Annotated in this window: 111 protein-coding genes, 1 tRNA gene and 1 riboswitch (2 of these 113 running past the window's edge); of the genes, 54 read left to right on the top strand and 58 right to left on the bottom strand. The window is 57.9% G+C overall.

Going from position 1 to position 111,936, the window contains the following annotated elements:
- A protein-coding gene (gene dxs / locus ACLB1Z_RS17215) for a 1-deoxy-D-xylulose-5-phosphate synthase (RefSeq protein WP_409560942.1) crosses the window boundary here: on the top strand, positions 1-669 show its end. The gene continues 1,278 nt to the left of window position 1, outside the view; the window shows 669 of its 1,947 coding nt (coding positions 1,279-1,947); its start codon lies beyond the left edge, outside the window; the stop codon is at positions 667-669.
- 58 nt (positions 670-727) lie between these two features.
- Here dxs and ACLB1Z_RS17210 read toward each other — a convergent pair whose 3' ends face one another.
- From ACLB1Z_RS17210 to ACLB1Z_RS17200, 3 genes are all read right to left on the bottom strand, one after another.
- The gene (locus ACLB1Z_RS17210; RefSeq protein ID WP_409560941.1) at positions 728-1,009 is read right to left on the bottom strand and encodes a hypothetical protein; all 282 of its coding nucleotides are present in this window, start codon (positions 1,007-1,009) and stop codon (positions 728-730) included.
- Between the two features lie 42 nt (positions 1,010-1,051).
- The gene (locus tag ACLB1Z_RS17205; protein WP_409560940.1) at positions 1,052-1,330 is read right to left on the bottom strand and encodes a hypothetical protein; all 279 of its coding nucleotides are present in this window, start codon (positions 1,328-1,330) and stop codon (positions 1,052-1,054) included.
- 211 nt (positions 1,331-1,541) lie between these two features.
- Positions 1,542-2,099: a carboxymuconolactone decarboxylase family protein gene (locus ACLB1Z_RS17200; protein ID WP_409560939.1), complete on the bottom strand. Its 558-nt coding sequence runs from the start codon at positions 2,097-2,099 to the stop codon at positions 1,542-1,544.
- 118 nt (positions 2,100-2,217) lie between these two features.
- Between ACLB1Z_RS17200 and ACLB1Z_RS17195 the strand changes: the two genes are divergently transcribed.
- Entirely contained in the window at positions 2,218-3,138 is a 921-nt protein-coding gene (locus tag ACLB1Z_RS17195) for a LysR family transcriptional regulator (protein WP_409560938.1), read from the top strand.
- Positions 3,139-3,141: 3 nt separating this feature from the next.
- Here ACLB1Z_RS17195 and ACLB1Z_RS17190 read toward each other — a convergent pair whose 3' ends face one another.
- From ACLB1Z_RS17190 to ACLB1Z_RS17175, 4 genes are all read right to left on the bottom strand, one after another.
- Positions 3,142-3,564, bottom strand: a complete 423-nt coding sequence (locus ACLB1Z_RS17190) for a hypothetical protein (RefSeq protein ID WP_409560937.1) — start codon at positions 3,562-3,564, stop codon at positions 3,142-3,144.
- Between the two features lie 148 nt (positions 3,565-3,712).
- A complete protein-coding gene (locus ACLB1Z_RS17185) occupies positions 3,713-4,582 on the bottom strand; it encodes a DUF1289 domain-containing protein (RefSeq protein ID WP_409560936.1) in 870 nt (289 codons plus the stop codon).
- A 97-nt stretch (positions 4,583-4,679) separates the two neighbouring features.
- Positions 4,680-5,396 carry a CbtA family protein gene (locus ACLB1Z_RS17180; RefSeq protein WP_409560935.1) on the bottom strand — a complete coding sequence of 239 codons (717 nt, stop codon included), beginning with the start codon at positions 5,394-5,396 and terminating at the stop codon, positions 4,680-4,682.
- Positions 5,397-5,417: 21 nt separating this feature from the next.
- Positions 5,418-5,645, bottom strand: coding sequence for a CbtB-domain containing protein (locus tag ACLB1Z_RS17175; RefSeq protein WP_409560934.1), 228 nt, complete (start codon positions 5,643-5,645; stop codon positions 5,418-5,420).
- Positions 5,646-5,706: 61 nt separating this feature from the next.
- A riboswitch (cobalamin riboswitch) is annotated at positions 5,707-5,781 on the bottom strand.
- Positions 5,782-5,961: 180 nt separating this feature from the next.
- Here ACLB1Z_RS17175 and ACLB1Z_RS17170 point away from each other — a divergent pair.
- The 3 genes from ACLB1Z_RS17170 (at position 5,962) to ACLB1Z_RS17160 (ending at position 9,066) form a co-directional block, all read left to right on the top strand.
- Positions 5,962-6,411 (top strand): histidine phosphatase family protein, encoded by a 450-nt coding sequence (locus tag ACLB1Z_RS17170; protein ID WP_409560933.1) that lies wholly within the window; start codon positions 5,962-5,964, stop codon positions 6,409-6,411.
- Positions 6,412-6,667: 256 nt separating this feature from the next.
- Entirely contained in the window at positions 6,668-8,386 is a 1,719-nt protein-coding gene (locus ACLB1Z_RS17165; RefSeq protein WP_409560932.1) for a pyrroloquinoline quinone-dependent dehydrogenase, read from the top strand.
- Positions 8,387-8,466: 80 nt separating this feature from the next.
- Positions 8,467-9,066: a c-type cytochrome gene (locus ACLB1Z_RS17160; protein WP_409560931.1), complete on the top strand. Its 600-nt coding sequence runs from the start codon at positions 8,467-8,469 to the stop codon at positions 9,064-9,066.
- Positions 9,067-9,081: 15 nt separating this feature from the next.
- On the opposite strand, the gene ACLB1Z_RS17155 is transcribed toward ACLB1Z_RS17160, so the two are convergent.
- Entirely contained in the window at positions 9,082-10,011 is a 930-nt protein-coding gene (locus ACLB1Z_RS17155) for an ankyrin repeat domain-containing protein (protein WP_409560930.1), read from the bottom strand.
- A 91-nt stretch (positions 10,012-10,102) separates the two neighbouring features.
- The gene (locus tag ACLB1Z_RS17150; protein WP_409560929.1) at positions 10,103-11,290 is read right to left on the bottom strand and encodes a nickel/cobalt transporter; all 1,188 of its coding nucleotides are present in this window, start codon (positions 11,288-11,290) and stop codon (positions 10,103-10,105) included.
- Between the two features lie 107 nt (positions 11,291-11,397).
- Between ACLB1Z_RS17150 and ACLB1Z_RS17145 the strand changes: the two genes are divergently transcribed.
- Entirely contained in the window at positions 11,398-11,961 is a 564-nt protein-coding gene (locus tag ACLB1Z_RS17145) for a hypothetical protein (RefSeq protein WP_409560928.1), read from the top strand.
- Positions 11,962-12,023: 62 nt separating this feature from the next.
- Here ACLB1Z_RS17145 and ACLB1Z_RS17140 read toward each other — a convergent pair whose 3' ends face one another.
- From ACLB1Z_RS17140 to ACLB1Z_RS17130, 3 genes are read right to left on the bottom strand one after another with little or no spacing between them, the layout of a single operon-like run.
- Positions 12,024-12,923 (bottom strand): metal ABC transporter solute-binding protein, Zn/Mn family, encoded by a 900-nt coding sequence (locus ACLB1Z_RS17140; protein WP_409560927.1) that lies wholly within the window; start codon positions 12,921-12,923, stop codon positions 12,024-12,026.
- A 14-nt stretch (positions 12,924-12,937) separates the two neighbouring features.
- Positions 12,938-13,810 carry a metal ABC transporter permease gene (locus tag ACLB1Z_RS17135; RefSeq protein ID WP_409560926.1) on the bottom strand — a complete coding sequence of 291 codons (873 nt, stop codon included), beginning with the start codon at positions 13,808-13,810 and terminating at the stop codon, positions 12,938-12,940.
- The gene (locus tag ACLB1Z_RS17130; protein ID WP_409560925.1) at positions 13,807-14,559 is read right to left on the bottom strand and encodes a metal ABC transporter ATP-binding protein; all 753 of its coding nucleotides are present in this window, start codon (positions 14,557-14,559) and stop codon (positions 13,807-13,809) included. The genes ACLB1Z_RS17135 and ACLB1Z_RS17130 overlap by 4 nt, the downstream gene beginning before the upstream one ends.
- Before the next feature lie 519 nt (positions 14,560-15,078).
- On the opposite strand from ACLB1Z_RS17130, the gene efeU reads away from it, so the two are divergent.
- The 6 genes from efeU (at position 15,079) to ACLB1Z_RS17100 (ending at position 23,126) form a co-directional block, all read left to right on the top strand.
- Positions 15,079-15,936 (top strand): iron uptake transporter permease EfeU, encoded by an 858-nt coding sequence (gene efeU / locus ACLB1Z_RS17125; RefSeq protein ID WP_409560924.1) that lies wholly within the window; start codon positions 15,079-15,081, stop codon positions 15,934-15,936.
- Complete coding sequence (gene efeO / locus ACLB1Z_RS17120) at positions 15,923-17,125, top strand: iron uptake system protein EfeO (protein ID WP_409560923.1); 1,203 nt, start codon at positions 15,923-15,925, stop codon at positions 17,123-17,125. The genes efeU and efeO (ACLB1Z_RS17120) overlap by 14 nt, the downstream gene beginning before the upstream one ends.
- Complete coding sequence (efeB, locus tag ACLB1Z_RS17115; RefSeq protein WP_409560922.1) at positions 17,115-18,446, top strand: iron uptake transporter deferrochelatase/peroxidase subunit; 1,332 nt, start codon at positions 17,115-17,117, stop codon at positions 18,444-18,446. Before efeO (ACLB1Z_RS17120) ends, efeB begins: the two co-directional genes overlap by 11 nt.
- Positions 18,447-18,485: 39 nt before the next feature.
- Positions 18,486-19,307, top strand: coding sequence for an iron uptake system protein EfeO (gene efeO / locus ACLB1Z_RS17110; protein WP_409560921.1), 822 nt, complete (start codon positions 18,486-18,488; stop codon positions 19,305-19,307).
- Positions 19,308-19,625: 318 nt separating this feature from the next.
- The gene (locus tag ACLB1Z_RS17105) at positions 19,626-21,929 is read left to right on the top strand and encodes a TonB-dependent receptor domain-containing protein (RefSeq protein ID WP_409560920.1); all 2,304 of its coding nucleotides are present in this window, start codon (positions 19,626-19,628) and stop codon (positions 21,927-21,929) included.
- A 105-nt stretch (positions 21,930-22,034) separates the two neighbouring features.
- A complete protein-coding gene (locus tag ACLB1Z_RS17100; RefSeq protein WP_409560919.1) occupies positions 22,035-23,126 on the top strand; it encodes an energy transducer TonB in 1,092 nt (363 codons plus the stop codon).
- Here the strand turns inward: ACLB1Z_RS17100 and cydX are convergent.
- The 5 genes from cydX to cydD form a co-directional block, all read right to left on the bottom strand.
- The gene (cydX, locus tag ACLB1Z_RS17095; protein WP_081741001.1) at positions 23,114-23,257 is read right to left on the bottom strand and encodes a cytochrome bd-I oxidase subunit CydX; all 144 of its coding nucleotides are present in this window, start codon (positions 23,255-23,257) and stop codon (positions 23,114-23,116) included. The two genes, ACLB1Z_RS17100 and cydX, sit on opposite strands and share 13 nt — an antisense overlap.
- Positions 23,258-23,281: 24 nt before the next feature.
- Complete coding sequence (gene cydB, locus ACLB1Z_RS17090; RefSeq protein ID WP_409560918.1) at positions 23,282-24,439, bottom strand: cytochrome d ubiquinol oxidase subunit II; 1,158 nt, start codon at positions 24,437-24,439, stop codon at positions 23,282-23,284.
- A 4-nt stretch (positions 24,440-24,443) separates the two neighbouring features.
- Positions 24,444-26,021 carry a cytochrome ubiquinol oxidase subunit I gene (locus ACLB1Z_RS17085; RefSeq protein WP_409560917.1) on the bottom strand — a complete coding sequence of 526 codons (1,578 nt, stop codon included), beginning with the start codon at positions 26,019-26,021 and terminating at the stop codon, positions 24,444-24,446.
- A 73-nt stretch (positions 26,022-26,094) separates the two neighbouring features.
- Positions 26,095-27,783, bottom strand: coding sequence for a thiol reductant ABC exporter subunit CydC (gene cydC, locus ACLB1Z_RS17080; RefSeq protein ID WP_409560916.1), 1,689 nt, complete (start codon positions 27,781-27,783; stop codon positions 26,095-26,097).
- Positions 27,780-29,489 carry a thiol reductant ABC exporter subunit CydD gene (cydD, locus tag ACLB1Z_RS17075; RefSeq protein ID WP_409560915.1) on the bottom strand — a complete coding sequence of 570 codons (1,710 nt, stop codon included), beginning with the start codon at positions 29,487-29,489 and terminating at the stop codon, positions 27,780-27,782. The genes cydC and cydD overlap by 4 nt, the downstream gene beginning before the upstream one ends.
- A gap of 281 nt (positions 29,490-29,770) precedes the next feature.
- On the opposite strand from cydD, the gene ACLB1Z_RS17070 reads away from it, so the two are divergent.
- Both ACLB1Z_RS17070 and ACLB1Z_RS17065 read left to right on the top strand, forming a co-directional pair.
- Entirely contained in the window at positions 29,771-30,805 is a 1,035-nt protein-coding gene (locus ACLB1Z_RS17070) for a hypothetical protein (RefSeq protein ID WP_409560914.1), read from the top strand.
- A gap of 14 nt (positions 30,806-30,819) precedes the next feature.
- Positions 30,820-31,329 (top strand): hypothetical protein, encoded by a 510-nt coding sequence (locus ACLB1Z_RS17065; RefSeq protein WP_409560913.1) that lies wholly within the window; start codon positions 30,820-30,822, stop codon positions 31,327-31,329.
- A gap of 12 nt (positions 31,330-31,341) precedes the next feature.
- On the opposite strand, the gene ACLB1Z_RS17060 is transcribed toward ACLB1Z_RS17065, so the two are convergent.
- From ACLB1Z_RS17060 to ACLB1Z_RS17045, 4 genes are all read right to left on the bottom strand, one after another.
- Complete coding sequence (locus tag ACLB1Z_RS17060) at positions 31,342-32,232, bottom strand: dienelactone hydrolase family protein (RefSeq protein WP_409560912.1); 891 nt, start codon at positions 32,230-32,232, stop codon at positions 31,342-31,344.
- Positions 32,233-32,335: 103 nt separating this feature from the next.
- Positions 32,336-33,238: an efflux RND transporter periplasmic adaptor subunit gene (locus tag ACLB1Z_RS17055; RefSeq protein ID WP_409560911.1), complete on the bottom strand. Its 903-nt coding sequence runs from the start codon at positions 33,236-33,238 to the stop codon at positions 32,336-32,338.
- Positions 33,235-33,444 carry a DUF1656 domain-containing protein gene (locus ACLB1Z_RS17050; protein ID WP_409560910.1) on the bottom strand — a complete coding sequence of 70 codons (210 nt, stop codon included), beginning with the start codon at positions 33,442-33,444 and terminating at the stop codon, positions 33,235-33,237. The genes ACLB1Z_RS17055 and ACLB1Z_RS17050 overlap by 4 nt, the downstream gene beginning before the upstream one ends.
- Entirely contained in the window at positions 33,441-35,468 is a 2,028-nt protein-coding gene (locus ACLB1Z_RS17045; protein WP_409560909.1) for an FUSC family protein, read from the bottom strand. The genes ACLB1Z_RS17050 and ACLB1Z_RS17045 overlap by 4 nt, the downstream gene beginning before the upstream one ends.
- 197 nt (positions 35,469-35,665) lie before the next feature.
- On the opposite strand from ACLB1Z_RS17045, the gene ACLB1Z_RS17040 reads away from it, so the two are divergent.
- Positions 35,666-36,337 carry a TetR/AcrR family transcriptional regulator gene (locus tag ACLB1Z_RS17040; RefSeq protein ID WP_409560908.1) on the top strand — a complete coding sequence of 224 codons (672 nt, stop codon included), beginning with the start codon at positions 35,666-35,668 and terminating at the stop codon, positions 36,335-36,337.
- A gap of 28 nt (positions 36,338-36,365) precedes the next feature.
- Here the strand turns inward: ACLB1Z_RS17040 and xrtE are convergent, their stop codons facing one another.
- Complete coding sequence (xrtE, locus tag ACLB1Z_RS17035; RefSeq protein ID WP_409560907.1) at positions 36,366-38,027, bottom strand: exosortase E/protease, VPEID-CTERM system; 1,662 nt, start codon at positions 38,025-38,027, stop codon at positions 36,366-36,368.
- A 45-nt stretch (positions 38,028-38,072) separates the two neighbouring features.
- Complete coding sequence (locus ACLB1Z_RS17030; protein WP_409560906.1) at positions 38,073-38,252, bottom strand: hypothetical protein; 180 nt, start codon at positions 38,250-38,252, stop codon at positions 38,073-38,075.
- A 182-nt stretch (positions 38,253-38,434) separates the two neighbouring features.
- Between ACLB1Z_RS17030 and ACLB1Z_RS17025 the strand changes: the two genes are divergently transcribed.
- Both ACLB1Z_RS17025 and ACLB1Z_RS17020 read left to right on the top strand, forming a co-directional pair.
- A complete protein-coding gene (locus tag ACLB1Z_RS17025; protein WP_409560905.1) occupies positions 38,435-39,478 on the top strand; it encodes an LLM class flavin-dependent oxidoreductase in 1,044 nt (347 codons plus the stop codon).
- 66 nt (positions 39,479-39,544) lie between these two features.
- Positions 39,545-39,859, top strand: coding sequence for an EthD family reductase (locus ACLB1Z_RS17020; protein ID WP_013949323.1), 315 nt, complete (start codon positions 39,545-39,547; stop codon positions 39,857-39,859).
- Between the two features lie 25 nt (positions 39,860-39,884).
- On the opposite strand, the gene ACLB1Z_RS17015 is transcribed toward ACLB1Z_RS17020, so the two are convergent.
- Positions 39,885-41,057 carry a hypothetical protein gene (locus ACLB1Z_RS17015; protein ID WP_409560904.1) on the bottom strand — a complete coding sequence of 391 codons (1,173 nt, stop codon included), beginning with the start codon at positions 41,055-41,057 and terminating at the stop codon, positions 39,885-39,887.
- 672 nt (positions 41,058-41,729) lie between these two features.
- On the opposite strand from ACLB1Z_RS17015, the gene ACLB1Z_RS17010 reads away from it, so the two are divergent.
- A complete protein-coding gene (locus ACLB1Z_RS17010) occupies positions 41,730-42,554 on the top strand; it encodes an ABC transporter permease (protein ID WP_409560903.1) in 825 nt (274 codons plus the stop codon).
- Between the two features lie 22 nt (positions 42,555-42,576).
- Complete coding sequence (locus tag ACLB1Z_RS17005) at positions 42,577-43,836, top strand: ABC transporter ATP-binding protein (RefSeq protein ID WP_409560902.1); 1,260 nt, start codon at positions 42,577-42,579, stop codon at positions 43,834-43,836.
- Between the two features lie 21 nt (positions 43,837-43,857).
- On the opposite strand, the gene ACLB1Z_RS17000 is transcribed toward ACLB1Z_RS17005, so the two are convergent.
- Positions 43,858-44,973, bottom strand: a complete 1,116-nt coding sequence (locus tag ACLB1Z_RS17000; protein WP_409560901.1) for a class I SAM-dependent RNA methyltransferase — start codon at positions 44,971-44,973, stop codon at positions 43,858-43,860.
- Positions 44,974-45,145: 172 nt separating this feature from the next.
- On the opposite strand from ACLB1Z_RS17000, the gene ACLB1Z_RS16995 reads away from it, so the two are divergent.
- Positions 45,146-45,598 carry a cupin domain-containing protein gene (locus tag ACLB1Z_RS16995; RefSeq protein ID WP_409560900.1) on the top strand — a complete coding sequence of 151 codons (453 nt, stop codon included), beginning with the start codon at positions 45,146-45,148 and terminating at the stop codon, positions 45,596-45,598.
- 20 nt (positions 45,599-45,618) lie between these two features.
- Here ACLB1Z_RS16995 and ACLB1Z_RS16990 read toward each other — a convergent pair whose 3' ends face one another.
- Together ACLB1Z_RS16990 and ACLB1Z_RS16985 are read right to left on the bottom strand one after the other, a co-directional pair.
- The gene (locus ACLB1Z_RS16990; protein ID WP_409560899.1) at positions 45,619-45,906 is read right to left on the bottom strand and encodes a hypothetical protein; all 288 of its coding nucleotides are present in this window, start codon (positions 45,904-45,906) and stop codon (positions 45,619-45,621) included.
- A 533-nt stretch (positions 45,907-46,439) separates the two neighbouring features.
- Positions 46,440-46,571, bottom strand: a complete 132-nt coding sequence (locus ACLB1Z_RS16985; RefSeq protein ID WP_409560898.1) for a hypothetical protein — start codon at positions 46,569-46,571, stop codon at positions 46,440-46,442.
- Between the two features lie 701 nt (positions 46,572-47,272).
- Between ACLB1Z_RS16985 and ACLB1Z_RS16980 the strand changes: the two genes are divergently transcribed.
- Both ACLB1Z_RS16980 and ACLB1Z_RS16975 read left to right on the top strand, forming a co-directional pair.
- Positions 47,273-47,860 (top strand): c-type cytochrome, encoded by a 588-nt coding sequence (locus ACLB1Z_RS16980; RefSeq protein ID WP_409560897.1) that lies wholly within the window; start codon positions 47,273-47,275, stop codon positions 47,858-47,860.
- A gap of 181 nt (positions 47,861-48,041) precedes the next feature.
- Positions 48,042-49,079, top strand: coding sequence for a zinc-dependent alcohol dehydrogenase family protein (locus ACLB1Z_RS16975; RefSeq protein WP_409560896.1), 1,038 nt, complete (start codon positions 48,042-48,044; stop codon positions 49,077-49,079).
- Between the two features lie 67 nt (positions 49,080-49,146).
- Here ACLB1Z_RS16975 and ACLB1Z_RS16970 read toward each other — a convergent pair whose 3' ends face one another.
- The 4 genes from ACLB1Z_RS16970 to ACLB1Z_RS16955 form a co-directional block, all read right to left on the bottom strand.
- Positions 49,147-49,446, bottom strand: a complete 300-nt coding sequence (locus ACLB1Z_RS16970) for a hypothetical protein (RefSeq protein WP_409560895.1) — start codon at positions 49,444-49,446, stop codon at positions 49,147-49,149.
- A 188-nt stretch (positions 49,447-49,634) separates the two neighbouring features.
- Positions 49,635-50,795, bottom strand: coding sequence for an HlyD family secretion protein (locus ACLB1Z_RS16965; RefSeq protein ID WP_409560894.1), 1,161 nt, complete (start codon positions 50,793-50,795; stop codon positions 49,635-49,637).
- Between the two features lie 8 nt (positions 50,796-50,803).
- Positions 50,804-51,007, bottom strand: a complete 204-nt coding sequence (locus ACLB1Z_RS16960) for a DUF1656 domain-containing protein (protein ID WP_409560893.1) — start codon at positions 51,005-51,007, stop codon at positions 50,804-50,806.
- The gene (locus ACLB1Z_RS16955; RefSeq protein WP_409560892.1) at positions 51,004-53,067 is read right to left on the bottom strand and encodes an FUSC family protein; all 2,064 of its coding nucleotides are present in this window, start codon (positions 53,065-53,067) and stop codon (positions 51,004-51,006) included. Before ACLB1Z_RS16955 ends, ACLB1Z_RS16960 begins: the two co-directional genes overlap by 4 nt.
- Before the next feature lie 537 nt (positions 53,068-53,604).
- Here ACLB1Z_RS16955 and ACLB1Z_RS16950 point away from each other — a divergent pair.
- Positions 53,605-54,705, top strand: a complete 1,101-nt coding sequence (locus tag ACLB1Z_RS16950; RefSeq protein WP_409560891.1) for a transglutaminase-like domain-containing protein — start codon at positions 53,605-53,607, stop codon at positions 54,703-54,705.
- Positions 54,706-55,035: 330 nt separating this feature from the next.
- Here the strand turns inward: ACLB1Z_RS16950 and ACLB1Z_RS16945 are convergent, their stop codons facing one another.
- Positions 55,036-55,530 carry a hypothetical protein gene (locus ACLB1Z_RS16945; protein WP_409560890.1) on the bottom strand — a complete coding sequence of 165 codons (495 nt, stop codon included), beginning with the start codon at positions 55,528-55,530 and terminating at the stop codon, positions 55,036-55,038.
- 190 nt (positions 55,531-55,720) lie between these two features.
- On the opposite strand from ACLB1Z_RS16945, the gene ACLB1Z_RS16940 reads away from it, so the two are divergent.
- The 9 genes from ACLB1Z_RS16940 to ACLB1Z_RS16900 all read left to right on the top strand — a co-directional run bounded on the left by ACLB1Z_RS16940 (position 55,721) and on the right by ACLB1Z_RS16900 (position 65,854).
- Complete coding sequence (locus ACLB1Z_RS16940; protein ID WP_409560889.1) at positions 55,721-57,940, top strand: TonB-dependent receptor; 2,220 nt, start codon at positions 55,721-55,723, stop codon at positions 57,938-57,940.
- Positions 57,941-58,973: 1,033 nt separating this feature from the next.
- The gene (locus ACLB1Z_RS16935; protein ID WP_409563297.1) at positions 58,974-59,900 is read left to right on the top strand and encodes a formylglycine-generating enzyme family protein; all 927 of its coding nucleotides are present in this window, start codon (positions 58,974-58,976) and stop codon (positions 59,898-59,900) included.
- 15 nt (positions 59,901-59,915) lie between these two features.
- Entirely contained in the window at positions 59,916-61,004 is a 1,089-nt protein-coding gene (locus ACLB1Z_RS16930; protein ID WP_409560888.1) for a DUF3300 domain-containing protein, read from the top strand.
- A gap of 80 nt (positions 61,005-61,084) precedes the next feature.
- Positions 61,085-62,098, top strand: coding sequence for an HAD family hydrolase (locus tag ACLB1Z_RS16925; protein WP_409563296.1), 1,014 nt, complete (start codon positions 61,085-61,087; stop codon positions 62,096-62,098).
- A gap of 401 nt (positions 62,099-62,499) precedes the next feature.
- Complete coding sequence (locus ACLB1Z_RS16920; RefSeq protein ID WP_409560887.1) at positions 62,500-63,000, top strand: hypothetical protein; 501 nt, start codon at positions 62,500-62,502, stop codon at positions 62,998-63,000.
- A gap of 6 nt (positions 63,001-63,006) precedes the next feature.
- Entirely contained in the window at positions 63,007-63,480 is a 474-nt protein-coding gene (locus ACLB1Z_RS16915; RefSeq protein WP_409560886.1) for a YidH family protein, read from the top strand.
- A gap of 110 nt (positions 63,481-63,590) precedes the next feature.
- Positions 63,591-65,168, top strand: coding sequence for an arylsulfatase (locus tag ACLB1Z_RS16910; protein WP_409560885.1), 1,578 nt, complete (start codon positions 63,591-63,593; stop codon positions 65,166-65,168).
- A gap of 76 nt (positions 65,169-65,244) precedes the next feature.
- Positions 65,245-65,616 carry a hypothetical protein gene (locus tag ACLB1Z_RS16905; protein WP_409560884.1) on the top strand — a complete coding sequence of 124 codons (372 nt, stop codon included), beginning with the start codon at positions 65,245-65,247 and terminating at the stop codon, positions 65,614-65,616.
- Positions 65,600-65,854, top strand: coding sequence for a hypothetical protein (locus ACLB1Z_RS16900; protein WP_409560883.1), 255 nt, complete (start codon positions 65,600-65,602; stop codon positions 65,852-65,854). Before ACLB1Z_RS16905 ends, ACLB1Z_RS16900 begins: the two co-directional genes overlap by 17 nt.
- 14 nt (positions 65,855-65,868) lie before the next feature.
- Here the strand turns inward: ACLB1Z_RS16900 and ACLB1Z_RS16895 are convergent, their stop codons facing one another.
- The 10 genes from ACLB1Z_RS16895 to ACLB1Z_RS16850 all read right to left on the bottom strand — a co-directional run bounded on the left by ACLB1Z_RS16895 (position 65,869) and on the right by ACLB1Z_RS16850 (position 75,524).
- Positions 65,869-67,128 (bottom strand): cytochrome c oxidase assembly protein, encoded by a 1,260-nt coding sequence (locus ACLB1Z_RS16895; protein WP_409560882.1) that lies wholly within the window; start codon positions 67,126-67,128, stop codon positions 65,869-65,871.
- On the bottom strand, positions 67,122-67,355 hold the full coding sequence (locus ACLB1Z_RS16890; RefSeq protein ID WP_409560881.1) for a hypothetical protein: 234 nt from the start codon (positions 67,353-67,355) through the stop codon (positions 67,122-67,124). Before ACLB1Z_RS16890 ends, ACLB1Z_RS16895 begins: the two co-directional genes overlap by 7 nt.
- A gap of 210 nt (positions 67,356-67,565) precedes the next feature.
- The gene (locus ACLB1Z_RS16885) at positions 67,566-68,165 is read right to left on the bottom strand and encodes a heme-copper oxidase subunit III (RefSeq protein WP_409560880.1); all 600 of its coding nucleotides are present in this window, start codon (positions 68,163-68,165) and stop codon (positions 67,566-67,568) included.
- A complete protein-coding gene (ctaD, locus tag ACLB1Z_RS16880) occupies positions 68,158-70,095 on the bottom strand; it encodes a cytochrome c oxidase subunit I (protein WP_409560879.1) in 1,938 nt (645 codons plus the stop codon). Before ctaD ends, ACLB1Z_RS16885 begins: the two co-directional genes overlap by 8 nt.
- A gap of 11 nt (positions 70,096-70,106) precedes the next feature.
- Positions 70,107-71,156, bottom strand: a complete 1,050-nt coding sequence (gene coxB / locus ACLB1Z_RS16875) for a cytochrome c oxidase subunit II (protein ID WP_409560878.1) — start codon at positions 71,154-71,156, stop codon at positions 70,107-70,109.
- Complete coding sequence (locus ACLB1Z_RS16870) at positions 71,153-71,647, bottom strand: c-type cytochrome (protein ID WP_409560877.1); 495 nt, start codon at positions 71,645-71,647, stop codon at positions 71,153-71,155. Before ACLB1Z_RS16870 ends, coxB begins: the two co-directional genes overlap by 4 nt.
- A gap of 5 nt (positions 71,648-71,652) precedes the next feature.
- Positions 71,653-72,462, bottom strand: a complete 810-nt coding sequence (locus ACLB1Z_RS16865) for a quinoprotein dehydrogenase-associated putative ABC transporter substrate-binding protein (protein ID WP_409560876.1) — start codon at positions 72,460-72,462, stop codon at positions 71,653-71,655.
- Positions 72,443-74,320: a methanol/ethanol family PQQ-dependent dehydrogenase gene (locus ACLB1Z_RS16860; protein ID WP_409560875.1), complete on the bottom strand. Its 1,878-nt coding sequence runs from the start codon at positions 74,318-74,320 to the stop codon at positions 72,443-72,445. Before ACLB1Z_RS16860 ends, ACLB1Z_RS16865 begins: the two co-directional genes overlap by 20 nt.
- Positions 74,321-74,562: 242 nt before the next feature.
- Entirely contained in the window at positions 74,563-74,817 is a 255-nt protein-coding gene (locus ACLB1Z_RS16855) for a hypothetical protein (RefSeq protein WP_409560874.1), read from the bottom strand.
- Positions 74,818-75,305: 488 nt separating this feature from the next.
- On the bottom strand, positions 75,306-75,524 hold the full coding sequence (locus ACLB1Z_RS16850; RefSeq protein WP_409560873.1) for a hypothetical protein: 219 nt from the start codon (positions 75,522-75,524) through the stop codon (positions 75,306-75,308).
- On the opposite strand from ACLB1Z_RS16850, the gene ACLB1Z_RS16845 reads away from it, so the two are divergent.
- The 3 genes from ACLB1Z_RS16845 to ACLB1Z_RS16835 all read left to right on the top strand — a co-directional run bounded on the left by ACLB1Z_RS16845 (position 75,523) and on the right by ACLB1Z_RS16835 (position 79,860).
- Entirely contained in the window at positions 75,523-77,643 is a 2,121-nt protein-coding gene (locus ACLB1Z_RS16845) for a TonB-dependent receptor (RefSeq protein ID WP_409560872.1), read from the top strand. The two genes, ACLB1Z_RS16850 and ACLB1Z_RS16845, sit on opposite strands and share 2 nt — an antisense overlap.
- A gap of 187 nt (positions 77,644-77,830) precedes the next feature.
- A complete protein-coding gene (locus ACLB1Z_RS16840; protein ID WP_409560871.1) occupies positions 77,831-78,304 on the top strand; it encodes a hypothetical protein in 474 nt (157 codons plus the stop codon).
- Positions 78,304-79,860, top strand: coding sequence for a PepSY-associated TM helix domain-containing protein (locus ACLB1Z_RS16835; RefSeq protein ID WP_409560870.1), 1,557 nt, complete (start codon positions 78,304-78,306; stop codon positions 79,858-79,860). The genes ACLB1Z_RS16840 and ACLB1Z_RS16835 overlap by 1 nt, the downstream gene beginning before the upstream one ends.
- Positions 79,861-79,881: 21 nt before the next feature.
- On the opposite strand, the gene ACLB1Z_RS16830 is transcribed toward ACLB1Z_RS16835, so the two are convergent.
- Together ACLB1Z_RS16830 and ACLB1Z_RS16825 are read right to left on the bottom strand one after the other, a co-directional pair.
- Positions 79,882-80,847 carry a sensor histidine kinase gene (locus ACLB1Z_RS16830; protein ID WP_409560869.1) on the bottom strand — a complete coding sequence of 322 codons (966 nt, stop codon included), beginning with the start codon at positions 80,845-80,847 and terminating at the stop codon, positions 79,882-79,884.
- 464 nt (positions 80,848-81,311) lie between these two features.
- Positions 81,312-82,043 carry a response regulator gene (locus ACLB1Z_RS16825; RefSeq protein ID WP_409560868.1) on the bottom strand — a complete coding sequence of 244 codons (732 nt, stop codon included), beginning with the start codon at positions 82,041-82,043 and terminating at the stop codon, positions 81,312-81,314.
- 204 nt (positions 82,044-82,247) lie between these two features.
- Between ACLB1Z_RS16825 and ACLB1Z_RS16820 the strand changes: the two genes are divergently transcribed.
- A complete protein-coding gene (locus tag ACLB1Z_RS16820) occupies positions 82,248-82,886 on the top strand; it encodes a Spy/CpxP family protein refolding chaperone (RefSeq protein WP_409560867.1) in 639 nt (212 codons plus the stop codon).
- Positions 82,887-84,025: 1,139 nt separating this feature from the next.
- On the opposite strand, the gene ACLB1Z_RS16815 is transcribed toward ACLB1Z_RS16820, so the two are convergent.
- From ACLB1Z_RS16815 to ACLB1Z_RS16800, 4 genes are all read right to left on the bottom strand, one after another.
- Positions 84,026-84,418, bottom strand: a complete 393-nt coding sequence (locus ACLB1Z_RS16815; RefSeq protein ID WP_409560866.1) for a DUF1622 domain-containing protein — start codon at positions 84,416-84,418, stop codon at positions 84,026-84,028.
- A 396-nt stretch (positions 84,419-84,814) separates the two neighbouring features.
- Positions 84,815-85,891 (bottom strand): DNA polymerase IV, encoded by a 1,077-nt coding sequence (gene dinB, locus ACLB1Z_RS16810; RefSeq protein WP_409560865.1) that lies wholly within the window; start codon positions 85,889-85,891, stop codon positions 84,815-84,817.
- 252 nt (positions 85,892-86,143) lie between these two features.
- On the bottom strand, positions 86,144-86,725 hold the full coding sequence (locus tag ACLB1Z_RS16805; RefSeq protein ID WP_409560864.1) for a ChrR family anti-sigma-E factor: 582 nt from the start codon (positions 86,723-86,725) through the stop codon (positions 86,144-86,146).
- Positions 86,726-86,778: 53 nt separating this feature from the next.
- Positions 86,779-87,375: a sigma-70 family RNA polymerase sigma factor gene (locus tag ACLB1Z_RS16800; protein WP_409560863.1), complete on the bottom strand. Its 597-nt coding sequence runs from the start codon at positions 87,373-87,375 to the stop codon at positions 86,779-86,781.
- Between the two features lie 383 nt (positions 87,376-87,758).
- Between ACLB1Z_RS16800 and ACLB1Z_RS16795 the strand changes: the two genes are divergently transcribed.
- Together ACLB1Z_RS16795 and ACLB1Z_RS16790 are read left to right on the top strand one after the other, a co-directional pair.
- Positions 87,759-87,959, top strand: a complete 201-nt coding sequence (locus tag ACLB1Z_RS16795) for a hypothetical protein (RefSeq protein ID WP_409560862.1) — start codon at positions 87,759-87,761, stop codon at positions 87,957-87,959.
- Between the two features lie 321 nt (positions 87,960-88,280).
- The gene (locus tag ACLB1Z_RS16790) at positions 88,281-88,679 is read left to right on the top strand and encodes a DUF2177 family protein (RefSeq protein ID WP_409560861.1); all 399 of its coding nucleotides are present in this window, start codon (positions 88,281-88,283) and stop codon (positions 88,677-88,679) included.
- Positions 88,680-88,728: 49 nt separating this feature from the next.
- Here ACLB1Z_RS16790 and ACLB1Z_RS16785 read toward each other — a convergent pair whose 3' ends face one another.
- Positions 88,729-89,535, bottom strand: coding sequence for a DUF1295 domain-containing protein (locus ACLB1Z_RS16785; protein ID WP_409560860.1), 807 nt, complete (start codon positions 89,533-89,535; stop codon positions 88,729-88,731).
- 212 nt (positions 89,536-89,747) lie between these two features.
- Here ACLB1Z_RS16785 and ACLB1Z_RS16780 point away from each other — a divergent pair, with 212 nt between their 5' ends.
- The 4 genes from ACLB1Z_RS16780 (at position 89,748) to ACLB1Z_RS16765 (ending at position 93,818) form a co-directional block, all read left to right on the top strand.
- Entirely contained in the window at positions 89,748-91,091 is a 1,344-nt protein-coding gene (locus tag ACLB1Z_RS16780) for an NAD(P)/FAD-dependent oxidoreductase (protein WP_409560859.1), read from the top strand.
- Positions 91,088-91,864, top strand: a complete 777-nt coding sequence (locus ACLB1Z_RS16775; protein ID WP_409560858.1) for a DUF1365 domain-containing protein — start codon at positions 91,088-91,090, stop codon at positions 91,862-91,864. Before ACLB1Z_RS16780 ends, ACLB1Z_RS16775 begins: the two co-directional genes overlap by 4 nt.
- Positions 91,861-93,069 carry a class I SAM-dependent methyltransferase gene (locus ACLB1Z_RS16770; RefSeq protein ID WP_409560857.1) on the top strand — a complete coding sequence of 403 codons (1,209 nt, stop codon included), beginning with the start codon at positions 91,861-91,863 and terminating at the stop codon, positions 93,067-93,069. Before ACLB1Z_RS16775 ends, ACLB1Z_RS16770 begins: the two co-directional genes overlap by 4 nt.
- Positions 93,070-93,134: 65 nt before the next feature.
- Entirely contained in the window at positions 93,135-93,818 is a 684-nt protein-coding gene (locus tag ACLB1Z_RS16765) for an alpha/beta fold hydrolase (RefSeq protein ID WP_409563295.1), read from the top strand.
- Between the two features lie 295 nt (positions 93,819-94,113).
- Here the strand turns inward: ACLB1Z_RS16765 and ACLB1Z_RS16760 are convergent, their stop codons facing one another.
- The 3 genes from ACLB1Z_RS16760 to ACLB1Z_RS16750 all read right to left on the bottom strand — a co-directional run bounded on the left by ACLB1Z_RS16760 (position 94,114) and on the right by ACLB1Z_RS16750 (position 95,580).
- Positions 94,114-94,428 (bottom strand): DUF6538 domain-containing protein, encoded by a 315-nt coding sequence (locus ACLB1Z_RS16760; protein ID WP_409560856.1) that lies wholly within the window; start codon positions 94,426-94,428, stop codon positions 94,114-94,116.
- Between the two features lie 86 nt (positions 94,429-94,514).
- A tRNA-Gln gene (locus tag ACLB1Z_RS16755) sits at positions 94,515-94,588 on the bottom strand.
- A 188-nt stretch (positions 94,589-94,776) separates the two neighbouring features.
- Entirely contained in the window at positions 94,777-95,580 is an 804-nt protein-coding gene (locus tag ACLB1Z_RS16750) for a M15 family metallopeptidase (RefSeq protein WP_409560855.1), read from the bottom strand.
- Positions 95,581-95,762: 182 nt separating this feature from the next.
- Here ACLB1Z_RS16750 and ACLB1Z_RS16745 point away from each other — a divergent pair, with 182 nt between their 5' ends.
- From ACLB1Z_RS16745 to ACLB1Z_RS16720, 6 genes are all read left to right on the top strand, one after another.
- Positions 95,763-97,082 carry a Ppx/GppA phosphatase family protein gene (locus ACLB1Z_RS16745; protein ID WP_409560854.1) on the top strand — a complete coding sequence of 440 codons (1,320 nt, stop codon included), beginning with the start codon at positions 95,763-95,765 and terminating at the stop codon, positions 97,080-97,082.
- 2 nt (positions 97,083-97,084) lie between these two features.
- Complete coding sequence (locus ACLB1Z_RS16740; RefSeq protein WP_409560853.1) at positions 97,085-97,843, top strand: RlmE family RNA methyltransferase; 759 nt, start codon at positions 97,085-97,087, stop codon at positions 97,841-97,843.
- 344 nt (positions 97,844-98,187) lie between these two features.
- On the top strand, positions 98,188-99,702 hold the full coding sequence (gene guaB, locus ACLB1Z_RS16735; protein ID WP_409560852.1) for an IMP dehydrogenase: 1,515 nt from the start codon (positions 98,188-98,190) through the stop codon (positions 99,700-99,702).
- A gap of 43 nt (positions 99,703-99,745) precedes the next feature.
- A complete protein-coding gene (locus tag ACLB1Z_RS16730) occupies positions 99,746-100,168 on the top strand; it encodes an MAPEG family protein (RefSeq protein WP_409560851.1) in 423 nt (140 codons plus the stop codon).
- Between the two features lie 13 nt (positions 100,169-100,181).
- Complete coding sequence (locus ACLB1Z_RS16725; RefSeq protein ID WP_409560850.1) at positions 100,182-101,474, top strand: RsmB/NOP family class I SAM-dependent RNA methyltransferase; 1,293 nt, start codon at positions 100,182-100,184, stop codon at positions 101,472-101,474.
- Positions 101,475-101,766: 292 nt separating this feature from the next.
- Positions 101,767-102,351 (top strand): SET domain-containing protein, encoded by a 585-nt coding sequence (locus ACLB1Z_RS16720; RefSeq protein WP_409560849.1) that lies wholly within the window; start codon positions 101,767-101,769, stop codon positions 102,349-102,351.
- A 16-nt stretch (positions 102,352-102,367) separates the two neighbouring features.
- Here ACLB1Z_RS16720 and ACLB1Z_RS16715 read toward each other — a convergent pair whose 3' ends face one another.
- Positions 102,368-102,766, bottom strand: coding sequence for an SET domain-containing protein (locus ACLB1Z_RS16715; protein WP_409560848.1), 399 nt, complete (start codon positions 102,764-102,766; stop codon positions 102,368-102,370).
- A gap of 111 nt (positions 102,767-102,877) precedes the next feature.
- On the opposite strand from ACLB1Z_RS16715, the gene ACLB1Z_RS16710 reads away from it, so the two are divergent.
- Together ACLB1Z_RS16710 and guaA are read left to right on the top strand one after the other, a co-directional pair.
- Positions 102,878-103,327, top strand: a complete 450-nt coding sequence (locus tag ACLB1Z_RS16710; protein WP_409560847.1) for a TspO/MBR family protein — start codon at positions 102,878-102,880, stop codon at positions 103,325-103,327.
- 128 nt (positions 103,328-103,455) lie between these two features.
- Positions 103,456-105,003, top strand: coding sequence for a glutamine-hydrolyzing GMP synthase (guaA, locus tag ACLB1Z_RS16705; RefSeq protein ID WP_409560846.1), 1,548 nt, complete (start codon positions 103,456-103,458; stop codon positions 105,001-105,003).
- A gap of 28 nt (positions 105,004-105,031) precedes the next feature.
- Here guaA and ACLB1Z_RS16700 read toward each other — a convergent pair whose 3' ends face one another.
- Entirely contained in the window at positions 105,032-105,877 is an 846-nt protein-coding gene (locus tag ACLB1Z_RS16700) for an oxidoreductase (protein WP_409560845.1), read from the bottom strand.
- A gap of 49 nt (positions 105,878-105,926) precedes the next feature.
- On the opposite strand from ACLB1Z_RS16700, the gene ACLB1Z_RS16695 reads away from it, so the two are divergent.
- From ACLB1Z_RS16695 to ACLB1Z_RS16685, 3 genes are all read left to right on the top strand, one after another.
- Positions 105,927-106,571 (top strand): TetR/AcrR family transcriptional regulator, encoded by a 645-nt coding sequence (locus tag ACLB1Z_RS16695; RefSeq protein ID WP_409560844.1) that lies wholly within the window; start codon positions 105,927-105,929, stop codon positions 106,569-106,571.
- Between the two features lie 40 nt (positions 106,572-106,611).
- The gene (locus ACLB1Z_RS16690; protein WP_409560843.1) at positions 106,612-107,196 is read left to right on the top strand and encodes a TetR/AcrR family transcriptional regulator; all 585 of its coding nucleotides are present in this window, start codon (positions 106,612-106,614) and stop codon (positions 107,194-107,196) included.
- 120 nt (positions 107,197-107,316) lie between these two features.
- Positions 107,317-107,892, top strand: coding sequence for a DUF308 domain-containing protein (locus tag ACLB1Z_RS16685; protein ID WP_409560842.1), 576 nt, complete (start codon positions 107,317-107,319; stop codon positions 107,890-107,892).
- A 3-nt stretch (positions 107,893-107,895) separates the two neighbouring features.
- On the opposite strand, the gene ACLB1Z_RS16680 is transcribed toward ACLB1Z_RS16685, so the two are convergent.
- Positions 107,896-108,447: an alpha/beta hydrolase gene (locus tag ACLB1Z_RS16680; protein WP_409560841.1), complete on the bottom strand. Its 552-nt coding sequence runs from the start codon at positions 108,445-108,447 to the stop codon at positions 107,896-107,898.
- Between the two features lie 393 nt (positions 108,448-108,840).
- Here ACLB1Z_RS16680 and ACLB1Z_RS16675 point away from each other — a divergent pair, with 393 nt between their 5' ends.
- On the top strand, positions 108,841-110,145 hold the full coding sequence (locus tag ACLB1Z_RS16675; RefSeq protein WP_409560840.1) for an MFS transporter: 1,305 nt from the start codon (positions 108,841-108,843) through the stop codon (positions 110,143-110,145).
- A gap of 170 nt (positions 110,146-110,315) precedes the next feature.
- Here ACLB1Z_RS16675 and ACLB1Z_RS16670 read toward each other — a convergent pair whose 3' ends face one another.
- The 3 genes from ACLB1Z_RS16670 to accC all read right to left on the bottom strand — a co-directional run.
- Positions 110,316-110,576 (bottom strand): hypothetical protein, encoded by a 261-nt coding sequence (locus ACLB1Z_RS16670; RefSeq protein WP_409560839.1) that lies wholly within the window; start codon positions 110,574-110,576, stop codon positions 110,316-110,318.
- Between the two features lie 273 nt (positions 110,577-110,849).
- Positions 110,850-111,521, bottom strand: coding sequence for a leucyl/phenylalanyl-tRNA--protein transferase (gene aat / locus ACLB1Z_RS16665; RefSeq protein WP_409560838.1), 672 nt, complete (start codon positions 111,519-111,521; stop codon positions 110,850-110,852).
- Positions 111,522-111,581: 60 nt separating this feature from the next.
- Positions 111,582-111,936, bottom strand: the 3' portion of a protein-coding gene (gene accC, locus ACLB1Z_RS16660; RefSeq protein WP_013948814.1) for an acetyl-CoA carboxylase biotin carboxylase subunit. Its footprint extends 986 nt past the window's final position; only the last 355 of its 1,341 coding nucleotides appear in the window; its start codon lies off the right edge, out of view; the stop codon is at positions 111,582-111,584.

Raw genomic sequence — 111,936 nt, 5'->3', positions numbered from 1 at the left:
GGTTTCGTCGGCGCTGATGGCGCGACGCATGCCGGATCGTTCGACCTCGCATATCTCGGCTGCCTGCCCAACATGGTCATCATGGCTCCGGCCGATGAATGCGAACTCAAGCACATGGTCGCCACTGCCGCAGCGATCGACGACCGTCCAAGCGCGTTCCGTTATCCGCGCGGCGAAGGTACAGGGGTGGCGCTTCCCGAGACGGGCATTCCTCTCGAAATCGGCAAGGGTCGCATTTTGCGCGAAGGCTCGACGATTGCGCTTCTCTCGCTCGGGACGCGCCTTCAGGAAACACTGAAGGCCGCCGATCAATTGGCTGCGCTGGGTCTGTCAGCCACGGTTGCTGACGCGCGCTTCATGAAGCCGCTCGACACCGATCTTATCCGCCGTCTCGCCGAAAACCATGACGTGCTGATCACCATCGAAGAAGGCTCGATTGGCGGCTTCGGTAGCCACGTGCTCCATTATCTGGCTGAAAACGGCTTGCTCGATCGCGGTCTCAGAGTCCGATCGAAAGTGATGCCGGATGAATTCGTCGATCAGGATAAGCCAGAAGTGATGAACCAGCGCGCCGGGCTGTGCGCTCAGGGCATCGTCGAGACGGTCTGCGACGCTATTCAGCTCGAAAGAGCGCCCTCGAAGACAGCCGCTCGCGGCCACGCCTGCTGATTTGGCAGCCCATCACGCCGCCATTTCCGTGATCTCGGTCACGCAATTGGCGGCGGTTTTATTTCTTTGAGCGCTTGCTGCTCTTTTTGTCGTCGTCGTCGCCCGCGATCACCTTACGGCACTCGGGGCTGAGCCGATTGATATTCTTATTGAGGCACGCGACGATCTTATCTTCGTTAGGGATCTGCCAAAAGCAGAGGCTCAGAACGTCGGGCGTGCAGGCAGATTGTTCTTCGGCAGTTCCGCTGTGAGCGGACGCGCCGTGCGTGCTCGCAATCACGAAGACAGGCGCCGCAAGCCCGGCCAGCAGCATCGCTCCAAGTCGAAATATTCGTTGCACGGTCTTGAACCTCACAAGAATTGGTTGGCGTCGCGATCGGGCTTAGTGCTTCTTGCGCGCATTCGCTTTGGGCTTGTCGCCTTTCATCACGTCGCGGCAAGCAGGGCTGAGCTTTGCCATGTTCTTGTTCAGACAGGCAACGATGCGCGTTTCGCTTGGGATCTGAGCCGAGCAAAGTCGAAACACGTCTGGCGTGCAGGCCTGCTGCTCATCGGCCGTGCCGCTGTGCGCGAAGCTCGCTTCGGCGCTGGCGCAAAGGAAGGCCGCGATAAGCGCGCCTACCGATGCCGTGCGCGTCCTAGAAAAGTTTCCGATGATCACGTTTGCTCGCTGACAGAAGAATTGATGTGTTACCGCCCGCCGATATGACGATGCGCAATGGTGAGACTAAGGCACGTCCGTAACAGTCCGCCAGCCTATCGTCTCTGATGCGCGTTCGCCGACGGATCATTTAAGTTAACAACGCCAAAAAGGAAGCGCCGCCGTCGCATAGGCGTCCGGCGGCGATAGATTTCAGGGTTTCGGAAACCGTTCAGGCAACGGAGATTTTGCTGGGCGTCACGACCGGAAAGTCGACATCGGTCTTGAACGTCTCGTTGAAGAAGTTCGTCCACACGTTGAGTGCGACGTGCTGAACAATCTCAATGACCTGACCGTCGTCGTAACCAGCAGCCTTGACAGCGGCCAGATCGGCGGCGCTCACATGTCCACGCGCCTCCACGACTTTCACCGCAAAGCGAACGGCGGCATCGGCTTTCGGATCGTTCGAGGCACCATTGCGATTGGCCGTGATTTCAGCGTCGTCGAGCTTGGCGAGGTTCCGCCCAAGGTAGGTATGCGCTGAAAGGCAATAGCTGCAACCGTTGAACTCTGCGACGGCCAGCGCAATGCGTTCGCGGGTCTGCGGCGGCAGCTTGCCCTTTGCCAGCGCGCCCGAAAGACTAAGGTACCCCTCCAGAGCGGCCGGGCTTGTTGCGATCAGCCGAAACATGTTTGGAACGGTACCGAGCTGTTTATTCACCGCCTCTAGGAGCGGCTGTGCAGCGGCGGGAGCATCAGCAATGGTGGCGGGGGTCGGGATGCGGGACATGGGCGTCTCCTACTCTCTTCGGGCCGGGATTGGCCGACGCCCCTGAATTAGGTCCTTTCATTTTCACGAAATAGTCGACAATATTGGCAGCCACCCTACCGGATTATGAGAGTCAAAAATGGACCGCTTCGACGCCATGTCGGTTCTTCTTGCCGTAACGGACGCTGGTAGCCTCTCGGCTGGAGCGCGCAGGCTCAGCATGCCGCTAGCAACGGTTAGCCGGAAGGTGTCCGAACTCGAAGCCCATCTCCACACCAAGCTCTTGAATCGCGGCAGCCGTCGATTGGAACTGACCGATGCCGGGCAATCGTACGTCGCCGCCTGCCGCAGAATTTTGGAAGACGTCGTCGAAGCCGAGCGCGCCGCCTCCGGCGAATATCGCGCGCCGCGCGGTGAGTTGGTCATTACGGCGCCGATCGTTTTCGGTCGCCTGCATGTGCTGCCGATCGTCGGCGCGTTTTTGAAGGCTTACCCCGATATCGACGTGCGCTTAACGTTGGCCGACCGTGTCGTGAACATCCTCGAAGAGCACGTCGATGTCGCGCTTCGTATCGGCGAACTCCCCGATAGCAGCCTGATTGCGAGCCGCGTTGGATTGATTCGCCGTGTTGTTTGCGCGAGCCCTGATTATCTCGAAGCACGCGGAACCCCTGCCGATCCGAACGATCTCGAATCGCACGATTGCGTCACCTTCGAAGGCCTGATGTCGTCGCGTTCGTGGACCTTCTGGAACAATGGCGTGCCCCAGGTTGCCGCCATTCACTCCCGCCTCGTCGTCAACACGGCGGAATCTGCCGTCGACATGGCGGTCGCCGGACTTGGGTTGACGCGCCTGCTTTCCTACCAGATCGAAGCACCGCTTGCAGAGGGAAAGCTCACGGTCGTGCTGGAGCGGTTCGAGCCACCCCAGGTCCCGGTCAGCCTCGTTTACGGCAGCAGCGGACTGCTGCCGCTGAAGCTTCGGGCATTTCTCGACTTTGCGATGCCTCGGCTGAAAGCGAAATTGGCCAAAGCCTCTTCGGCCGCCGAGAGCAGCTAGAAATTAAGGGTTTGTGCTCGGAGCGGCAGGCGTTGTCGCCTCGGCCGGAGGCGTCGTCGCTTCGGCAGGTGCCGCCGGCTCGCTCGGTGCGGCTGCCGGTGCGCTCTCTTCGGTCGGCGAAGAACGGACTTCGCACAGCGTCGCGGAATCGAGCGACGCCTTGTTCATGAATGCCCAATTCGCGAACGCGATGTAGCAGACGGCAACCGTTTCCTGCTTCTGTAACGTGACGACGACGTTATCGGTCTTGACCTTTTCCGTGACCCTCTTGGCGACCTCGAGAGGAATGAGCGTCACGGATTTGACTTCGTAACCTTTGCCGACGAGCGCAGTGAACGAAGATTGCAATCGCTCGTCTGCAGAGGCTGGAGCCGAAATCAAAGCTGCCGCTGTGGCGAAGGCGAGTCCAAGGCTGATGCTGCGCATCCCGTCCCCTCTCAAGTTATCGAAGCCCTCAGGCTAATCAACAAAACGTCACTACTACGGCGCGCCGAGGCTCTCAACCCAGCAACGGACGGCTGCGGTCATGAACTGGGGACAAGAGCGACTTTCCAAGCGCGATAGTGCGTTTTGCCTAGGTTTTATTAGGATAAAAGATCGCGACTGGGCCAACATAGTCGGGCGGCGCCAGACTTGGAGCGATCTCGTCGCCGGACTTCAGGAACTCGGCAAGGAAATGGGTATGCGCGCCATTGGGTGACGACTCGCCGGAGCCTGGAATTCTGGAAAAGATTTCGATGCGCGCTGCAGCGCTTTCAACGACGCGATGCGGACTCACGGCGACAAATTGATTGAGCATGACCGGCATGAAGTCCGACCAATGCCGCCGATCATGATCCGATAGCGCAGATGTCAGCGTCTCGTCCCGCGTGCGAACGCAGAAGCGGGTATATCGGCGCCCAATTCCGAGATCGAAAAGTTCGTCGCCGCGATACGTCTCGTCGATTGCGCCGGCATCCAGACCAACAGCTTGAAGTGCCGAACCAGATTGAATGGCGGCGCGTCCTCTCGGTAGTCCGAGCACAATCGGGCCGCCATCCGTGAACGCGAAAGCACGAACCTTGTCGTTGATCGCGATACGAAACGCGGCATCTGCACGCCGCGCAGTTATCACGCCGTCCTCGACGTGCAAATCAATCGGTGTGTTATCGGCGCTGGGAAACTCCGCGACAGCGCCCGGCACACCGACGACCCACGCGCCTTGCCGAGCAACGAGGGTGTCGCGGACCCAGTTAATCAACTCGTCGCGAACCCACGGCAACACGCGAACGCGCACCGAGAGCTGTGCGAGCCGTTCTGGCAGCTGGTCCCAGACGGAGTCGCGCTGAGCTTCGCTCATCGCCATCCAGTCGCCGATTTCAGCGGCCGTGCGCGCGCAGCCGAGGCAAAAGCCCGTCCCGTCGTCGAGTTTGCAGATACCTATGCAAGGCGAGTGGCGTGCCACTAGCAGACAGCCTTTTCAGGATGTTTGGCGATTGCAGGTCAGATCGCAGCAGCAAGCGCAATGCGATCTGGCGGTATTTGAGCGGCGCGTGCGCCGTTCAATGAGCGATTTTCTCGTTCGATCTGTCGACCAGCATTCCAAAGATAATGCCAATCGTCATCCACAGGATGCCCTGAATGCCGAACGACACCACACGGAACTTCCAAAGCAGATCGGCAGGAAAATCATTTGGAACTTCGTTGATCGGCGGTAGGAAATAGCCCGCAAGCGCCGTTAGGGCAATATAGACACCGCCTCCGATCAGGATAGCGTTCCAGCCGCCGACCTGAGCGAAGAACTGCCGTCCAGCGCTGATCGCGATCGCCAACGCGGCGAGAGAGAAGACGATCATTCCGAAGTAGAGCTGCGTTCTGTAGCCGATCGTTTCCGGTGCCCCGACCGCAGGTGGGTTGGCCGGATACTTGATGTTTGGAATGAAGTAGATCGCCAGAAAGCCAAGCGCCGCTATGATGATCGCCGTGGTCCGCGGTGACATGCCGACGAGAAGTCGGCCATTGAAGAACGCAAAGGCCAGCGCAAAAAGACCGCCCATCGCGGTCCCGACGACGGCGACGCCGGTGAACAGCCCGAAGCTCGCCTGCACTGCGCGGCTGACGATTTCCGGTTCTTCCGGTTCACCGCTCGCTTTTGCCATTTGCTCTTCGAAGCCGATCGCCCGATCGACCTGAGGTTCGCCGAAAACCTTCGCAAAGCCGAAAGCCAGAATACCAGCGAGAAGCCCGGCAATCATGCCGCGCACAAGAAGAGATCCCATATTTGAAATTCTCCGCCGCGGTTAGTGGCAGGGGAAGCCGAGAAGGTGACGGGCGTCATGCACATACTCGTGCACGTACATTCCGTTGAAGATCGCCATGGCGCCTTCTTCGACGCCGATGAAATACATGGCGAGGAGGAACAGCAACCCGGCGAAGATCGCCCAGGGGAGAATCTGGCGAACCGGAATAGGCGTAGCGAAGCCGCCTTGAGCGCCGAGAGATTGTGCGACGATAGTAGAATGAGCCATTCTAAAGAGCCTCCATGGGATTACGCGTCCCGTTTCAAGGTGTGCTCTGATCACGAGGAGGGTCTGACTTTCGGTGGACGCTTGAAGCGACCCACGATTACAGTGGCGCGACCGTTCCGGAATTTCACCGGCTTCCGACCCGTGAGGATGCACGTCTCACCATAGGGCGGGCCGGGCATTTGTCAACGCAAGCCATTGAGCCAAGATGCCGCCACGCCTGACCTTTGTTGCCAACGCCTCGACCACCGCGGCGAGGGCCGCGGCCTTTCCTCTTGACGAAGGAATCGACGATTTTGGCCAACAGGACGCGGCCGCAATGGCCGGCGAATTTCGCAATGCCTCCATCGTCTTCTCCAGTCCCGCTCGGCGGGCGCTGGAGACCGCCGCTGTCTTAGGACTTTCTCCCCGGATCGACCCGGCGCTCAGGGACATCGAACTTGGCGACTGGGCGGGCCGCACCGTGAGTAGCGTTGCTCTATCCGACGCCGACGCATTAGCAAGCTGGCTCTCCGACCCAGGCTCTGCGCCTCATGGCGGCGAAACAGTTGAAGCGCTCATCGCGCGGACGTCGGTCTGGATGCAGACGATTTCGGAGCGTGAGGGACCCATTTTGGCCGTGACGCATCCGGCGGTCATGCGCGCGGCGATTGTCGTCGCGATCGAGGCGCAAGCGATCTCATATGCGCATATTGATATTGCGCCGCTTTCCGTCGTCGAACTGACATCCAATGGACGGCGATGGGCGCTTAAATCCATACGAAGTTAGAACGCGCCGATATTGCAGCAGGGAAAGACAATTCGCATACATTTCATTTTGTATTTGCTGGTCCTCGTTTTGCCTTTGTAGTTCCGCGCCACGTTGTCTCGGAATGCGGAAAGCGGCAATGGATTTGATACTTTAGAAGTGTTCACCCTATTGCCGGGAAAAAATCGGGGGTGCACTATGCCAATGTCAGACAACGGATCTGACGCCCCCCTCCGGTGTTGGCGGCCGGTTTGAACTTCAAGTAAGCGAGGACAACATGGTCGGTATAAAAAGCCGCGCGACCGCGGCGGCGCTCGCAGCGTCGCTTGCGGTTTTCGCATTTGCTCCCGTCGGCGCTCAGGAAATCGAGCACAAATCTAAAGAGGCGATCAAAGGAGCTCCTGCGCGAGCGGTCACGCAGGAAGAATTGTCGAACGCTGCGAAAGATACCAAGCAGTTTCTCCACACCAACGGCAATTACGACCAGACACGGTATTACCTCGGCAAACAGATCAATACCGGCAACGTCGCAAAGCTTCGTCCGGCGTGGATCTTTCAGATGGACGTAAAAGAGTCGCTAGAGACGACGCCCATCATCGTCGGCGACGTGATGTACGTGACGACATCGTTCGATCATGTCTATGCGCTGAACGCCAAGACCGGCGAGCAATATTGGCACTACAAGCACAAGATGGGGCCGATCACGACGTATTGCTGCGGCCCGAACAATCGCGGTGTCGCGGTTTACGACGACAAGGTTTACCTCGCGACGCTTGACGCCAAGCTCGTCGCGCTCGACGCCAAGACCGGCAGCCTCGTTTGGGAAACGGAAATCGCCGATCCCGAAGACGGCTATAGCGAAACGATGGCGCCGACAGCCGTTAACGGCAAGATCATCATCGGCACCAACGGTGGCGAATACGGCATCCGCGGTTTCGTCCGCGCTTATGATGCCAAAAACGGCAAGCAGGTTTGGAATTTCGACACCGTGCCGGAAAACACGGTCGGCGTCTGGGCCACGAAGGATGCCACGGGCAAGGATCTGCACCGCGACATCGAAGCCGAGAAAGCTCAGTTCGCCAAGACTGGCGATCCCTACAAGACGTTGGGTGGCGGCGTTTGGCAAAATCCGGCGGTTGATCTCAAGCTCAATCGCTTGTTCTTCGTGGTCGGCAACCCGTCGCCGGACCTCGACGGTTCGCTGCGTCCGGGTGACAATCTCTACACGGACTCGCTCGTATCGATCGATCTCGATACCGGCAAATACGTCTGCCACCTTCAGTATATCCCGCACGACGTTTGGGACTTCGACGCTGTCAGTCCGCCGATCTTGGTCGACGTCAAGGACAAGGACGGCAAGGTCGTTCCGGGGGTCATCCATGGCGGCAAGACCGGTTTTGTCTATGTTCACAACCGCAAGGATTGCAGCCTGATCCGCTTCTCTGAGCCGATGGTCGCGCAGGAGAACATGTGGACCTTGCCGACACCGGAAGGCGCGCGCATGCTTCCTGGCGCAAACGGTGGCGTTGAGTGGTCGCCTATGGCGGTCAACCCGAAGCTCGCTCTGACCTATGCCGTCAACTTGCACCAGCCGATGACGTATCAGGTCCAGTCGAGCCCCTATCCCGATGGAAAGCTGTGGCTTGGCGGCGCCTTTAAGGTCATTCCGACCGAGGCTTCGTTCGGAAACGTCACTGCGGTCAACTACAACACCGGCAAAATCAAATGGCAGGTCAAAACACCTGAGCCGATGATGGGCGGGGCACTTGCAACCGCAGGCGATCTCGTTTTCACCGGCGAAGCCAACGGCTGGTTCCGCGCCTACAACGCCGAGAGCGGCAAGATCCTATGGTCGTTCCAGTGCGGCGCAGGCGTCAATGCTCCGCCATCGGCGTATTCGCTCGACGGCAAGGAATACATTGTCGTCGGCGCAGGCGGAAACACGCAGATTGACTTCAAGCGCGGCAATAACATCATTGCCTTCACGCTCAACTGATGATGTGGACGTCGGAAAGGAGCGCGCATGCTCCTTTCCGATTTTATTTTAATCGCTCGTCGAAGACCGGGAGTTTCGATATGCGGCAAGCAGTAATTGGATTGGGGTTGCTCGTTGCCGCAATCTTGACCGGCAGTCATTCGGCATTTGCCGACGAGATCGCTGACAAAATTCAGCTTTGTGCAGGATGTCACGGCGAAAACGGCATCCCGCAGCAAAAGACGACCCCCGTCATCTGGGGCCAGAACCAGGGCTACCTCTATATCCAGCTTCGCGACTTCAAGAGGGGTGCACGCAAGAACGATCAGATGTCGGCAGTCGCCGAGGGGCTCAGCAAGGACGACATGAAAGCGCTGGCCGCGCATTTCTCTGGCCTGAAGTGGCCGAACATTCAGCAGCCGTCGCCGTCGAAAGACGTCACCAAGCACGCGCTCACCGTGATTGGCTCCATTGGCTGTACGTCGTGCCATCTCGATCAGTATCAGGGTGACAGCACGACGCCACGGCTGGCCGGTCAGCAGGCCGCTTATCTCCTAAAAACGATGACGGATTTTCGCGATCACAGCCGGGCGAACAATCCCGGCATGTCAGATCTCATGAATGCAGCCCAGCCAGCCGATCTCGATCCGATCGCGCAATATCTCGCAAGTTTGACGGTGATTGGTGGCGACGGGCAGTAGCCGCTCCCGCCTGCACTAACTCGCCGCGAGCCTCTTCTTGAGTTCGTCGTTTGAGGCGAGGTCCGCCGCCGTTTTTCCCGACTTGTCACGCAATGTGCGGCTCGCACCGTGTGCGAGGAGCACGTCGACGGCGCGCTCGTGACCAAGCGAAGCTGCAATCATCAGCGCCGTCCGTCCACGATTGTCGCGATCGTCGAGATGCGCCCCGCGCGCGATAAGCAACTCCAGCACGTCCGCGACATCGCTCGTTCCTGCACCATCTTCGTGTCCAGCTGCCCACATCAATGCCGTCAGGTCATTGCCGTACCGGGCGTTCACGTCGACGGAGTGATCGAGCAGAATGCCCGCAACTTTAGCGAATCCGCGGGCGGCCGCATAGCAGATCGGTCCCTTTCCTGTCGCGTCCGTGCGCTTGGGATCGGCGCCCTTGGCCAGCAAGAGCATCGCGATATTTTCATTTCCCATGTAAGCGGCGGCTTCCAACGGCGTCAGTCCGCTGCGGCCTGCGAGATTGACGTCTGCGCCATGTGCAACAAGGGATTCGACGGCCGGTTGGTTGTCCTGTTCCGCCGCCAGGAACAACGCGGTCGATCCATCGAGATTGCGCGCATCGATAATGGCGCCGCGCGCAATGAACAGATTCAGTATCTCGGTTTGTCCCGCCTTCGCCGCGTGCGACAGGGGCATCGCGCCTTGTCGGTCGCGTGATCCCAGTGACGCACCATCGTCAAGAAGGCGCTGAGCGAGCTTCACGCACCCTTTATCGGCAGCAGTTGACAGCGCGGCGTTGATCTCCAGTGGCCCCGCCGATGGTTTGATCTCCTCGTAATGCTGGCTTTGTTCTTGGCAGATGCGCATCTTCGCGGCGGCAGCGTTCGTCGCCGCGATCGTGCAGAACGCTGAGCCGACAATGGCAACAGCCGAAATACGAGCAGGATTAATCAAGCATAGGCTCCTTCGTTATCGGTCATTCTAAGCCGATAATCGAGGATTTCCATAGGTACGGAAGTCCGACGCGGCGCGAAGTTCGTGCCTATCAGAACGGACGGACGTCGTGGAACGACGCGAAAAAGAAGACCGTCCCGAGCACGAAGACCGCCGCCGAACTGAGGACGCTGGCGCCCCGCGCGACGAAGTTGCCCCATCGGCTTTCGGCGCCCGCCAAGACAATCGCAAGATTACGCGAGCCGACCGATAGCGCAGCCAATGCCGATACGGTTAAGGCTGTTCCAAACGCCATCGCGAATGTCGCCAGAATGCCGGCCCAGATCATCCCCTGCGTCGCAGCGAAGATAATGACGAGCAAAGCCCCGGTACATGGCCGCATGCCGATGGAGAACGCAATGGCGAGCGCCCGGCTCCACGACAGCTTGCCTCTCAACTCGTCTGGACCCGGTAGATGGGCGTGACCGCAGTGCTCGTCATGAACGTGATCGTGTTCACAATCATGAGAGTGATCGTGTGAATGATCGTGTCCGCATGACGCAGGCGCGCCTTGGCCGTGGTGATCATGGCTGCATTCGTGATCGTGCCCATGATCGTGATCGTCGCCATGCAGTTGATTGGCGCGAACAGGCTGGCGCCGGGACGTAAACACCGGCCAAAGCTGTTTGAACATCAGCCAAGCCCCGAGCAACGCCACCGCGCCCCAGCTTAACGTTTCAAGCCAGGCCTCCGCCCACTTCGTCTGCAGTCCCGTGGCCAGGGCCGCCACGTACAGTCCGCCGATCAGCGTAATTGCGGACAGCGCTTGGATCAGGGACGATAGGAACGCGAGGAATATGCCGCGCCGTAGCGTCTCCTTGTCCGCCAGCATGTAGGATGAGATGACCGCCTTTCCGTGTCCCGGCCCGACAGCATGAAGGATGCCATAAATGAAGCTCGCCACGACAAGAGCGCCAGTTGCGGCCATGACGTTGGTCGTCGATTTCAGATTGCGCACCGCGCCGGTCATGTTTTGAGTAAAGCGATGCTGTTCGAAGAGAAGGATGGACCAGGCGGCGTCCATGGCCTCCGTAATCATCGAAGGTTCGCGAACAGGCTGCGCCTGCATCGCGCCGGCGAATCCGAATGCGGATTTCGGTCCTGTGGGCGCCTCGTTAGCGTGCGCAGCCAAACCGAGCGACATGACCATGGTGAAAATTCCTGCAGCCCAGGCCGCGGCCCATGCGGCTCGTTTGCCAAGCCGATGGCTGGCCGTACGGCTGCTTTTCCAATGTCCCATCGGACCCCCCGAAACTGCAATGCGTGAATGTAACTTTGGCCGCTTGATGCGTATGTTATATTATTGGATAGACACCGTATGATTATGACCGGACCGAGGCGGCCGCAGTGCGCGTCGGATTGGCCGCAATCAAATCCTTCGGAGAATGGACCATCGCCAACATGAATCGATTGAAACTTCTTGCGCGTCTTTGTGTTATCGCGCCGGCCCTGGCGTTGGCGGGCGTTTCCGACGGGGGCCCCACCGCTGAAGAATACATCGGCTATACAAACGGCTCGGCATATCTCGTCCCCGTCGGCCAACTCAGGCTCAAGGGATATCGCATCCAATGCGGCGACCGTCCGACCGTAATTGACGAGAAGCTTGACGATTATGGTGCGGCCTATCCAGGCTTCATCATTCTCAACACGCACTTGCTCGATAAGCTGCCGCGCCCAGTCGAACTCTGGATCTATTCGCACGAGTGCGGACATCAGTTCCGCGGACCCGATGAGCAAACCGCCGACTGCTTCGGCGTGCAGCGCGGACGCAGGGAAGGGTGGCTAACGGAAGACGGATTGAATCAGGTGTGCGACTTCATCAGCGCCGCTAAGGGCGACAATATGCACTTTGCCGGGCCGCATCGCTGCGAAGCCATGCGCGCCTGCTACACCGACTCCAACGTGCACTAAAAAAAAGCGGCGAGCTTTTGAGGCTCGCCGCAAGATCGTTGGAGGTTGGTTTTCGCTGCCGCTCAGGTTCCCGCGAAGGCCTTCGACAACTGATCGACGTTGTAGTGAAACATCTTTGCGTAGGTCGGGGCCGGGCCATCGGCCTTCGACAACGACTCGACATAAAGCTCGCCGCCGGGTTGCGCGCCCGTGGCCTTCGCGATCTGTTTGACGAGGCGAGAGTCGTTCGAGTTTTCGAAGAAGTACGTTTTGACCTTCTCGGCCTTGATCTGATCGATCAGCTTGGCAACGTCGGCGGCAGATGCTTCAGTTTCGGTCGAGAGGCCAATAGGCGAAAGAAACGTCACGCCGTATTCCCGTCCGAAGTAGCCGAATGCATCGTGGCTGGTCAGGATCTTGCGCCGATCCTTCGGCACCGTCTCAAGAACAGATTTAGCATACGTATTCAACGCATCGAGCTTCTTGGAATAGGCCTTAGCATTGGCCTTGAAGTCGGCAGCGTCGGCCGGGTCGGCCGAGGCAAGCGCCTTCTCAATATTGACGACCCAGATCTTGACGTTGACCGGGCTATTCCAGACGTGCGGATCGGTGACGGTCTTGCCATCCTCTTCCATGGTTCGTGTCTTGATGCCGTTCGATACAACGATTGGCTTGCCATTGTAGCCCGATGCCGTCACCAGCTTTTCGAACCAGCCTTCGAGGCCTTCGCCGCTGATAAAAGTGATGTCCGCTTCTTTCAGAGATTTCGCATCGTCAGGCGAAGGCTCGAATTCATGTGGATCGCCATTCGGCGGGACAAGGCTTTTCACGTTTACGTGGTCGCCGCCGACTTGCTTCACGACGTCGGCGAGCACCGTAAAACTGGCCACGGTATTCAGCGTCTTTGCCGACGCGGCCGCCGAGAAGCCGACGGCGACGCCGGAAGACACCAGTAGTCCGAGGACGAGGTTAGAAACCCTCATGATCAATCTCCTGTCTATGCTTTGAGGTGAGGACGCGAATAGAGACGCCGCGCCATGCCCGAAGGGCTGAGAATGAGCGAGACGCCATAGATGCAGCTTGCGGTAAGGATGATCGTGGGGCCGGAGGCCACGGCGAAATGGAACGACGCGACCAAACCGAGATAGCCTGAGACGACCGCCGTCCCCGCCGCGACTGCGAACATGGCCGGAAGTGATTGTGCCCAAAGACGCGCGACAGCCGCGGGGAGCATCATCAGGCCAACGGCCATAAGCGTTCCAAGCGCTTCGAAGCTCGCGACCAGATTGATCACGACGAGCAGCAAAAACAGAAAGTGAAAGAGCGAGCCGTGACCTCCCACAGCCCGCAGAAATCCGGGATCGAAGCATTCGGCGACGAGTGGCCGGTATACGACCGCGAGGATAATGATTGTCAGCGAGGCAATGCCGCCGACGAGATAAAGCGCATTCGAGTCGATCGCCAGGATCGTCCCGAACAAGACATGCAGCAGGTCGATGTTCGAGCCTCGCAGCGAAACGATCAAAACGCCGAGGGCGAGCGATGTCAGATAGAAACTAGCGAAACTCGCATCTTCACGAAGCGAGGTCGTCCTGCTGATAACGCCGGATAGAAGCGCAATGCTCAATCCTGCCACCAGGCCGCCGAAACCCATCGCCGGCAGAGAAAGACCGCCGGCAATCAAGAAGCCGACCGCCGCGCCGGGAAGGATCGCATGGCTCATGGCATCGCCGACAAGGCTCATGCGCCTGAGCATTAAAAGCACGCCGACAGGCCCCGAGCCGAGCGCCAGGGCGAAGCACGCAATGAGCGCGCGGCGCATGAAACCGTAATCGACGAACGGCGAGATGAAGATGGCGTGCAGGCTCATGCGGCGGCCGTATCCTTCTCGCAAACCTCAGCGCCTTCGTCCCAGCTTTCCGCCATCGCTCGGGCGCGCAGCAGGTTCCGCGACGACATCGCGACACTTGTTGGCCCCCACCCGATGGCCTCGCGGGCGAGAAGGAGAGTGTCGGGAAAGTGGGCGCGGACCTGATCGAAATCGTGCAAGACGGCGATGATCGTCCGTCCCTCCTTGTGCCAGCGGCAGACGATATCCAAGAGGTCGCGCGTGGTGCGTGCGTCGATCGCCGTAAACGGTTCATCGAGAACGATGATCTTCGCATCCTGAAGCAATAGCCGCGCGAATAGCACGCGCTGGAACTGCCCTGCCGAGAGCGAGCCTATGATGCGGCCGCCAAAGCCGTCCAAGCCAACAGCCGTCAACGCTTTTCGTGCTTTCTCCATCGCACCGGAATCAACGCGTCGGAATGAGCCGCTTCGGTGCCAGGCTCCGAGCATCACCGTATCGGCGACAGACATCGGAAACTGTCGGTCGATCTCGGCGGCTTGCGGCAGATACCCGAAATCGCATGCTGCAAGACCAGGCCGCTCGATGGCGCCTTCCGCTAAAGGCAGCTCACCCATGATCGCCTTTAACAGTGTCGACTTGCCCGCGCCGTTAGGGCCGGTTATCGCCGTCATACTGCCTTCGTCGAACGTCCCCGATACATGATGGAGCGCCGGGTGACGCGCATAGGCCACCGTCACGTCTCGAAGCTTGATCAATGGTTGCCTCATGGAAGAGCCACCGCCCAAAAAATTGCGATCCACAGCACAACCAGGATGCCGCCCGCGCCGATCAGCCGTCGGTAAGCGGGCTGCGCCATCAAGGAGCGCTCGAATGGATCTCTGTTCGACATGGTTGTGATTTATCCGCCTAGTAGAAAATGTATAATATAACATTTAATGTGGAATGACTACGGCGGAATTGTGGGTCGCGGATTTGGTTGGGTGGATATTAGGAGGCGAGGTTGCCGGCATGACGGAGAGGGCGCCGGTCAAGGCGCGTGCGGCCGTGCGAAACTGCCGTCGCCGCGCGATAAGGTCGTGGGGATTTGAGAGCGTGGTGCCGCTCACACGAAAAGGAAAGGCACTGGCTTAGCCAAGTGGCCTATGCCGCCCGTCACGCACGGCAAACATTGCGAAAAATTGATTTTGATCAAGGGCGATTGCGACATATGGAAACTTGATTTTAGAAGTCAAGTTTCCTATTTCAGGCGGCAATACCCTGAGACCAAAAGTGAAGGGAAAGAGAGCGTGCTCGCTCCGTTTCTGATCATGCTTCGCGAAGGCATCGAAGCAGCGCTCATCACCGGTATCGTTGCAACCTATCTCGCTCAGACGGGGCGATCCGAATGGATGCCTGCGGTGTGGATGGGTGTGCTGCTGGCTGTAGCCATCTCTCTTTTCGCCGGCGCCGCGCTTCTGTTCGTCAGCGCCGAGTTTCCCCAGAAGGCGCAAGAGCTGTTCGAGGCGATCGTTGGCTTCATTGCCGTCGCGGTGCTGATCTCGATGGTGTTCTGGATGCGCAAGGCCGCACGCTCTATCAAGAGCGAGCTGCAGCATTCCGTCGAAGCGGCCTTTCATTCGTCGCACGGCGGGACGTGGGGGCTCATCGGTCTTGTATTCTTCGCCGTCGCTCGCGAAGGGCTCGAGTCGATCTTTTTTCTGCTTGCGATCTTTCAGCAGAGCAACGGCCTGGAAGCTCCGCTTGGCGCTCTTGCGGGTATCGCGGCCGCTGTTGTCGTCGGCTTGATCATCTATGTCGGCGGCGTTCGGCTCGATCTCCGTCGCTTCTTCCAATGGACTGGCGTCTTCATCATTTTTGTCGCCGCCGGCATCCTCTCTTCATCGGTTGGCGCCTTGCATGAAGCCGGACTTTGGAACGGCCTGCAGCAGCCCGCCTACGATATGAGCGCGGTATTGCCGATCTCGAGTGTCCTTGGAACCATTCTTTCTGGCGTTTTCAGCTATCAGGAAAATCCGACAGTCGGCGAGGTCATCGTCTACCTCGGGTTCCTTGCCATCGTTCTCTATCTCTATTTGCGGCCTGTTCGTCCGGGCAGTGTCTCAGTCGAAGCATACCAGGGTAACAATAAAAATGTCCGCGCCTGAGACCCGCCAAGGAAAGCCGAAAGCCCCATCGTCCGGCATTATGTATCTTGGCGTTGCCGGGGCGACGGTTCTCGTACTCGTCGCGGGTGCTGCGTTTTACGCGGCGACCAAGCAAACCCGTCATGACAACGTCGCGGCCGTGCCCGTTGCCGTGACGTCGAAAGCATGTGAGCCCAATTCGCTTTCGGTCCCCGCCGGCGAGCGGACGTTCGAGATTTCGAACAAGTCGGAACGTCCCGTTGAATGGGAAGTCCTTGACGGCGTGATGGTCCTGGCAGAGCGGGAAAATATTGCGCCGGGTTTCAAGCAGACGCTGAAAGTGCGCCTTGCCCCGGGCACCTACGAAGTCACCTGCGGGTTACTGTCGAATCCGCGCGGGACTTTGCTTGTCACCCCATCGCAGGAAGCGAACGCCGAGCCTCCGAAGGCGACGATGCGCGCGCTCCTTGGGCCGATGGGCGAATATAAATTTTATCTCGGCCGTCAGAGTTCGGCGGCATTGCGCGATGCCCAGGAACTTGCCGACGGCATCAAGGCCGGTGATCTCGCCAAAGCCCAGGCTCTCTATATCATAGCGCGGCAGCCCTATAAGCGCATCGAACCGGTCGTGCATCGCTTTGCGGATTTGCAGAATGCGATCGACCCGGTCGCGGACTATTTCGAGAAGCGCGAGAACGATCCGGCATTCGTCGGATATCATCGCATCGAACGTGGGCTCTTCGTCACGAAAAGCCTGGATGGTCTTAGCCCCATTGCCGACCGTCTCGTCGCCGATCTGACGACGCTCAATGAGCGTCTGAAGGCGATGAAAATGACGCCGGGCATTCTCATCGATAGCGCCGGCAATTTCACCACGCAGCTATCGCGTGATCGCCTGCCCGCGAAAAACGACAGCATTGCCGAAACCGACATGACCGATCTCGAAGCCAACCTTGATGGCATCGACAAGATCGTCGGTTTGCTTCGGCCGGTTGTGAAGCCGGTCAATCCGGACCTCGCTCACAAGATCGACGCTACTTTGACCGCCACGAAAGACGAAGTCGCCAAACAGAAGAGCGACGCCGCGACGGCCTCTTCGACGTCTGCCAGCCCGAGTCAACGCAAGGAGCTGACGGCGGCTTTCACAAACCTCGCGGACGCACTCAACGAATTACCGTCCGCTATTGGGATGAATTCCAATGGTACATGATCAAAAAAAACCGGCTGATCGGCACGGATCCGTAAGCACCGACCGCCGGAAAATTCTGCTCGGTCTCGGCGTTGCAGCTGGCGGCGCGTTGACATCGGGCCTCGCCGTTCAGGAAGCACGCGCGAACGACAAGCAGGTGACGGACGCGCCCGAAAGCCATCGCACAGACGTCGAGCAGAGAGTTCCGTTCTACGGCCTCCACCAGGCTGGCGTGGTTACGCCGCGGCCGGCCAATGGCATGTTGGTTTCACTCGACGTCATCGCCGATACCCCGGCCGACTTCGAGAAAATGATGCGTAAGCTGACCGAACGCATCGTGTTCCTGACACAAGGCGGCACCCCACCGGAATTAGACCCCAAACTGCCGCCGGCCGATTCAGGCATTCTTGGTCCTGAAATTCAGCCCGACAATTTGACGATTACGGTCGGCCTAGGCAACTCAATGTTCGAGACGCGCCCCTGGCTCAGACGACTGAAGCCGCGTCATCTGCAGCAGATGACGCAATTCAAGAATGACGCTCTCGACGCTGAGCTGTGCCACGGCGATCTCTCGCTACAGTTCTGCTCGAACACGGCCGATACGAACATTCATGCGCTGCGCGACATTCTGAAAAACATGCCCGAATACCTCGTACCGCGCTGGAAGCAGGAAGGCAGCGTTCCAACCGTACTGCCCGAAGCTGACGGCTCAGTGCCGAGCGCGCGCAACTTCTTGGGTTTCCGGGACGGCTCGGCCAACCCGAATTCCAATGACAAGCCGATGATGGACGAGATCGTCTGGGTCGGCCAAGGTCACGACGAGCCTGAGTGGGCTGTTGGCGGCACGTATCAGGCCGTCCGCATCATCCGTAACTTCGTGGAACGCTGGGATCGCACGCCGCTTGGCGAACAGCAGCGCATCTTCGGTCGCAAGAAGATGTCCGGTGCGCCGATGGATGGTGTCAAGGAGACCGACGTCCCCAATTACACGAAAGATCCGGATGGAAAAATCACGCGCCTTGATGCGCACATCCGGCTTGCCAATCCACGAACTTCCGAAACGCGAAAGAACCTTATACTACGCCGGCCGTTCAACTATTCGAACGGCATCACCAAGAACGGCCAGCTCGATCAGGGGCTGCTGTTCATTGCCTACCAATCAGACCTCGAAAAGGGGTTCATTGCCGTGCAGTCGCGGCTCGATGGCGAGCCGTTAGAGGAATACATCAAGCCAATCGGTGGCGGTTATTTCTTCGTTCTTCCAGGGGCGCGGGAAGCTGGCGACTATCTGGGCCGAAAGTTGGCCGAGGCCGCGACGGCGGATCCGTCGACACGTTCCTAGAAAACCCCCTTACCCAACTAAGCACCGGAGGGACGACCGATGAAACGACACTTGTTGGCTGCGACCGCGCTCGCAGCGGCGTTTGGATATGCTGGCTTGGCATATGCCGAAGACGACGATTCAAAACTCGTTGAGCCGCTCGCCGCGTACAAGAGCTTTGTGGCCGATCATACAGAGAAACTTCTCGAAAACACGACGAAGTTCACCGAGGCCGTCAAGGCTGGCGACATAGCCAAAGCCAAGGCGCTCTACGCGCCGACGCGCATGGACTATGAAACGATCGAACCGATCGCCGAACTCTTCTCCGATCTCGATCACACGATCGACGCTCGCGCCGATGACTTCGAGGCCAAGGAAAAAGATCCGAAATTTTCGGGCTTCCACCGCATCGAATACGGCCTTTGGGAACAGAAAAGCACGAAGGACGTCGCCCCTTATGCCGATCAGCTTCTTGCTGACGTCAAAGATCTCAATCACCGCATCGAGAATCTGACGTTCCCGCCGGAGACCGTTGTCGGCGGTGCTGCAGCCCTGATGGAAGAGGTAGCCGCGACCAAGATTTCGGGCGAAGAAGATCGCTACAGCCATACCGACCTGTGGGACTTCAAAGCGAACTTCGACGGCTCGAAGAAGATCTACGATCTTGTCCGGCCGCTCATCGAGAAGGATCACTCTGACTTCGTGAAGAAGGTCGACGGTGACTTCAAGGTCGTCGACGACACGCTGGAGAAGTACAAGACGGCTGACGGCTACGAGCTCTACGACAAGCTGTCGGACGAAGACCGCAAGGTTCTGTCAGCCAAGGTCAACGCTCTGGCGACCGAACTTTCAACGCTTCGCGGCAAGCTCGGTTTGAACTGAGAAGCGCCGGTCGCTTTGATCTGACTACGGCCTCGGTTGACGTTCGCCTCGTGCGGATTTGCGACCGGGGCCGTAATTGCATTCATTTCTGCGAAACGCGGCATGTTTGTCGCTGAAAAGACACAACTAAACGGCGTCTTATTGTTGACTAATAATGTAGACTTTAATATTCTCATCGTATACCCGGCAAACGTCGGGATCTTCATTGCGATCACCTCCGGGGGAGGGTTTCGCAAAGAGGAGGCAAGCCCGCCATTGTGCGCTTAAGCGCCTAGCCAGCCAGCCCCGTATCAACACGGAATAACGGGGGTCGATAGGATGGCTGTGCGCGGCGCTGATGATTCGAGTAAAGCGCGTTTGATCGCGTTGGGATTGCATCAGGTTCCCGCTTGCAAAAGCTTTGGCAAGGCGGCCTTGGCGCTGACCGTGTCGGCCGCAGCGCTGACGTTGGCCGGAACGGCATTCGCACAAGAAACACCGCTGCCGGGCATCGACGTTCAATCCGCGCAAGCGAAGAAAAGCAGCGCTCCGAAAAAGAAGCCACAGGCAGCTCCAGTTCAGGAGACTTCTAATTCGGCAACGCCTCCGCCGGCGGCGAGCGAAGGCGGTAATCAAGCTGGATTGATTGACTCGCCCTATAGCACGCCAGCTGGTGTGAGCGTCGCGGGTCAAAGCGAAATTCAGACGTTCGGGCAGACCAATCTTCAAGATGTGTTTCGTTCGATGCCCGGGGTCTCGACCGGCGACGATCCGAACAATCCCGGCATCGCAGTCAACATCCGCGGCTTCGAAGGCGAAGGCCGCGTGAATATGACAATCGATGGTGTGCGCCAGAATTTCAGGTTCACCGGCCATACAGCGTCTGGCTTTGCATATGTCGATCCCCTGCTGCTTGCCAGCATCGAGGTGCAGCGTGGCTCGGTTTCGACAGCGGGCGGTGCAGGCGCTCTCGCTGGTACAGCGGACATGCGAACGCTTGATGTCGATGATGTGCTGAAGCCGGGGAGCAACTACGGCGCGACGGTACTTTCCTCGTGGGGAAGTAATGGCGTCGGCTTTTCGGAGATGGGTGCGGGAGCCATCCGCAGCGGGGCGATCAGCGTCATCGGCGCCATCAGCAAGCACGATCAGGACGATTACGATAATGGCTTGGGGCAACGCGTGCCCTACACAGATCAAGACTTGATCTCTGGTTTGGCAAAAGTCCACATCCAGATCGATCCGGAACAGCGGTTGTCGTTTGGTACAGTGCTCTACAACAACGACTTCACCGCAAATTCCTACAATCAGAATATCGATTCGAAGATCTACACTGCCCAGTATTCCTATGACCCCATCGGCAATGACTTCGTGCATTTTCGCGCCAATTTCTCTGGCAGCGACCTGACGATGAAGTACGGGAGCGGCATCGATGGCGCCTCTGCTGCCGAAGGCCGTAAGATCAATGATCTTGGCCTAGGTTTCACACTGCAGAATACATCGCTATTCGATCTTGGTGGTATCCACGTCAAATCGAACTACGGCTACGAATACTTTCATGACAAAGTTGACGCCTCAAACGCTCTAGATCCGAGCGCCGGTGGTGGTGTCAATCCGTCCGGTAATTCAACGATCCGTGGCGCGTTTTCTGAAACGACTTTCTCAAAAAGCATCTTCGATTTTATCGTTGGTCTGCGCTACGACGACTATAACTTGAACGGCCACGGCGACGTGACGGAGCCCCATATTCCGCCATACTTGCTTCCCTACCTGCCACCCGGATACACGCCCGCGCTGCCGAATGGTCTTTCGCTCGGACCGTATTCGGTCGACAAAAGCGACGGTGGTTTCAGTCCGAAGTTGACGCTTGCCGCAAAGCCGGTCGAATGGTTCCAGCCGTATGTGACCTGGTCGAATTCGTTCCGAGCTCCAACCATCTCGGAAACGCTTCTCGACGGCACGCATCCAGGCAGTGTCTTCGAGCCCAACTTTTTGCCAAATCCTCTTCTTCAGCCTGAATCACAGAAGGGCTGGGAGTTTGGCTTCAATTCAAAGATCAACAATATCTTCCAGTCCGGCGATCAGTTCCGCTTCAAAGGCGACTACTACACGATGGACGTGGACAACTACATTACGGCCGCGTGCGACGACTTCGGAATTATCTGCACGTTCATAAACAACCAAGGCACTTCGAAAGTCGAAGGTGTCGAACTGCAAGGCACGTACGATGCGGGTTATCTCTTCGCGGGCCTGAGCTATAGCCATAACCATACGACGCTTCCGTCGCAGATGGATGGCCTGGGACTGCATAGCTACCTGCCTGGCGATCTTGCGACCGTCACCGGTGGCCTTCGCTTCTTTGCTGAGCGTCTGACGGTCGGTGCAAGAGCGAATATCGTTTCCGACAGTCAGAAGGCCGATGTGAATGTTGGTTCCGACGGCGTGCTAACTTACGAGGGTTATACGACCTACGATCTCTTCTCGAGCTACAAGGTCACCGACGACATCGACGTCTCTCTCAACGTGACAAATCTCACGGACGTCGCCTACACGCCCGCGCTCAGTGCTCCTGCCACTGGCGATGCGCCGGTCGAAACAGGTCGCGGCCGCACGTTCCTGCTCACGACAAAGGCGAGGTTCTAGACCACGGGGCGTGATCGCACGGAGAAGAAGTTCGGGCGTCGGCGGAGGAATTCGCCGACGCCATCATGACAAAAGCCAGTTTGTTGTAACCGGAGGCGAGCGAACGTGACGCTCATCGAACGCAATGACCACCCGCGCCGCGATGAACGTTCGCGAACGGGCGGGGGCCGCGCGCTCGATGCATCGGCCGGATCCAATATCGTCGCGTTCAACTTTGCCAAGGCGCTCATTCGGGCGGAAAACGTCGCCAGACGAGCGGTTGTGCTTCCGCCGTTCAAGATAGAAAAGCCATTGGACACGGCAAAGAGTGCTTCCCAAAAGCTTCTCTTTGCAGCCATTGCAATTTCGGCTGCATTGCACGGTGGTGTCATTGCCTCGATGTTTATGGGAAACTCTGGCGAGCAATTCGGCACGCTTTCGGAAAACACCGACACCTTCAGCCTCTCAATGGAGCAGTCGGTCGTTCTCGAGTCGATCTCGACGGAAAGCGTGCAGATGGCATCAGCCTCTGCAGCGGCGTCTCAGGCCGGGAGCATCCAAGCTGCGGAATCGAAACCGCAAGAGCTTGCGGAGTTAGAGAAGGATCCGCTCTCAGATGAACCGCCGCCGAAGCCGATTGATGCTGCCGACGTCACTCCGGCCGCGCTGACGCCGACGGACGATCCGCTGCCGGTTATTCGCGGTGGGGGTATCGAGCAAGCGGTAAGCGAGATCAAGGCCCATCAGATCGCTGAAACCGAGGTCACGGAAATGCCGGAGGCGGTCGAAACGAAGGAAGACAGCCCCGCGAAGGCAGAAAAGAAAAAGGAAGTCGAAAAAGAAAAGAAGACCCCGCAGCAGGAGTCGCATGCTCAGGTGGCTGGCAGTTCCACGTCGCGTTCTAATGCATCTCAAGCTTCGGTAAGTGGCCGGGTTTCGGCGAGCCGGGGAAATGCTTTGAGCTATGGTGCGCGTGTCCGCGCACAACTTGCACGCAATAAGCCAACAAGCATTGGCGTCCGCGGCACGGTCCGCGTTTCATTCGGTATCGCCGCCGACGGCGGCATTCGATATCTCAAGATTTCGGAGTCTTCAGGCAGCGCGACGCTCGATGCCGCCGCGCTGACTGTTATTCGTAAATCGGCGCCGTTCGGCGAGCCGCCGGCGGATTTGACGCCAACGCAGCTCGCCTACGTCATTCCGTTTTATTTCCGCTGAGCCGATCCTTTGGCCGGCGCCGTCTGCGCACGAGCAGCGGCTGAATCTTCCATCAGCTCGTACCACATGGCGTTGAGGACGGCGAAAGCGGCTGCCAGCGGAAGGCCGAGAAGCCAAGCGAAATACCACATGATAGTTCTCTCCTTTCTAGTGGCTTAGTAAGCGTGGCCGTGGCCGTCACGGATCGCCTTCTCGTCAACTTTTCCCCACATCACGTGATAGACCCACGTCGTGTATGCGATGATAATCGGCACGAAGATCACCGCGCAGACGAGCATGATGAAGAGCGTCAGGTGGCTCGACGATGCATCCCAAACCGTCAAGCTCGACCGCGGGTCGATGGAAGACGGCAGAAGAAATGGGAATATCGAAACGCCAACCGTCGTAATGATTCCGGCGATGGAGAGTGACGACGCCAAAATCGTCGCGATTTCCCGTCGGGCGTTCATGAAGACGTAGGTAGCGCCGGCGCCGATTATTCCGAGTACGGGCGCTAGGATCGTCAGCGGATACGAGCCATAGTTAGTGAACCACGCACCCGACGCTTTGGCGACAGTCTTTGCCAGCGGGTTAGACGGTCCTACCGGGTTGACCGTGCTCGTGATCTGATAACCATCGATTCCGAGCCACAGCACGACACCGCCGATAACGAAGAGTGCGATGGTCGCAAGTGCGGCGACGCTTCCAAAGCTGCGGGCACGGTCAGCGACCGGACCCTCTGACTTTAATATGATCCACCCGGCCCCGTGCATTACGAGCATGGCGACGGAGACCAATCCGCAGAGCAGGGCGAACGGATTGAGAAGCTCGAACAGCGTCGTGCCGTCATAGAAGATCCGAAGATCGCTGTTGAAGTGGAACGGCACGCCGCGCAGGACATTGCCGACCGCGACGCCGAAGATCAACGCCGGAACGGCACCGCCGACAAACAGCGCCCAATCCCACGTTTCGCGCCATCTGGTACCTTCGAGTTTCGAGCGGTACTTGAACCCGACCGGCCGCAAGATCAACGCGAACAGAATGGCGAACATCGCAAGATAGAAGCCGGAGAACGAAACCGCGTAGAGCGGCGGCCAAGCGGCGAAGATTGCGCCGCCTCCGAGGATCAGCCAGACCTGATTACCTTCCCAAGTCGGTCCGATGCTGTTGATCACCACACGGCGTTCGACGTCTGTTTTGGCAACGAACGGCAACAGAGCCGCGGCACCGAGGTCGAAACCGTCCATGACGGCAAAACCGATCAGCAGAATGCCGAGCAGCAGCCACCAAATGATACGGAGCGTATCGTAATCTATGAACTGATGCAGGATCATTGATCTACTCCGCAGCGACGAGATTGGGAGAAACAAGAATGGCTTCGGGATTGTCGTCGGGTTGGGGACCGGCGCGAACCGCACGAACCATGAGGCTCATCTCGACGATGAAGAGAACCGAGTAGAGCGCAATAAAACCGAGAAGCGTTAGGAGTACGGTGAATGCACCGAGGCTCGAAACGGCGGCGGCGGTCGGGAGAATGCCCTCGATGATCCACGGTTGCCGCCCGAACTCGGCAACGACCCATCCGAGTTCCGCCGCGATCCACGGCAGCGGAATGGCGAAGGTCGCGATGCGAAGCAGCCAGGGATAATGGTCAAGCCGCCTGCGCGCCGACAGGTAGAAGAACGTCGCCATCAAAACGATGAAGAAGAAGCCCAAGCCGACCATAATGCGGAACGCCCAGAACAAGGTCGGCACGCTCGGTATCGTATCAATGGCGGCTTGTTCGATCTGCGCATCGGTCGCTTTGCGAGGATCATCGACATAACGCTTCAGCAGAAGCGCATAGCCCAGATCGTTGCCATTCTTCTCAAGTGCGTCGCGCGCCGCCGGAGGAATCGTGGACGGATCTCCAGCTGCACGTATTTGCTGAAGTGCATCGTATGCCAGGATGCCGTTGCGGATCCGCGTTTTGGCGCTGTTGACGAGTTCGTCGATGCCCGGAATTTGCGTCGTCAGTGAGCGGGTGCCGATCAGGCCCATGACCCACGGAACACGGACGGCGTAGTGCGTCTCACGGGTTTGCTGGTCGGGGAAGCCAAACAGTGTAAAGGCTGCGGGCGCAGGTTCCGTTTCCCACATCGCCTCGATGGCTGCGAGCTTCATTTTCTGATGTTCGCTCGACAGGTAGCCGCTTTCATCGCCAAGCACGACGACTGAAAGCGCCGCCGCTAGGCCGAACGAAGCAGCGACCGTCATGGATCGCTTGGCGAGCGCGACATGGTGACGATTGTATAGGTACCAAGCGGAGACACCGAGAACGAAGACGGAAGCCGTAACGTAGCCGGCCGAAACCGTGTGCACGAATTTCGCCTGCGCCACCGGATTGAACACGACATCGAAGAAGTTCGTGACTTCCATACGCATCGTCTGCGGATTGAACGATGCGCCGACGGGATTCTGCATCCAGCCGTTTGCGATCAAAATCCAAAGCGCCGAGAAATTCGATCCGGCCGCGACGCACCATGTCGCGACGAGATGGCCGACCTTCGACATGCGATCCCACCCGAAGAAGAAGAGACCGACGAATGTTGCTTCCAGGAAGAAAGCCATCAGCCCCTCGATCGCGAGAGGCGCGCCGAAGATATCGCCGACGTAATGGCTGTAATAGCTCCAGTTCATTCCGAACTGGAATTCCATGACAAGGCCAGTCGCAACGCCGACCACGAAGTTGATGCCGAACAGCGTGCCCCAGAATTTCGTCATCTGTCGCCAGATATGGCGACCGGTCATCACATAGACCGTCTCCATGATCGCGACGATGATCGAAAGTCCAAGCGTCAACGGGACGAACAAGAAGTGATAAAGCGCCGTCGTCGCAAATTGCAGGCGCGAGAGCGCCACTATGTCAAGTTCCATCTGCTTTCCCGACTCTCGGTCGGCCTCCTTCCGAAATGACGGCGCTGAAGAAACGCCGCAGGAACAATTGTCGTCAGTCCTGTCTCAGGGTTGAGAGTAGGGCTTCGAATTGCGAATCTCCGCGCGATGCCTGACCGATCACCCGTCCGTCCTTCATTGCAATAAGACGATCGGCGATTTCTGCTTCCCTGCGGATATGCGTCGCAATGAGCAGTGTGCATTGCGCCGCGTTTGCCGACAGCCGCCCAAGGACGTCACGTGCCGTCGCGTCATCGAGGCCTTCGGTCGGTTCGTCTAAAAGCCAAAGTGGCGTTTCCCGAAGAAAAAGCCGCGCCAACGCCAAGCGGCGTCCCTCGCCGCCCGAAAGCCCGAGACCGTCCTCGCCTAGGCGCGTGTCGAGACCGTTCGGAAGGGCGTCGAGATAAGGCTTTAGTCCGGCGGACATCATGGCGCGTCTCAGGCAATCATCATCGGCGGTGGCATTCGCAAGTCGAAGATTGTCGCGAAGGGTATCGGTGAAAAGTTCGGTGCGTTGTGTGAGAAGCGTCGAAGGGACACTTCGAACCGAACCATGATCGGGAGCAAGTTCGCCCGCTATGACGAATATCAAAGTCGATTTTCCAGATCCGCTGCTCCCGATCAGAGCAACGCGTTCGCCAACCCGGAGTGATAGGGTGATATTTTGGATCGCAGGCCGGTCCGCATGCCCGTAATGGACCGAGACCGCATCCAGCACGCATGCAATGCCTGACGGTGGCGATGCCACAGAAGCATAGGCAGGCGGTTCGAGGCGAACTGCAACACGGCGCGCGGCAACGCAGGTCCGTCCAAGCTCGATGGCACCCCGACGCAAGGCGGAGAAGGGCTCAAGCGCGGCGATCGTGACAAGGACAGCGAGCGCCATTATGGGCGCACCAATTTCGGCATGCCGGGCAAGCAAAAGCGTGACGAAAAGCGCCGAGGCGATGAGAGTGGCGCTGACGATGCCAAGCGCTGCACCGGACGCGACCTCAGCGAGATTAAGCTCGCTGTCGGCATCCGAGAGCTTCCGATCCGCCTCGGCGATGGCACGGCGCTGTGCTTCAATCCGCCCGGACATGACAAGGTCGGTTTGCCCCGAGACCAAATCGATAACGCGAGATCGTAGTGCTTCAAGCGCAAGAACGCGCCGTTGTGCGGGGCGTTCGGCAACCCGCGCAGCGATCAGCGGAATGCCGAGCCCGGCAATGACGAGAAACGCCCCAAAACCAATGCCGGCGGCAGGGAGTATCGCGCCGAAGCACAAGCCGATGGCCAATGCGGCTGCGATGGCAGCGGCGGCCGGAACGACCATGCGTAGATAAAGGGAGTCGAGCGCATCGATATCGTGCGTTAGACGAAACAAGAGCGCCGCGGGGCGCATACGCAACTTTTCCGCCTCCCGCATGGCCGCTGAGCCGCGAAAGAGCCGTTCGCGAAGTTCCGCCAAAATGCTGAGCGTCGCGTCGTGCGTAACGAGGCGTTCGCCATATCGGCTGACCGTCCGCGCCAATGCGAAGAACCGGATGCCGGCAGACGGCGAAAAGACGTCGAAGGCCAAAGCGGTCGCTGCACTCAGTCCAGCAATCGCCGTTGCCGTGATGAACCAGCCTGAAAGACCAAGCAGCGCCAGACCGCATAATGTGGTTGCAGCGCTGAGGCCCAAGCCGAACAGAAGCTTGCCACGCGGTCCACGCCAGAAAAGCGAAAGTATAGGCGCTAGGTCCCGCGAAACTCTGCTCATGCCGCTCTCTCCAGCGGCCGGTTACCCAAGCGCACGATGCGATCCATGCGCCGCGCCAATGTCAGATCATGTGTCGCGATGATCATTGTCTTGCCGCGACCAAGTGCGATCAGGCTGTCCACTATGTCGTTTGCTGTTTCGGCGTCGAGATGCGCCGTCGGCTCGTCGGCAAGGATAATCCCGGCATTAGGGCGAGCGGCGATCCTGGCAATGGCGAGCCGGAGAGCTTCGCCGCCGGAAAGGCCGACGCCGTTCTCGCCGATGGCATGTGCGCCCCGCGCGACGGCGAGCGCGCCGAGCTTTGCGAATTTCAATGCGTCGGCGATGCGCGCCCTATCGATATTCCGGCCAAGCGCGACGTTGCTTGCAAGCGTTCCGGCGAAGATGTGCGGCCGCTGACCGATCCAGGCCATACCGGAGCGCAGGGTTGCGACGGTATCGTCGGTAAGACTTTGGCCGTCGATCAATATTGTTCCTGCTGCGGGACGCGCGAGGCCGGCTATCAGCGCGAGGAGTGTCGACTTTCCGGTGCCGCTCGGACCGAGCAGCGCCACATGTTCCCCCGGTGCGATGGACAGGTCGAAGCGATCGAAGACCAATCCATCGCTGTCGCCGTACCGAAATGACAGTTTGTCGATCCTAATGGCGGGAGCGCTGGTCAGATCTGCCACCGCGGCTTTCGAATGGGTGATCGAACCAGGGATCGTACGCCCGGATGCCGACAGTCGGTTAAGTTCGTCCATTGCGGCGCGCCCTGCCGCGCGATCGTGCCAGACGGCGGACAGGTCGCGAAGTGGCTCGAAGAACGCCGGCGCCAGAAGCAGAATGAACAAGCCTCCGCTCAAGCCGAGATGCACACCCCACGTGCCGAAGCTCAGCTGCCCGAGAAGATAGAAGCCGATGTAAACGGCAACCATCGCTACGCCGAGCGCCGCAAACAGTTCAAGCACGGCTGAAGACAGAAAGGCGATGCGCAGCACGGCCATCGTCCGCGTGCGCAAGTCTTCGGCATTGGCGCGAAGCCGTTTCGCCGTCGCATCGACTGCTCCAAGCGAGCGGATCGTAGTGATGCCACGCAACCTGTCGAGAAGGAAGGCATTCATGTCGCCTGTCTTCGCGAGTTGCGCTTCGCTCGCTTCCTGCGCGCGCCAGCCGATCAATGCCATGAAAACCGGAATGAGTGGCGCCGCGAACAGCAGCACGATGGCAGCCGCCCACGACAGCCACAGGACGACAGCAAAAAGCACGATGGGCACGACTACGGCGCGCAGCTTGGCAACCTCGAAGCGCGCAACGTAAGGCACGATCATCTCGGCTTGCTCGGCAATAACGCTCGCAGCTTTGCCAGCTTCAGGACGTTCGATATTGAGTGGTGAACGTTCGGCGAGCGCAGTGACGGCCTGTTGCCTCAGTCGGCTCGCTACGCTGCGCCCCGCGCGAAAGGCCATACGGCTTCCAAAGCTATCGAGTATGGCTCTTAGAATTCCTATCGCGAGCACCCCGAAAGCTGCCCACGCACTGCTGGTTGATGCGTCTCCGTTCGCCACGTCGCCAATGGTCATGGCAATAAGGGCGGCCTGAGGTACCCACAGCAGCGAGGCCGCAATCTGCAGCGCCGCGCTTTTTCCATGGACGGTCGTCTTTAAGCGTGCCGGCTGCGCCGATTGACGCGCGTTTTCTCCAGCGACGGCGGCTTCTGACGCCATTCCTTTGGTCTTTCCCCGGAAAAGTATCCCGATCAATAGAGTGCAATCAGGCGACGATAATTGACTAATATCAAAACTTGGCTACCAGATTTTACATTCAAAAAAACCTTTATCGACGAGAATATCTCTTCTGGAGCCGCCAATGAAAGCGATCCTCGCCGCACGATCGCAATTGAGCTAAAATTTACATCGCTGATTGACGCGCCAGTTCAAACAGTCTGCTAGCGTCATAAGAGATCGGTCGGAAAAGAAGAACGATTTAGAAAATGCGTCTAACGAGCGTGCGCACCTTTGCAATTGCACCCGTGATACTCTCGATGATATCGGCGGCATCAGCCCAGGAACCGAATTTTAGCGCTTATGCGCAAGCCGCATTTCTCCCGTTTTTGAACGCAAACGATGGAGAACTCCGCCGTTCGCCGTCACTGGGTATTTCATTTGGAGAGCGCTTCCATAGAGCCACGTTGGATACCGGATCTACAGGTGTGGTCGTTGGCGCGACTTCGATACCAAACATTGATCAGCTACCGAGAATTTCAGATGGCCAATTGACCTACACCAGCTCGGGCCGCCTCATGCGAGGCCATTGGATTCGCACCGCATTTACGATCGTGGGAGGCCGCGATAGCGCCGTTCAAGTGGAAGCGATGCCGGTGCTTGCCGTTGAGCGCGTTGATTGCTTGCCGCGGGCAAGAGATTGCGATCCAAACGAAGATGTCAGCCGAATTGCAATGATCGGTATTGGCTTTGCGCGCGAGGGAGACAGGCTAAGTCAAAGTACGCCAGACAAGAACCCGTTTCTGCATGTCGTCTCGAACAATTCCAGGCAACGGCATGGGTATGTTTTGACGGCCAGTGGCGTCTACGTTGGTTTGTCGGCCGTCAATACAAGCGGCCATTTCGAGTATGTAAAGCTCGACCGCAACAAAGAAGATACCGATTGGTCGCCGATACCGGCTTGCATCTCGATTAATGGGAAGACGCCGCCGGCTTGCGGAACCCTTTTAGTGGATAGCGGGGTTGGTTCGGCATTTATGACGTTGCCACCGTGGCAGTCGTCCCAAGCAAAGCTTCAGCCCGGCGATCAGGTTGCCGTCGCGGTTCCGCGCGGACAATCCTCTTTACCGCTTTACAGTTTCAAGATTGATGATGGTCATCCGCTTACTCCCGAAAAAGTTCACCTGAGATTATCGCCGGATCGCACGTTTCTGAACACGAGTTTCCATTTCTTAAACGGCTTCGATTTTCTCTACGACGCTGACGGCGGCTATGTTGGATTTCGCCGACGTAGCACCGGAACTCAGGCAATTCGGTAGGCGAGGAACCATAAATGGGTGTGATGCATCGTTTCAGCTACGCTTTGATTTGTTCCGCTTGGACGATTATTCCGCAGATCGCTCTAGCGGACACCAGTCAAGTGATCAAATCCTGGCGCACAGATGCAGGATGGTTGACAGAGCTGCGGCAACACACCGATGGGGCTCGCGTGTGCGCGACCGGAAAAGCCTTCAAGGAGGGCCGACCCTTTGGTTTGTCGATTGTCAAAAGCGGTCCCGTGACGCTCATCACGTTGGTAGATGAAAAGCAGCCGCCGAGCCGGGCGGGCAAGATGACGTTCTCCGATCAGGGTACGACATTTGGAGATTTATTCGTTATGCCTGCGGGGCCCGCTTTCGCAACGACGGAAGGCGAGAGCGAGCAGACGTGGAATACCATTAACAGGCTTCCAGCACAGCCGCTGTCGATCGGCATAGACGGTAGCGAGTACTCAGCAGATCTTACCGGCATCGACCAAGCGCGCGAGCAGCTCAAAGTATGCGAGACGGAAGCATCGCGTTGAACTGCGATGGCGTCAGTCCAGAACAGCCCAACGCTTGAACCAGGACGTCATCTGCTTCCATGCATCCTTGGCGGCATCTGGCGTATAGCTCGGGCGGTAATCGGCATGAAACCCATGTGGCGCGCCGGGATAGATCTTGAACTCAGCTGTTTTTCCGGCGGCAGAAAGTGCGGCCTTCATGGTTTTAACCTGCTCAGGCGGAATACCCTGGTCGGCGCCGCCGTAAAGCCCGAGGACAGGGGCTTTCATTTCCGACGCAAGCTCGATTGGACTTTTCGGCCAGATCGCTTTTTGCGCGGCAGGATCGACAAGTGAGCCATAGAAAGCAACCCCGGCTTTGACGTTCGGGTTCGTCGCGCAATAGACCCAGACCGTTCGTCCGCCGCGGCAGAATCCGACAATGCCGAGGCGCGAAGTATCGCCGCCTTGGCTCTTCGCCCAGCGGACCGTTGCGTCGAGATCGGAAATGAGCTGCGCGTCGGGCTTTGAATTGACGAGCGGGATCAGAGCCTGGATGTCGCTGATTTTCGCGAGATCCCCCAACCTGAAATAATAGTCGGGTGCGACCGCGAATGCGCCGAGCTTCGCCAACCGACGGACGACATCCTTGATGTATTCGTGCAGACCGAAGACTTCCATCGCGACCAGAATGACAGGCGGATTGGCAACGTCAGCTGGCTTGGCGAAATATGCCGGCATCGCACCGTCCGCTGTTTCGATCGTTGCGGCTCCGGCGTCGAGCCCTTCGGTGTCAGTGACAATCGCGGCAGCGCTGACCGGGCCGGCTGCGAGCGTGTAACCGGCGGCAGCGGCGGCCGACGTTGTCATGAAGCGGCGGCGGGAGAGCTTCGCGCGCCGGATGAGCCCGATTAGGTCGGATGCAAGATGATCGCTGGCGCGCATAATGGCCTCCCTTTCGAGATGCGACGGCCCGATGGTTCGGTGTCGCGATGATATATCCGATCTCGATGAAGAGGAAACGACGTTCGCCGCCACGGCTATCGGCTTATTTCTGTGCCGTGTCGCGGGGATGCTTGCCGTCTTCCGGCGTGATCACAACCGTCGACGTCCGTCCGGCGACCAGACGGACGCCCTCTGGCACGTGGTCAAGTGCAATGCGCACGGGAATACGCTGCGCCAAACGAACCCAGCTGAATGTCGGGTTGACGTCGGCCAGCAAGTTCGAGCCGGCACTACGGTCGCGATCCTCGATGCCTCCGGCAATGCTCTGAACATGGCCCAGGATCGGTCTGTCCTCACCCATCAGGTGTACGACGGCTTTGTCGCCGACTTGGATGAGCGGCAACTTAGTTTCTTCGAAGTAGCCTTCGACGCGCAGGGAATCATTGTCGATCAGGGCCGCCACGCCCTTGCCCGCGGTGACATAGTTGCCGGGCTGCAGGTCGAAGTTCGTGATCGGGCCGTTGACCGACGCGCGGACTTCCGAACGCTCCAGGTTGAGCTTCGCGAGGTCGCGATCCGCTTCGGCTTTATGTAAATCCGCTTCAGCCTGCGCCTGCGTAGCGATCACCTGTTCGACCTTCTGATCCGAGACAGAAAGATTCGTCAGATTTTTATAGCGCACCAGATCCTTTTGCGCGGCTTCGAGTGCCGCCTTGCGGCCCTCGACATCGGCTTCAGCCTGCCTCAGCGCAAGAATATAACGGTCGCGGTCAATCTGAAACAGAACGTCTCCCTTGTGGACGATCTGGTTGTCGCGAACCATCACTTTGGTCACGAGCCCGGAAACGTCCGGTGCAATCTCGACGACGTCGGCGCGAACGCGGCCGTCGCGTGTCCAGGGTTCGAGTTCATAATGAACCCAAAGCAGCCAGCCGGCGAATACGGCAGCTCCGACAAGCGCAAGTGTCGTGCCGTAGCGTATGAAGGTTTTTAGGCGTGCGTTCATGACTGGGCCTGAAAGAGGAAGAGGACAGTCGCGCAAAGAATGCAAACAAACATTGAAAGATTGAAGAGCGACCTATGCCAGATGTACTGATATGCGCCGACGACGCGGAGGACGCGCGAGACCGCCACCATCACGACATATGAGATGACGGAACACGCGAGAACGGACGGCACGAAGATGCCGAACAGACTGATTTCCTCGTTCATTGCGCAGCCTCGAGCAAGACCGGAGCGTGGGGCAAATGAGGAGGCGAGCGGTCCGGGAAGAGGCTGCGCCGCAGGCCGACGAGGCCAAGCAACGCCGAGCGCGCAGACGCGCCATGCTCGTTTCGAACGACCGCCAGCGCGCGATTGACCGCAGCAAGAAGCAAGTCCGGCGCCGGCACCGTGGACTTGTTCTGATAATAGCGCTTCAGCATGAGAAGCACGGCATCGATGCGCCGCCGCGAGTAAGGCGTAAGCCCGATACGCGATCGCCGGAGATCAAGAATGTTGAAACCTTCCCGCAACTCTCCGATCGCGCCAGGAATCCGGTGTCCTGCAGCTTTCGCTCGCGGTGCGAGAAGAACAAGACGGTCGAGCATGACGCCGGTCAGCCGCGCCTCGTCGCGTGCAGTCTGGGCATCTGCGATCTCCGCCAGCGTCTCCTTGTTGGCGACCGCGAGTCGGCGAATACTCCATTCGGCGCCAAGTGTACGCAGCATCGAAGCCGTCGTCGCGGCAAGGATGACGCCAACAGACGTAGCGATGCTGCTGTTCCAGAACGTCGACGTGTCGACCGCAAAAGTCACCTGCAGGCCCATCATCGCAGCCACACAGATTGCCAAAGCGAGCCCCATGAATAACGTTTCGGGTTTCGAAATGCATAACCCGAAAAAGACGAGAGCCGGAGCCAGCACAAGCGCGAGCGTTTCAAAGTTGTGAACGTGAGGAAGAATGCCGAAGACGTATAGCGCTGCAATGCCGATAGAAACGACGGAGCACTTCGCGAACATGACGATAGACGGCACCGGATTATCTTGCGCCGAGAACAGATTGCCGGCCACGGCAGCCATCAACACCGCATAGCCGCCCTCCGGCCAGGATAGCAGGATCCAAAACGTGCAGCAGACGGAAATCGTCACGAAGCTGACGATCGCAGACAACATCGCAAGGCCGTGATCGTAATGATGGACCAGCGCCGCCCGCTCAGCGATAGGATAGGTATACGGTCTCGATATATGATCGGGCGCCTGCTCAACGCTCCTTAGAATGTCGAGGCAATCCCATCGGATCGCGGCAAGGTCGCCCAACCGGATAAGAAGGCTAAGCTCCACCAGGTCGTGCCAGCTGCGATGAGCGCGGGTTGAGTCGACGCAGGCTTCGATATCGCTTCTCAAGCGATCGAGCTCTTCGGCATCGGTTCCGCCGGCCGCAAGCCATTTATCCATTCGATCGACGAGCTGCTGTGCCGCGCGCGATGGGCCACCTAGCAAGGAAAGCTCATGAAGTCGGTCCGCGATCGAGGACAGAATGGGAATGAGCATCAGCATGCGCGGCCGGACGTCACGAATGAGTCGCAGGAACTCCGGGTGGCCACCTGCATCATAAATGAGGTGCGTGCTGAGATTTTCGATTTCGCCTGTATCACCTGCGAGCTTCAGCCGGTGCCGGTCGGGCTCGGCTCCGGTCCGCAACTGCAGCGCATCGCGGGCGCTCACGTCCGCGTTGGCAAGCCAAGCTTTGAGTCGCAGTGCGATCACCGGCGCAACAGGGCGCGGCAAGATGATGCTTGAGACGACGGCAGCACATAGAATGCCGACGATGATCTCTTCGGTCCGCGCCAGCGCCACGTCGAAAATCGTGCCCGGTACGTCTACCGTCGGAAAGCCGATCAGCGCTGCAGTGTAGCCTGCAAGCATGAAGATGTAGCTTCGCGGCGTGCGGTCGAGCATGGCGATATAAAGACAGCCTGCGGACCAAAGACCCAGAGCGATGATCAGCAGGATCGGGGTGTTGACGAGATTGGGAACCATCGCGATAGCGGCTGATGCACCAAGCAACGTACCGATGACGCGAAAGATAGCTTTAGATCTCGTCGCGCCCGATAGCGGGTTTGATGCGATGTAAACCGTTGCGATCGACCAGTAGGGATTAGGCAGCGGAAGCCACAGTGCGATCAGCAGCGCCAGTAAGGCGGCAATCGTCGTCTTAAACGAAAAAATCCACTGCTGTAGAGCCGGGAAGGCCATCGCACATCCTGTTTGAGAGCAACTAAAACGAGGTTTGACGAATTTCGATCTTGAACATTGCCCTCAACTAGGTATAAATGACTTCGCGGTCACTTTTGTCAAGACAAACGCTCAACGCTGATAATGCGTGGGGCGCATAGGTATCCATCCAAAATCGAGTGCGTGGCCGCATAAGCCGATTCACGAAGTGAGGCGACATGCAAAAAAGTACACAATCCGCCGTCACCAATCTTGTCCGCAACGACCCGCCGGTCATTCGCCGACGCGGAGCCAGCCCGGAAAAGACCGCCATGACGCGACAGTCAATCGTCGATGCGGCGCTGGCGGAGTTTCTGGAAAAGGGGTTTGCGAACACCACCATCGAGACTGTGGCGAAGCGCGCAGGCGTCGCAAAGGGCCTGATCTATCGCTATTTCATCGCCAAGGAAGCACTGTTCTCGGCCGTCGTGCAGCAGGAAATTGTAAACGCTCACATCGATACGGACGACGCCAAGCGCGCGCCGAACGAGAGTGTCGAAGATTTTCTCCGCCGGACGCTCGTCGTTTCTATCCACCAGATCGAGAAGAAGAGCCGTGCGGATATCGCCCGTATGGTCATCACGGAGGGTGTGCGTTTTCCGGCCATTGCCGAGATCTACCGGCGCGACGTCATCGAGCCGCTCCTTCAGAAGGTGAAGCGGCTGGCCATGGCTGCGCGGAAATCAGGCGAACTCAAGGATGATCGTCTAGTCAAAAACCCGTACTTGCTTTTGGCGCCGGTCTGGGCCGGTATCGTCATCAACAAGTTTCTCGATCGGGCGCATCCGGTCAATATCGGTGAATTGTTCGAGACGCAGCTCGACTTGATCTTCGCGAAAGAGGCGGCCTGATGAATGGGGGCCGCCTTGCAGCGTTGTGTTAAAGAAGCGACCACTGTCCGGCGACTACCGCCCACGTGAAAATGACGGCATTGGTTGTCATGTGTGCCGCGATCGCGTCGCCGATCCGGCCTCGGCGGATCATCAACAGCGCGTAAAGCGCACCGGCCAATGCTGCCGCAAGCCACCGGTCGTGCATCAGTCCGAACAAGCTCGAAGAGACGACGAGGGCAACGAGTCCGAATGCCCGAAAATCGACTGTCTCGAATTTTGCCGCCTGTAGGACGCGGTAGACATATCCGCGGAACGCCAGCTCTTCCGCGATCGGAACCATGATGATGGTGCCGAGGCCTCTGAACGCGAGCCAGAGAGCGACCATGATCGGCGAGAATTCCGAAAGCGACTGCTCCAGCGGCGTGTGGCTGCCGGCACCTGGGTCAGTCGCGATCCACAGCACACCCGCCATCCCGCCAATCAAAACCGAGACAGCATCCGGAGTGCCCAGCAGCTGCTTATAGACGTTCCGGAAGGCATACAGCGCCGCAAACACTGCAATGACTTTAATAGGATAAAGCAGATAGTCGTGAGGCGCCGCAATGCGAGTCACGATTTGACCGGCCATCAGTGCGATAAACGGTATAAGAAAGATAAGCGCTGGATTGGAATCGGCGGCTTGTCGAGCACGCGCCGCGTTGGCTGCATTTGACATCGCCGCTGCCATGATCGGTGATCTCTTACCGAAGAAAGCGAGCTTCTGCGCAACCGTCATGATCGTGATTGCGATGAGTAAGAAGCTGATCCAGCCGAACTGCGAATGAAATCCTCCGAGCGCGATATCCGGCGAAAAGTTCGCTCCAATGAAGACCAGCAGCGCAATCCGCAGGCTGTTGAGGAGCCAGATTGCGCCCATCGCCAACGGGAACAGCAAAAAGACGTTGGGAAATTTCAGCGAGCGACGGAAGATCACGATATATCCTACGACGAACACTGCGATCAGCATCATGCCTTCGTAACCGGAACATGCCGCAAAGATCCTGACGCTGAAATCGCCGGCGCCGAGAACGCGCGTAGCCGGGTCCATGAAAGCGCTGTGATCGAAGTGCTTGAGGATCCAGTACGACAACTGCAGGGTGGCGTCAGAAAGCTCAGCCCAATTGTCTTCCGATAATAAACTGCCGCGCTCTCTATCGAGGGTTGCGCCAGTGACATATCCCAAGAGACCCAGTCCGAGCGCCAGCATCAGTTCCGGTTTGCAAAACGTTACGATCTCTCGCCAAAAGCCTAGCGGCGCAGCGACAAGGACGAGCGACGTTATCGCCGTCAGGAATAACGCCGAATAGAGATAAGCAAGAAAGGCATCAGCGCCTGGAGGAGCCTGGGCGAGGAGTCCGCGCGCGAGAAAAGCGGCCAACATCGCAGCCGCGCTGATTGCGGCTGTCGCTGATATCTGCACCGGGTCTGCATCTTGATTGAAGGCTGCGAGGATCGCGCTGCGCTTGGACCAGCCGACAACCACAAAAATTGCGGCCACTAGCAGAAGTATTTTCGGAACAGCTTGGACAACGCCGACAACTGGCCAGATGCCCCAGACATCCGGAAGAGGTGTAAAGAGTCGGATCGTCAGCATTTCGACGACGACAAGCGCCATCGTCGACACAATTCGAACCGAGGGCCAAGCGGGATGAGAGGCAGCTTTCAACATGCGAAGCATGCCTGCCATGCGATGGCAGAGGCTGCCAGATTATCGCTACTGTGTTTGCTGCATGCGGCGATAGACAATGGCGCCGACGCTAAGGAGAAGCGCGATCGCCGCGACACTGCTGGCGGCATTGATTTCCGGAGCCGGGTGTGGGCCTCCGGGATCGCCTGCACCGCCACCGCCGACGCAGTGCCAAACGACGATGAAACAATCGACCACAAATTGCATGGACGTCTCCTACGCAAACACATGTTGAAGCGACTAAAACGGGTGCCGTGCTCCATCAAGAACAACGTAAACAGGTGGTTAATGTCGCGGCGGAATTGTCCCATGATAGGAGTCTCGACGTCGCCTTCGCTCGTTGAAATCCGCCTCTGCATTGCACAAGAACTCGTTCCGAAAGGGCCTGAATGGAAATTGGCGTAGACAGTTTTGCAGCAATCATGCCAGAGGCTGCGACCGTCGGGACTTTGTCTCCGACAGACCGATTGGCGAATTTACTGGAAGAAATTGAAGTCGCGGATCGCGCAGGCCTCGATGTCTTCGGCATTGGTGAGCACCACCGTCCCGAATTTCTCGATTCGGCTCCCGCGATCATCCTTGCGGCCGCCGCATCTCGTACCAAATCGATACGACTGACCAGCGCCGTAACAGTGTTGAGCGCCGCCGACCCCGTTCGCGTGTTTCAGGAATTCGCCACGCTCGACCTGATATCGAAGGGACGCGCCGAACTCGTCGTCGGGCGCGGGTCCTTCGGAGAAGCCTATCCGCTCTTTGGGATGCGCTTTGAAGATTATGACGCTCTTTTTGCTGAGAAGATTGAACTGCTCCTGAAGATACGGGAGAGCACAAATGTAAATTGGTCGGGAAAGTTCCGCCCGGCGCTTTCCGGCCAAGGCATCTATCCACGCCCCCACCAAGATGTGCTGCCTGTGTGGATTGGCGTCGGCGGTACGCCGAGATCGTTCACCCGCGCCGGAGAACTCGGTCTGCCGTTAATGGTCGCTATCATTGGTGGCGAGTTTCGTAGATTTCGCCCGCTCATTGATCTTTACCGCCAAGCCTACGCGCGCGCCGGCCATCCTCCACAACATCTGCGTGTCGGCGTCCATGCGATGGGCTTCGTTGCGGATACCGCAGACCAAGCGAAAGATACCTTTTTTCCGGGCTGGGCGCGGATGTTCACGGACATTGGACGGGAGAGGGGCTGGTCACCGGTTTCGCGCGCGCAGTTCGAGGCGATGTGTGGACCGGGCGGCGCTTTCCTGATTGGTGATCCGGCCACTGTCGCAAAGAAAATCGTCGAGGCGAGCGAGGTCCTCGGTCGCGTCGATCGTTTCACATTTCAAATGAGCTCTGCATCGGCGGAATACGTTGCGATGAGGAAATCGATCGAGCTTCTCGGGACGGAAGTTGCGCCGGTGGTTCGTACCTTACTCGCGAAGCAAATGTGATTAAGCGTGGTCGCGATGGTGTGCCCGCGTTCGTTGAAGACAGTGAAAAAATGAAAGGAACGCCCTTTGATCAAAGTCAGCGTCATGTATCCGAACACGCCAAATGCCCGGTTTGACCACGACTATTATCGCGACAAGCACATGCCCATGGTGAAAGCAAAGATGGGCGATACCTGCAAGTACTATACGGTCGATAGAGGCATTGCTGGCGCAGCTCCCGGTACGCCGCCCACCTACATCGGCATGTGCCACATTTTCTGTGACTCCGTAGAGGCGTTTCAGTCAGGCTTCGGGCCGCATGCGCGTGAAATCCTGGCGGATATTCCCAATTACACCGATCTCTCGCCGGTTCTGCAGATCAGCGAAGTCGAGGTTGGGTAAATAGCGCCAGCGGCGCGGGCTTTCGTCAGTAAGCGTCCTTGAAGACGTCCGAAAGCGAATTCGGAACCCACGGCTTGTTTGCCGGTGGCGGGGCTGGCGGCGGCGCCTTGGTCGCCGCTGGCGCTAGCGCAGCTGACGGCGGTGTCTGCACCGGCTGTGCAGACTGCGGCGGCGGCGCTCCAAGAAAAAACAAGATAGGCGGCGGCGGCAGATTGGGTTCCCAAGGAACGCCGGTCGGTTGTGGTGCCGCGGCCGCCGTCATCTGATTGTCCTGGGGTGCTCGCCGTTTCTGCGCGACGGCTTTCTTCCGCTTTGTGGGCTTGTCCTGTTTTACTTTTGGTGCCACTGCGGCTGACGCATCCTCATTCTCGTTCTCAGCGATGCTTGCCCGATTGCTTCTGTCAGCCATGACATCCGACATCGCGAGTTCGGCACGAAACGAGCCGTCTGGCGATCGAGGCAGGCTGCCAGCAACATAGGGCTGGCTATCGAATGGGAAACGCCACTTCGCATCGTCATCGGCAGCGATTTGTGGAACTGCCATCCTGCTCGTCTCTTGATCGCCGCCAACAGTTGGTGTTTCAGATTGCTCGGCCTCGGTTGAAATTTGGCTCGCGTCGCGATCGATCGGTAAAGGCGCGAGCGTGGGCAAAGGTGCAAGAGCCGGCGTCGCCGTCTGCATGCTGAGAGTGATGGCATTCGAGAGCAGCCTATCGCGAAGGTTCTGTGCAAAGGCGAGTCTTTGATCGAGGTCGAATGCCGGTGGTGGCGGCTCCGGTGCGACAGCTGTAGCGTTCTTTATTGGCTGTTGCGGACGGTCGAGCGTCGAAAGAAGAGCGAGCGAGACGAGGAATGCGGCGACCGCGAGCTTTGTAATTTGTTCTTTGACGCTATCGCGCCGCCAAAGAGCGGGAAGATCATAAAGATGTGTGCGAAGGCCGGCGAGGTGAGCTTTGATTGCGTTGGCGTACGGTGCCAGCGCTGCAGCCGATTGTGCATAAAGCAGCGCAAGCTTGGCGCGGAAGTCGCGCTCGGGTTCAGGCTCTTCCGTAAGCTCAGGAAAGCGCGTTGGGTTGACGAGAAAGACCGGCAGATCGTTCGTGTGCACCCCAGTCGCCCGCTCATTCTGATACCGCAAAAAACGCGTCTTACGCAATCGTCGCGCCGCAATCGCAATATCATGCGTTTCGCCAACCACGATCGAGGCGTCCCCAGTTTGATATAAATGCTCAATTCGTGAATAAATTAGGAGAAAATTCGAGGCTCTCTCTTCAGCCTTAGACAGACGAATTCTCTTGCGCAGACGAAATCTCGAACAAAGTTGATGGATCGTTTCTAAACGTCCGACAAAGATCGCACACTAATTTGAAGCGTTGAGTATCCAGCGTGTAGCAATCTTTGGTCGCGTATTTTTTTACACCCCAAATAGAGAAAGGTCCTTCGGGGCCGACGAGGGAAATAGAAAAACGTACACGGATAGTATGTATTGCATATATTTGTTTTGCGAGGCTCGATTCATCGACTTGGTAAATGCGGTCGGGTAGCAATGTTCACCAGATGCGATCTCGACATATAGCGATAGCGACGCAGCATATGCGCCGCGATAACTGGTAAATTGTTAAAAAAATCGTTGACGCTGGGCGCGACGCTCTGCACAAGTGCATTTGCAGGCGCGGTTCGCGTTCCAGCGATTGAAACGGCCGATGCCAGTTTTCTCTGTCAGGTGAAGCGATTCACCCGCAGTTCGGTAGATTTTTCCCTTTCGCATTTCGAAGCCGCCACCAGCTTACCCGCTGGACGCGATTTGATGCGTGCGTTTCTCTCTCCATCCCAAACATCGAAGAGACCCGCGATTTCGCCAGCAGATCGAATGCCGCGTTTGCTCGTCCTCGAAGCAGGGCGCGCTGAGCGCAACTATTGGTCCGACCTTTGGCATTATCGCGAGCTGTTCGCCATCCTAGCGTGGCGCGATATCGCGGTCAGATACAAGCAAACCGTCATCGGTATTGCTTGGGCGATCATTCGTCCACTTTTGACGATGATCGTTTTCACCGTTGTGTTTGGAAAGCTGGCAAAGCTGCCGAGCGACGGAGGCGTTCCTTATCCGATCCTTGTATTCGCCGGAATGCTGCCCTGGTTCTTGTTTTCGAGCGTGCTGAGCGAAGCATCGAACAGCCTGATTACAAGCGCGCACGTTATCAGCAAAGTCTATTTCCCGCGGATGATCGTTCCAGCTTCCGCCGGAGTCGTGGCACTCGTTGATTTTCTCGCAAACTTGACAATCCTGTTCTTGCTGATGGCTTGGTACGGCTGTCTGCCGAATTGGCGCATTATATTCCTGCCGTTCTTCACGCTTTTTGCAATTGCCGCGAGCCTTGGACCGGCGCTGTTGATTACGGCACTCAACGTCAAATACCGAGATATGCGATACATCATTCCGTTCGTCATTCAATTCGGACTCTATGTATCGCCGGTTGGCTTCTCCAGTGAGGTAGTGCCCGAGAGTATTCGCGTTTGGTACAGTCTCAATCCTGTAGTTGGAGTGATTGACGGCTTCCGATGGTGCCTTCTGGGCGATGCCAGCAGACTTTACCTCCCAGGCCTGTCGGTAAGTCTCGGTGTTACCATGCTCATGCTTTGGATCGGCATCCGATACTTCCGCCGGACCGAGCGCTCATTCGCTGACCTCGTCTAAGATCGCAGGAAGAACTCCCGAGATGAGTGATGTTGTCATCAGTGCCGAAGGCCTCTCAAAAAAATATCTGATCGGCCATCACCGGCCGGAGCGCTACACGGCCCTGCGCGATGTCGCCGTAAAGGTCCTGAAGCATTGGGCGCGGACAGGAATGGATGTCGCGCGCGGGCGGCAGCTCGTTGCCGGTGATCAGGTCGAGGATTTCTGGGCGCTGAAAGACGTCTCGTTCGAACTGAAGCGCGGCGACGTCGTCGGTATCGTCGGGCGCAACGGCGCGGGGAAATCGACACTGCTGAAAATCCTGTCGCGGATCACCGAGCCGAGTGCAGGAAGAGTTGAAATCCGAGGCCGCGTCGCAAGCCTCCTTGAAGTGGGAACGGGCTTTCATCTTGAGCTGACGGGGCGCGAGAATATCTATCTGAACGGCGCCATCCTTGGCATGAAACACGCCGAAATTCGCCGAAAGTTCGATGAAATCGTCGCCTTCTCGGAGGTTGAGAAATTTCTCGACACACCGGTAAAGCGTTACTCCAGCGGTATGTACGTTCGTCTCGCATTCGCCGTCGCGGCGCACCTGGAGCCGGAAATTTTGGTGGTCGACGAAGTTCTCGCCGTCGGCGATGCTGAATTTCAGCAGAAGTGCCTCGGTAAGATGAAGCACGTGGCTGGACAAGGCCGCACCGTTCTCTTTGTCAGTCACAATCTCGCAGCGGTCAGGGCATTATGCAATCGCGGCCTGTTGCTCGAAGGCGGAAAGATAGCAAGCGACGCTTCAGTAGAAGTCGTCGCTCGGCGTTACATCAATGCCAGCAGCGTGGCTGACTCGATTTCCTTTCCCGCAAACCTCTCGCGTCCCTCGATTACTTCGATCATCGTGAACCGAGAGGCGCTCGTTGACGGCGAACTAATCGTCAACATCGGCTTCATTTCCCCGCGACCTATCTCGAAGCCGGTCGGTGGCGTCATGCTTCGCGCCGACACGGGCGAACCTCTTTGGGGCTCGGACAATCGCTTCCACGCATCCAACGAAGTCACAAAGGGAATGACTTCGGGAACGCTCCGATGCCACGCACAGGCATTGCCGATCCGGCCCGGGACATACCATCTGTCGGCGTCGCTTGCAGATTGGCATGAAGAACTCGACGCCAAGCAGGACGTTCTGAGCATTCAGCTTGGAGACGAAACGGCCGATGTTCTGCGTCCATCGGCTTCAGCCGTGGGCCACGTCGATTGGCCCGCGAGGTGGCAGTCCTATCCGGTTGAAGACGCATCGGCGGCTTAATCTATCTCCTGCGCCCGTGTGTCAGAGTGGGGCGGTCAGGTGCAGCGAAACGCGCAGGCCGCCATGCGAGATTGGCCCAATCGGTTTCGAAAATGGCAGACCGGTCGCTGTTGCGAGCGCCGCTTCGTTCGTAATGACACCCACGCGCCAGCCATTAAAGCGCGCCTTCAATGTCTCCCCCAGCGATCGATACAACGCGTGCAACTGTTTCTTATTGCCGATGCGGTCCCCGTACGGCGGATTGACGATAACGAGTCCGGGTGGCCCGATTGGCACTGTGAGATCGCTGATCACCTGCTGACGAAATTCTGTGAACTCTGAAACGCCCGCGCGCTCGGCGTTGGCGCGGCTCATGTTGATCGCCCCGGCATCGCGATCGCTACCGTAAAATTTCACCGTCGGCACTTTCGGCTTTCGCGCGTCGCGCAGTTTCTGCCACGTTGCGGCGTCGAAGTTTGCCAACTCTTCGAAGGCAAAATGACGTGTGCGTCCGGGCATTAGGGCCGCCGCAATTTCCGCCGCTTCGATGACGAACGTGCCCGATCCGCACATGGGATCGACGACAGGTTCACCTCCATCAAACCCGCAGAGTCGCAAGAACAGCGCCGCGAGCGTCTCGCGCATCGGGGCCTTGTTCACGGCCTGCTTATGTCCACGTTTGTGCAGGAGATCGCCCGAAGTATCGACGCCGATGGCGCAGATATCGTTTTCGATCCGCGCTCTGACGCAAACGGCGGCATCGGGATCGAATGGCGCGCCGAGTTCCTCGCGGATTGCGCGTTCGATGCGCTGTTCGGCAGCACCCGAGTGGTAGATCTTCGAACTTTTGCACGAGGCTTCGACGCGGAAAGGCCGGTCTCGGCGCAGGACACCGCCCCACGCCACTTTACGCGCACGCTTATCAAGCTCGGAGAGGTGCGAAGCCCTAAACGTCGCGATGCGTGCGATAATGCGCGTTGCGCCTCGGAGTTCGAGATTGGCGCGCCAGACGTCCGGCCAACCGCCCCGCACGGTCACGCCGCCTGACGTGATTGCGGCCTTCTTGAAACCGTTCGCCCGCGCTTCGTCGCGCAGTGCGGCCTCAAGCCCAGGGGGGACGACAAGGAAAATTTCGAAATCGCTGTCAAACGCCGTCATGCGGCCTCATTATCCGGAAGCTGTGAGCGTATCGACATATTTTTGAGACCTCGGAAAGTTTCAGTACGACCCTTGGGGGAAAACAACGCCGGATGGGGGACTGGCAAAATCGCTGAGACCCCATAAATTCAGCATTAGCCGGCGGCCCTATCTCGACAAGGAGATGATTGGGATGAGCGATGTTTCAGAACAGATTTGCCACCTTGTGCGCCCCGACGATACCTATGACGGCAAGCAGGGTCTAACCTACTTCTGCGGCATAGCGGCCGAGACTGTGGGCTCGAAAAGCATTTGCATGCACCTGCTGACCATTCCGCCAGGCGGCCGGGCCAAGGCCCACATGCATGCCAATCATGAAACGGCGATTTACGTTCTGGAGGGTGAAGCCATCGCCCTCTATGGCAACAAGCTTCAGTATCAGGCCGTCACGAAAGCCGGTGACTTGTTCTACATTCCTGCGGGTGTTCCCCATCTTCCGATCAATCTGAGCAACAAGCCCATATCAGCGGTCATCGCCCGCACCGACCCGAATGAACAGGAAAGCGTTGTGCTTCTCCCGGAGCTTGAAACCTATGCCGACGCGGCGATCGCCCGCCTCATGCAGACATCGCCAGCGGCTGAGTGAATCGGCAAGCCGATGGACGGCTAAGCTTCTGGCCGCAACGGCGCCGGTGGGTGGCTCGGTTCTTTGTGAAAGTATCTGAGCGTAACATAGGCGCCGATCCACGACCCGACGACGGCGAACGCGACATACACCCAATTGTTCGTATAGCTGATGACCGCGAACGACGACAGCATATACCAGATGCCGCTCCAGTTGGCCGCGGAAAGCGGTCGACGCGAGACCACCGACGCCGTGAACATGACATAGGCGGCGTCGGTCGCGGCCGTCGCAAGTAGAACCCCGGCGCCGATCCATAAATCGATAGTCATCGAAAACTCCATGCGAGCGAGGGAGGTTGGCTGGTCGCTTATACACCCGTTCAAGACAACTTTTTTGTTGGGAAGCGGCAAACGGATTGGAAATCGCGCGAGAGGCTTTGCGGTTAAGCTTTATCGATTTGGCTACGATGGACGCGACGCTCTTCACCGCTATCGCAGGAACGTTGCTTGGTATCGGCTTCGGTCTGGCAGTTCCACTCGTCAATCACATGACCGTTGAACACAGCTCTTAGGCGCAGCGCGGACAAAACCTCGCTTATCTTTCGGTCGCGATATTTCTCGGTCAGTTCTTATCGTCTTTTGTCGACGTGGTTGTCGGGTCCGCAGCCACAGCATTTCTCCTCGCTTCTGGTGCGGCGTTCGCTGCGGCCGTCGCGGCTACGACCAGCGGGATAGCGGAGCCGGCATGAGAATTTCAGCGGCGGCGACAACTTTCAATGATCATAAAAATACCGGCAGGGCGTGTGACGCACCTGCCGGTATTGGACTTCCCAAAGTCATAGGCAATGAGAAGGCTGATGGCGTTAGTTGCCACCATACGAATTGCCGCCGAAAGCGCCGTGGACTGAGAGAGAGCTGTTATCAACAGGCGAAGCAACCGCTGCTGTGCTGATTACCGAAACTGCAATGACGATTGCGAGTGCGATGGTCTTCATGATGATGTCTCCAGTGGGGGTGCTAAGAAGATTTTCGGATCGTGAGAGCAGCGCTCTCGGTGTTACCGAAATTCAATTCGCAACGGCGCTGCGAAACGTTACCCGCGACAAACCGACCGCGTCAGCGCCGACCCGTGCTCATGGCGAGATGCGCTCCGCAAACCCGGCAAAAATTTAAAGCTCCTCGAAGGCCGACATTCGAATGCGCGGGCTTGCGGGTCCCGGACTTTGCTGTTGGCTCGCTCCATCCGGACGGCGCGCATGCGGTAAAAGCGGTTCGGCAGAAATACCGCCATAGCGATTCGCCTGCGCATCAGTAGTGATCATCGATCGCGTGAGGCCGAAGATCGGCAGCTACATCTCAACAGTTGGCGAAAACACACGCCCACCTACAACCTATAGGCGAATGCCAGCTTTTGCTGCGGGAGACAGCGCCGCGTGTTTTGGGTGGGGTGATGCACAGAAATGACGGTGCATAATCACTGTTGCGCGGAAGCCTCGTCAAATTTCAACATGGCGCGACAACGTGATAAAGTCACTTTATAAGGGCTCACCCGAAGTTGGCAAAAAGAGGATGACCGAGCGATATGAGCGGTCACACAAGAGACATGAACCCATCTAACCGTGGTCAGGAAACACCCGAAGTGCTTGCTACATATCGCAATCGTTCAACACGCTCACGTCTGTTTAAGTTTGCACTGATGTCATCGATGTTGGCGCTCCCGTTCGTCTGGGGACCGCACGCGGCCTTGGCTGATTCGGTAGAGGATGCCGCCGCGGTCTGTTCGGGCTGCCACGGCGAAGCCGGCGTTCCGATGGACAAGACGATACCGAACATCTGGGGTCAACGCCGCGAATATATCTTGAAGCAGCTTTTGGACTTCAAGGACGGCCACCGCAAGAACGACACGATGTCGGCAATCGTTGACTCTCTGACGAAGACCGACATGGAAGCTCTCGCCACCTATTTCTCGGAAAAGAAATGGCCGAACCTCGGTCAGCCGGCTGCTTCCGGCAACATTAAAGACCAGGCGATCGACACCATCGTCCAGTTGAACTGCAAGGGCTGCCATCAGGAGCACTTCCAGGGTGACTATGTGCGACCGAGACTTGCCGGCCAGCAGGAAGAGTACCTGCTGAAGACGATGACGGACTTCCATACCGGCGAGCGTGCAAACTTCGCACCGATGGAAGCGCTGATGAGATCGCTGAGCGAAGATCAGCTGAAACCCGTAGCTGCCTACCTCGCTGGTCTGACCGACAGTCGGACAGAAATAACGCCACGCTGATATAAGACTTAAGTGCCTCGGCGCTTAAAGAGAGATCCACATTGGGCTCGCCGCAAGGCGGGCCCGATTGTTTTTGGGCGGCCGTTTTCGAGATGTTGCCATGTGACTTAGGTCAAGGGCCAGTCCAAAGGTGATCGTACCTTGCGCGCCATCATTGATGGAAAGCCGAGTGGGTACACAGATGAAAGCTCTCGTTTACAAAGGCCCAGGCCTGAAAGCCGTCGAGGATCGTCCTATCCCCGAAGTACAAGCCGCAACCGACGCGGTCGTTAAGATTTCGAAAACTACGATTTGCGGTACGGATTTGCACATCCTGAAAGGCGATGTCCCGACTTGCACGCCTGGACGAATTCTCGGACATGAAGGCACGGGCGTTATCGAGAAAGTCGGCGCCGGCGTCACGTCCTTCAAACCGGGAGATCGCGTGCTGATTTCGTGCATCTCAGCATGTGGCCGCTGCGAATATTGCCGCAAGGGAATGTATTCGCATTGCACGACGGGCGGCTGGATTCTCGGCAACTCTATCGATGGTACGCAGGCCGAGTACGTACGCATTCCGCATGCCGACACCAGCCTTTATCTGCTCCCCGAAGGCGTCGACGAAGAAGCGTTGGTGATGCTCAGCGACATTCTTCCGACCGGCTTCGAATGCGGCGTTCTCAATGGCAAGGTCGCCCCGGGAAGCACGGTTGCGATTGTCGGCGCAGGTCCGATCGGAATGGCAGCACTATTGACCGCGCAATTCTATGCCCCAGCCGAGATCATCATGATTGACCCTGACAGCAAGCGGCTGGAAGTGGCCAAGCGTTTCGGCGCAACCAAAACGGTCGCCGCTACGGGAAGCAGTGCGACGGAAGCCGTCATGAAGCTCACCGGAGGACGCGGTGTCGATACGGCAATTGAGGCGGTCGGCATTCCGGCGTCTTTCGCGACCTGCGAGGAAATCATCGCGCCGGGCGGGTCGATTGCAAACGTCGGCGTTCACGGAACCAAGGTCGACCTTCACCTGGAACGCCTTTGGAGCCAGAACATCAGCATCACCACACGTCTCGTCGACACTGTAACGACACCGATGCTTCTCAAAACGGTGGAAGCCAAAAAAATAGATCCGACCAAACTCATCACACATCGTTTCAAACTCGGTCAGATCCTGGACGCTTACGACACTTTCGGCCATGCTGCCCAAACGGGCGCCCTGAAGGTCATCATCGCCGCTTAACGGCATCTGAAAAAGGTAGAAGACCCAAGGATTGAAAAGGGCGCCTTAGGCGCCCTTTCCATTTTTATTATTTGCCGTTGTTCTCGTTATTATTCGGAGTGCGATCGGAAGTACCTTCCGGTGTCTGCGCACCTCCCGCTCCTGGAGCACCGGCCTTCGTAGATCCGGGCAAGCGATCCGGTGACGTGTCTCCAGGCGTGCGGTCGGAGGTTTTTCCTTGCTCGCCCGTCGATGCACCACTCGATGCACCAGTGTTCATGTTTAGGTCGGATTTCATTTTGCTCGACTGTTGGTCGGCGATTGCCGGTCCTGCCACCGCAGCGAACGCAATCGCACCGGCCAACACTGCTGAGACTTTCAAGTTCATATTCGTTTCTCCTCGAGGCTATTGTTTTGTTTGGCGGGCTTTCGCCTGCTATCGAGGAAGACTCTCGCGTGCCGTATGTTCCCGCAGTTGTGGTCAAAGTTTACCGCGGGAGGGAATGACTCGCGAATTTGTGATGATGCGCCCGGCGAGAATGGAAGCGGCGCGGTTCTCGTTTCGCAGCAGCTTGCCTAGCGTTTGCCGTCTTGAGCGGAGGCTGGCGTCGTCCGGCTGTCGATCTGAACAGTCGCGGTAAGACCTGCGACCAGCATTACGCCGTCCGGAAGCTTATCAATTTCGATGCGCACCGGAACTCTTTGCGCCAGTCGCACCCATGTGAAGATCGGATTGACCGTCGCCAGTCCCTGCGAGCCGGGCTGTGCATTGGGAATGTTGATGCCGCGTGCCATTCCATGAACGCGGCCCTCGATGATCTGGCTATGACCCATCAGCTTGATCTGAGCGCGGTCGCCTTCATGGATGGAGGCCAGAACATTCTCGGTGAAGTAGGCGTCGACCCAGAATGAATCGGCATCGACCATCGTGATTTCGCCTTGCCCGACGTTGGCGTAATCACCGAGCTGAGCCAACAGGTTCGTCACCCAGCCGTTGACGGGAGAGTGCACCTCTACGCGCTTGAAATTGGCTTCGGCTTGATCGAGCGCCGCTTTGGCTTGCGCAAGCGAAGCGACTGCGCTGCCGCGCTGGGCGGTTAAAGCATCGATCTGCCGTTTGGAAACGACAAGGGCTGCTTCAGCGTTCTTGAGAGACGCCTGGCTTTGACGTAGTGCAGAAGCGGTCTGCTGCGCCATCTGCACACTGCCAAACTCCTGCTGAGCAAGTTCACCATATCGCGATGCTTGTTGTTTTGCGAACGCGAGCGCGGCCTGGGCGTCGTCAACTTGCGCTTGGCTGGCACCGATCTGCGCCTGTTGGACCGAGATCTGGCTATCCACATTCTGGATGTTGGCTTGTGCCTGTTGCACGGAGGCTTTCGCGGAATCGACGGCGATCCGGTAATTGGTCGGGTCGATCACCATCAGCAAGTCGCCCTTATGTACGAACTGATTGTCGGTGACATGCAGTTCGACGATCCGTCCGGCGACCTCCGGCGCGACCGTCACGACATAGGCGCGTACAGTTCCGTCGCGGGTCCACGGTGCCTCCATGTACGCGACCCACATCTTCCAGCTTAGCGGTAATGCGATCGCGACGGCAATGAGCGTGAGCAGATAGGGCACGAACCGCGGATGCAGCTTGGCGCTGTCGCCTTCCGGCGGCGGGGCTGCATTCGCAAACACCCCACCGCGATCGTCTGTGCGCATTTTCAATTCGTCGCTGACGTTCGACATAAAAAATTTCACCGATCGGCGATCAAAATCATGGACGATAGGATGATCATGTAGATGGCAAATACGAAAAGCGCAGGATGCCAAACATAGCGCAAGCCATCATATTTAACTGCGAGCCTGCGAACACCGATCATGAGAAACCACGCCGCGATCATCATCAGAGAAATCGGTGCCACATAGACGCCGAGGATGTCGATCTCGCTGAACCTCATGATGCGGCACCAAAGTAAGAGGGATGTTGGTTAAGCGCGCCTGCTATCGCAAGTATGCGACTTCGGGCGCGCAAGAAATCAGGCTGTAAGCCGTTTTGTGCCGGAAGCAATTCAAAATGCCGATCCACCTCACCCAACTGCTGTATAGTCTGCCCGATTTCTCCGCGCGCCAGATGACCCAGAGCGACGTCGAATTGGTGCCGCGGGCCATGGGCACCGACGATATGGCAAAGTTGGATAATTTGCTCTCCCACAGACAGCGCCGCAAGCAATCGCGCCCTCTGTATCGGCTCTGCCGCGGACGGCATCGCGACGAGGCGCGCATACATGCGCCGATCCCAGTCATCCGTTTCGCCTGGCACTCCAAGACGCGCCATGCGGCGAAGATCGTTCAAGGTCAATGCTAGTAGCCGTCGTGTTTGCGTGGCGGGGGCGAGTGGTGGCAGCACACGGAAGAAAAATGCGCCAAGGCCAGTGCCACCCACAATGGCCAGCGCATTGTTGTAGAAATTGACGGTGTTGTAAGTCATTTCGTTCGCCGGCATCAGAAGCGGAATGAATAGAGCGACGACCGCAACCAAGACGGGCGATTGCCACTTTGACATCGCAGCGCCGGCTGGCACCAGAAAGAGGCCGAGAACGACAAAAAGCCCTGCGAACGTGTCGATCTGAGGCAGGATAGCGAAGGCGATGATAGCAGCAAAAATTGCACTGATCACGGCTCCGATCATGAAAGCCATGACGAACGAATAAGCTTCCTCGGCTCTTGGCGCAAAAATCGTGACGGCAACCGCCGCCCAAGTGATTGCCGCAGCGCCGTTCGGCCAGGATGTTGCAATCCAGAAGATCGCGATCGCCATAATCGCGAGAAACGCGCGGGCGCCGTTGATCAGCGCAGGCAACCAGTCAGCCACAGAAACGTGAACCGTCTTGCTTTGCTCGTTTCGTCGAGGAGCGGCAACCAGGAGCGCCAACCCGCCGATGGCTTGGGCGATTCCAAAGAGGGCTTTCGCTGTCTGATCGGCAATCAATCGCGTCGACGGCGTGTCGAACGGCGAGGAGCGAAGCGTTTCTCCTACGCCGCGATACTGCCGCTGCATATCCACCGGGTCGGAAAGCCAACCCCCGGAGCGGCCCTGCTGTGACATGTCGCGAAGCTTGAGTGGAATTTCATTCAGCACCGCATCAGCGTCTTTCCTGGCTTCTGTTTCGGGGGCGTTGGCAAGACGAACTGCAATCCCACGCCAAGCGGACAAAGCGGCAAACATGCCGACCATAGTTCCACGCAATACCGATGAGTGGTAACGAAGCCCAGCCGACTCCCCGATCGCCTCGTCGATCACGGGATCTAGCGCAATAACGCGCCGTGTGAGATCTCGCCGGATCGGCTGGAACGGCAAATTTTGTGCACCGGCCCTCAGTGTCGAGTCGATGCCGGTCGCGATATCTGCCGTCAACGATGCTAGCGACGCGGCAAGACGCCTGCGGGCGCCACCGAAATCTGTTGCTGCGAGAATGACACCAGCACAAACGATGCCGAGAATGATCTCGGTCGAGCGCTGGATAGCCAGCATGAACGCATCGCCGTTGAGGCCTCCGACAGCGCCGAGCTGGTCGGTGGCGATGACGGCTGCGGTAAAGCCGGCCAGCGCCGCCGCGTAGGAAGCAAAATTGCGTAGTAGTGTCGCCACGAATGCTGAGGCCCCGCACCAAAGTGCGAGTGCGGAGAGGAATGCGATCCGGTCCTGTGGGAACAGCGCTGTCAGGATAACGATTGTCACGGCTCCAACCAGCGTGCCCAGCATTCGGAACCACCCCTTACGGAGCGAGGCGCCAAGATGCGGTTGGCAGACAATTGCAGAGGTGGTTCCGGCCCAAAATGCGTTATCCAGCTCCAGTCGAAACGCGACATACAACGCCAGGCACGTCGATGCCCATAAACGAAGCCCAAAGAGGAGCGCGGGCAATGACTCGCGAGCGAGGTTCTCCGTTTGCGTAACGATCTGTGACGAGTGTCTGCGGAAATGAATGAAAAGGGGATGAGAGAACCCGGCAAGCACTGAGGAGACCTCTGGTCACATCCGCCAAGAAATAACCGTCCTGGAACGTCGCGACATTATGCTTTTGGGAGCGTGCCCGTAAACGGCTTATTGGCGGCAGGATGGAGTTTGCCGTGCGATTGCGAAATGCGGGGCTTCGGCCGTGCCCACTGCTGGCTCGGGTCGGCTGCGCTTTGTTATGAGAATGCACGAGGGCGCACAGGATCGGTCTGCTGATGGCGGTGGCGCCGTGCATTTGGCAAGCCGATAGAGGACGGTTGCAATTGATTATGACGCGCGCCTGAGCGTATGTTGCGATCCAGATGAGACGCATCCTCGCTCCCGAGTTTCGGGGCAAAATTTGTAGGTGCCTTGTCCTTCCCTCGCTGAGGGCGGGACCGAGCGTCTTGATCATAGTCTTCACCGCTTTTGTCGCCGCTGAACGGGGATCGGATCGCCCGTTCGCAGCAGATTGCGCTGTCAAGCCAGTGCCGGCGACAACATGCTGAACATGGACACCGCTTTACGAAGTGCTGGATGCACAAAGGAGTTCAACCAATGGTTCTGTCTCGACGCGACGTTCTGAAAGCCGGCGCTGCAGTCTCAGCCATCGCAGCGCTGCCGAGTTGGCCCGCGCGAGCTGGGTTCGCACCGCAAACCGGAAAATGGCGCAAATTCGAATTATCGACACGGTTGGCGATTGAGAACGCTTCTGGCGTAACGCAGGCGTGGATTCCGCTTCCGGCATTCTCCGAGCCGTCCTGGATCAAGCCTGAGGGCAGTAGCTGGAGTACAAACGCCAAAAGCGCCGAAATCGTAAAAGATCCGAGATACGGTGCCGAGTTCCTGCACGTCGTGTGGAATGAGGGCGAGAAGGCCCCCTCCATCGAGGTGAGCAGCAAGGTTGCAACTCAGAACCGCGCCGTCGATCTCTCCAGGCCGCTCGGAACGCAAACGCTATCGGACACTGAGCGTCATCTTTATCTGATGCCCACGGATCTCATCCCAACGGACGGCATCGTGAAGGAGACGTCCGATAAGATCGTGGCTGGCGCCAAAAGCGATACGGATAAGGCGCACGCAATCTATCAATGGATCGTCGAAAACTGCTATCGCGACGCCAAAACCCGCGGATGCGGTATCGGCGATATCGCCAACATTCTCAAATCCGGAAATTTTGGTGGTAAGTGCGCGGATATTAATGCGCTGTTTGTCGGCCTCGCCCGCGCCGCGGGGCTGCCGGCCCGCGATCTTTATGGGCTGCGCGTGGCGCCGTCGGCGTTCGGCTACAAAAGCCTCGGCGCCAAGAATGATATCGTTACCAAGGCTCAGCACTGTCGCGCCGAGGTCTTTCTTGCGGAATTTGGCTGGGTCCCCATGGATCCCGCCGACGTGCGCAAAGTCATGCTCGAGGAGCCACCGGGAAATCTACCGCTGACGGACGAAAAGGTCGCCGAAGCGCGCAAGACGCTGTTCGGCGCGTGGGAAGGGAACTGGCTCGCGTATAACACAGCCCATGATTTGGCGCTGCCGGGTGCAACCGGACCCAAGGTCGGCTTTCTGATGTATCCGGAGGCCGAAGTCGCAGGCGAGCGGCTCGATTGCCTGAACGCTGACACGTTCAAATACGTGATTACGGCGCGCGAACTCGCCGTTTAACCGCAATAAATCGTCGGTCGTCCGATGCTCTTGTTCGCTCCATCGTGTGGTGATGGAGCGGATGGGCATTGGCCGTTTTTATCTATCAGTTTTTCGAAAATGCGGCGCCGACAACTTTCCCGCTTACTTCCAACATGTGCCGCGAGACAACCAGAACCGTGCAGCCGCCGCAAGTCGTTGTTGCCAGAGGCATCATGGGCGACAATAGAAGAGGGGCGCCAGCAACGATGCGAATGTTCCGGCTGGCACGCCCGAGGGGATACGCTGACAACAATTAAAACACCTAGACAGATGGGGGCTAATCCGAATAACGAATCGGATAGAATGCCCCTACAAACAAAAAACCCGCGGATGAGCTTCGATTAAATAGCGAAAATGCGTATTTGCAGAAGTCATGATCGAGGGAGGAGCTTTAATCGCCGGCGCCACGCGCTCGTCTCGGCAGCATTCGCGCTGCTGAGTGTTTTTCATTTTGCATCTCTTCTGCCTAACCATGTTGTCTCCGAACTCCGGCACTTTCTGTTCGCAGCCGATTACGGCAGCTTCGCCGATTTCATCTGCGAAAGCGGCAAATCCCGCTCTGAACAACCAGGCGGCAAGACGTCGAGCTGTCCGTTTTGCAAAGGTCTCGCTGCGTTCCAACTCGCAGTGACCTCGGCGCCCATAATCGTTCGGCCGCCCACTCAGAAAAGCCAAAAGATCGCCGCGAGCGAAGCGGTGCTCCTTGCGATTGTTTTCCTTGTAAACGCCCGTAGCCGCGGCCCCCCACCGCTTGCCTGATAGCGATTGGATCGCTCTGTATATCTGCGATCCGACACCAATCATTCACAACGTATATCAGTTCCAGTGTTGACCAGCGTCGTCGCTGCGCGATGACCCGCGGTCAAATGGGGGAGCCTTTATGTTTCGTAGTCAGCGAATGCAGCTGCTGGGCGCAGCGGCAACGACCGTCCTTGTGCTTGGATCGCAGGCACAAGAGAGCTTTGCACAGGAAACGCCAAACGGGGATAATTCGATGCCGCCCGTGGTTGTTCAGCGTGAAAGCCCTGAAAACAAGCCTGAGACGGCGAAAACCCAGAGGTCTATCGGAATGAATGGCAAAGGCGATGAGGTGCGATCCTCGCAGCAACAATCAATTCCGGTTGCCATGCCGATCGAGATGGAGAGCGCCGGGAGCAGCACAAAGAGCTTGGCCCAGCCCCTTAATTCCACGCGTCTATCTCGCAATCAGATCCAGTCGCAGCTTCCGTCTACGAGCGATACGGCTCAGCTTTTGACCAAGGTTCCAGGCGTCAGCGTCTATACTTCGGGAGGGATTTCAAGCTTGCCCGCGATCAACGGGCTGAACGGCGACCGGGTCAAAGTGTTGGTCAACGGCATGGTCATCTCGCCCGCATGTACCAACCAGATGAACCCACCGCTTTCATACATCGATCCATCGCAGGTCGCCGTCGCGGAGGTAATCGCCGGCATAACGCCGGTCAGCAAAGGTGGAGACAGTCTCGGGGGAACGGTGATTGTGGATTCGCGTCCGCCAGAATTCGCGGTTGCTGAAGAAGGCGTGCGCACCTCGGGGAGCATTTCCGCCTTCTACCGCAGCAATGGCGACGGGGTCTCAACTTCCGTGCACGCCGAAGCGGCAACGCAAAACGTCAGCCTCGGTTACTCGGGCGCTTGGACAAAGGCTGATGATTACGCTCGCGGCGACGACGGAGCTATCGTTCGCTCGACGCTTTATCAAGCTTACAATCACGCTCTCACGCTCGGCATAAGGAACGGCGCCGATATCTTCACATTTCGGGGTATCTATGCGTCCGTCCCATATCAAGGGTTCGTGAACCAGCGGATGGATATGGTCGACAACGACGCGTGGCTCTTCAATCTGCGCTCCTTCACGCATCATGATTGGGGAACGCTCGACTTCCGTGCGTATTATCATCAGACGGCGCACCGTATGGATATGCTAGCGGATAAATCCGGCGCTATGCCGATGAACGTCGATGGAACGGATGCGGGTTATTCAGTCAAAGCCGAAATCCCGTTGACCACCGTCGATATCCTGCGCGTCGGCAACGAGTTCCATCGCGAGACGCTGAACGATTGGTGGCCGCCTGTGGCCGGCATGGAACCGATGATGGGACCGAATACGTTCATCGATATCAATCATGGCACGCGTCAGCGACTTGGCACATTTGCCGAGTGGGAGCATCGCTGGGATAGCGCATGGAGCACGTTGATCGGACTCCGCAATGACATGGTCTGGATGGATACCGGCGATGTCCATGGCTATAGCGCCATGTATGCAGCTGATGCTGCAGCGTTCAACGCGCAAGACCACGATCGCATCGATGCCAACTTCGACGTAACGGCGCTCGTCCGCTATGAACCGTCCGCAAATGAAACCTACGAAATAGGCTACGCTCGCAAGACACGCTCGCCCAATCTCTACGAGCGCTACGCCTGGAGCACTGGCAACATGGCGGCCGACATGATCGGCTGGTACGGTGACGCCAACGGCTATGTCGGTAACCTCGACTTAAAGCCCGAGATCGCCAACACCGTAAGCTTCACGGCAGGCTGGCACGATCGGACGGGGAGCGCGTGGGATATCAAGGTCACGCCTTACTACACATACGTGCAGGACTACATCGACGCCAATTTCCTGAAGTCGCAGAGCAGTATGGGCGAAATGGGCGGCATGAACATGGGGGGCATGGCGATGCCGTCCAGCGAGTTCGTGACCTTGCAGTTCGCCAACCACGCCGCCCAACTCTACGGCGTCAACGTGTCGGGCAGCCTCGATCTGTGGAATAGCGCCGTCTATGGCCAGTTCGGCATCGCCGGCATTATTGGTTACGTCAATGGCGAGAACCTCGACACCGGCGATACCCTCTATCATATGATGCCGCTCAACGCGCAGTTGACGCTCAGCCATCAGCTCGGCAATTGGTCGAACGCGGTGCAATTGACGATGGTCAACGCTAAGGATGACGTTAACGCGTTGCGACACGAGCCCACAACGCCGGGCTACACGCTTGTCGATTTGCGGTCCAGTTATCAGTGGCAAAACGTTCGCTTCGATTTCGGCATCTCAAATCTTTTCGACAAGCTCTACTACCCGCCTCTCGGCGGCGTCGATTGGGCCGACTACGCTGCCGAAGGACAAACCGGTTTGATATCGCCTGTTCCCGGACAAGGACGCTCCTTCAACGCTGGCGTCACTGTTACCTTCTAGTCTGTGTGATGCCATGTCGGCCGGTCATCGAGTTGATGGCCGCGCCGACACTTCAGCCTGCCGGGGTGAAAATGCCAGCTAATGACAACAAGGTTCTAAAAGCTCACCCGATGCGCTCAACCAAGGCTTGGCGAGGCTCGTTGACCTCAATTTGTGCAGCAGTGATGAGCCTGCTACAGCCAATCTGATTTTTCCAACTTAGGATTACGAATTATCGTTGCGTTTTCGGAGATGGGGGGTCTCGGAATGCGGACGAAAATCCAATTTGTTGTTTGCATTTTGCTTTCTGCCTCCGCGGTAACAGAGGCGCATGCTGACGAATATGGCTTCTCCACTTACGGACTGGGAAGCGCCGCATTCGGGGCTGGCATCACTTATAATTTCGAGAACACGGCCAGGGACTATTAAAGCGGCACGAATTTTCACTACGAGTGCGCCGCGAGGCCGCGAAGGGATTGGTCATCGGCGTCGTAGCCTATGAGTATCGCCAATTTCAGGATCCGGCGCCCGCCTAGGTCCGCTTGAGGGCAGCGTCGACGCGATTGGCGGCGGTGTTCAATATACGACGATCGCGAACGGCACCGTCCTGATTCTCAACGCTCGGCACTATGAAGAGTACAATGTCGAGAAGCGTTGGGATGGAAGCATGACGATTGTTTCTGGCACCATCCGCTATTGATCCGACTATCGAATGACCAACCTCTTATCATTCGAAATAGGATTTTAATCAGTACGCAGCGGTGATTTTCATTCTGTCCTAACGCAGCGCAGCGACGTATTCGTTTGACTATCGGCAAAAGCCACTAGACAGTCCGCGCTGAGTAGGCGGTCACTACGCATCAGCGAGCGGCTGGTTATGCTTAAGCAATTTTTGGCTAACTTTCTTCGAACGCATTTTCGGTTCCGCGCGCGATAGCTATTATACGCCTCCAGCTTTGTTGGCAGGAATTCTCCGTCGCACGGGGAGACGATGAGCGTTTATCCGGATATCGACTCGAGACCTCAGGGTGAAGTCCCGACTGAGCGACCGGGTATGGTGTTCGTGCCCGGCGGGACATTCCGAATGGGGTCGGACAGGCATTATTCCGAAGAATCCCCGAGCCATCGCGTAACTGTCGATGGTTTCTGGATCGACGAGACGCCTGTGACGAACGCCCAATTCAAGAAATTCGTCTCGGAAACTCGCTACACGACGTTTGCCGAGATCCCCCCCAAGGCCGAAGATTATCCCGGCGCGCTTCCTCACATGTTGAAAGCCGGTTCTCTCGTCTTTACGCCGCCCAGGCATGCGGTCGACTTGAGAGATTGGAGCCAGTGGTGGGATTTTCGCTTCGGCGCGAATTGGCGTCATCCGTATGGAAGAGGTTCGTGGACGAAAGGGCTCGATGAGCATCCGGTCGTCCATGTCGCGTATGCTGATGCGGAAGCCTACGCGATGTGGGCCGGCAAAGAACTCCCGACCGAAGCTGAGTGGGAATATGCAGCACGCGGCGGTCTCGAAGATGCGGAATTTGCCTGGGGGGACGAATTCACACCTCAGGGTCGGCACATGGCCAATACCTGGCAAGGCATGTTCCCGCTCGAAAATCTGAAGGAAGACGGTTACGAGCGTACCTCGCCAGTCAGAGCCTTTCCCGCAAACGGCTTCGGCCTATACGATATGATCGGGAACGTCTGGGAATGGACATCTGATTGGTACTCGACGAAGCATGCGGCCGACGCTCCAAAAGCCTGCTGCGTTCCGGTTAATCCGCGCGGACCGGCGAGAGAGCAAAGTTTCGACCCGTGCCAGCCAAACATCCGTATTCCTCGCAAGGTGTTGAAGGGCGGGTCGCACTTGTGCGCACCAAACTATTGCCGCCGCTATCGCCCTGCGGCGCGCCATGCCGAACCAATCGACACGTCAACCAGTCATGTCGGATTCCGATGTGTCGTTCGAAAACGTCCTGACGAGGAATAAGCGTTGCGAGGAAAAATGAGAATACTCTTGAAGACTTGTGTTGCCTTCCTAATGCTGTCTGTTGTTGTGCCGGCTGCCTCTTATGCCGATGAGCAGAAGTTTTCCAAGCAGCAACTCGACCAGATGCTGGCGCCAATCGCGCTTTATCCAGATGATCTTCTGTCCAACGTTTTAATGGCGTCGACCTATCCCTTGGATGTCGTGGAAGCGGCGCGATGGCGCAGCGATCCTGCCAACGCCAAATTGCAAGGTGATGCGCTCGTCGATGCCCTGAAAAGTAAAAGTTGGGACCCAAGCATTAAGGCGCTCGTCCAGTTCCCGGACGTCTTGAACATGATGAGCAATCAACTCGACTGGACGCAGAACCTCGGTGACGCATTTCTTGCACAGCAAGACGCTGTCATGAATGAGGTGCAGTTCCTGCGTCAGAAAGCCGATTCAAGTGGCCATCTCAGAAGCAATTCCCAGCAGACCGTCACGCAGGACGATGGATCCTACGTCATCCAGCCTGCCGAGCCCGATACGGTTTACGTGCCGGTTTATGAACCGTCGGTGGTCTACGGGCCGTGGTGGTATCCGGACTATCCGCCGTATTATTGGGGGTATCCGGACGCGACGTTCGTGGACGGATATTTTTGGGGGGCGGCCGGTGTCGCCATCGCCGGCGGCATCTGGGGCTGGAACCACTGGGATTGGCGTCACCGTCGCATCGACGTTAACGTGAACCGCTGGAATCGTATCGACGACAACCGCCGCCGCATCAAGAGCAATGTCTGGAAGCACGACGCGCACCATCGTGGGCATGTCGTGCGCAATAAAAATTTCAACCGCGCCAACGTCGAACGACGCCTCAAAAATACCGACCACAGGGCGCTCGACAATAAGGTCAATCACGGCGCGCAATTGCGCCATAACGGCCGCAATTTCAATAAGGCAAGAGGCGGCAAAAACAGGGCAGCACATGTTCGTCGCTCAACGGGTGGCAGGAAATTCGTAAAGCCGAACCGGCCGCGGCACATGCGCGCTCGTCCTCATGCGAAGCGACCAGCATTCCACGCTCATCGCGGCGGCGGGAGGCGCGGTGGTTTCAGAAGGCGCAGATAGCGTTCTGATTCCGAGGCGGATTGAACAAAATGATCGATGAGAGACTGCAACGAGTTCAGTAACTCCTAGAGCCTCACATGATGGTTGCGGTGGCACGCATACACATCGGCTGGATGCTGGGTTTCCTGGCATGCATGCTCGTTGTCTCGGCCGCAGCCGGCGCGCTATCTGATCCATTGCCCTCCTGGGAGGAAAGCCAAGCCAAGCGGCAGATCCTCGACTTCGTTGGAAGGGTGACGGCGAGGGGCGGAGCGCACTTTGTGCCCGAGACGCAACGCATCGCTGTCTTCGATAATGACGGGACGCTGTGGGCGGAGAAGCCGATTTACGTCCAGGCACAATTTGTCATCGACAGAATTCGAAGTCTCGCCCCGCAGCATCCCGAATGGAAGGATAAGGAGCCGTTCGCCTCGATCCTGAAAGGCGATATGAAAGGTATCGCTAAATCCGGAGAGTCCGGCATTGCGGCGGTTATGGCCGCCACGCATGCAGGGATGACGACGGACGAATTCGATAAAATCGCCGAAGACTGGATTAGCACGGCCAAGCATCCGACGATGGGCCGGCTTTACACCGATCTAGTCTATCAGCCGATGCTGGAATTATTATCCTATCTCCGCGCCAACGGTTTCAAGACGTTTATCGTCTCCGGTGGCGGTATCGAGTTCATGCGGCCTTGGACGGAGCGCGTCTACGGCATTCCACCGGAGCAAGTCATCGGCAGTTCTGGTGGGCTGAAGTTTGAAATGCACGACGGCAAGCCGTTGATCGTGAAGTTGCCGACTCTCGTCCTCAACGACGATAAAGACGGAAAGCCGGTCGGCATCGAGCGCCACATTGGCCGGCGGCCGGTCGCCGCGTTCGGTAATTCCGACGGCGATCTTCAAATGCTCGAATGGACGTGCGATGCGCCGGCCACGCGGCTTTGCCTGCTCGTGCATCACACCGATGCCGAACGCGAATGGGCCTACGATCGCTCATCTCGCGTCGGCAAGCTCGACAAAGCACTTGATCAAGCGACCGCCAAAGGTTGGACGGTTGTCGACATGAAGCATGACTGGAAGACGATCTATCCCAAGGAGGTCAAGCCATGAACCAGGAAAAACGGGGTTCTCACAGGGCCCCCCGCGCCAATTTGAGCTCATGCCATTGGGCGTGGCACGCCCGCACCGCAATAACAAATTACGTTGACTACTGAATGATCTCGCAAGACAGTCTCGGTCGTAGATGGGAGGTCGCTACGCGTTCCCGGATGCCGGCTATGCGTATGTATTTGTTTGCACGATCAAAAGCCGCTCGCTGCCCAGAAACTGGCGGGCGATCTCGATTTTTTCGGCGCAGGAGCCAATTTTCTCTGCCCAGCGTTGCCCTGAAATTTTAGCGCTGCTGGAGAGGATGGGCGATGAGTATCGCCCGTTCGCGAAGTCGCCCGGAAGCAATTCAAGAATCTATTTCAAGCGAATATCTCAACGCATCTCGTCAGGGAGCGCCATAGATGACCAGCCAAACCTCATCTGGCTCAAGCGTCCTGGCGCAAGCCGTGGTGCTGGCGTCCGCGGCACTCATCCTGCTCGGCTTGTTTTGGTACGGCGTGTCGAGCGAGGTTTTTAAAAGACAATGGCAAGACTTTACGGGGCGGCCCAGCGGACCGATGTCATTCCGCTTTATTTTGCAGCCGACGATGGCGATGATGGCTGCCCTGCACGATGGCATCAATGACGCGCGTCTCGGCCGGTCCCCTTATTTCTGGACGGTACTCACGAATGCTCAAAAACGTTCGGAGCGGCTACGCGAAGGCATCGTTTCTACGGCGCGTATCATTCTTTTGGGACTCGTCATGGATGCGATCTATCAGTTCAAGGTATTGGGAACTTTCTATCCTGCTGAGGCCGTTATCATTGCCGTTGTTTTGGCCTTCGTCCCGTACCTGCTGATCCGAGGGCCTGTCGCCCGCATTGCGCGGCTATGGTGCGCTCAGAAATCCCGAGAGGCATGATCAGTTATGGCGCGCGATCCAAAATCCGCCATCACAAGTGCATCTGCGTCGGACGATATTTCGGTCGAGCTTTCGCTACGTCGTACTGGTATGTCGTTTCAACGCACGCGTATGAGCGCCGACCGGACGTTGATGTCTGTCATCCGCACCTCGCTATCGCTCATCAGCTTCGGATTCACTATTTTTCAGGTGTTTCAGAAGCTGCGAGATCAGGATGTGATCACGCATGCCGGAGCATCCAGAAATTTTGGTGTGGCGCTCGTTCTGCTCGGCATTATCATGTTGGTCGTCGGCATCATCTATCACGTGCAATTCATGTTGGGCTTGCGCCAAGAGCGCGAGATGATGCGCGAGGCCGGACTGGTTCACGGCGAGAGCCGCTTTCCTCCATCCTTCACACTTATCACTGCAATCGTCCTTTTGCTGATCGGCATCTTTGCGATCGTCAGCATGCTTTTCCAGATCGGACCATTTGGCTAGCGCCAACAACAGGAGGCAAGATGGATACGTAGGACGCAATCAGTACGGGCGAAGCGAATTTATTGGGGAAATACCATGGAGGGAATAGCAGAAACCAAAAGGAGCCTAACATGGCCAAGGAAGCGAAAGGCAGCAGCGGCGCACCCCGTAAATCCGACAAGCCCAATATCCTCGTCATCTGGGGTGACGACATCGGCATCTCGAATTTAAGTTGTTATTCGCATGGATTGATGGGCTATCAGACGCCCAACATCGATCGTCTCGCCAAAGAAGGCATGATGTTTATCGACGCCTACGGTGAGCAATCGTGCACCGCGGGGCGCTCTTCTTTCATCACCGGCCAAAGCGTGCTTCGCACCGGCTTATCGAAAGTCGGCATGCCTGGCGCGCCGATCGGCATGAATGAGAAGATCGTAACGATTGCGGGCGCATTGAAAAATCAAGGCTATGCGACTGGTCAATTCGGAAAGAACCACCTCGGCGATCTTAATCACATGCTGCCTACCAATCACGGCTTCGACGAGTTCTTCGGCAATCTCTACCATTTAAACGCCGAAGAAGAGCCGGAGATGTACGACTATTTTCCTGAAAAGGACTTCCCAAATTATCGCAAGAATTTTGGACCTCGCGGCGTCATCCATTCTTGGGCGACCGATAAAGACGATCCAACCGAAGAGCCGCGCTGGGGGAAGGTCGGCAAGCAGAAAATAGAAGACACGGGTCCATTGAACCGTAAGCGTATGGAGACCTGTGATGACGAGTTCGTAGCCGCGGCGAAGGATTTCATCAAGCGCGCCGAAGACGCGGGGAAGCCGTGGTTCGTGTGGCTCAACACCACTCACATGCACCTTTATACTCACCCCAAAAAAGAAAGCCTCGGTCAAGCCGGTCGTTGGCAGTCGCCGTATCACGACACGATGATCGACCACGATAAGAACATTGGCCAGATGCTGGATTTTCTCGATGAACTCGGCATCGCAGAGAACACGTTCGTCCAATACTCAACCGACAATGGTCCTCATCGCAACTCCTGGCCGGATGGCGGCATGACGCCATTCCGTTCCGAGAAAAATACGAACTGGGAGGGTGCCTTCCGAATTCCTCAGTTGGTGCGGTGGCCGGCAAAGATAAAGCCGGGACAAGTCTCCACGGAGATAGTTCAGCTTCACGACTGGTTTCCGACGTTTCTCGCAATGGCGGGCGATCCCGACGTCATGGACAAGCTGAAAAAGGGTTATCAGGCTTGTGGAAGGACGTACAAGAACCACATCGATGGCTTCAATCTGCTCCCGTTTTTGACCGGCGAACAAAAAGAGAGTCCACGCAAGCTGTTCGTCTACATCAGCGACGATGGCGATATTCTCGCGTTGCGCTACGACAATTGGAAATGTGTCTTCATGGAACAGCGCTGCAAGGGAACGCTCCAGGTTTGGGCGGAGCCATTTACGCGATTGCGCGTGCCAAAACTCTTTAATCTACGCACTGATCCCTACGAATTCGCCGATACAACGTCGAACACGTACTATGAGTGGTTCATTCGTCGCGACTATATTGTGTTCGCGATCAATATGGTTGCCGCAAAATTTGCCGAGACGTTCAAGGACTTCCCGCCGATACAGAAGCCCAACAGCTTTACGATCGATGACGCGATCGAAAAAATGAAGGCAACTGCGGTGGCTGGCGACTGACGCGCTATGCATGAGAGGGCGGCGAGGATCTCGCCGTCCTATCGCGCTTCAATTCAATCGCCTAGAAGCCGCGTGCGTGGGTGAGATTGATGACATGGGCGAGCGAGACGAAGGGCCTGCTGCAGGCTTCGTGATATTTGCCAGTCAAGCCACGAAAGCCGTGCGGATCGTTGCTGAAATGGACATGACGGACGCGTTGTCCATCGACCAAAGGCTCGTGGCAACTCGCACAGCGCGGTCCGCGCGGTTCATCCTCGTCACGCATTCCATCGAGTGGCATGAGACCTTCCCCCGAAAAATCCCCAGTCAGCATTCAGGGTGGCACGACATCGGGAGCGCTTCAAAGTCGAATTTGGTCGCAGCTTGTGGGCAAAGTCGTCAAATCTGTGAAGAGATGAAAAAAGCCGCGCTTATCCTTTTGGGAGGTCGTGATGCGTTTTTCGCCTGACGGCAAATACTTTTACGTCAATGGCATTGGTTTTCCGCTTTCGCATCATTTGGTCCTGACCGCCATCTTCCTTGCAGGACGGGCGTTGCAGCAGCTGAGGGCGGAGTCGTCGACCTCTTCTACAAGCCGGTCAACGAAACACCTCGACAATGAAATGCTCAGCTTGCCCTGCGCCTGCTCGCCCGACATTGAAGCGCAAACCCTTGCGTCGACTTTGGATGCGAGGGAACCGCCCTGAACCCATGTCCCTCGCTATTGATGCAGCTTTTCGAGATACGAAGCGATCGCTGCCGCATCTGTGGTCTTCAAGCCCATATCCGGCATGGCGTTCCCAGGGGCGACGGATTGTGGGCTGGCGATCCATTTGGTCATGTTTTCGATGTTGTTCTGCAATCGCCCCGCAATGAAAACGCGGTCGCCAATTCCCGCGAGCGGCGGGCCAACGCGCCCGTCGGCGTTATCGATGCCCGGAATCGTATGACACGATCCGCATCCATAGTGTTCTATGAGCGCTTTGGCATTTTCCGGTGCACCGGCGGGCTCGGCCTTAACAACGGAATTTCCTGACAAGACAGCGGCGACCAAAAGCACCAGCATTCGGGCTCTAGCCAAATGCGTTACTGTTCTGCGACGTTCAGCATTCTGGAGCGATTTGACGAACAACCAAGCAATCGGAGCCAGAAAAAAAATTCCGGCAGGGATCCACATGATCAAGCCCGCGATTTGCTGATCTTCAAGCGGCGTCATTCCCCATGCATAAGCCGCCATCCCGTGAGCCTTGAACAGGACAACCGGCGACAGGATCATCAGAGCGCCGGGGAGACCACTGAGAACTGCGATGGCGGCAACGAACAGCATGCTCGGAATAAATTCCATTCGACGCCGACCCGACGGTTCGATCACAAGCGTCCAGAACATGAATGAGGTGATGACGAAACTCAAATGCTCGAACGTGTGTACCCATTCATTCTGAAGGCTCCAGGCGTAGGGGCGAGGCAGATGCCAGAACGAAAAAGTTCCGAGGAAAAGCGCTGCCACCGACAACGGGTGCATCAGATGCCAAATACCTGATCGCAGCCAATGGACCGTAATGGAAGTGGCGACCTGCTTGCGGAAGCTGCGCGGCAACCCCCAGATCATTACGAGGATCGGGCGACTCCAGACGAGCAAAGGGGGTACGACCAGCATCAGGATCAAATGCTGACCCATGTGCGCCGAGAAAAGCGCGTCGGTGATTTCGTCAACTTGTGGGGACAGGACGATGACGAACAGGGCCATCGCGATTGCAAATGCGATAGTTTGCGACGCGGTTACGACGCGGCACTCACCAACCTCTCGCCGTATGCGAATGACTCCCGCTGCATATGCTACAACGGCGACTACGATAGCAATTGTTTCGAGGTATCTGATCGTCTCGGACGACTGAGTGTCATTGGATATGGCGTGTGCACTCGCTGCAGTTGCGCAGAAGGTCGTCAGAAACGATATAAGAGGGCAAAGTTTTTTCAGCATGGCGGCCCCACGATAGATCCAAGGGCATCGACTGCGATTGCGAACCCGAACAGCGTGCTTGTTAGAACTCCGCACATGGCCATGAAGCGCGTTCGACCTTCTCCGGCATGGACGAGTGCACGCGCCTCTCCCACTTTTTCATCTTTCGTTTTCTTCCAGAGAACAAAAGCAACGTATCCTGCTGACGCCGCCAGCGCGAGCGAGGCGATGTCAACGAGAAGAATCATGGTCAGAGTTCCCGGGGGACCACGTAAAATATCTTCCCGAGCTACGGCGCCGATGCAACGTTGGCCTGCGATCGAATAGTTGACGAGCAGATGCAGAACCCACGCAATTGGTGCGGAAAGAAGCCCGAATGCCAACGCCGACAGCGGGGCCTTCTTTCGGTGAGGGGCTGGATGGGCTGAGCCCGATATGGTTGCGCCTTGATGCATCGCTTAGCTCAAGTAAGGGGTGATGTAGAAAGTGAAGAATACTGTCAGCCAGACGGCATCGACGAAATGCCAATAGAGCGCGCCGATTGAGAGCGCGATGCGCCGGCGATCCGAAAGGAGCCCCGCGGCCATCCAGGAAATCAACGCGACGATCATCAGCAAGCCGGCAACGACGTGTGCCATATGAAATCCTGTGATCGTAAAATAAAGCGATCCGTACGGGTCGGACGAGACCGTGAAGCTCTTATTGTGCCATTCCAAAAGTTGAATGCCCAAGAACAAGAGACCTAGAAATGCCGCGAGCGACATGCCGAGGAACGCCTCTGCGCGGCGCCCTTGTTTGAACTGACGCTCGCCCCACCAAATCGCTACGCTGCTGGCGAGAAGAATGATCGTGTTCGGCAATGCCAACTTCAATGAAGGCGGATGTGTGGGCCACGTCGAATGTATTTCTATGGCCATGTAATAATAACTGAAGAGCAGATAGGCGAAGACCGCGGCTTCCGTCGCAATTACGAACAGCATTCCCCACCAGCCCGATGACCGATGAAGTCCGGCAGCGGGAAGGTGCACATCCGGCCGAGAGACGACAAGATCAGCCATGCGACACCTCAACGGGCCGGAACGTCACGCGCGTGGGCCAAAGCCACAGCAGTATCGAGAGAAGAATGGCGACGATGGAAAAAACGCCGCCGGCGAGCGACTGCGCGAGCATGGAGACGAAAAGCGCGCTGAGACCTAAAGCCAAGAATAACGGCGCATAGCTATCGTCCGGCATTTTTAGGATAGCATCAGGCTCCGCGTCGATCGGGGTTGTGGCGATCGTCTCGCGGCCATGGTCGAGCGCCAAGCCGCTATTGATCGAAGAGCGCTCATCGGTTTCCTGGAGGCTGTCTTCCCATAAAGGATGGCGACTTGCGACGATTGGAATGACTGCGAAGTTGTAAGCTGGTGGTGGTGAGGACGTCGCCCATTCGAGCGTCGGAGCGTTCCACGGATTTGGTCCTGCGAGGGCGCCCGAACGCAGACTGATGGCGATGTTGATGAGAAATAGCAGTATTCCGAAAGCGAGAATGAAGGCGCCGATCGTTGTGATCATATTCAGCGTCGTCCATCCGAAGTCGGGTCCATAAGTGTAGATGCGGCGCGGCATTCCAAGAAGTCCGGTCAGATGCATCGGTAGGAACGCAACATTGAAACCGATGAATGTGAGCCAGAAATTCCATTTGCCCAGACGCTCGCTCAACATGCGCCCCGTCATTTTCGGAAACCAGTAATAGAGCCCTCCGATAACCGGAAAGACGTTGATACCGATCAGCACGTAATGAATGTGGGCGACGACAAAATAGGTGTCGGTCAGCTGCCAATCGACCGGCACGGCTGCGGTCATGAAGCCCGATACGCCGCCGATAACGAAAAGAACGATGAAGCTGGAGAAGAACAAAAACGGGGTCGTCATTTGTGGACGCCCCATCGCTATGGTGGCGATCCAGGCGAAGACAGCAGTCGCGCTCGGAATAACGATGACGAACGAAGCTGCACTGAAGAAGGACATGCCGATGTTCGGCAGACCTGTCGCAAACATGTGATGGACCCAGACGCCGAAGCCGAGAACCATCGTCAGGACAGTAGCCAGGGCAACGAAGGTATAGCCGACGAGAGGACGCCGGCAAAAAACAGGAAGCGCATCGGACACGATGCCCATGGCTGGAAGCACGATGGCATAGACCCAGGGATGCCCAAACATCCAAAAGAGATGTTGCCATAGGAGCGGTTGCCCCCCCGCTGGTACGTCGTAGAAATGCGTTCCGAATCGCCGGTCGAGCCAGAGAAGAAAAAACGCTAGGCTGACAGCGGGAACTGCAAGGATATTTCCGGCCGATGCCGTGAGCGTTCCCCACACCATGATGGGTAAGCGATTGATCGACATCCCAGGAGCACGCGTGCGCAAAAGCGTCACGACGAAGTTGATAGCACCCACCGTCGTCGAGATCCCTAGAAAGATCAGTGCCATCGCGTAAATGTCGATGTTGATGCCGGGATTGAAGTCCTTTGACGCATACGGCACGTAGTCGAACCAACCGGCGTCCGGGGCAACGCCGCCGACGAAACTGGCATAGAGGAAAATTCCGGAGAATAGATAAATCCAATAGGAAAGGGCGTTGAGCCGCGGGAACGCCATGTCGCGCGATCCAAGCAGCAACGGCCACAGGTAGTTGCTGAACCCAGAGAGAATTGGCGAGGCGTACCAAAAGATCATCGACACGCCATGCATCGTGAAAAGCTGATTATATTGTTCGGGAGTCAGCAAATGCTCGTTGGGACCGGCGAGTTGGAGACGCATAATCAGCGCTTCGATGCCGCCGATGATTAAAAATGCAAAGGCCGTAACGATATAGCGAATGCCGATCGACTTATGGTCGACGGTCGAGAGCCATCCGAGGAATCCCGGGCGCGTCTCCCAAATGCGTTCGAGCTTTTCAGCAAGTGCAGGCGTCGCATCGACGGTCGGGATCGCGGTCGTTTCTGCCATGCGTGTCCCTCCTAGTGCAACGTTCTGAGGTAGCTCGTGACGGCTTGAAGCTCGTCGCCCGACAGAGAGACCCGCGGCATGCGGCTTGCCGGTTTGATGTGCTGTGGGTCGGCAATCCATCCCGCGAGATAGCCACCGGCGTTAGGGACCGTTCCATCCGCGAGCGTCGCACGAGTCATAAGGTGCGACAGATCTGGCCCATAGATACCGCCGGCTTCCGTCCCGCGAACGGTGTGGCAGCCCGCGCAGCGCCGCTCGAACACGACCAGTCCAGCTTTCCCGTCGTCCGTCGCTGGCGGCGCTGCGGATTTCAGTTGATCGTTTCGCCATGCCGCAAATTTGTCCTCGGGTTCCGCGACGACGCGGATTGCCATATGGGCGTGCTGGGCGCCGCAGTATTCTGCGCATTGCCCGAGATAGGTGCCCGGCTTTTTCGCTTCGATCCAGGTGGTGTTGATCTGCCCTGGAATGACATCCGTCTTACCTGACAGTGCGGGTACCCAAAATGAGTGGATGACGTCCGCAGATCGCAGCGTCACTTTTATCGGAACGCCCGCCGGGATGTGAATTTCATTGGCTGTGGTGAAAACTTGAGATGGCTTGTCGCTCAAATAGCGAATCCCCCACCACCACTGATGTCCCGTGATCGCGATCGTCAACGCAGGCTTTTGCGGCGGCTCGCCAATGGCCGCAAGCGTTACCATCGTCCAGACGACGCAGCCAACAAGGACAAGCGTCGTGATGCCGAGGCCCCATCCAAAAATGTTGAAATTGTTTGGTCGATGGCCGTCAGGCTGTATGCCGTTGTCCAGATCAGACGGGGAGCGCGACCGGAATACAGCCCATAAGACCAGCCCAGTCATCAAAATCACAACGATGATCGAAATCGCGAGTAGGCCCCAGGTCAGCGCAAGGATGCTGTCGGCCTTAGGGCCGGAGGACTGAAGAAAATTGAGAGGGGCAGCGGTCGCGAATGCCCGGGCAGGAAACAAGGCGCACAAAGAGAACGCCGGAGCAGCGTTCGCCGTCACTTTCACTAGATCGTGCTGCGCGCTTCTCATTTCTTTTCTTCTTGAGCGGCTGTCTGATTGTGCGGCGGATGTGATAGCGAGCGGACATAAGCGGCGAGCTGCCAAATCTGTTCGTCTGGCAGGAATCCCCGGAACGACGGCATGCCATTCGGGCGGCCTTCCCGGATGGTGGCGGCAATGTTTTCGATGGAATCGCCATAGATCCAGACGTTGTCCATCAGAGGCGGCCCCATGCCGCCGCCGCCATGGAAATGGCACCCGACACAGTTCATGGCCGTGAAGAGTTGCTTCCCTGCAGCGATTTGCTCGGGATCGTTTTCGATGCGGCGGCCTTCGGCGCTGTGATCGACGACGGGCTTGCCTGCTCCAGGCGTTAGCGGCACCAGGGCGACGCGTGGCTCTTCGTTCGATTGAGTAGAGCTTCGCTCAGTCGCTTGGTCGCCTTTGCTTTCTTGCGCTTTGCATGCCGACAGCGACATCGCCAATGCGGCGCACGCCAGAAAGGAAAATATACGCGTCACTGTTCTTACTCCGCAGTTGCGGATTTCTGGTCCATGGAAGGCGTAATGTTGTAGTCAGCAAGAATTTTTCTGATGTCGTCGCGTCTCCGGTCGATAATTCGGTTGATCTCGTTCGCGAGTTCTTCATCTTGCTTGCGAACGCCCATGGCGATCGAGAATGACATCAAGCGCCCCGTCGTAACCGGCGTTACGCGCAATGGCGGTATCTCGCGTGCGGCGTAATAGTCGGCGATAGGTCCCCACACGAGCGCGATATCGATATCGCCGTTCGAGACTGCGTCGACGATCGGCGCCAGCGGATTTGGCTTCGACCAATCGCCATAGACCATGAAACCCTGGACATGCTGATTGAGACCACGTCGCGCAAGCTCATCCATCGGCGGCGTATTTGCGCCGTCATTACCGACGAGTTGGACACCGATGCGTGAAGTCTTAAGTCGCTCATCGTCGAAGGATGTTACGGGGCTTGCCCCTTGCCGCTGAACGAAGGCATAGCTCGCCGTATAATAAGGTTTTGTTGCTCGAACGCGCTCAAAGCTCGTCGGTACGCCGGGAACGACGTCGCAAAGCCCGGCTTTCAGCCCTTTACGGACAAAGCCGCGCCATTCTGGCTTCCAGACGAACTTCGCCGTTGCGCCCATGTCGGCGGCGACCAATTCGGCGATCCGGTTTTCGAAACCTTCACCTTTCGCGTTGGAATAAGGCATATTGTTCGGATCGGCGCAGACCTTGAGTTCGCGTGAGATTGCGGGAGAAGATGCCAGGAAGACGGTCGCAACGGCGCCGCATGCGAGGCTAAGGAAGCGCGAAGACATTGAGCGTTCCTCCTTTTGTCGTGGCCTCTGGCAGATCCTTCATCGCATTGACGAAGCCGAGCGCGGCTGTTCCGTCACGCTTGTCAAGGCCGCCGGCAACGATGGCGCCCGCCCATCCGCCGACCCCCGATAGAACCGACACATACTGTTTACCGTCGGGGCCGCGCCATGTTGTCGGCTGGCCGATAATTCCCGACGAGGTTTTGTGCTGCCAAAGGAGCTTGCCGGTTTTAGCGTCCACCGCCTTGAACCAGCCGTCCATCGTTCCGTAAAAAACGACATCGCCAGCCGTTGAGAGAGCGCCGCTCCAGACGGGGAACTTTTCGTTGATGCTCCACACCTTCGTCCCGGTCTTGATATCCCAAGCGTCAAACTCACCGCGATGGCCGTCGCCCGGACCTGCTTTCATCTTGACGTTGGCGCCGACGTAGGGCGTCCCCGCGATGTAGCCGACTTCGCCCTCCTCGATATCCATGCACAGATTATTGTGTGGAATGTAGAGCAAGCCCGTTGAATTCGAGAACGAGGATGGCTGCCAATCCTTGCCGCCTGGTGGAGCGGGACAGACGTCTTTGACGACTTGATCGACCTTTGGCTGCTTAGCCGCGTTATATTGAATGCGCCCGGTCTTGAGGTCGACGCCGGTGCTGCTCGTTATGGGGGCGAAAGGCTTCGCCGATAGAACTTCGCCCGTCCCGCGATCGAGAACGTAAACGTAGCCATTGCGATCGGGATGAACGAGGAGCTTTCTTGGCTTTCCGTTCCAGTTGGCATCGACGAGGATCGTCTCGTTCACACCATCGTAATCCGACATATCATGCGGACTTGTCTGATAGAACCATCGCGCCTGCCCGGTATTGAGATCGCGAGCGAAAATACCTGCCGTCCACATATTGTCGCCAGGCCGCATCGACGAATTCCATGGACCCGGATTCGACGTGCCGTAGTAGACAAGATTGAGATCGGGATCATACGCAACCCAGCCCCATACGGTACCGCCGCCATGTCTCCACATATCGGCAGGCCACGTCGATACGCCCAGGTCTTTGCCTTTGTATTGCGGGTAGAATGGTTTGAAATCCGAACCGATCAGCACCTCGGAATCGGGGCCGGTGCTGTAGGCTTTCCAGTCGACCTTACCGGTGGCCTGGTCGAGTGCCGCAATCCAGCCGCGCACGCCCATTTCGCCGCCTGAATCGCCGACGAGAACTTTGTCCTTGGCGACAAGCGGCGCCATTGTGATCGTTTCGCCGTGCGTGATATCGCCGAGCTGTGTTCGCCAAATCTCTTTTCCACTTGTCGCGTCGACGGCGATCGTATTGCCGTCCAACGTGTTGAAGAAGACGCGGCCGTTCGCATAGGCGGGACCGCGATTGACGACATCGCAACATGCCACGCCTTGCGACGCGGCCAGAGGGTGGGGTTTGTAACTCCACTTCAAAGGCGCACCAGGTTTCGAAAGGTCGAGCGCGTACAGGATATTGGGATACGGCGAGACGACATAGAGCGTATCGCCTATGACGAGTGGCGCCGCTTCCTGTCCGCGATCGACGCCCATCGAAAAGGTGAGGACACTCGTCAGCTTGCCGACGTTTTGCGCATTGATGTCCGAGAGAGAGCTGTAGCGCGTGAGCGCCGTGTTTGCGCCAGGCATAGGCCATTCGTTGCCTCCAGGCGTCGCGAAGGCGGGGCCCTGCGGTTTTGACGCATCGGCCCCCGCATTTTCTGGATTTGCCGCCGTGCCGACCACCGCGGTCTTGATTTGAGGCGAGGATGTCTGGGAGAAGGATGCCTGGGGGATCAATACCGGCAACGATAGAGCTACAAAAAAAGAGAGAGGCGACCCGAGCTTTTTCATCGGCGGTCCCTGATGCGAGTTCTTTGCGCGCTTAGCAAAATCGTTGGCCGCTCGGAAAGGCGACCTCTAAACTTGGCTACTAGTCGTTGCTCGCTAGAACCGTATCAGCTGGTCATGGTTCCGAAATTTATCGATCTTTTTGTGCTCGCTCTTTTGCAGCACGGATAAATACGGTGGGCACCGACAAACCGTCTCCATCGGGGGGAGACATGAAAAACGGTGCCCTGGCGTTCGAAGGCTATTCAGCCCGACGTTCCAGTTTTTCGTTCGATTACATCGACGATTTTATCCGAGCGAGCCGCTGCCTTTTCCTGATGCTCGCGCTCGGCCTCGCTTTCATTATAAAGCTCTTTCGTAGCGCGGTCGGTAATGTCACGAGAATGGGGTATCCTATCTTTTTCGCGCGTTGTTTTCATGCCGTAGAGGTAAAGCAACGCTAGAACGACCGGACCGCCAACAACAGCGGCGACAAACATAAGATTGCTGAGCGTGGACATGGATCCGTCCTCCTTATTGTGGCAACAGACCGCCTGCTCCTGAGTTCCGAAATCTCGCGCTTTTGTAATGGGTGACGTTTCGATCAGCTGAAAATTGTCTTCGACGAGAGTCTCCTTGTCATTCTCGTCGATGTAGAGCGTCGGCCACGACGAATGAATCCAAGCGCAAGGCATATTATGACATCGAGATCGACCGGGCCTTCGCGAAGCCCCACGTGGGCCAACTTTCCGAAGATGGCGAAAGGTCGCAATGTTGCCGATTGAACCCACGGCCTGAGCGTCTTGCGCGTTGCCAAGCGCGATCAGATTGATACATTACAATAAAAGTATACAAATGGAGGCAAGACCATCGGCGCCCCCTTGCAATGACGCGTGCCGTTCCGGTCACGAGTGGAATTGGAATAGGAGTTTCAGGTGTACATTGCTTGGCGTGCCGTTTGCGCGTGCGGATTCGTATATTCTGTCCTCACACTGTCTCAAGCTTCAGCTCAAGAACCGCCGCAAGATTTCACGCAGGCGCCTGCCGCTGATCCAATTCCGATGCCGCAGATCACCGTCGAGGCCGAAAAAGCTCCGCTTGCTAAGAAAGTATCTTCCAAGAAAAAAGTTGCGGCTACGAAAAAGTCGAATTCAACACCGCAAAGCGCAGGTGCGGTACAATCTGAAACAGCCGCCGCTGCAGCAACGATGCCGGCAGCCAATCCCATGTCCACATTGACGCCGCCCGTGGCTTACGCTGGCGGTCAAGTTGCGACGGGCGGCCAGCTCGGCATGCTTGGCAACCGAAGCGTGATGGATACGCCTTTCAACCAGACAAGCTTCACGGCGAAGACGATCCAGGACCAGCAGGCACGCTCGGTTGCGGACGTCTTGTTGAATGATCCGTCGGTGCGCGCAAACCAAAGCGCGAGCGCGGGCTATGGCCAGGATACGTTCTACATTCGCGGCTTCTACTACGATACCGGCGAAATGGGCTTGAACGGGCTCTATGGCATCGCACCGACGTATACGACACAGCCCAATTACGTCGACCGTATCGAAGTTTTGAAAGGACCGAGCGCGCTGCTAAACGGCATGCCTCCGGGCGGCGCAGTTGGCGGCAGCATCAATCTCGTTACGAAGCAGGCGCCTGACGATCAGATCACGCAGGTCACGACGACCTATCAATCACAAGGCCTCGTCGGAACCGAACTCGACTATGCGCGGCGCTACGGCCTGAACAAAGAATTCGGCGTGCGGTTCAACGGCAGCTATGGCTCGGGTGACACAGCGATCGACGATCAGCACAACGAGGTGGGCGATGCCGTTCTCAATCTCGATTATCGCGGCGAGCGGCTGCGCCTCTCTGCAGACGTCGGTTATCAGGCGAATGATTTGACAGGCGTCCAACGATTCATCACCGTGGTTCCTTCATCACTTCCTACTTTGGTTAGGCCCGTTCCCCCCTTCCTGCCGCTTATGAACGGAAAAGTTCCGCCAGCGCCAGATGCCTCATCTAACTACGGCGGCATGCCTTGGGAGTATTGGAATACAAGCTCGACGTTCGCGATGGTACGCGGCGAGTACAAACTTACCGATCACGTGACGGCTTACGGCGCCTACGGCTGGAGTGACAACAATCTCGACTATCTCTTCGCGTCGCCTGGCCTGCTCAACGCTAACGGAGACTTTGTAACCTTCCCGCTCAAAGGTGGCTCTCTGACGCAAAACTGGGCGGGCAACACGGGGATCCGTGCCGACTTCGATACCGGTCCGATCAATCACCTGTTCAATGTCGATTATTCCAAGACTGTACGCGACAACGTCGGTCGCTGGCACAACGGTAACGCGGCGTCTTGCCTGCCGCCGCCCTACAACGCAGCGTTCCAAGGGTACAGTATCTGCTCGAACATCTACGATCCGGTTCCCATCCCGAAGCCGACGTCCTTCGGCCCGCAGATCGCGACGTTGGCGGAAACCAACCTGTCGAGCGAGGGCGTGTCGGATACGATGTCGATCCTGGACAATCGCATCCAATTCACGATCGGCGTCCGTCATCAGGATGCGGGTGCCGACAACACCCGTACTACTGTTACAAGCACCGAGATCTCGTCGACGGACGCGTCGGTCTGGAGTCCTGCTTACGCCTTGGTGGTAAAGCCGCTCCGTAACGTTTCGCTATACGCGAACTACATCGAAGGCCTACAAATGGGAACGACGGTTGGCCCAACCTATGCGAATGCCGGCGAAGCGCTGCAGCCGTCGCAAACCACTCAGAAAGAGGTGGGAGTTAAGGTCGATTTCGGGTCCATCAGCACAACGTTCGCTGCTTTCGACATCGCGCAGCCGTCGCTCATCGCAATCAACAACGTTCTCGGTTATGACGGCGAGCAGCGCAATCGCGGCCTCGAATTCAATGTGTTTGGCGAGCTTACGCCGACGCTGCGGCTCTTGGGCGGTGTCGCTTTGATTGACGGACGCCTTGAGAAGACAGCTGATGGCTCCAACGACGGGCACAAAGCGCAAGGTGTTCCCGATACCAGCGTCAACATGGGCGCCGAATGGGATACGCCGATTCGAGGCCTGACCTTGAACGGCCGGGCGATCTATACGAGCGGTGTCTATATCGACGCGGCAAATGATTACTCCATTCCGGATTGGACACGCTACGACGTTGGCGCCCGCTACACCTTCGATAATCCCTGGAACGGCAAGCCGATGACAGTTCGTTTCAACGTCGAGAACGTTCTAGATACGAACTATTACGCATCATCATATAGCAGCGACGGCATCATAACAGTCGGCGCGCCGCGAACCTATCTGGTGTCCAGCACGGTCAACTTCTGATCGTTAAGTCTTCGCGATTGTAGTCCAAGCGCGGACGCTCATAACTGGATGTATGTAAGTTCTAACTTCGAAGAGGCCCGCAATTCCTTCGCCGTCCTTCATGCTGACAGTGCTGCCGGCGCTCATTTTTATGGGTGCCGGTCTCTTCTTACTGCGCGCCAGTTGGCTCAGCGATCGAAGACCGCATTTGCCATGGGTAGTCGGCGGCTGGCTGTCTCTTGTCGCAAGCGTCGCCTTCCTGATGCGCGAAATGAGCGGCGAGGTCGCGCTGGCGTACGCTCTGCTGGCACTCGCCGTCATGGCCTATGTCGCCGTCGCGATGACGGTCGAAGTGCGGGGCAGACGATCTCCGGTGATGATGTCTCTCGCGCTTGAGCCGGAAGCTCGGCGCACCGACTGGCGACGCGCGGTTGCCAAAAGTCTGTTGGCTATTGTGCTCGCGGGTGTCGCTGCAATCGGCATCGGGGTCGCATTCGCCGTCGCCATGCCGCTAGGCGTTCATGACCGCATTGTTATAGGCGGCGTGCTGGTGCCCGTGCTGTGGGGCGGCGGCATGGCGTGGACGCTCGCGGATGCGAAGCTCGCGCGGGCGACGATCATTCTGCTTGGCGTGTCGGCCGTAAGTTACGGCATTGCTTTTTTGCCAAAAGTTTTGATGTGATGACGAGTCAAAAGCCGATTGTGCAAGACATCGCGAGAAACCGGAAACGTCCGCTGCTGCCGCCGAAGTTCGTGCAAGCAATGCTCGCGGGACACTCGGCGCTGGGGCTCGCGTTTGCCGCTTTGATTTATATCGTATGCCTGACCGGCACACTCAGCGTTTTCCTGCTCGAGTTTCACCGCTGGGAACAGCCGAATGCGCCGCGGGTCAGCGGTCCGGTCAGCGCTAAGGCCATAACGGAGGCGACTTGGGCAGCACACGGGCAAGCCCTGATCGATGACGCCAGCCAAAATGTCGTTCTGACATTTCCAAGCGCGATCAATCCCCGATTCACCGTCAACTATTTCAATGTCGCTACAGGAAAAGACGGAGAATGGGTGGCGGATGCGGATGGCCGATTGGTCGTGCGTACCGTAGCTCCATTCGCCGATTTTCTCGGCGAACTGCATACGCGGCTGCATCTGCCACGGACCTGGGGGTTCTTCATTGTAGGTTTAACCGGGGTCACGCTGCTATCCTCTCTCATATCGGGACTGCTCGCACACCCGCGAATCTTCAAAGATGCTTTCGCGTTGCGCTGGGGTGGATCGAAGCGATTGCAGGAAGCCGACCTTCATAATAGGTTGGGTGTCTGGGGACTGCCGTTTCATTTTATTGTTTCGCTGAGTGGGGCGCTTCTTGGTCTTTCGACGCTGATCGTCGGAGTACTGGCTTTGGCTGCGTACGACGGCGATTCCGACAAAGCGTTGGCGACCATTCTCGGTCCAAGAGCAGTGGCGACTGGCAAGCCCGCTGCGATGCCGGACATCGCCTCTATGATCGCCGACGTGAGGCGCGAGAAACCCGACGCAGAACTCGTATCTGTTCAATTTCAGCAGATTGCGACGAGCGGCCAAATGGTGCACTTGCGGATGCGGACACCGGGACATCTTGCTTTTGCAAATACCTATTACTTTGACAGCACAGGCAAACGCATCGGTGATGGCGGTCTTGAAGAGGGCGGGATCGGGCAGCAGATCCTCGGTGTGCTGCAGCCGCTTCACTTCGGCTGGTTTGGTGGCCTAACCGCAAAAATTCTCTACGCTATTCTAGGTCTGGCGCTCACGATCGTCACGCAGAGTGGAGTTGCGATCTGGCTGGCTCGCCGGCGAGACAAAGGGCGGCCGGCTGAGCGATGGGAAAGGGTCTGGTCAGGTCTGGTGTGGGGACAGCCGCTGGCACTCGCAATTGTAGCGGTTGCGGCGCTCTATGTGCAGGATGGGCTCATTGCTGTTTATCTGACGGCGACCATCGCGAGTCTTTCAATCTCATTCGTGCTTTGGAACGCAGCGCTCGTTACGAAAGTACTGCAAGCGCTGACGGGCGTTGCCTTGGCGTGTGTCGCCACGCTTCACTTCTGGAAGTGGCGCGGATTGGCGACCGATCCAGCGTCATCGTGGATCGATGTCGGATTGCTGATCATGGCGGCAGTTATTCTAATTCTAGCCGTTCGGACTTCGTACACGGCGAGAACGTCGAATATCTCTGCCGCGCCGCGATCCCATGATGGTCAGTAAGCAGAGATAATGATCGGAGTGTTAGCTGCGTGGCAGCCGCACTGTCGCCAGCAAACCACCGTCATGAGGTGAACTGAGTGCGATCGTTCCGCCCTGAGCAGAAACGATATCTCGGGCAATGGCCAATCCAAGTCCTACGCCGCCCGTTTCTCTGTTGCGAGATTGTTCAAGCCGGTGAAATGGCTGAAAGGCTGCCTCAATCAGATCGTCCGGAATGCCGGGACCGTGATCCTTTACAGTGACAACGACGTGCTCGCCATTTAGCTGAAGCCCGACGCGTGCGGACATCCCGTATTTCACCGCGTTATCGACAATATTCATGAACGCTCGTTTGGTTGCGAGGGGCTGGCAGACAGTAAGCAGATGATCCGGACCTTGGTAGTCGACGCATGCGCCTGCATCCAAAAAACTATCACAAATCGTGATAAGCAATGCACCGAGATCCACACGCTCGGCCTTTTCGCGTTTCAAGTCGTCGCTTGCGAAAGCGAGCGTCGCCGAAAGCATCTGCTCCATCTCCTCGACATCGTTGACGAGCGCATTCTTGCTCGCGCTTTCATCTAGTTCCTCCATCGTCAACCGAAGTCGGGTCAGAGACGTTCGAAGATCGTGCGATATGGCGGCGAGCATATGCGTTCGCTCATCGACAAAATTCTTGATGCGTTTTTGCATCTCATTCAGTGCGCGTCCGACAACCGCAAAGTCTCCCAGCTTCCGCGTATCGACCGGGGTGGCGTTGCGATCGATCCCAAGGCGTTGCGCCGCACCAACAAGGTCATCGATCGGAGTCAGCGTGCGCTTGGCCGTCCATATGGATAGGAAGGAAATTAAAAGGACCGCGCCGGCGGCAGTGATCATTGGGGGACTAAAAAGCGGACCCAATCGTGGTGGGCGGCGCGGCTCAATGTGTAGCCAGCTTCCATCAGGTCCTTGGACCAAAATGCTGAAGCCGCCGATAATGGGAATATCCGGCTCATTGGTCGCCAAGGCACCTGTCGGCAAATGTTGCTCAAATCCCGCGGGCACAAACTGTGTGTTCTCGCCGCCTCGCGGGAAAGGCGGACCCCCGCGCGGGTCCACCGAGACGCTCCTGATGCTCCCGCCCAGGCTTTCACGAAGCGAACGCTCCAGCCGCATAAAGAACCCGGGCGCAACGCGCTCAGGGCTTGGCGGCTCCATACGCATCTCGTCCCACGAAATGAAAAGATGCAGTTCGTTGCTGAGGGCTTTTGCGACTTCTTTGCGATGCGTCGTCTCGACGTCGAAGATTTTCTTCGTTGCTTCGCTCGTTTCAGAAATCAGCCAACGCGCGCTGTAGATCGTTTGTGTGGGCGGCGGCAAAAAGAAGAATGTCACCGCATTGAGCCCCTGCAAAAGAAGAAGTGCGGTGAGCATCGTGAGTGCAATGCGCGTGCTGAGGCCGACCCGAAATATTCGCATGGGGGTTGCTTTCAATCGCGCGTCTCTTCGCTGTCGATCGGGGCGGTGAAAATATAACCGCCGCTGCGAACGGTCTTGATGAGCGTCGGTTGCGCGGGATTGGATTCGATCTTGCGCCGCAGTCTGCTGAGCTGGACGTCGACTGTGCGATCAAAGGGCGTGCTGGAGCGTCCGCGCGTCAGGTCGAGAAGTTGGTTTCTGGTCAGGACTTGCTGGGGCCTTTCGACAAATGCGAGCAGCAAATCGAATTCTCCCGCTGTAAGATCGACGAGGACATTATCCGGATTTCTCAGGACCCGTCTCACAGTATCGAGATGCCAACCGTCGAACATGTAGATGCTCTGCGTAACCGGCTCTTCTTTCGAAAGAGCGTTCTGCGTTCTGCGAAGAACCGCACGGATACGCGCAAGAAGTTCGCGCGGACTGAATGGCTTTGTTACGTAGTCGTCAGCACCGATTTCCAGACCAATAATGCGATCCGTCTCGCTCGACATCGCAGTCAGCAATACGATCGGGATCGACCGGGTCGCTCTTAGTCGTCGGCAAAGAGACAAGCCGTCCTCGCCCGGCATCATAATATCGAGAACGATAAGATTGAATTTTCCCACCTCAAGCGACTTCCACATCGCAATATCGTTTCCGGCTTCTGTGACGCGAATGCCGTTCGAGACGAGAAAGCGAGCTAGGCCGGAGCGTATCTGTTTATCGTCGTCGACTAGAAGAATATGGGGAGATGCAAACAACTTATCGCCTTTATGGTTCTAACTGGCATCCTATCTTTATTGCTTGGCCAGCCACACAACAATCTCATTTCTGTAACGGACCGTTACAGTTCGAAGTATCCCCGAAATTCAAACTCCCCTTCGCTCTGTTAGATACGGCGCAACCGGTGATGGCGAGAGCTTTGAAAGCTTTTGGTGATCAGCCGTGAAGCTAAGGAGGTCGTCGTGTCTAGGAATAAACGATCCGTCATCGTAGTGATGGCTGCCGCGGCAATGTCACTCGTCTGTGGCGCCGCCATCTATTCGAGTGCGGCCGCAGAGCCAACCAACAAAAATCCGCCGCAGAAGCAAATGCCGATGGGGCCCGGTTTCCATGGAATGGGCGACAAATTCCCGGGCTGCGGAATGTTCGGTTCCATGCCGCCGCCCCCGCCGCCGCATGGTCCTCGTCCCTTGGCTTCGCTTCTGTCCGAAGCTGAGACCGAGATCGGCATTCGTGTCGAACAACTTGATGCTTGGCGCGACTTTACAGACGCGTTGCTGAATGTCGCCAAGCCGCCTCATCCCGGTAAGAAAGAGCCGGAACCGGCGGCGGGTGATCAACAAAAGCCCTTCGCGTTCGCTGAGAAAATGGCAGATGACGCGGTCGCGCGCGGTCACGATGCAGAAGCCCTCAAGAAAGCTATCGAAGCTCTTCGGGCAAAACTCACGCCCGAACAGTTGACCAAAGTTAGTGCAATAGAACAGCGCATCATGCCTCCGCCGCACGACGGACCGATGCCGCCGCCGCCTTTCAATCTCGTTCCGCCTCCGGGTTTGGGTGGCGGGAACGGACCTGACGGTCCGCATCCCGACCCGTTGTGAGCGGAGATGCTGGGCGCGGAGCTTCCTATCTCTTCGCGTCCAGCACATTTGAGGAGACGGCGATGACACGCTTTTACGAAATCGGATTGCTGCTCACACTGATGTTTCTGTTCTTTGTTATCGCAGTGACGAGTGCACCCGTCTGATGTCATTTGGCAAAATGAATATGGAACCAAAAAATATGAATCGGCAGTTGTTGCCAGACGTTCAGCCTCAGACGGCATCCGAGCAATTGGCTCTAAGCCTCATACGCGACGGTGCATTGAGGGAAGAGGAGTTTTTGGAGATGTCGGCGCTGTACCCGAGATGGCAGGTCTATTTGTCGTTGCGCTTAAGAAGGCTCGCGCATTCTTGGGGCTGGAATTGAGGTTTCATCAGCTTGATCTTCAGTTTAGGCCACGGCGGGCGAACTCCGGGCGGCTGCGGTTTCAAGCCGATGTGTTAGACGGAGCGGCGTACGTGGATTGATGCTCGGCACTGCGGCCATCAATCTCGTTGAAAAGCCAACTGAAGCCTATGCCGACGATAATTCACCCGTTGGCTAGCCGGGAGAGTGCACGCTTTTCCCCAAGAGATCGAAGGACCCTACTATTTCAATCGAAAACTTATTCGCTCCGATATTCGTGAAGGATGGACGGGCCTAAGCACGATCATGCTGCTCATTGTGATCGATGCAACGACATGCAAACCAATGACCGGCGCTCGTGTCGAGGTCTGGCGTGCCGATGCGCGCGGCGTCTATTCGGGCTATGCGCAAGAGAAATGGTCGAAACGGTTCTTGAGATTGACGGCGAGCGGTGGCGCAAAATTGTTCTTTGATAGCGTCGAAGGTCGCGGAGGGAGGGCCATAGAATCTCTTGATCGCATATTTCCAATTCTGGCGATTTGGTATTCGGATGAAAAGTTTTATGGCTGCCCGTTTGTCAATGCTGCGACTGAAGACGCAACGCACGATAAATTTCTGAGCGGGTACGGGCTGAGAGCGGGGAGTAGTTCAAGGTGATCGACAAGTGGTGTTGAGCCAACCTATGGTGAGTGCGGTGCCTGCCGTGCAGAGCATGCAGACATGGGGCGCGACGACCGTTAAATGCAAATGCTACCGCAATAGCATCTGCTGCAGACCCATAAGCAGACGTGGACTAAGATGTCCTTGTGCGTCCCATCTTCTCTCCATTTTCTTTTGTGTCGGTATCCCTTCGCTGGCGATCCCTCACCTCTTCGAGATCTCGTTCGAGAAAGAAGTTCAACATCGTACGAATGAGCGCAACAGCGGCCAGACGAGCCACGGCTTGCCAATCCGTTGTGATGGATGTTTCGATTATGTCGGCGGCTAGCTGAAACGTGAGTCCAGCAACGAGCCATCGCGCATAGCGCAACCACACATCGCGACGTTCGTGTCCTGTCCGGGATCCCAACAACACAAGACTACCGTTCACGAACGCCTCAATCGTTCCAAGGACGATGACCAGTAGCGCAACCGCATCGATGAGCAGAACCGCGGTCTTTCCGGCTTCAACAAACCAGGCCTCCACGACACACTCCAAGTATTTGCGAGCAGCAAAATGCTTCCTTGTTGCTCAAAGCTAGCGCCGCTTGGCGATGTTGCCGATCCAAACCGCAAGTTTCCGGTAAGCTCAGTATCCGCGACACCAGCAAAGATTCGACCCGCAGCCGTAGGCCGAAGCTGGAAGCCGCTAGGGGAAGGATGTACCCTTGCATAAGATCAAATTTTCCTTCCGCACGCCGTTGGTGTGGAATAATAGCATGATAATTTGATAGGCGCGGCCTAGATAATTGAAGTCGTTGATATTCTGAAAGCGAGATAGAACTGCACCGTCGAGAACACGTCGAGTGGGGTGGGGTTTTCGCTTTTTCGCACCCGATATCGGCCTAGATGGACGCGGCGCGTGTGCGCAACGCGGGGATGCTCAGCCGCTAAGTGGTAGATCGAGCTGGGCGGGCTCACGTTGCTGAAAGCTTGAAACCGAAACGCCGACGAGACGAATGCCGGTAGAAACAGGATAGGTCGATCGTGTGAGCCCGAGGCTGAGTTCGCGGAGAAGCTCGCGGGAATTTATGAGGCCTGCGATCGTCCTGCTACGCGTAATGATGCGGAAATCGGAATACTTAATCTTGACCGTGACGGTTGAACCGAAACTCTGGTTCTTGTCGCACCATTCCCACACATCATCGGCCATTTCTAGCACGCCTGCTTCGATATCGGCTGGCGCGAAGCGGTCTTCGTCGAACGTGGTTTCAGAGCCCGAGGATTTGCGCTGCCGGTTTGGCTGGACCTCGCGGTGATCTTCTCCGCGAGCGATTGCGTAGTACCATGATCCGGACTTGCCGAAGTTCTGTTCGAGAAAATTGAGCGACTTGGCTTTGAGGTCGGCTCCAGTGAAAATGTCAAGCGCGTTAAGTTTCTCTGCGGTCACTTTGCCGACGCCTTGAAACTTCGCGACGGGCAAACCTTCAATGAACTCGGCACCCTTTTGAGGCGGGATCACGAACTGGCCGTTTGGTTTGCGCATGTCGGACGCGAGCTTTGCGAGAAACTTATTGTAAGAAATGCCCGCCGAAGCCGTGAGGCCCGTCTCGTCAAATATCCGTCTTCGGATTTCTGCTGCCGTGTCGGAGGCCGTGGGTAGTCCCCGCAAATTTTCAGTCACATCGAGATAGGCTTCGTCGAGCGAAAGCGGCTCGATGAGAGGCGTGTATTCCGCGAAGATATTGCGGATCTGATTTGAGACGGACTTATAAACATCGAAGCGCGGCCTCACGAAGATAAGGTCCGGGCAGTTTCGCATCGCCGTGGTCGATGGCATCGCAGAGCGTACGCCAAACTTCCGGGCTTCATAGCTCGCGGCGGCGACAACGCCGCGTTTCGCGCCGTGACCGACAGCAACCGGCTTCCCACGCAGCTCGGGGTTATCCCGCTGTTCGACGGACGCATAAAAGGCATCCATATCGACGTGAATGATCTTGCGGGTGACGTGCGCTCTCATCGGGCCAGCCTAGCGGAATTGCGTGCGCTCGGCACGAAGTTCTGCGCCAGCCGCGAATGGACACCGGCCGTAGACGACACTTCCGCGCTGCGAGGTTTGATAATTTCGATTGGAAGCAGTGCTCAGATGGAAGGTGGCGCGCGAGGACCGTTCAGCGATTGATCCAAATGGTGCAGTGGCAGTCGATCTTACTTCGGAACAATGAGGGGTAGGATCGTCACTCCCGACTTCGCCAGCAACCCGTCTATCCAATCAAAAGCCGGTCAACTTCTGCACAATACGCGCAAGCTTGCTGTGAAATCGCATCGGTCCTTCCAATGCGATTAGGCATATGCAGTCTGTTCCTTCCGCGGCGACGGGGGCGTGCTCGAAGCCCTCGCCCATCTCGACAACATCACCAACTTCATACGATCCGAATTCATCGCTGAACGCGCCTTGAAGCACGAGGGTCAACTCCGATCCGGAATGTCCGTGATCTGGCAGTTTAAGGCCGGGGCCGACCTTAATGAGCCTGAGTGACGATTTGGAATGTTTTGCCAGTGGAATAGGAAATTGCCAGATCCCGGGAGTGACGCGTTTCCATTTGATGTTTTCAAGCCGATTTCCAACGAATTTTCGGAGCGGTGCTGGAACATCGCATTTAATCGAATTTTCCGTGATTGATATGGGCTGCTCGACCGGGACGTTGGGAGACGGAATTTTCATAACGAGCGGCATGGGTGACACGTCTTCAAGAAGTGTCGCACCGACCGAGCCCAGGAACGTAAGCTCCTTTTGGCAACGAGGACAAATGGTCATGTGGCAGGCCATGACAGCCGCCAAAGCTTCCGGCATGCTGCCAGCCGCACAGCTCACTAGATTTTCGGGGGCGGGGTGGCGTCTGATCGTCATTGTTCCGGTTCCCCAACCGCGTTACGAAGTTTCAAATACGCCAAACGGATACGCGACTTGACCGTGCCAACCGGCAGATTAAGCCGGCTGGCAATGTCACGATGTGGCAATCCTTCAATGAAAGACAGAATCACCACCTGTCTTTGCTCTTCAGGCAGCGCATCGAGAGCTCTCCTTATAATCGAGCGTTGCTGCTTGCCTGAAACGGCCTCATCAGGAGACGTATCCGAACTCGCCTCCTGAGCGTAGTTATCCGGCAATTCGACCCACGTCTTTTCCTTACGTAGGTAATCAATCCTCAGATTACGTGCGATCGCAAAAATCCATGTGGCTACGCTGCCCTTGTCCTCGGAGTAGAGCGCGGCCTTGCGCCAGACGGTCAGCATCGTTTCTTGCGCGAGCTCTTCTGCCGTGGCGGCGTCAGCTCCCTGCCGCATCATGAAAGCTTTCACGATGGGTCCGAATTTCTCGAACAGCGCGCGATACGCTTGGGCATCCTTTTGAGCAGCGATCCGTTCGAGCTTCTCGATGTCCGGCATTTTTGTTTCAAATCTTGAGGAAGTCGGGCCGCCGCCGCGAATTAAAGCGTCCATCTAATAGTGATCGCGGCACCGCTTAACAGCTTTTGTACACCTTGTAACGTAAATCAAGATGAGGCCGCCGATCCAAACGCGATGGCAAGAAACCATAAATGCTATCGCAATTTGTTGTCGTAGGCGCTTTCCGATACCGCCGCGCACGCGCTTTCGCCGCTGTGATCCGAACTCTTTGGTGGTGCGTAATCTTCGCAAGTTCGCCTTTCAATCTGGGCGAATGTGCCATTGTCAACTTGCGGGGTCCATCTTGCCACGGCCCCGCATTTTTCCTTCCGCGCGGGATGCGTCTCTAACTCGTATCTCTCCAATACACATCACCGTGAGATGTGATCTTTGAAAGGCTCGCTCACGTAGCTTTGCGAAATAAAAGGGAGCGCCCCATGCTTGCCATTTTTGTTTCCGCCTGCCTTGTTCGCGACCCCGGCGTCTGCCGCGAATTCAAGATCCAAGTTGATGCGGGTATCGATTCGATGACCTGTGTGGTCCAGGCGCCGTTGCAGTTCGGCTTCTGGGCCAAGGAGCATCCGGGCTGGCAGATTTCTCGTTGGCGGTGCGGCGCGGCTAGCGAAAACAAAATATGAGAGTTGCTGCGGATTAGAGCTGTGTGACTGTCGTCGCCTGAAACGATCCGGATAGAATTTGATACTGCTTACCGGAACGAGGCGATTGGTGAGAGATCCAAATGCGCTTTTGGTGCGTAATGATTGCTTAGACCATTCGTGGATGTCGGTATGCCTATCGTCTCGCCGATGCTTTTCTTGGGTGCAGTCGCCATCTTTGCGGCAGTTGAGCGGTTCCGCTCTTCGCAGACGCAGCTAGCCACAAGAACAAGCGTGACGGCTTTATTGAGGAAGATTGTTGAACGGCATTTTGACTGAAGCAACGGTTCAAGACAGGTCGCCATGGCTTTTCTGACTGGTTACGTTGTGTTCCTCATCGTTTTCGGACTGATGGATTTCGTTTGGTTGAGCATCACGGTTCCGAAACTGTATCTGCCTGTTCTCGGAGATTCGGCTGCGACGACTGTGAGGCTAGTTCCTGCGATCGTTTTTTATCTTTTCTACGCGGTTGGCGCAGTCTTCTTCGGCGCGTTACCGGGACAGTCGTCGGGTCCACGAACAGCGTTTTTGTGCGGATTGTTTTTTGGCGCCGTTGCGTACGGGACGTATGACCTCACGAACTATGCAACCTTGCGGAACTGGTCGTTAGCGCTGACCGTTGTCGATATGTCGTGGGGATCGTTGGCGACAGGTGTTGCCTGTCTTGCCGCGTATTTTGCAATGAACCACTTCTCAGCTTGAGCAATTTAAGCCGCGTTCAACGCCCTGCGATGAGCGCGCAATAGCGTCTTTAAGAACGGCGCAGACGCGGACCTGGGAAAAAGGCGTTGGTGCCTGCTTGATACTTGCGGAATTCGTCGCCGGAGCGCGTGAGCATGTGCTGTTCGAGAAGTGGTATCCCCGAAACATGAACGAGCAGCCAGTACATCACGACGGGCCCCAGGATCGCGAGCCACCCCCAAGGATATCCGCCACTTAGATCAACGGCGATGATGGGGTACGTGAGCCAGCTTACCCACTCGAAGAAATAATTGGGATGCCGTGAGAACTGCCAGAGGGCCTGATCGCACACCCGCCCCTTATTCGCGGGGTTGCTGCGAAATCGCGCGAGCTGCCAATCCGCTAGTGCTTCTCCGGCGCAGGCAAAAATCAGTACGACGGCACCCAGAAGATCCTGAAGATGCAGCCCTTTCACGGGATTCCAGGCCGCGATCAGGATCGACAGTGTCAGCGGGATGCTTACCCACGCTTGCTTTTGCGCGAACCAGAACATTTGACGCTCGGCGTCCGGCTCCCATTCCGTAATCAGGCGCGCGTATCGCGGGTCGTCTGTTGAGCCGTTGGTTCTCACTCCGATATGGAGGGCCAGGCGGCCGGCCCACAGGCAAACCAATAGAGCAACCAGTGCGGAGCGTTCAGTAAACCCGCCGCCCACCAAAGCGCCTGCGATCGCCGTCAGGCCCACCCCGAGTGTCCAGGTTGTGTCAATCCAGCCGGAGTTGCGCGTCCCCCGCCAAACTAGCCATCCAACTGTCATGGCCAGAGACAGAGAGCCGAACGCATATGCCACTGCGAACACGAAGGATAAATTCGTCATCAGCTTCCTGTGGGCGCCAGCCTGGGGCTCGTAAGGCGCTACGTCAACGTATGCGACGACAATGTCCCGCCGAAAACGAGTTGGGCGATTGGATAATGCTTACGCGGCTTGCCCGAATATGGATCACGCCCGGGTGATCCAAGATCTACGAGCGCTCGTATTCGTACTAAGCGCTGGCGTAACCGTTCCAGTCCCTGCCGAGAAATATTTTGATGCATCACACTGCTGGTGAGCCGTTGCTGAGGATTGCTGTTGTTGGCAGTGGCATTTCGGGGCTGTCGGCGGCTTGGCTTCTGAGCCAGAGGCACATTGTAACGCTATACGAACAAGACGAGAGAATTGGCGGGCACTCAAATTCCGTGTCTGTGCCAGGCTCTGGTGAGTTCGTTGACACCGGATTTATCGTATATAATGAACTGAACTACCCAAATTTGACGGCACTATTCAAGCATCTCAACGTTGCAACGCAGCCCTCGGAGATGTCTTTAGCAGTTTCTCTTCGAGGCAGTCGGCTTGAGTATTCAGGGACCAACCTACGTGGCCTGTTTGCGCAACGACGCAATATCGTCAGCCGGCGATTTTGGTCGATGCTGTACGATCTGCGCAGGTTCTACAAAAATGCTCCAGTGGATCTTCCAATACTCGAGGCCCGACCTATCACGTTAGGCCGGTATCTGGAGGAAAATGGATACGGCGGGGCCTTTCGGGATGACCATCTCTTGCCCATGGCGGGTGCGATCTGGTCGTCGCCGCCGCACGCAATACTCGATTGTCCCGCGGCGACCTTTGTTCAATTCTATCATAATCACGGACTGCTGAAATTGAGCGACCGGCCTCCCTGGCGCACGGTAACGGGGGGAAGCAGAAATTATGTAGCGATGTTGACGTCGTCCTTGCGAAAGAACATCCGTATAGGCACGTCGATTTCCCAGATCAAATCGAGCGATCAAGCCGTGTTTGTCCGGGATGCGCAGGGCGGCATCGATAGCTTCGATCACGTGGTCATCGCGACCCATGCTGATCAGGCGAGGGGGCTTATCGTGGACCCCAATATCGCGGAGCGCGCCACACTCGGAATGTTCCGATATAGCCGAAATCGGGCCGTCTTGCATTCCGATGCCTCGTTCATGCCGAGGCGGCGCGCGGTTTGGTCAAGCTGGAATTATATCGAGACGGGCGAAGGCGTTGGTGAAGTGCCGACGATCAGTTATTGGATGAACCGGTTGCAGAATCTTCGGACGGAACGGCCGCTTTTCCTCTCCCTCAATCCGAAGTCCGAGCCGCGTGACGTCCATTATGAGACCTATTACGAACATCCGCTCTTGGATCGTGCTGCAATAGTCGCGCAGAAAATGCTGTGGTCTCTACAGGGACAGCGGCGACTTTGGTTCTGTGGCTCTTACTTTGGATATGGCTTTCACGAAGATGGCTTGCAGGCGGGGCTGGCGGTAGCCGAACAAATCGATCCGCGTTGTCGGCGGCCTTGGTCCGTTGAAAACGAATCCACTCGCATCTTCATTCGCGCCAAATTGCGATCGCCCGAGGCAGTGGCATGACCGTTGGCTCTGCTCTCTATTTAGGCTCTGTCATGCATCGCCGCGTTCGCCCGGTGCTTCATCTCTTGCGTTATCGCGTATTCTGGCTTCTCCTCGACCTGCGCGAAATTGATCAGATTTCAAAGTCGTTGCGGTTGTTCTCGCGAAACCGCTTCAACGCACTCAGCTTTTTCGATCGAGATTATTGCGACGGCGGAGAGACGCCCCTTGGCGCCCAAATCCAAGAGCATCTGCGAAAAGCCGACGTTCCAGCCGACGGCAAGATCCTTCTGCTGTCGATGCCTCGAATTCTCGGATACGTCTTCAACCCACTGAGCCTGTACTTTTGCTACGATGTCGGCGACCGGCTAAAAGCCATCGTCTATGAAGTTCACAACACGTTCGGTGAACGCCACAGCTATGTCCTTCCCGTGGAAGGGGATGGAAAGACGATCAATCAGCAATGTGAAAAGGCGTTTTACGTGTCGCCTTTCCTCGGGATGGATTTGCGGTACGAGTTCAAAGTCACGCCTCCCGGCAACCGACTTAGCGTTGCGATCCGCGGCTACGACAGCACGGGTCTCGTGATCGCGACCTCTCTTTCCGGGTCCTTACGCCCGCTCACAGACCGTGCGTTGCTTTCGGCTCTGGTAACGTTTCCATTCCTGACATTGAAAGTCATCGCTGCAATTCACTGGCACGCGCTGCGGCTCTATCTGAAGGGCCTTAAAATATATGAGCATGGTCTCGCAACTGCTGTGGCGAGAGATATTCCATCCAGGAAATATAAATGAACGATACAGCAGCACGCCTGAGTTTGAGCGATAGTTTTTCGACGCGCTCGCACTTGGCGAGGCTTATTGCTCGACGCATTCCGCCGATTGACGCGGGCGCATTGCAGCTTTCTCTTCCCGATGGCGGAGAGATTATCCGGCGCGGTGATGCGCCGGGCCCGGAGGCCATTATCAAGGTCTGCTCGTGGCGGGGGCTCGTGAGAGTACTGATCGACGGAGAGCATGGGTTTGCCGATGCTTATCTGGCGGCCGAGTGGTCGACCCCAGACCTTAGAGCGGTACTGGCTTGGGCAATACTTAATGAAGCCGCGCTTGCGCGCGCTGGGTCGGGTTCATGGTTCACACGCGTGCAAAACAGGGTCAGCCACCTTCGGCGCAACAACACGCGAAGGGGCAGTCGCCGTAATATCGCTGCTCACTATGACCTGGGAAATTCTTTTTATCAGGCTTGGCTTGATGCGGGCATGAACTATTCGTCCGCAATGTACGTGCGCGGCGACACATTAGAATCCGCCCAGACGCGAAAGATAGAAAGCATAATCGATCTCCTTAGTCTAAAAGGGGGCGAGCGGGTTCTTGAAATCGGTTGTGGTTGGGGGGCCCTTGCCGAGCGTATCGTCGGCAAAGGTTGCGATTTGACGGGGCTCACTCTCTCTCGTGAGCAGCTTTCGTATGCCCAGGGTCGAATAGGGGCCGTTCGACAAGGGGCTGCTAATTTACGGCTTCAGGACTACCGCGATGTCGTAGGATATTATGATCGCGTCGTCTCGATTGAAATGATCGAAGCGGTGGGGGAGCGGTTCTGGCCGGCCTATTTTTCAAAAATACGGGACGTTCTCAGGGAAGGCGGCAGTGCAGTCTTGCAAGCTATAACCATCGATGAAAAGCGTTATAGACATTATCGCAGAAATCCGGACTTCATTCAGCGCTATATCTTTCCAGGCGGTATGCTGCCGACGCGGACACTTCTTGTCGAACTGGCTGCTTCTGCCGGATTAAGACTCGTGCATGAAGAAGCATTTGGAACGAGTTATGCGCGGACACTGGCCGAGTGGCGGGAGCGATTCCTGTCTGCATGGCCGCGGATCGAAAGCATGGGTTTTGATCAGCGGTTCAAGCGCATGTGGGAATATTATTTTGCCTACTGCGAGGTTGGGTTTCACGTTGGTTCTGTCGATGTGAGGCTCTTTAAATTTGTTCGATGATGATGCGCTGGCTACGAGAGTTAAGTTAGCTATCGCTCTAGGCCCAACACTACGGCGCTCTTGAGCTGAATTATCTCATTTCGCCTGATCATTATCGGGACGTCGCCGGCATCAGGCTTCATCTCCGAGACAGCGGTCCGCGGGACGCTCCCTCTGTCATATTCCTGCACGGCTTTGGTTCCAGTCTCCATACCTGGGAACCCTGGGCACGCTCGTTGTTGGATAAGTATCGCGTGGTTCGATATGAACTTCCTGGATTTGGGCTAACCGGGCCGGATCCAACAGGCGGTTATACAGACGAACGCGGCATGGCTATTCTAGCCGCACTGATGGACAAACTTTCAATTCAAAGGGCAAGTCTTATCGGAAATTCGATTGGCGGGAGGCTCGCATGGCGCTTTGCTGCTCGGTATCCCGGCAGGATCGTCAAACTGGCACTCATTTCCCCGGACGGCTTTCCCAGTCCAGGATACGAATATGGAAAAGTACCTGAGGTGACGTTGTTCGTCAGGATGATGAAATATGTGCTGCGTCGCGCTTTCGTTAGGGCGAATTTGGCTCCGGCATATGCCTATCCGCGTCGGCTCTCCAACGCGACGGTGGATCGCTATTATGAGCTGATGTTGGCGCCCGGCGTACGTGGCGCCATGATCTCGCGGCTGGAACAGACCAAGCTGGAGCCGCCTGAGCCTTTTCTTAAATCAATAGAAGCTTCGACGCTCGTGTGTGGGGACAACAGGATAAACTGATCCCCAAGTCGAACGCAGGCGGTTACATGAAGGCGATGTCTCATGCGAAGTTAGTCAGCCTGCCCAATCTGGGCCACGTACCGCAAGAGGAAGATCCAGCATCGTCGCTGACACCGACCGCGCATTTCTCGATGAATAGCCCGCAAATTTCGACGCGGGTTCAAGGCTTGGGAACGGAGAGATTTGGTTCAACGGATGGACGGCGGCCCGGGATTGGGTGGATCAGTGAGTGGCGCGCGGCGGTAAGGGCGTTTGATCCCCGCGTGCGAATACGCTGTGCCGAACTTCAGCGAGGTTAAGGAGCCAGGTCGCCCCTGCCGCGCATCTCGCCTAGGTCGACCTCGCTGTACTGCTCGCAAGGCGCGAGATCGGGGTGATGAGGCTCGGGACGAGCATGGTCCCCGGTTTCCCTGGTTTGGAGCTGAGACAGGGTTTCGATCAGGCTGAGGGCTTCGCGGGCGACAAGAACCTTGGCCTTTGCGCAATCCTTTGTTCGCTGCGAGATGCGAATTTCGCGGCGGCCCGTCCGCGCCGTCATGCCCTTCGGAAGCACCACCCGGAAGTAGTAGACGCCATGTCGGCTCATCGAAAGATAGGTATGCCTGATCACGCAGTGCCACCCTTCGCTGGATCACTCCATGCTTCAGGGCCATCGCCGCGCCTTAACGCGTTGATTGTCTGGGAGACTTTTGAGCGTGGCTGGGGGACTAGGATTCGAACCTAGACAGGCAGAGTCAGAGTCTGCAGTCCTACCATTAGACGATCCCCCAATGCCGGGATCAGGCGCGCCTGTCGGCCGCCGAGAGGGCGCGTCATAGCAGCAGCGCTGGGCGACTGCAAGGCCGGCGTCGCTTCAACGCTCCCCTGCGCCAAAAGGCTCGTGCACATCAGCTTAAGGCATGGTGCCGTCACCGCGCGCCGGGGGCGATTTGGATGTCGTCCGGCGCCAGGCCCGCGCCTATTGGCGCAGTCCGAGAAGCTCCGGGCGGTATTCGAAGTGCATCGTATCGTAGTGATACCAGCGCCCGCCCCAGATGAACCCGTGCCGCTCGAAAATGCGCACGATCTCGAGCGGGATGGCGTTGCGATAGACCGGACGTTCGCTCGCGCCGCCCTTGGCCCATCGCCAGTAATGCGAATGCGTCGTCGCAATATCGATCGCAATGCCGTAGCCGTGCCCCGAGCGCCGCGCCGTCCCCGCGATCGTGCGGCACACGAACCCGCCCGCGGAAGGAATGAGGTACGCGTCGAACCTTCCGGGCAGAGCATCGAGCTCATCGCTGACGGCTTTGAGATGCGCCGCGACTCCATTCCTGCGGGTCACCACGATTCGCTGATTGGCTTTCCCCGGCAGCCACCGGACGGTCGTCAATGACGCGGCGAAGCCCGGCTGCTGGCAGTCGCCATAGAGCTTTGTAAAGAATGCCGCGTCGCGCGCACGGCCCGGATCGAAATTGAACTTTGGCGGAAGAGCCTCGGCGCCTTGCGGATAAGAATATCGGAACATGTCCTTGATGCTCGGATGTGCGAGCCACGTTTCGAACGGTTTTTCTTCGTCGCTGCCGAGCGGCAATGTCGTTCCGTCACGGAACTTCAGATTGCGGCCGTCGAGGCCCGCCACCGAGTCGGGATAGGCCGCAGCAAGTCGCCCGGCCACAGCCTCATCGCTGAGGCCATCTGCAACACAAATAGTGGGTGAGATTGCGATGATCGAGGCAGCATGTCCAACCACCCGGAACAACAATCGAATTCGCTGCCGCATGGGAAGCCGCCGTTCGCGAGGCACGCCAGAGAATGTGTGGCGCGGCGTTAAGCATCCCGCGAGAGCTTTACGGGCGTGCGCGACCTGATACACTTCCCCCTAACTGAGGTCCAGATCGTTGGCCTGATGAGCACGGCGCTTGGCGGCAAGCTGCTGATGCACCAGGTCCTGGAGATAAAAATTTGACGCCCGAGAAATCAGGCTCCGATGCGTCCGACGCAGCTGGGCTCCCGCAAAAATCCGATGACGAGATTCCAGATACGACTGGATTTTCCGCGCTTTCGCTATCTAGCGAGAGCGAACGTGACGACAGCGATCGGCAGCTCTACAAGCGCAACGACAATGGTTCAAAGCCGTTCGTGAACCGGGCTTCGCCGCGCGGAGACGGCCGTGACGAGCGGCGCGAGCCGCACGCCAATCTGGTGTCGTCGCTCGCGATCAAGCCGCCGGGCGGCGAACAAATTTACGGCGCGCTCGACCTTGGCACCAACAACTGCCGGCTGCTTTTGGCGCGGCCATCGCGTCGCGGCTTTCGCGTCGTCGATGCATTCTCCCGCATCATTCGTTTAGGCGAAGGCGTAAGCCGCACGGGCCACCTTTCAGATCTTGCGATGAATCGCACGATGGAGGCGTTGAAAGTCTGCGCCGGCAAGCTGCATCGCCACAATGTGACGCGCACCCGTCTCGTGGCGACCCAAGCCTGCCGCGTCGCGGCCAACGGTCCTGACTTCGTCGCCAAGGTAAAGGACAGCTTCGATCTCGATATCGAAATCCTGACGCCGGAGTTGGAAGCGCATCTGGCGGTCGCCGGATGCGCAACGCTCATCGATCCGAGTACTGATTACGTGCTCGTGTTCGACATCGGCGGCGGCTCGTCGGAGATCATCTGGCTCGACCTGACACGGCTCGGAACCCGTCAGGACGCGCTGAGCGGCCGCGGAGATGTCGACGACGCCATCGTCGCCTGGGAATCGCTTCCCGTCGGAGTCGTTACGCTGGCAGAGCGCTTCGGCGGTCGTGACGTGACGGCGGAGAGCTTCGCCGCCATGTCCGAGGCGGTAACGAAGCTGCTTCTGCCGTTTGAGGCGAAACATAATTTCCGCGAGCGGACCGCAGGCAAGCCCGTGCACTTCCTCGGCACGTCCGGCACGGTTACGACGATTGCCGGCGTCATGCTTGGCCTCGACCGCTACGATCGCAAGCGTGTTGATGGTATTTGGCTCGGCACGCACGACATCGAGAATGTCACGACCGAGCTTCTGGCGCGCTCCTACGACGAACGCGTGCTGCAGCCGTGCATCGGCCGCGAGCGCGCCGATCTCGTCCTTGCAGGCTGCGCCATCCTCGACGCAATCATGAAGCTCTGGCCCGCCGATCGTTTGCGCGTCGCCGACCGCGGGCTGCGTGAAGGCATCCTGATGCGAATGATGATGGAAGATGGCGTCTGGCGCTCCAGCCGCCGCCGTCGCGGGCGCGGCAAGCGCGGGAAGGGTGCACGGTAGTCGTGAGCGGCAAAAGTAATAACGGCGGTGCCGGCGGCAAGAAGGGCGGCGTCGGTGGCGCCCATTCAAGCTTGAGCGGCGGCCAGCGGCAGCTTCGCACGACGGTCAAGACTGCGCGCAAACGCTCCGTCTCGTCTGCCCGCTGGCTTGAGCGTCAATTGAACGATCCCTACGTCGCAGCGTCGAAGCGTGAGGGTCTGCGCTCCCGCGCGGCCTTTAAGCTGCGCGAGATCGACGCCCGCTATCATTTCTTGAAGCCCGGCCAGCGGATCATCGACCTCGGCGCAGCACCGGGCGGCTGGTCGCAGGAAGCGGCAGAGCGGGTGAAGGCAGCCGACGGGAAGGGCCAGGTCGTCGCCATCGACTATCTGGCGTTCGAGCCGATCCCCGGTGTCGATATGATTGAAATGGATTTCACCGATCCGGGCGCCGAGGAGCTTTTGAAATCCCGCCTGCGGGACGGCCGTGCCGATGTCGTGCTCTCCGATATGGCGGCGCCGACAGTCGGTCACGCCAAGACCGATCACTTGCGCATCATGGGCCTCGCCGAGGCGGCCGCCGCCTTCGCTGCAGACGTGCTGGAGCCAGGTGGCGCTTTCCTTTGCAAGGTCTTCCAGGGCGGCACCGAGCGCGACCTGCTCGACATGCTGAAGCGCGATTTCAAGGTCGTGCGCCACGTGAAGCCACCTGCTAGCCGCGCTGAAAGCTCAGAGCTTTACGTTCTGGCGACGGGATTTCGGGGAGAGGGGGCGGCCGACTAAAGCTGTTTCGGCTCTTTCCGACGCCTCGTCGCGATCTGCTTTCCCTGCCGCCGTGGGCTGGGGAAACGCTGAACGCACCCGCCGACGGCTTTAACTCAGAAGCAAATCCTATGGGGGCTTTGAACCCCGTGGGCACCTCTTTGCTCCTCTGCCGCGACACGCGTATGACGAGACAGGCCTTTTCGCGCCACTTTTTGCACGCCGCTTGAATTGGTTACCATCATCCCCATTTGACGCGGCCAAGAACGCTTCCAAGTCGGAAATCTTGGTGATATAGACCCCGCGACAGTGTTCCGCCCCAGGGGGCCTGAACGTGTCGCCCCCCAAAATCTGGAGAAGTCGGCATGACTTCGAGCCTATCCGCGCTCGATTCGGCGATCGCGCTTACCTTTGACGACGTTTTACTGGTGCCGGGTCCGTCCGACGTCATGCCAGGACAGACGGACGTCTCGGCCCAGCTGACCAAGAGTATTCGACTGAATATCCCGCTGCTGTCGTCCGCCATGGATACGGTGACCGAAGCGCGCCTCGCCATCGCTATGGCCCAGGAAGGTGGCATCGGCGTTCTTCATCGCAACCTCACCATCGAGGAGCAGGCCCGCCACGTCGCACAGGTCAAACGCTATGAAAGCGGCATCGTCCTCGATCCGGTAACGATCGCGCCGCAGAAATCTCTGCGTGACGCCCTGACGCTGATGGCAGAGAAGGGCGTGACCGGGGTGCCGGTCGTCGATAGCGGCCGCGAAGCGCCGGACGGCAGCGCCGGCAAGGGCAAGCTCGTCGGCATCCTGACCAACCGCGACGTCCGCTTCGCCACCGACCTCGACCAGCCCGTTTCGAAGTTCATGACGAAAGACAATCTGGTGACCGTCAAGCGCAACGTGTCGCCGGAGGATGCCAAGAAGCTTCTGCACAAGAACCGCATCGAAAAACTGATCGTTGTTGACGATCAGGGCAACTGTATCGGCCTCATCACCGTCAAGGACATCGAGAAGGCCGCCAAGCATCCGAATGCCTCGAAGGATGCCCAGGGACGCCTTCGCGTCGCCGCCGCGACGACCGTCGGCGAAGACGGCTTCGAGCGCACCGAACGTCTCATCGCGGCCGGTTGTGACGTCATTGTCGTCGATACAGCACACGGACATTCCATTAAGGTCATCGACGCCGTTGCGCGCATCAAGCGGCAGTCGAACAGCGTGCAGGTGATTGCCGGAAACGTCGCCACGGCCGACGCGACGAAGGCGTTGATCGACGCCGGAGCCGACGCTGTGAAAGTCGGCATCGGTCCGGGCTCGATCTGCACCACGCGCATCGTCGCGGGTGTTGGCGTGCCTCAGCTCACCGCCGTGATGGAATGCGCCAGGGAAGCCGCCCGTTATGGCGTGCCGGTGATCGCCGACGGCGGCATCCGCTTCTCCGGCGACATCGCCAAGGCCGTCGCCGCTGGCGCCTCGTGCGTGATGATCGGCTCGCTGCTTGCGGGCACGGACGAAGCGCCGGGCGAGACCTATCTCTATCAGGGCCGCACCTACAAGTCGTACCGGGGAATGGGCTCCGTGGGTGCCATGGCTCGCGGCTCGGCCGATCGCTACTTCCAGGCCGAGGTCCGCGATACGCTGAAGCTCGTTCCGGAAGGCATCGAAGGCCAGGTTCCCTACAAGGGGCCGATGGAAGCTGTCGTTCACCAGCTTGTCGGCGGCTTACGCGCGGGCATGGGCTATCTCGGAGCCAAGACCATTCCGGAACTGCAGAAGCGCGCCAAGTTCGTTCGCGTTTCGCCGGCCGGCATCCAGGAAAGCCACGCCCATGGCGTCATGATCACACGCGAAAGTCCGAACTATCCGGGCGTTGGCCGGTAATCTAATAGACTATATCGTCTGGCCAACTCGCGAGGACCACATCATGACAGTCACGGACTTTTTGCTGCCGGTCTTCGTTGAGGTGCTCCTGATCTTCGTGCTGATGGGTCTGATGGGGCGGGCGCGGCTCGGTAGCATCGCCCGCGGCGAAGTGAAACCGGAGGACGTTGCGCTCGACAGCCGGAACTACGGCCCGCGCGCGCGGCAGTTCGGAAACAGCTTCTCCAACCAGTTCGAGCTGCCGCTGCTGTTCTTCGCGTTGATCGCCTTCCTTCTGATCACGCGCGTCGGCGACCTGCTGCTACTCGTCCTGGCCTGGGTCTTCGTGCTCTCCCGCATCGTCCACGCCTACATCCACACGACGAGCAACGATGTCATGTGGCGCACGCGCGTCTATTCGCTGGGTGCCGTCGTCCTTTTCATCATGTGGCTCGTCTTCGCCATCAAAATTCTGACTGGCATCTAGAGATGTTTTTCCAATGAAAGCCGGTGCTCGGATCGCTGCGGCGATCGAGGTCTTGGAAGCGATCATCAATCGCTACCAGCCCGTTGCCATTGCCTTGACCGATTGGGGCAAGGCCCATCGTTTTGCCGGCTCCGGCGACCGCAACGCCATCGGCGGCCTCGTCTATGACGCCATGCGCCGCCGCGCGTCGATCTCCTGGGCTTTCGGAGAGGACACGCCCCGCGCGCTCGCGCTCGGCGCTGCGTCTTCTGCGCTGGGCCTGACGCCGGAAGCCGTCATCGCCGCGTGCGACGGCTCCGATCACTCGCCGCCACCACTAACTGAGACCGAGCAAGCTGGCCTGACACGCCCGCTCGACGGCGCGCCGCCTCACGTGCAGGCCGACATTCCCGAATGGCTTTGGCCGTCGTTCTCCGATCAGTTCGGCGCCGACGCAGTCGCCGAAGGCCAGGCGATGGCCCGCCGCGCCCCAGCCGACCTTCGCGTCAACTCGCTGAAGTCGACGCCGGAGAAGGTTCTGAAGGCGCTCGCAAGTTTCGGCGCCGAGCCATGCGGCCTGTCGCCGATCGGCATTCGCGTGCCGCCGCCCGTCGGTGCGCAGCGCACGCCGAACCTGCAGGCTGAGGCTGCCTTTCAGGCGGGCTGGTTCGAAATCCAGGACGAAGGCTCGCAGATCGCTGCGCTGATGTCTGGCGCCGGACCGCGCAAGCAGGTGCTCGATCTCTGTGCCGGTGCGGGCGGCAAGACGCTCGCGCTTGCGGCCCTGATGCAGAACACCGGTCAGATCTATGCCTACGATGCTGACCGCAACCAGCTTAAGCCGATCTTCGAGCGCATCAAGCGAGCGGGTGTCCGCAACGTTCAGGTGCTGCGTGCGGGCGACGAGGTGGCGGTTGATGCCCTCGGCCCGCGCTTCGATGTCGTCCTCGCGGACGCGCCATGCACCGGAACTGGAACCTGGCGCCGCCGACCGGACGCCAAGTGGCGGCTGAAACCGGAAGCATTGAAGGCGCGGATGGCAGAGCAGCAGTCCGTGCTGAAGCGAGCCGCGAGCCTCGTCAAACCGGGTGGCCAACTGCTTTATGTTACGTGTTCCATTCTTCCCGAAGAGAACACTGGGCAGATCGCGTGGTTTCTTGAAGGCAACGCCGACTTCTCCGTCATCCCGACGGCCGAAGTCTGGAAGGCGGCGTTCGCGAGCGAGCCTCCGCCGTCGGCCGACGCGCGCACCGACACGTTGTTGTTGACGCCCCACCGGCATGGCACCGACGGGTTCTTCATTGCGGCACTAGGCCGAAAGGCATAACCGAACTTTCGGCGGATTGATTTGCCGCCCGGGTTCGTCGCCTTGAAGCGCGCGGACAGATTTCCTCAGCACGCAAACTGCTGCCGGGAATAATTGTCCGCGCTCGTTACGCGCTGACATAAAATGTGAGCGGATTACTTGGTGACGGCGCCAAGAAACTCCGTTGACATCACAAGCCTTCAAACTATCTCATCAGGCGTTTGCCGCTGGCTCGCGGCAGATCGAGGGACCGCGGCTTTGTATGCGTATTTCACGCCGTGCCCACGCTCGTGAGGCCAATTGAGGTCAATGAATGAGCGGTAGGCCCCACTCCTTCCTCTCCCCGAAATGCGAAGTTCGTCCCGCACCGGATCGCGGCGGCCATACCGTCGTCGCCCGGCACACAATCGCCAAAGGCGAATTGATCGTGGTCTGGAGCGGAACGCTCGTAACCGGCGAGGAACTGAACGAAATGCCTCAGACCGTGAAGCGCTATTCGCTTCAGGTCGAGGAAAACCAGTATCTGGTCTCGCTGTCGGACTGCGAGCCGCCGGATTACGTCAACCATTGCTGCGATCCGAACTCCGGCCTCTCAGGCCAGATCACGCTCGTGGCGATGCGCGATATCTCGCCCGGCGAAGAGATCACCTACGACTACGCCATGAGCGACGGCTCGCCATACGACGAGTTTGCGTGCTCGTGCGGTTCGCCACACTGCCGTGGCCACGTGTCGGGACAGGACTGGATGCGCCCGGATCTCTGGCGGCGATACGCAGGATACTTTTCGCCGTATCTCCAGCGCCGCATTCTGGCCGGTCAGGCGCTCACGTCGCTGGCTGCGAGGCGGCGGCGATCGCTTCGCAAATCGGCGGCCGAGCCGATCATCATCCCTGGCTAGTAGCGCGTCGCGTGCGCTACTCCTGACCGCCGAGCTTCCGGTCGACGTGCGCGTCGAACGTCCGGTAGTCGCACGTGATTTCTTCCCCGGCGCGAATATCCCGCGAGGCGATGTCGTAACCCTCGATCGTGCCGGTCTCGTGCACGCCCTCGGTGTTCGGCTCGTCGGCGTGGTTCATGAAGCGGGCGTTGTCGGCGCAAAGCACGAACATGCCGCTGGCCTCGTGGAGATAGACGTGGTCGAGAAGGTTGGCGCGTGCGACCTCCGGCAGGCTTTCGATCTCGTCTTCCGTCAGCAGCCGATCGAAGTGTGCCATGAAGCGCCATGTCACGGTGCCCTTGGGAATGTCTTCCGCTGCAAAGAGCCCGATCCCGGCAATTTCGCTCAGACCAAGCCGGGTCTTTACCATCAGCATGAAATACAGTCCTTTCGATCATCGCGACGAAACCAATCGGCGTGCTCAACGATATGCATGCGCCCGCGTGAGGGTCAGTATTCGGTTCTGGTGAAATTGGGAGCTTCGAATTTGCGAAATCTAGGGTCGCTTGTCGTTTTCGCGGCATTGGTGGCGGCAGCCGCATCATCCGGGTCGGCTTTTATGCCGGGGGAGTGGTACGCCGCGCTGAATAAGCCATCCTGGACGCCGCCGAACTGGGTTTTTCCTGTCGCTTGGACAATTCTGTACATCCTGATCGCGATCGCTGGTTGGCTGGCTTGGCGGGCGGGCGGATGGACGCCGGCCATTCGGGCTTGGGGTGCTGGGCTTGTCCTGAATGCGCTGTGGTCATACCTCATGTTCGGACGCCACGACATCGCGCTCGCGCTTGTTGATCTTTGCGCGCTCTGGGCCACGGTCATTGTCTTTATCGTTACGGCTTGGCCCATCAGCCGCAGCGCGAGTTACCTGTTCCTGCCCTATTTCGCCTGGGTAACTTTTGCGGGTGCCCTGAATTTTGCCGTCTGGCAAATGAACTAGGACTTTTCATTTTCTGCCCCGCGGCGGATGGAGCGGGATGGGCTGTCGCAGGTGGCTCGAATTGGCGGGCGTTGCGACATGCCCCAACTTCGCGTAGGGGAAGGCCCTGAAGAAAGGGCCCACCCACTTTGACCGATTCCGTCCTCATCATCGACTTTGGCAGCCAAGTAACGCAGCTCATTGCACGACGTGTGCGGGAGGCGGGCGTCTACTCGGAAATTCACCCGTTCCAGAGCGCCGCCGAAGCGTTCCAGAAGCTGAAACCAAAGGCTGTGATTTTGTCGGGCGGTCCGGCGTCCGTCACTGAGGCAGACTCGCCACGGGCGCCGTCGGCAGTGTTCGAAGCAGGCGTGCCGGTGCTCGGAATTTGCTACGGCCAGCAGACCATGGCCGAACAACTCGGCGGCAAGGTTGAAAGCGGCCACGACCGCGAATTCGGCCGCGCCTTCCTCTCAATTGCGACGCACAGCCCGTTATTTGAAGGCGTCTGGTCGAAGGGCGAGCGCTATCAGGTCTGGATGAGCCACGGCGACCGCGTCACCAGTCTGCCGGAAGGTTTCGAAGTCATCGGCACCAGCGATAACGCGCCATTCGCCGCCGTGGCAGATGAGAACCGCCGCTTTTACGCCGTGCAGTTCCACCCCGAAGTCGTGCACACGCCCGACGGCGCCAGGCTGATCGCTAATTTCGTGCACAACATTGCAGGTCTGAAGTCCGATTGGACGATGTCGGCCTATCGCCGCGAAATGATCGCCAAAATCCAGAAACAGGTCGGCAAGAGCCGCGTGATTTGCGGGCTTTCAGGTGGCGTCGATAGCGCCGTCGCCGCCGTGCTGATCCATGAGGCGATTGGCGACCAGCTGACCTGCGTGTTCGTCGATCACGGCCTGATGCGGCTCGGCGAGGCGGACGAAGTCGTCGGCCTCTTCCGCGATCACTACAACATTCCGCTCGTGCACGTGGACGCGTCGGAGCAGTTCTTAAGCGCGCTCAGCGGTGTTTCCGATCCCGAGACGAAGCGCAAAACCATCGGCAAGCACTTCATCGACGTCTTCGAGGCCGAAGCCAAGAAGATCGGCGGCGCGGAGTTCCTGGCCCAGGGTACGCTCTATCCGGACGTCATCGAAAGCGTGTCGTTCACCGGCGGCCCGTCGGTCACGATCAAGTCGCATCACAACGTCGGCGGTTTGCCCGAGCGCATGAACATGAAGCTCGTTGAACCGCTGCGCGAACTGTTCAAAGACGAGGTGAGGGCGCTGGGCCGTGAACTTGGCCTGCCGGAAGCCTTCGTCGGTCGGCACCCATTTCCGGGGCCGGGTCTTGCCATCCGCATTCCCGGCGAGATCACGCGCGAAAAACTCGACATCCTGCGCAAGGCCGACGCTGTTTATCTCGACGAAATCCGCCGCGCCGGGCTTTACGATGCGATCTGGCAGGCGTTCGCCGTTCTGCTGCCTGTGCGCACTGTTGGCGTCATGGGCGACGGCCGCACCTACGACCACGTTCTCGGCCTGCGCGCCGTCACATCCGTCGATGGCATGACCGCCGACTTCTTCCACTTCGACATGGCGTTCTTGGGCCGCGTCGCCACCCGCATCATCAACGAGGTCCGCGGCGTCAACCGCGTCGTCTATGACGTCACGTCAAAGCCGCCCGGCACGATCGAGTGGGAATGACCGACAGCCGATAGCTGCCGGTTGCCGCTCATGCCGCGAAATTGGTCGAGCGAGAAAGCGCTTCCCATGCGCCGATTTCGGTTTGCATGTCTCCAAGCTTCTGTTCGACCAGGCCCAGGGCATCATCGCCGAGAAATAGCCGCGTTGGCGGGTTTTCGGCATTGACGAGTGCAAGCAACGCTTGGGCAGCCTTTGCCGGATCGCCGGGCTGGTTGCCACTCTTCGCCTGCCGTGCCGCGCGGATCGGATCCATGACGCGGTCGTAGTCGGCAATGCTTCGTGGCGTACGGTCCATCGACCGGCCGGCCCAATCGGTCCGAAATTGTCCAGGTGCAAGCGTCGTCACACGGATGCCGAATGACGCAACTTCCTTGCCGAGCGATTCCGAGATGCCCTCAAGCGCAAATTTGCTGCCGCAATAGAAGCTGATCCCCGGCATCGTGATGAAGCCGCCCATCGAGGTCACGTTGATGATGTGACCCCGCCGGCGTTTTCTCATGCCGGGCAAGACCGCTTTGATCATCGCCACCGGACCGAACACGTTGGCGGCGAACTGCCGTTGCAGATCTGTGATGGAGGATTCCTCCAGCACGCCCTCATGGCCATAGCCGGCGTTGTTCACGAGCACGTCGATCCGACCGGCGCGCCGCTCCGCCGCGGACACGGCGTCGGGCACAGCATCGTACATGGTGATATCGAGCACGACGGGATGCGCAAGGTTCGGCGCAAGAGCTGCAAACGCGTCGGCGTCTTCCGCTCGGCGCACGGTGCCGATCACGCGATGTCCGGCGTCCATCGCACCTTTCGCGAAGGCGCGGCCAAGACCGGAGCTGACGCCGGTGATGAGGAAGGTTTTAGGTTCGGTTGCTGACATACGAATAGCTCCCACTAGTAAACAATTTATATCATGATATAGTTTGTCAATGACATCTCGCAAGAGCCAAAAGCCAGCCAGCCCGCGGGGCGAGCAGGTTCGCCAGCGCATACTCGATGCCGCCGAACGCTTGCTGCGCCAGGGCAATGCCGAGTTTTCAATGCGCGATCTCGCGGCTGAGGCCTCCGTCAGCTTCGCCACGCCGTTCAACCAATTCGGCAGCAAGCTTGCGATCATGCACGCGCTTTCGGGGCGACGCATTGACTCGATGGAAGCGTTGCTGAGCAGCGGCTGCCCGGCAGGCGACGCGATTGATCGCGTGTTCTTCGCCACCGACGCCGCAGCGTCCGTGATGGTGCTGGAGCCGGTTGTGAACCGGGCTGTCATGGGGTCGCTTGGCGCCCCCGGCTCTACGCCCGGAACGGTCTTGGAGCGCTCCGCGAAGCTATGGGCGACGGCGCTTGATCGTGGCGATGGCCTGTCGGGGGCTCATCGCGCTGAAGCGCTCGACATTCTGCCAAAGCAACTCGCGTTTGGATTTCGCGGAGTTTTGTCTTTTTGGACTGCGGGCGAATTGAATGACGCCGATCTCGCGCCCGCGGCGAAACGGGTGGCCGCGACGCTCATGCTCGGCTTCGCCGATCCACGTCGGCGTGCAGCGCTGATCCAAGCCGCGATCCCTCATGCAAAATAAAGAATTGACATGCTGATCTACTAGAAGGTAGACAGAAGCTATGAGCAACGTATCAACCACCGCTGACGATATTCTGGCCTGCGCACGCACTCTCATTATCGCAGGGGGCTATAACGGCTTCAGTTACGCCGATATCGCCGACGTTGTTGGCATTCGCAAGCCAAGCATCCACCATCACTTTCCGAGCAAAGTCGATCTCGTCCGCACGCTCGTGTCCCGTTATCGCCAAGAAGCCGAAGACGGGATTGCTGAACTGGAACGGAATATCTCGGATCCTGTCGAATTGCTGCAGGCGTACGCTGGGTACTGGAAGGCATGCATCACAGATGCGAGCGCCCCGTTCTGTGTGTGCGCTCTGCTCGCAGGCGAACTTCCCGTGCTTCCAGAAGAAATTGCACTTGAAGTGCGGGGGCATTTCCGCGCGCTATCGACGTGGCTCACATCCGTCTTTGAGCGTGGGATGCAGCTCGGCAGCCTTCGGCTCTCAAGTTCTCCGCGCGTAGAGGCTGAGGTCTTCATAGCCACCATTCACGGAGCCATGCTTTCCGCGCGAGCCTATGGAGATCCCCAAGTCTTCGGGCAGATCACCAACCCGCTTCTCGACCGAGTTTCCGTTCGGCACTGAGGCGTCCTGCGAAGGATCAGGGGGGCCTCACTGAATTCACACGACGAGGCAGATAGTCGAACTCTTTTACCGCCGTTATTTTGCTTGCTTAACCTACCAACTAGTAGAAAGGACGTCAGTATGTCTACTCAATACGCGGAGATTTCCGCCGTCACCGAAGAGCGTTGGCTCAAGCAATACTATTTTATTCGAGGTGCGTTTTCGGTGCTGTGGGTCGCGTTGGCTCTGACAGCCGGACAGCAGGAAGGCGCGATCGCTGCCGCTTTGCTCATCATTTATCCGGCGTGGGATGCCTTGGCGAACTATGTCGACGCGGCGCGGAGCGGGGGCCTTGGGCAAAATCGCACACAGGCCATCAACGTTTTCGTCAGCGTCGCAACGGCGGCGGCTGTGGTCGTGTCGTTGCAGTCAGGCATGAGTGAGGTGCTCGGTGCTTTCGGCGTTTGGGCGATCCTCGCTGGCTTGCTTCAGCTCGGGACGGCCCTTGGCCGCTGGAAGACCTACGGCGCACAGTGGGCGATGGTTTTGAGCGGCGCTCAGTCGGCAGTGGCCGGAGGCCTCTTCATTTCGCGCTCGACGATGGCCACGCCGCACTCGATCAGCGACATTGCGGGTTACGCTGGCGTGGGTGCGCTTTACTTCCTGATTTCGGCAGGTTGGTTGGCCGTTCGGGACTGGCGCAACAAGGCCGCGTGACGGCTATCGCTTCAGTGTGTCGCCAATATGAGCATCGATCCAACTGCTGACGATGCCGACGACTTTGTCTTCGATGCCGTAGTATCCATGCGGACTAAGAGAGCCGCACGCACGGTTTGATCGATCGGTGCCACCGCTGACTTCGACGACGCGGACATCAGGAGAATGGATCATCGCTGCGGCGATCTTAGTGGCGTCGCTCGGAGGCGCCACGTCGCAGCGGTCATCCTTGTTAGCGACGATGAGTGCGGGCACGCGAATACCATCCAGGCCTGCATCGAATACGGTCTCATGGCTGCCGCCACGCACCGAAACGGACTCTGTCAGAATAACCCCTGCAATCGTACCGGCTGGTGCGTGTGCTGCTCCGTTGGCCGCCGCAATGGACCCTTGGCTCGTACCGAGGAGAAACACCGGAAGCGCGACCTGCGTCCGGGCATATTGGATCAAGTCGTCCACGACGGCCGCGTATTCCAGAGAACTTCGCGCACCGCGTAAACTTTCACGATTGATCCAGTCGGGTATCAACACGGCGTAGCCTTTGGCTAACCACATATCGCGCGTTCGAACCACGAAGTTGTGACCATGACGGATATCGCCGTTGCGCGCTAATCCGACATCCCCCGCGCCTCCTGGCAGCATGACAATTGTGGCCCGCGGTGAGGGCGGTGCGACGTAAAGAGTATGCTGATGCTTACCGGAACTAAGCTTCAAACCGATGATACGTTCACCGCTATTATCGGCGTCCGCCAAAGCCGGCGTTGAGAGAACAAGCGCACAGATTGTGGCCAAGCCCCAAGACGGGATGAATGTCTTTATCGTCATCGTCGAAAAACAAGTACCGGGCTAATGGAACAGCGTGATTGCCGTGGTCGCCAGCTCTGTGCCACTCTGAGCATGAACAGGAACTGGACGACACGCAAACGCCGCCGATCCGATTGATATCCGATGAGTTCGCCGAACATTCTGACCGACGCAGAGCCCGCCAACGCGTCGGATCGCACACGGCGCATGCGCAAGCTTGCCGTTACGCTCTTGGTGCTGGCGGGTTGCGTCAATTATTTTGACCGCGCCGCCCTTGCCGTCGGCAATCCGGAAATTCGCGCCGAGCTTGGACTGTCCTACAGCGAAATGGGCTTGCTGCTGTCGGCTTTCGCGTGGAGCTACGGCCTCGCGCAAATTCCCGCCGGCGTGCTCGTCGATCGATTCGGCCCTCGCAAAGCCCTCGGCGTCGGAATGGTGCTTTGGTCGTTCGCGCAAATCGCCGGAGGCCTCGTTCATTCGTTGCACCAGTTTCTCACCGCGCGTGTCGCGCTGGGCCTCGGCGAGTCGCCGATGTATATCGGCGGCACGCGGGTCTGCGCCGACTGGTTTCCGCTGAAGCGCCGTGCGCTCCCGATTGCGATCTTCAATTCATCATCCGCGCTGGCACCTGCCTTGGCGCCGCCGATCTTGACGATGCTGATGCTCGCGCACGGCTGGCGCGTGATGTTCATTATCGCGGGCCTTGCCGGTTTCGTCGTTGCGGCGCTTTGGATGATCTATTATCGCGCCCCGAAAGATGCTGGCATTCCCGCAGCCGACATCGATGAAATACATCGCGATGACGGCGCTGCGATCCCGCACGTCGGCTGGACGCAAGTTCTCTGGCTGCTGCGCTTTCCGACGACGTGGGGCATGTTCCTCGGGTTCTTCGGCGTCGTTTACATCTCGTGGCTCTACGCGACCTGGTTGCCAGGATACCTAGAGATTGCGCGCCATCAGTCGATCGCGAACGCCGGGATCTGGTCCGCGATCCCGCTCGCGGCAGGCTTTGTCGGTGCCGTCGCTGGTGGGGTGATCTCTGACCGGCTTGGCCGCCTCGGAGGCATCGATGCCGCCGGCACCTGCCGATTGCCCGTCATCGTTGGATTGATCGTCGCCGGAATTGCTACGATCGCTGCGGTCTACGTCGCCGACTTGTGGACGGCGATCGCGCTCATGTCGCTCGGACTTTTTGCGGCCAACGTCGCTTCAAGTTGCGGTTGGGCACTTGCCGCCGTGATCGCTCCGGTCAACGCCGTCGCGACTCTCGAAGCGATCCAGAACGTCGGCGGTTCCGTCGGCGGATCGCTGGCGCCACTCGTGAGCGGCATCCTGCTTCAGCATTCAGGCTCGTTCGTGCCTGCATTCGTGCTCGCGGGCGCTATAGCGTTTGCCTGCGCTGCAATCTATTGGTCGATGACTCAGAGGAGAATTACGGCGCCCACCTAGTCCGAATAGGCGTATTGGCAGCGCCCTAAGAACAGGACCGGCAATATCGGGACCATTTACAGGATGAGAAGATGCGCGACGTCGCGATCTTCTTTGCAAGGTCTGATTTTAAGAAATCGCCCCGCAGCCGCTAAGCTACGAGGCGATTGATCCGAGAGCGTGTCGGACGATCACCAGCCGCGTCGGCAGACATAGAACTTCCGCTTCCAATAGTAATCGCCGGTGGCGAGCCAGCGGTCGTAGAGATAACCGCAGCCGACGCCAGTATTGGCGATAATGATCCCGGGCCTCCGATGATGATGGAAGAAGTGGTTGTGCATGGAGTTATTATGCATTTGCATATGCTTTCCGCCCGCGTTCGCGGCCGAAATGCCGCCAGTCAACGCGGCGACTGCAACGACTGCGGCGAGTGCAAAGGACGTCTTTGACATAGGTATCGTTCTCCGTGAACAGAAGTTCGTTTTGCCAAAGCACGGGGGTGTGTTTTGGCAATCCAGAGCGCTGCGCGCTCAGGAACGGAGAATTGACAGGTGCGAGGGTGACCAACAGTTCCGGCTGGAACACAGCTCACGAATTCCGTTGCGACGTCATTTCCTCAAGCGCAGCGACTCGAGCCACCGGTGCCTGCCCGAACGAAGTCACGATAGAGCCGTGGCCCACACACGGATGTTGTGGTCAGGTGACAGGGAATGACCGCTGAAGCCTTAGGGATGCTCGGCAAAAATTTCCGCGACTTCGAGCCCAGTGGCATCGCGCGGTAGCGAGAAGAAGTTGGCCTCTTTGCCCAACGCCTTCTCCAATTCGCGCTGGAACGTCATCCGGTCGAGTTCGATCGTGCCGAACTGCCGAAGGTGATCCGTCACGAATTGCGTGTCGAGCAGCGTAAATCCACCCTTGATGAGACGCGCCGCGAGATGCACCAGCGCGATCTTCGAGGCATCACGCTCCGTCGAAAACATGCTTTCGCCGAAGAACGCGCTTTTCAACGCTACGCCGTAAAGTCCGCCGACCATCTTGTTGCCGTTCCAGACCTCGACCGTATGGCAGGCGCCAAGGTCGAACAGCTCGCGATAGAGCGAACGGATTCGGCCGTTGATCCAGGTCGACATCCGCCCGGCGCGCGGCGCGGCGCAGCCGTCGATGACACCGTCATAATCGTTGTCGACCTTGACGGTGAATGGCGTGGTGCGGACCGTGCGCATGAGGCGTTTCGGGATATGTAGGCCGTTGAGCGGTAGCACACCGCGCTGCTGCGGCTCGATCCAATAGAGCGCGGGATCGTCGGCACTTTCCGCCATCGGGAAAATGCCACAGCTATACGCCTTCAGGAGAACCTGCGGCGTAATCTCGAACATCGGGTCGTCGCGCGACGCCATGCTGCCACTTGCCAAGCGAACTCTCGGACGCGCGCGGAACATGTCGCGCAGAGGCAAACCTTACTTCATCCCCAGATATTTTTCGAGCCAATGAATATCATAGGCCCCATCGACGATATCCGGCTCTCGGACCAGATCCTGGAACAATGGGATCGTCGTTTCAATCCCATCGATCACGAACTCGGCCAGAGCGCGGCGTAAACGCATCAACGCGTCGTTGCGTGTCTTGCCCGTCACGATCAGCTTGCCGATGAGGCTGTCGTAGTAGGGCGGGATGCGATAGCCCTGGTACACGCCGCTGTCGACGCGCACGCCGAGGCCGCCCGGCGGATGCCAATAAGTGATCTGGCCAGGCGAAGGCCGGAAATCCTTGGGATTTTCAGCGTTGATGCGGCACTCGATGGCATGCCCGCGA

Origin of the sequence: Hyphomicrobium sp. MC8b, assembly GCF_905067615.1 — a bacterium.
Taxonomy (GTDB): Bacteria; Pseudomonadota; Alphaproteobacteria; order Rhizobiales; family Hyphomicrobiaceae; genus Hyphomicrobium_B.
The sequence above is the reverse complement of the archived record's forward strand: the minus strand, read 5'-3'. Positions and strand labels throughout refer to the sequence as shown.

What these genes read in the sequence shown, in the direction of transcription:
- ACLB1Z_RS17200 (WP_409560939.1), bottom strand. Translation starts at nt 2,099, where the DNA reads ATGTCCCGCATCCCGACCCCCGCCACCATTGCTGATGCTCCCGCCGCT.
- ACLB1Z_RS17195 (WP_409560938.1), top strand. Translation starts at nt 2,218, where the DNA reads ATGGACCGCTTCGACGCCATGTCGGTTCTTCTTGCCGTAACGGACGCT.
- ACLB1Z_RS17190 (WP_409560937.1), bottom strand. Translation starts at nt 3,564, where the DNA reads ATGCGCAGCATCAGCCTTGGACTCGCCTTCGCCACAGCGGCAGCTTTG.
- ACLB1Z_RS17180 (WP_409560935.1), bottom strand. Translation starts at nt 5,396, where the DNA reads ATGGGATCTCTTCTTGTGCGCGGCATGATTGCCGGGCTTCTCGCTGGT.
- ACLB1Z_RS17175 (WP_409560934.1), bottom strand. Translation starts at nt 5,645, where the DNA reads ATGGCTCATTCTACTATCGTCGCACAATCTCTCGGCGCTCAAGGCGGC.
- ACLB1Z_RS17170 (WP_409560933.1), top strand. Translation starts at nt 5,962, where the DNA reads ATGGCCGGCGAATTTCGCAATGCCTCCATCGTCTTCTCCAGTCCCGCT.
- ACLB1Z_RS17165 (WP_409560932.1), top strand. Translation starts at nt 6,668, where the DNA reads ATGGTCGGTATAAAAAGCCGCGCGACCGCGGCGGCGCTCGCAGCGTCG.
- ACLB1Z_RS17160 (WP_409560931.1), top strand. Translation starts at nt 8,467, where the DNA reads ATGCGGCAAGCAGTAATTGGATTGGGGTTGCTCGTTGCCGCAATCTTG.
- ACLB1Z_RS17150 (WP_409560929.1), bottom strand. Translation starts at nt 11,290, where the DNA reads ATGGGACATTGGAAAAGCAGCCGTACGGCCAGCCATCGGCTTGGCAAA.
- ACLB1Z_RS17140 (WP_409560927.1), bottom strand. Translation starts at nt 12,923, where the DNA reads ATGAGGGTTTCTAACCTCGTCCTCGGACTACTGGTGTCTTCCGGCGTC.
- ACLB1Z_RS17135 (WP_409560926.1), bottom strand. Translation starts at nt 13,810, where the DNA reads ATGAGCCTGCACGCCATCTTCATCTCGCCGTTCGTCGATTACGGTTTC.
- ACLB1Z_RS17130 (WP_409560925.1), bottom strand. Translation starts at nt 14,559, where the DNA reads ATGAGGCAACCATTGATCAAGCTTCGAGACGTGACGGTGGCCTATGCG.
- efeO (WP_409560923.1), top strand. Translation starts at nt 15,923, where the DNA reads ATGTCCGCGCCTGAGACCCGCCAAGGAAAGCCGAAAGCCCCATCGTCC.
- efeB (WP_409560922.1), top strand. Translation starts at nt 17,115, where the DNA reads ATGGTACATGATCAAAAAAAACCGGCTGATCGGCACGGATCCGTAAGC.
- efeO (WP_409560921.1), top strand. Translation starts at nt 18,486, where the DNA reads ATGAAACGACACTTGTTGGCTGCGACCGCGCTCGCAGCGGCGTTTGGA.
- ACLB1Z_RS17105 (WP_409560920.1), top strand. Translation starts at nt 19,626, where the DNA reads ATGGCTGTGCGCGGCGCTGATGATTCGAGTAAAGCGCGTTTGATCGCG.
- cydX (WP_081741001.1), bottom strand. Translation starts at nt 23,257, where the DNA reads ATGTGGTATTTCGCTTGGCTTCTCGGCCTTCCGCTGGCAGCCGCTTTC.
- cydB (WP_409560918.1), bottom strand. Translation starts at nt 24,439, where the DNA reads ATGATCCTGCATCAGTTCATAGATTACGATACGCTCCGTATCATTTGG.
- ACLB1Z_RS17085 (WP_409560917.1), bottom strand. Translation starts at nt 26,021, where the DNA reads ATGGAACTTGACATAGTGGCGCTCTCGCGCCTGCAATTTGCGACGACG.
- cydC (WP_409560916.1), bottom strand. Translation starts at nt 27,783, where the DNA reads ATGAGCAGAGTTTCGCGGGACCTAGCGCCTATACTTTCGCTTTTCTGG.
- cydD (WP_409560915.1), bottom strand. Translation starts at nt 29,489, where the DNA reads ATGGCGTCAGAAGCCGCCGTCGCTGGAGAAAACGCGCGTCAATCGGCG.
- ACLB1Z_RS17065 (WP_409560913.1), top strand. Translation starts at nt 30,820, where the DNA reads ATGGGTGTGATGCATCGTTTCAGCTACGCTTTGATTTGTTCCGCTTGG.
- ACLB1Z_RS17060 (WP_409560912.1), bottom strand. Translation starts at nt 32,232, where the DNA reads ATGCGCGCCAGCGATCATCTTGCATCCGACCTAATCGGGCTCATCCGG.
- ACLB1Z_RS17055 (WP_409560911.1), bottom strand. Translation starts at nt 33,238, where the DNA reads ATGAACGCACGCCTAAAAACCTTCATACGCTACGGCACGACACTTGCG.
- ACLB1Z_RS17050 (WP_409560910.1), bottom strand. Translation starts at nt 33,444, where the DNA reads ATGAACGAGGAAATCAGTCTGTTCGGCATCTTCGTGCCGTCCGTTCTC.
- ACLB1Z_RS17045 (WP_409560909.1), bottom strand. Translation starts at nt 35,468, where the DNA reads ATGGCCTTCCCGGCTCTACAGCAGTGGATTTTTTCGTTTAAGACGACG.
- ACLB1Z_RS17040 (WP_409560908.1), top strand. Translation starts at nt 35,666, where the DNA reads ATGCAAAAAAGTACACAATCCGCCGTCACCAATCTTGTCCGCAACGAC.
- xrtE (WP_409560907.1), bottom strand. Translation starts at nt 38,027, where the DNA reads ATGTTGAAAGCTGCCTCTCATCCCGCTTGGCCCTCGGTTCGAATTGTG.
- ACLB1Z_RS17030 (WP_409560906.1), bottom strand. Translation starts at nt 38,252, where the DNA reads ATGCAATTTGTGGTCGATTGTTTCATCGTCGTTTGGCACTGCGTCGGC.
- ACLB1Z_RS17025 (WP_409560905.1), top strand. Translation starts at nt 38,435, where the DNA reads ATGGAAATTGGCGTAGACAGTTTTGCAGCAATCATGCCAGAGGCTGCG.
- ACLB1Z_RS17010 (WP_409560903.1), top strand. Translation starts at nt 41,730, where the DNA reads ATGCCGCGTTTGCTCGTCCTCGAAGCAGGGCGCGCTGAGCGCAACTAT.
- ACLB1Z_RS17005 (WP_409560902.1), top strand. Translation starts at nt 42,577, where the DNA reads ATGAGTGATGTTGTCATCAGTGCCGAAGGCCTCTCAAAAAAATATCTG.
- ACLB1Z_RS17000 (WP_409560901.1), bottom strand. Translation starts at nt 44,973, where the DNA reads ATGACGGCGTTTGACAGCGATTTCGAAATTTTCCTTGTCGTCCCCCCT.
- ACLB1Z_RS16995 (WP_409560900.1), top strand. Translation starts at nt 45,146, where the DNA reads ATGAGCGATGTTTCAGAACAGATTTGCCACCTTGTGCGCCCCGACGAT.
- ACLB1Z_RS16990 (WP_409560899.1), bottom strand. Translation starts at nt 45,906, where the DNA reads ATGACTATCGATTTATGGATCGGCGCCGGGGTTCTACTTGCGACGGCC.
- ACLB1Z_RS16985 (WP_409560898.1), bottom strand. Translation starts at nt 46,571, where the DNA reads ATGAAGACCATCGCACTCGCAATCGTCATTGCAGTTTCGGTAATCAGC.
- ACLB1Z_RS16980 (WP_409560897.1), top strand. Translation starts at nt 47,273, where the DNA reads ATGTCATCGATGTTGGCGCTCCCGTTCGTCTGGGGACCGCACGCGGCC.
- ACLB1Z_RS16975 (WP_409560896.1), top strand. Translation starts at nt 48,042, where the DNA reads ATGAAAGCTCTCGTTTACAAAGGCCCAGGCCTGAAAGCCGTCGAGGAT.
- ACLB1Z_RS16970 (WP_409560895.1), bottom strand. Translation starts at nt 49,446, where the DNA reads ATGAACTTGAAAGTCTCAGCAGTGTTGGCCGGTGCGATTGCGTTCGCT.
- ACLB1Z_RS16965 (WP_409560894.1), bottom strand. Translation starts at nt 50,795, where the DNA reads ATGTCGAACGTCAGCGACGAATTGAAAATGCGCACAGACGATCGCGGT.
- ACLB1Z_RS16960 (WP_409560893.1), bottom strand. Translation starts at nt 51,007, where the DNA reads ATGAGGTTCAGCGAGATCGACATCCTCGGCGTCTATGTGGCACCGATT.
- ACLB1Z_RS16950 (WP_409560891.1), top strand. Translation starts at nt 53,605, where the DNA reads ATGGTTCTGTCTCGACGCGACGTTCTGAAAGCCGGCGCTGCAGTCTCA.
- ACLB1Z_RS16945 (WP_409560890.1), bottom strand. Translation starts at nt 55,530, where the DNA reads ATGATTGGTGTCGGATCGCAGATATACAGAGCGATCCAATCGCTATCA.
- ACLB1Z_RS16940 (WP_409560889.1), top strand. Translation starts at nt 55,721, where the DNA reads ATGCCGCCCGTGGTTGTTCAGCGTGAAAGCCCTGAAAACAAGCCTGAG.
- ACLB1Z_RS16935 (WP_409563297.1), top strand. Translation starts at nt 58,974, where the DNA reads ATGGTGTTCGTGCCCGGCGGGACATTCCGAATGGGGTCGGACAGGCAT.
- ACLB1Z_RS16930 (WP_409560888.1), top strand. Translation starts at nt 59,916, where the DNA reads ATGAGAATACTCTTGAAGACTTGTGTTGCCTTCCTAATGCTGTCTGTT.
- ACLB1Z_RS16925 (WP_409563296.1), top strand. Translation starts at nt 61,085, where the DNA reads ATGGTTGCGGTGGCACGCATACACATCGGCTGGATGCTGGGTTTCCTG.
- ACLB1Z_RS16920 (WP_409560887.1), top strand. Translation starts at nt 62,500, where the DNA reads ATGACCAGCCAAACCTCATCTGGCTCAAGCGTCCTGGCGCAAGCCGTG.
- ACLB1Z_RS16915 (WP_409560886.1), top strand. Translation starts at nt 63,007, where the DNA reads ATGGCGCGCGATCCAAAATCCGCCATCACAAGTGCATCTGCGTCGGAC.
- ACLB1Z_RS16910 (WP_409560885.1), top strand. Translation starts at nt 63,591, where the DNA reads ATGGCCAAGGAAGCGAAAGGCAGCAGCGGCGCACCCCGTAAATCCGAC.
- ACLB1Z_RS16900 (WP_409560883.1), top strand. Translation starts at nt 65,600, where the DNA reads ATGCGTTTTTCGCCTGACGGCAAATACTTTTACGTCAATGGCATTGGT.
- ACLB1Z_RS16895 (WP_409560882.1), bottom strand. Translation starts at nt 67,128, where the DNA reads ATGCTGAAAAAACTTTGCCCTCTTATATCGTTTCTGACGACCTTCTGC.
- ACLB1Z_RS16890 (WP_409560881.1), bottom strand. Translation starts at nt 67,355, where the DNA reads ATGATTCTTCTCGTTGACATCGCCTCGCTCGCGCTGGCGGCGTCAGCA.
- ACLB1Z_RS16885 (WP_409560880.1), bottom strand. Translation starts at nt 68,165, where the DNA reads ATGGCTGATCTTGTCGTCTCTCGGCCGGATGTGCACCTTCCCGCTGCC.
- ctaD (WP_409560879.1), bottom strand. Translation starts at nt 70,095, where the DNA reads ATGGCAGAAACGACCGCGATCCCGACCGTCGATGCGACGCCTGCACTT.
- coxB (WP_409560878.1), bottom strand. Translation starts at nt 71,156, where the DNA reads ATGAGAAGCGCGCAGCACGATCTAGTGAAAGTGACGGCGAACGCTGCT.
- ACLB1Z_RS16865 (WP_409560876.1), bottom strand. Translation starts at nt 72,462, where the DNA reads ATGTCTTCGCGCTTCCTTAGCCTCGCATGCGGCGCCGTTGCGACCGTC.
- ACLB1Z_RS16860 (WP_409560875.1), bottom strand. Translation starts at nt 74,320, where the DNA reads ATGAAAAAGCTCGGGTCGCCTCTCTCTTTTTTTGTAGCTCTATCGTTG.
- ACLB1Z_RS16855 (WP_409560874.1), bottom strand. Translation starts at nt 74,817, where the DNA reads ATGTCCACGCTCAGCAATCTTATGTTTGTCGCCGCTGTTGTTGGCGGT.
- ACLB1Z_RS16845 (WP_409560872.1), top strand. Translation starts at nt 75,523, where the DNA reads ATGTCCACATTGACGCCGCCCGTGGCTTACGCTGGCGGTCAAGTTGCG.
- ACLB1Z_RS16850 (WP_409560873.1), bottom strand. Translation starts at nt 75,524, where the DNA reads ATGGGATTGGCTGCCGGCATCGTTGCTGCAGCGGCGGCTGTTTCAGAT.
- ACLB1Z_RS16835 (WP_409560870.1), top strand. Translation starts at nt 78,304, where the DNA reads ATGACGAGTCAAAAGCCGATTGTGCAAGACATCGCGAGAAACCGGAAA.
- dinB (WP_409560865.1), bottom strand. Translation starts at nt 85,891, where the DNA reads ATGAGAGCGCACGTCACCCGCAAGATCATTCACGTCGATATGGATGCC.
- ACLB1Z_RS16805 (WP_409560864.1), bottom strand. Translation starts at nt 86,725, where the DNA reads ATGCCGGAAGCTTTGGCGGCTGTCATGGCCTGCCACATGACCATTTGT.
- ACLB1Z_RS16800 (WP_409560863.1), bottom strand. Translation starts at nt 87,375, where the DNA reads ATGGACGCTTTAATTCGCGGCGGCGGCCCGACTTCCTCAAGATTTGAA.
- ACLB1Z_RS16795 (WP_409560862.1), top strand. Translation starts at nt 87,759, where the DNA reads ATGCTTGCCATTTTTGTTTCCGCCTGCCTTGTTCGCGACCCCGGCGTC.
- ACLB1Z_RS16790 (WP_409560861.1), top strand. Translation starts at nt 88,281, where the DNA reads ATGGCTTTTCTGACTGGTTACGTTGTGTTCCTCATCGTTTTCGGACTG.
- ACLB1Z_RS16785 (WP_409560860.1), bottom strand. Translation starts at nt 89,535, where the DNA reads ATGACGAATTTATCCTTCGTGTTCGCAGTGGCATATGCGTTCGGCTCT.
- ACLB1Z_RS16780 (WP_409560859.1), top strand. Translation starts at nt 89,748, where the DNA reads ATGCATCACACTGCTGGTGAGCCGTTGCTGAGGATTGCTGTTGTTGGC.
- ACLB1Z_RS16775 (WP_409560858.1), top strand. Translation starts at nt 91,088, where the DNA reads ATGACCGTTGGCTCTGCTCTCTATTTAGGCTCTGTCATGCATCGCCGC.
- ACLB1Z_RS16770 (WP_409560857.1), top strand. Translation starts at nt 91,861, where the DNA reads ATGAACGATACAGCAGCACGCCTGAGTTTGAGCGATAGTTTTTCGACG.
- ACLB1Z_RS16750 (WP_409560855.1), bottom strand. Translation starts at nt 95,580, where the DNA reads ATGCGGCAGCGAATTCGATTGTTGTTCCGGGTGGTTGGACATGCTGCC.
- guaB (WP_409560852.1), top strand. Translation starts at nt 98,188, where the DNA reads ATGACTTCGAGCCTATCCGCGCTCGATTCGGCGATCGCGCTTACCTTT.
- ACLB1Z_RS16730 (WP_409560851.1), top strand. Translation starts at nt 99,746, where the DNA reads ATGACAGTCACGGACTTTTTGCTGCCGGTCTTCGTTGAGGTGCTCCTG.
- ACLB1Z_RS16725 (WP_409560850.1), top strand. Translation starts at nt 100,182, where the DNA reads ATGAAAGCCGGTGCTCGGATCGCTGCGGCGATCGAGGTCTTGGAAGCG.
- ACLB1Z_RS16720 (WP_409560849.1), top strand. Translation starts at nt 101,767, where the DNA reads ATGAGCGGTAGGCCCCACTCCTTCCTCTCCCCGAAATGCGAAGTTCGT.
- ACLB1Z_RS16715 (WP_409560848.1), bottom strand. Translation starts at nt 102,766, where the DNA reads ATGCTGATGGTAAAGACCCGGCTTGGTCTGAGCGAAATTGCCGGGATC.
- ACLB1Z_RS16700 (WP_409560845.1), bottom strand. Translation starts at nt 105,877, where the DNA reads ATGTCAGCAACCGAACCTAAAACCTTCCTCATCACCGGCGTCAGCTCC.
- ACLB1Z_RS16695 (WP_409560844.1), top strand. Translation starts at nt 105,927, where the DNA reads ATGACATCTCGCAAGAGCCAAAAGCCAGCCAGCCCGCGGGGCGAGCAG.
- ACLB1Z_RS16690 (WP_409560843.1), top strand. Translation starts at nt 106,612, where the DNA reads ATGAGCAACGTATCAACCACCGCTGACGATATTCTGGCCTGCGCACGC.
- ACLB1Z_RS16685 (WP_409560842.1), top strand. Translation starts at nt 107,317, where the DNA reads ATGTCTACTCAATACGCGGAGATTTCCGCCGTCACCGAAGAGCGTTGG.
- ACLB1Z_RS16680 (WP_409560841.1), bottom strand. Translation starts at nt 108,447, where the DNA reads ATGTGGTTAGCCAAAGGCTACGCCGTGTTGATACCCGACTGGATCAAT.
- ACLB1Z_RS16675 (WP_409560840.1), top strand. Translation starts at nt 108,841, where the DNA reads ATGAGTTCGCCGAACATTCTGACCGACGCAGAGCCCGCCAACGCGTCG.
- ACLB1Z_RS16670 (WP_409560839.1), bottom strand. Translation starts at nt 110,576, where the DNA reads ATGTCAAAGACGTCCTTTGCACTCGCCGCAGTCGTTGCAGTCGCCGCG.
- aat (WP_409560838.1), bottom strand. Translation starts at nt 111,521, where the DNA reads ATGGCGTCGCGCGACGACCCGATGTTCGAGATTACGCCGCAGGTTCTC.